The sequence below is a fragment of the Streptomyces sp. NPDC002958 genome (genome assembly GCF_055563255.1).
Genome location: NZ_JBVHDS010000003.1, coordinates 324218 through 439560 on the forward strand (window position 1 = coordinate 324218; position 115343 = coordinate 439560).

Genomic DNA, 115343 nt, shown 5'->3' on the forward strand with positions numbered 1-115343 from the left:
GGTCATCTGCAGACCGAGCCCCCAGTGCAGCACGGACATCAGGGCGGCCACCTGCAGCAGCCCGATCGCGGCCACCGGCAGCCAGCCCGCGAACGCGATCCGCCAGGCGGAGGCCCCGGCGGCGAGTGCGCGCCGGTTGAGCGGCTGGATCAGCATGTAGGCCACCATCGCACCCACCCAGAGGGAGAGCGGGATGAAGTAAGGGGCGAAGCCGGTGCCGTAGTTGGGGGCCGCGTGCAGCGACTCGGAGGCCAGCTGCACCGGGTCGGCCATGACTTCCGTACGCGCGTCGCGGTCCTTCTCGTCGTAGTCGGGGATCTCGCCGACGCCTTCGTTGAGTCCCTCGGCGAGGGTGGCCGAACCGTCGCTGAGCCGGATCAGCCCGCCGTCCAGATCGGTCGCGCCCTTCTCGAGATCGCTCACTCCGGTGTCCAGGTCGGTGGAGCCGGTCTTGGCCGTGGCCAGGCCGGTGTGCAGTTCGTCCGCTCCCTCGGCGACCTTGTGGGCTCCGGTGTTGAGCGCGTTGACCTCCTTCGCCGCGGACTTCAGGTCCTCGTCCAGGTGCGGCGCGCTCTTGGCCAGGTCATTGGCCTGCTGCTGCAGCGTGGTCAGCTGGGCTCGCAGCTTCTTCAGATCGCCGGTCTGGTTCGTGACCAGCACATTCACATCGTCGGCGACCTTCGCGACATCGGCCGCCGATGTCTTCGCGCGCTCCAGCGGCGGGCAGACGGTGGGGTCGGCGGGCGGCTGCTCCGAGCAACTGGTGCGGTAGACCTCGGCCAGGTCGTCGGAGGCCGTGTGGGCGGCGGTGGCCGCGGTGGGTGCCGACTTCACCAGCAGGTCGAGGTTGTCCCGTACGGTCTGCGAAGAATCGGCGACCAGCCGGGCGGTGTCGCCGATCGACTTGCCGTTGTCCTGCAAGAACGGGCGGACGTCGGCCGCCACTCCGTTGACCTTGTCGGCGAGCAGCTGGGTGCCGTCGGCGACCTGCCGGGAGCCGGTCTCGAGGTCGCCCGCGCCCTCGTTCAGCTTGAGGAGCCCACCGGCCAGACTGCTGCTGCCGGCTTTGGCGTCCTTGAGCCCGTCCGCCAGATCCTGCGATCCCTTCGTCGCCTGGTCGATGCCGCCCTTGAGGTCGTCGGCACCCTTGGCGGCCTCCGCCGTCGCGTCGTGGATGTCGGAGAAGCCGATGTAGATCTGGTCGAGGTAGCCGCGCGAGGTGCTGGTCGACGCGGCGGTGCGCACCTCGGAAAACACCGTCCGGGAAATCTGCCCGACGATGTAGTTGTTGGCGTCGTTGGTCTGCACCTGGAGCGCGCCGGTCTCGGGGGAGTCACCCGAACTGGAGGCGATCTGCTTGCTGAAGTCCGACGGCATGGTGAGCGAGAGGTAGTACGTACCGTCCTCGACGCCCTGCTGGGCCTCGGCGGAACTTACCTCGTGCCACTCGAAGGTCTTGGAGTCGAGAAGCTCGCCGGTGATCTCGTCGCCGACCGCGATGTGCTTTCCGGCGACGGTGGCGCCCTTGTCGTCGTTGACCAGCGCGACCGGGATCTGGTCGAGGCGGCCGTACGGGTCCCAGAAGGACCACAGGTACAGGGCGCCGTAGAGCAGCGGCAGCAGCAGGAGCGCGATGAGTGCGGCGATCGGCAGCTTTCCCCTGCCGAAACGCTTCAGCTCAAGCGCGGCCAGTTTCGGCGAACGCATCGGCCGGTCCTTCCTCGGTCGTGATGTCGTCGGCTGTGGCGTCCGGCGCGTTCGCCGGTGCGGCCGTGGTGCCGGTACGCACGGTGATGGTGTTCTCGGGTGCCTGGCTGCACACGGCGAGCACGGTCGTGCCGCTGTCGGCGATGGACCGCAGCAGCCCCCAGGCCTCGGCCCGTTCGGCGTCGGAGAGCTTGAGATCGGTGTCGTCCACCGCGAGCAGCCGGGGTCGGCCGATCAGCGCGAGGGCGACGGACAGCCGCAGCGCCTCCAGCCGTTCCAGATCCCTCACCGAGGTCCGCTCGGCCTTGGGCAGCGCGGCGGGGTCGAGTCCGGCGGCCTCCAGCGCCGCGTCGATCCGTCCCTGCGCGGCGGCGGCGCGCTTGGCGCGCGGACGCACCAGCGCGCGCAGTGAACTGTCGAATCGGCGCTGCAGCAGGGCCCGTTCGCGCAGGTGCTCGGTGACGGTGAAGGCCGGGTCCAGCTCGCTGACCCCGGGCACCGGCCCCAGTGCGGCGATGCGGCGTACGGCGGCCATCTTGCGCGGCAGACGCAGCCCGCCGATCTCCGCGTGGCCCTCGGAGGGGCGCATACGGCCGGTGAGAGCGAGCAGCAGGCAGGTGCGGCCGGAGCCGGACGGGCCCTCGATCGCCACCAGTGAGCCGGGCCCGGCCTTGATGCCCACGCCCCGGAAGGCCCAGCCGCGCGGTCCCTTGAGCCCGAAATCCTCGGTGGTGACGGCTGCCCCGTGCGGGCTGTCCACAGGCTCTCCCTCTTTTGAACTGACTGGTCAGTCCAAAAAAGTAGCCCGAACTCGCGATCGAAGCAAAAGGGCAGGTCAGGGGGTGGGTGAGGCCGATTGTCAGTGCTGCCCCTCACGATGGATACATACGGCCACGGAGCCGTTACACGAGACAGGAGGTTTCGTCATGGCCTACTCGTCCGCAGCAGCCGCACCCCGGCGCCGCGCAGATGGCCCTGCCCCCTCACTGACCGGTCCGGCAAACGACGTCCACCCCGTTCTGCGCCGCACCACGGCGTCGCCCGCCGCCCTCGACCTGCTCGCCCAGGCCCGCACCGGCCTCGACGAGGCCGCCGTTCTCGATGTGCCGAACGAGCGGTATGCCACGGCACACCTCGCCGCGCTGCGCACCGCCGCCGCCGTGCTCGCTGTGCGGGGCCGCCCCGAGACCTCCAGGCGGCGCCGGGAGCGGATCCGCAGCGCCTGGGAGGTCCTCCCGGAAATAGCACCCGAGCTGACCGAATGGAGCGCGCTGTTCGCTTCCGGCGCCCGTCGCAGGGCTCGTGCGGAAGCCGGTATACCGGGCGCGGCCAGTCGGCGGGAGGCCGACGACCTGTTGCGTGACGCGGCGATGTTCCTGCGCCTGGTCGAGCGACTGCTCGTGCTTCAGCCGGCGCTCCCGCAGGCCCGGAGGGAGCGGCCCGACGCGGGATGACGGCGACGGCGGCGCGAGGCAATAGGGTGGACAGCACCTGTACCACCTGCACTGTTCACGCTCCGCCGTCAGTGGCGGCACCGTGCCGAGGAGTCATCTGCCGTGTCGGACCAGCTGCGCCCACGAGCCTCCCTCCGTACCGCCGTGGTCTGGGAGGTCCTGAAGGACGCCCTCGACCGCCAGGTCAAGGCGACCGGCAGGGACGCCCTGGACATCCTGGACACCGGCGGCGGCACCGGCAATTTCGCGGTGCCGGTCGCCCGTCTCGGCCACCGGGTCACCGTCGTCGACCCCAGCCCCAACGCGCTCTTCGCCCTGGAGCGCCGTGCCGCCGAGGCCGGGGTCGCCGACCGGGTCCGTGGGGTCCAGGGCGATATCCACGGCCTGTTCGAGGTGGTCGAGCGCGGTGGTTACGACGCGGTGCTGTGCCACGGAGTCCTGGAGTACGTGGACGACCCCGCCGAGGGCGTACGCAACGCTGTCGAGGCGCTCCGCCCGTCCGGTGCGCTCAGCCTGCTCGCCGCCGGGCTCGGCGGCGCGGTCCTGGCCCGGGCACTCGCCGGTCACTTCACCGAGGCCAGGCAGGCGCTCAGCGATCCGGCGGGCCGCTGGGGCGCCGGAGACCCGGTACCCAGGCGTTACACCGCGGACCAGCTCACCGAACTGGTCTCCGCGGCGGATGTCGAGGTCGGCGCGGTCCACGGCGTACGGGTCTTCGCCGACCTCGTGCCGGGCGTCCTGGTGGACACCGAGCCCGGTGCCACGGAGGCCCTGCTCAAGCTGGAGGCGGCCGCCGCCGAACTGCCCGCTTTCCACTCGGTCGCGACGCAGCTGCACGTACTCGGCACGAAGCGCGCCTGAGCGCGGCCCGTGGACCGGTGGTAGCTGGGCTGTAGCGCGGCTGATCAGGGACGCAGTCGCAGATGGAGTACGCCCCGGGACCCCCGATCGGGGGCTCCGCCCCGTATGATCGGGGGACACCATCCGGCATGACGGATCGGAGGTTGGGGAATCAACGCCTCAGCAGCTGAGCCGTCGTGGCGGCCCGGACTGGCTGATTGGCAAAGAGGGCGGGTTTCACGGGGGCGATTCCCTGCCTATCCTGGAAGGGCCGCATACCGGCCGCCCCCCGCGGCCGACGACGAGGAGGACTCCGTGCCGCTCTCGGAGCACGAGCAGCGAATGCTCGAGCAAATGGAGCGAGCGCTGTACGCCGAAGATCCCAAGTTCGCGACAGCGCTCGAGGGAAGCGGGCTGCGTACGTACACCCGGCGACGGGTTTACCAGGCGGTCGCAGGCTTCCTGGTGGGTATCGCGCTCCTCATGGCCGGAATGGTCGCCCAGCAGATCTGGATCAGCGTGGTGGGGTTCCTCGTCATGCTCGGCTGTGCGGTCCTTGCGGTCACTGGTTGGCGCAGAGCGCCCAAGCCGGGCGAGCGACAGGCAGCCGGAGGCGAGCGCCATCAGCCCAAGCAACGCCGGACCGTGATGAATCGGATCGAGCAGCGGTGGCAGCGTCGCCGCGACGAGCAGGGCCAATAGGGCCTCGAACATTCTTGAGTGAGGGGCGGCCGCCTTTCTGCGGCCGCCCCTCACGTGCGTCCGGGGCAGGCTACGGGGGTCTGTTGTCGGTTTGATGTCGCCCTCAAACGCCGGACGGGTTGAAGAGCGCTGCCAAAATCGCCGGACGGACGTTGAATGCCCTCAACCGCCGGGCAGGCTTGCCTTCAAGCCTGCCCGGCGATTGTGGGCGGAGCTTCGACCGGACAGGCCCGAGGGAGCGTCGAGCCCGGCTGGCCACTGCAGGGCAAGGGCTGCCGGACTCAGGCACCAGCGAAGGTCGAGCCCGTCCGGCGATTGAGGACGAGGCGGGCCGCAGGCCACGCCCCCGTCACCCCTGTTGGCGGGACGGACGCCGCAGCCAACCCGTCCACCGGACCCGGTGCCGTCCCCACCGCGCCGCCCACCTGCCGGTGAACGCCGCCCAGCGATCCGAGGCCGCCCAGATCACCCGAATGGCCGAGCGCGGCGCAGCGACTGCCCGGATCCGGGCGAACCGCCCGGCCGACGTCCGCAGTCCGGCCCGCACCGTCTCCACGTCCTCGGCGAGCCCGGTACCCGCCCGGGGCTCCGGAGCGTAGAGCACCCGTTCCACCGCCCCCGCCACCCGGTGCAGCGCGGCGGCCTCGTCGGGGCCGAGCTGCCCCAGCCGCACCACCCGGGCCGCCGTCTTGCGCGGGGTCCGGGAGTCATCCGGCTCGATGCCGTGGTCCCACGCCGTATCGATGATCTCCCGCCAGGCCGCCAGCGTTCTGGCCGTCGCATCGACCGGCGTACGCCCGGTGGAGAAACTCAGCCGGCGTCTGCGCGCCCGAACCCGCCACAGCATGGGCAGCAACGGCAGCGCGAGGATCACCAGGGCGACCAGGACCAGACCGAGAACGGTGCCTGTCGGCGTCCCGGAATCCGTCGGGGCCACCACACCCGGCACCGCCGAACTGCCGCACTCGCCCTGCTTGCGCATCTGGGCAGGGCAGCTGTCCGAGACGGACGGCGCGACCGTCGGAGCGGCCGAGGCGTCCTTCTCCGGCTGGGCCGGGTCGGTCGTGCCGCCGACGGGGGCGTCCGACTGGGTGTAGGACGGGGCGGTGCCCCGCGTCGGGGTCGGTTCGAAGCGGGTCCACCCGACGCCCTCGAAATACAGCTCGGGCCAGGCATGCGCATCCCGCAGCCCCACCGACACGGCACCGTCCGGCCGCTCGGTGCCGGGAGTGAAGCCCACCGCGACCCGGGTCGGAATGCCCAGCGTCCGCGCCATCGCGGCCATCGTGAACGAGAAATGGACGCAGAAGCCCCGTTTGTCTTTCAGGAACCGGCCGATCGCCGCGCTCCCGGTGCCCGATTTCACCGAGGTGTCGTAGCTGAAGCCGCCCTCCGAGGCGAAGAAGTTCTGCAGCTCCACCGCCCGCTCGTAATCGTTGGCGGCGCCCTTCGTCACCCGTTCCGCGGTCTGATTGACCACCTTCGGCAGGGAGTCGGGAACACGGGTGTACTCGCGCTGCAGTGCGGCCGGTGGGGCGCCCGCCGCGGCGAGCTGATCGGCGGTCGGCTGGACCAGCAGACTGGAAGCCTGGTACTGCGCACCGCCGGTCGTCTCCCCGCCGTCACCGACGAGGGTCCGTCCCGTCGGCTCGTACCGCCAGCGTCCGCCGATCCTGACCTCGGTCGCGGGGTAGGGGAGCGGCAGATACGTCTGCTGGTAGGAGCGGGACGCGGAGATGTTCGAGCTGATCTCCGTGACCATGACGTCCGGGCCGAGACCATCCGGGGTCGGGAGTCGCTTCGGCACGTCCTTCAGACGGCGTGTGGAGGGCCGCCACTCGTTCCCGTCGAACTGGTCCAGGGCCAGAATCCGCAGATAGAAGCCTTCCGGGTCATCGGAATTGGTGCGGTAGGACATCACCTCCCGGTTCTCCGGCTGGTTCAGATTGTTCTGCAGCGAGACCAGGGGGTTCACTGCGGAGATGGTGCCGCCGCCACGCCCCTTGCCGTTCCCGCCCCCCGTACCGGTCAGCAGACCGCTGTCGAGCGCGGGCAGCGCCGCCGGTACGACCAGCGAGATCCCCAGCGCCAGCGCACCGATGCGCCGTCCGGTGCGGACCGGGGCCGTCGGGCGGCCGTCAAAGATCGCCGCTCCGACCGCCGGACCGCCCTGGGATCTGGTCGCGCCGCTGAAGACACGCCCCCACTGGGAGAGCCGGTCCCGGCCCTCGGCCAGCAGAAGCAGTAGATAACCACCGGCCGCGAGCAGGAACCAGAGCCAGTCCGCGCCGCCCTCGGACAGTCCCGCGGCGACCGAGTACAGCGCGAGGAGCGGCAGACCGGCCGGGGCCGCGCTGCGAAACGTCACAGCGAGGGCGTCCACGATCAGGCCGACCAGCAGCACACCGCCGATCAGCATCAGCCGGATGCCGTCCGTCACGGGCGCCGGAGCGGCGTACCTTCCGACATCCTCGGCGCCCGACGTCAGCAGATCCGCCAGCCGCTGGACGGCCTCCGGACCCGGCAGGACACCGGCCGGCGCCTGCCCCCTGGCGAACACCACCGTCAGCAGCACCAGCGTGACCAGCGTCTGCGCCGCGACGATCAGCATCCGGGGCATCGGCACCCGGCGGGCGAGCGCGCCCATTCCGCTCTGGACCGCCAGCAGAAACGCGGCCTGCAGGATCCACCCGGCCGGCTCGACCAGCGGCAGCATCGACCCCGCCGCCATCAGCGTCGCCGCGAAAGCGCACAGCGTCAGCCGACCACGAGCGCTCATGACCATCCCCCGGAGAAGCCTGTCGTCCCACCTGTGGCGCCGCCGACGGCGGACTGTGCCGACACGCCCTGGTGCCCCGCCGCCTGCTGCCAATGCCGGGCGAGTCCGGTGCCGGGCGTGACCGCCACCGCTGTCCAGCCGGATTCGCGCAGCAGCCGCAGCCGCCGTTCGAACGCCGTGTCCGCCCCGGCGGGCGGGACGTCGCCCTGTACCCAGGCCGTGCTGTCCAGTACGAACGCGACGGCGCCGCCACTGCGCTGCCGCATCCGCGCCGCCACCGCCGCCTGTTCCTCGTCCAGATCACCGAAGAACGCGATCAGCAGCCCTTCGTTGCCACCGCGCAGCACGTCGTACGCGCGCGACAGACCGCCCCCGTCGGAGTGGTCGACCACAGCCAGGGTGTCCATCATCAGCCCCGCGGAGTCGGCGGACTCCTGCGTCGACCCGGCGAAGCCTCCCTCGCCCTCGCCCGGGACCGCGTTCCCGTCGTCGGTCAGCAGCCGGACCGCGAAGCCGCGCTCCAGCATGTGCACCAGCGTGGACGCCGCCCCGGACACCGCCCACTCGAAGGCGGAGTCGGGCCCCGTCCCCTGATAGGCGATCCGCCGGGTGTCCAGCAGCACCGTGCACCTGGCCCGCTGCGGCTGTTCCTCGCGGCGCACCATCAGCTCGCCGTAGCGCGCGGTGGAGCGCCAGTGGACCCGGCGCAGATCGTCGCCGTGCCGGTAGCCGCGCGGAATCACGTCGTCGTCACCGGCCAGCGCGAGCGAACGCTGTCGTCCCTCGCCGTACCCCGAGGTCTCGCCCGCCAGCCGTACCGGCGGCAGCGGCTCGGTCCGCGGAATGACGACCAAGGTGTCGTACGCGCTGAACGAACGGGTCAGCTCGCACATCCCGAACGGATCGCTCAGCCGCAGCTGCAGCGGCCCCAGCGGATAGCGCCCGCGCAGATCCGACCGCACCCGGTAGGAGACCTCACGCCGGCCGCCCGCCTCCACCCGGTCCAGCACGAACCGGGGCCGCGGCCCGAGCACATAGGGCACCCGGTCCTGCAGCAACAGCAGCCCGGTCGGCAGCCGCGACACGTTCTCCATCCGCAGATGGACCCGCGCCTCCGTGCCCGCGGGCACCCGGGACGGTGAGAGCCGACGGGCGCCCGCGACGCGGTAACGGGTGCGGACGAGCACCACCACACAGAGCAGCGGCAGCGCGGCGAGCAACAGCCCGACCCGCAGCAGATCCGCCTGCCCCAGCACATACGCGCAGATCGCTGCGGCAACACCGGCTGCGAGGAAGGACCGCCCACGCGTGGTCAGCCCGCTCAGCGCGGCCCGCAGGCTGCCCTTGTCATCGCCGTCGTCCATTGCGGCCGGCCCCCCGGCGGCCATCACGCCCGCCGTACGCCGGGCTGCTGCCGGCCGTACACCGGGCGGCCCGGCTGGTGCTGGGGCTGCATCTGGACGGCGCCACCGCCGGCGATCGGCACCGGTGTCTGCTGCAGGATCTCCAGCACGACCTGCTCGGCGGTCCGACGGTTCAGCTGGGCCTGCGCCGTCGGCAGCAGCCGGTGCGCGAGCACCGCGACCGCCAGCGCCTGCACATCGTCCGGCAGGCAGTAGTCCCGGCCGCTCAGTGCCGCGGAGGCCTTCGCCGCGCGCAGCAGATGCAGGGTGGCCCGGGGCGAGGCGCCGAGCCGGAGATCGGGATGGCTGCGGGTGGCCCCGACGAGTTCCACCGCGTACCGCCGCACGGCGTCGGCCACATGGACCGTCCGTACCGCGTCGATCAGCTTCACGATGTCGTGGGCGTGCGCTACCGGCTGCAGATCGTCGAGCGGCGAGATCCCGCCGTGCACATCGAGCATCTGCAACTCGGCCTCCGCACTCGGATAGCCGATCGACACCCGCGCCATGAACCGGTCGCGCTGCGCTTCGGGCAGCGGATAGGTGCCCTCCATCTCCACCGGGTTCTGGGTGGCCACCACCATGAACGGGTCGGGCAGCTCGTAGGTGTGCCCGTCGATGGTGACCTGGCGCTCCTCCATCGACTCCAGCAGCGCCGACTGGGTCTTCGGCGAGGCCCGGTTGATCTCGTCGCCGATCACGATCTGGGCGAAGATCGCGCCCGGTTTGAATTCGAAGTCGCGCCGCTGCTGGTCGAAGATGGACACACCGGTGATGTCCGAAGGCAGCAGATCCGGTGTGAACTGAATGCGCCGCACCGAGCAGTCGATGGACCGCGCCAGCGCCTTGGCCAGCATTGTCTTGCCGACCCCGGGAACATCCTCGATGAGGAGATGCCCCTCCGCCAGCAGCACGGTCAGTGAAAGCCGTACGACCTCGGGCTTGCCCTCGATCACACCCTCCACCGACCTGCGCACCCGCTCCGCGGTCGTGGTCAGATCTGTGAGGCTCGCTCGATCGTCATAGGTCGTCACCCGGCCCTCCTCGGCCCCGCCCCACGCTCACCAGGAGCAGGGGATACCTCATTCACGGACCGACGCGTATGTAGCGGCCCGGCCCACCCCGAAACACGGACGCCTCCCCGGAAACATCCGGTGAGATGTCACATGCGCATTCTTGTTGCCGTCACCGCTTCGTGTCACTCGCCTGTGGATAAGTGGGGGCGATATGTCGGGGTCGGTGGAGATATCGACTCCGAAGGGCGCCGTCCGGGCGATCAGGACACGGGAGGGATCTCGCGCAGCAAGCCGCTGGTCACATCGAAGACGAAGCCGCGGACGTCGTCGGTGTGCAGCAGGAACGGCGAGGTGCGCACGCGCTGCATCGACTGCCGTACGTCCTGGTCGGCGTCCTTGTACGCCTCGACCGCCCAGACCGGACGCTGACCGACCTCCACCTCCAGCTCCTGGCGGAATTCCTCGGTGATCGATTCCAGGCCGCAATTCGTGTGATGAATGAGTATGACGCTGCGGGTGCCGAGAGCCCGCTGACTGATGGTCAGCGAACGGATCACGTCATCGGTGACGACGCCGCCCGCGTTACGGATGGTGTGGCAGTCGCCGAGCGACAGACCGAGTGCGTCGTGCAGGTCGAGCCGGGCGTCCATGCAGGCGACCACGGCGACGCGCAGCACCGGCTTGGCATCCATGCCCGGATCGTTGAATTCGGCGGCGTACCGGATGTTCGCCTCGACGAGGCGGTCGGTGACCGTGCCCCCCGTGCAGGCCTGGTCGGCAGCGGGCGCGGAAGGCGTGAGGGGGGTGTGCGCGGAAGTCGACATGGATATGACGTTAGCTCTCACCAGTGGTCCCGTCGTGTTGTGAGATGGGACAAAGAACGCCAACGAGTCTTGTTGTGAGGTAGCCCACAAGTCTCACAGCTGTTCATTCGACCGGGTGATCAGCGGGCGGGGCGACGCGCTGCCTGGTTGATTGATCGGGAATCGATCGAATGGCAGGGTGGACTAAAGTGACGGGAAGCTACCGACACCCTGCACATTCCGTAGATTTCCCCCGTGTGCGGCGTACGTACGGTCCGGCCCTCTCCCGCTCGCCGGTCGGCCGACGCCCCTTCCCCGGCGTCGGTCGACCTCCCCTTCTGAGCGGGCGGGGACCAGGCCGTACGTGCAGCCACACGGGACCTGAGCCTGAGAGGGCACATGAGTCAGCGACACGTCCCGGTGATGCTCCAGCGGTGCCTGGACCTGTTGGCCCCGGCTCTGGAGGCGCCCGGCCCGCAGCAGCCCGTGGTCGTCGACTGCACGCTCGGCCTCGGTGGACACAGTGAGGCGCTGCTCTCCGCCTTCCCTTCCGCGCGGCTGATCGCGCTCGACCGGGACAAGGAGGCGCTGCGGCTCTCCGGCGAGCGGCTCGCCCCGTACGGCGACCGGGCGACCCTGGTACACGCCGTCTACGACGAACTGCCCGAGGTGCTCGCCAGGCTCGGCATCCCGAAGGTCCAGGGCGTTCTGTTCGATCTCGGCGTCTCCTCCATGCAACTGGACGAGGCCGACCGCGGATTCGCGTACGCCCAGGACGCCCCGCTCGACATGCGCATGGACCAGACGACCGGCATCGGTGCCGCCGAGGTTCTCAACACCTATCCGCCAGGCGAACTGGTACGGATCCTGCGGGCGTACGGCGAGGAGAAGCAGGCCAAGCGGATCGTCTCCGCGATCGTGCGCGAGCGTGAGAAGGAGCCGTTCAGCAACAGCGCCCGGCTCGTCGAGTTGATCCGTGACTCGCTGCCGCAGGCCACCAAGCGCACCGGCGGCAACCCTGCCAAGCGCACCTTCCAGGCGTTGCGCATCGAGGTCAACGGCGAGCTCGCCGTCCTTGAGCGGGCCATTCCGGCCGCCGTGCAGAGCCTCGCGGTCGGCGGCCGCATCGCCGTCCTCTCGTACCACTCGCTGGAGGACCGGCTGGTCAAGCAGGTCTTCGCGGCGGGCGCCGCCACCACGGCGCCGCCCGGACTGCCGATCGTGCCCGAGCGCTATCAGCCCCGGCTGAAGCTGCTGACCCGCGGCGCGGAGCTGCCCACGGAGGAGGAGGTCGCCGAGAACAGGCGCGCCGCCCCCGCCCGGCTGCGCGGCGCCCAGCGGATCCGCGAGGAGGAACGATGAGCCTCCGGCGCCCGGGAACCGGGACACCGGCGGCGCCCGGGGCGGCGCGGTGAGCAAACCGGCCGGACAGTTGAAAGGGCGGGCGGCGCGGCTCGCCCGGCTGATGCCGTCCGGGCCCAGCAATGCGGCCCGTACACCCTTCGTCCTGCTGGTCGTGCTGCTCCTCGGCGGCGGCCTCATCACGCTCCTGGTACTCAACTCGGCCCTCAACGAAGGATCGTTCAGGCTGAGCGAACTGAAGAAACGGACCACGGAGCTCACCGACGAGCAGCAGGCCCTCCAGAACGATGTCGACAATTACTCCAAGCCGGACGCTCTGGAGCGGCGCGCCCGCGAACTGGGCATGGTGCCCGGCGGCAGCCCCGCCTTCCTCGACCCGGACGGTACGGTCCGCGGCGTACCCGCAGAGGCCAGCGCCGAGCCGACCCCCGCAGCTCCGCGGCAGAGGCCCAGTACGCCCGAGACGTCCCCAGCACCGCCCGCCGCCGGCCCGGCCTCTCCCTCGGCCACCCCTTCGGGCGCCGCCGTGAAGCCCAGCACCTCCGCGGCCCTGCCCTCCTCCGCGGCCCTGCCCTCCGGGTCGCTTACCCCGGCAAGCCAGCCCTCGACGAGCCCCGGCAGGTGACGTAGTGCCTTTCAAGGAACCACCGCGACGCCGGGTCCCCGGCCCCGCGCGCCCCCGAAGCGCCGCAGGCGGCCAGGGACGCCCCAGGCCCGCCGCCCGCCGCCCGCCGTCCCCGGCGCCACGCGCCAGGACGCCCCGCAACCAACCGGCCCGCCCCCTCCGCCTCGGTAGCCCGCGCCCCCGGCTCCGCCTGGTCAGCTTCGCCCTGACGCTCGTCATGCTGGTGTTCGTCGTCCGGCTCCTCCAGGTGCAGGCCGTCGATGCCAACGCGTACGCGGCCAAGGCCGAGGAGAACCGCTACCTCAGTCACACGATCTCCGCCGAGCGCGGCGAGATCACCGACCGCAGCGGTATCGCGCTGGCCACCAGCGTCGACGCGTACGACATCACCGCCGACCCGTCGATGTTCACGCCCGAATTCAGCAAGGCTCCCGACGCACCCCAGCAGGCGGCGGCGCTCCTCGCCCCGATCCTCGGCGTCGACGCCGCCGAGCTGACCGGGAAGCTGTCCAAGAAGGGCCGCTACACCGTCCTGGCCCGCCGCCAGACCCCGCAGGTCTGGAATCAGATCAAGGACCTCAAGTCCGTCTTCGCCGAGAAGGCCGCGAAGGACAAGGCGGCCGGCGGCGCAGGAGCCAATGTGCTGGCCGGGGTCTTCCAGGAGGCGACGACCAAGAGGGTCTACCCCAACGGCGAGCTCGCCGCCGGGATACTCGGTTACGTCAACGCCGACGGCAAGGGCGCGGGCGGCCTCGAATCTCAGCTGGACGAGGAGCTCGCGGGCGAGGACGGCAAGATCGAGTACGCCCAGTCCGGCGGCCGGCGGGTGCCCACCGCGGGCACCAAGGAGGTCCCGGCCGTCGCCGGGTCCGACATCGAGCTGACCATCGACCGCGACATCCAGTGGGCCGCCCAGCAGGCCATCACCGACCAGGTGAAGAAGTCCAAGGCGGACCGCGGCTATGTGATCGTGCAGAACACCAGGACCGGCGAGGTCCTCGCCATGGCCAACGCGCCCGGCTTCGACCCCAACGACCTCTCGCAGGCCGACGCGGCGTCACTGGGCAACGCGGCGCTCCAGGACGTGTACGAGCCCGGCTCCACCAGCAAGGTCATGTCCATGGCAGCCGTATTGGAGGAGGGGGTCGTCACCCCCGGCACCCACGTCACGGTCCCCAACCGGCTGCACCGCGGCGACCGGCTCTTCAAGGACGACATCGACCACCCCACCTGGTACCTGACGCTCAACGGCGTACTCGCCAAGTCGAGCAACATCGGCACCATCCTGGCCACCGGAGAGCTCGGCAAAACCCAGGCCGAGGCCAACAAGGTCCTCTACTCCTACCTGCGCAAATTCGGGATCGGCTCGCCGACCGGTCTCGACTACCCGGGCGAGACCCCCGGCATCCTCGCCAAGCCCGAGGACTGGTCGACCTCGCAGCAGTACACGATCCCGTTCGGCCAGGGCCTCTCGCTCAACGCCATGCAGGCCACCTCCATCTACTCGACGATCGCCAACGGCGGGGTCCGCGTCGCGCCCACGCTGGTACGCGGCGCCAAGGGCCCCGACGGCCACTTCGAGGCCGCCGCCGCTCCCGAACGGACCCGAGTGGTCAGCGAGAAGACAGCCAAGTCGCTCACCACCATGCTGGAGTCGGTGGTCGGTGACGAGGAGGGCACCGGAACGAAGGCCAGGATCCCCGGCTACCGGGTGGCGGGCAAGACCGGCACGGCCAACCGGGTCGATCCGGTACGCGGCGGCTATCACGGCTACACCGCGTCCTTCGCGGGCTTCGCACCCGCCGACAACCCGCAGATCACCGTCTACTGCGCGATTCAGAACCCGACCAAGGGCAGCTACTTCGGCGGCCAGATCTGCGGACCGATCTACAAACAGGTCATGGAGTTCGCACTGAAGACCCTCCAGACCCCACCGTCCGGCAGCGAGCCAGCCCGGCTGCCGGTGTCCTTCAATCCCGGCGAGTGAACACGGGGAAACCAGTCAGTGACAACCATCACCCCCGATCCAGGGAACCGGAACGGGAACCACCGGAGCCCCGCCCCCTCACTTCGCGAGAGGCCGGGTGCGCCCGGTACGCTCACCGCCGTGCCCCACGCTGATCAGTTCCAAACCACCAAGAAGGACGCCCCTGTGAACTACCCGGGAGCGCCCCGCCCGGATCGGCTCCGGCCGACGCCCCTCGGTGAGCTGGCAGCCCGGCTGGGAGTCGAACCGCCGGGAACCGGCGAGGTCACCGGCATCACCCACGACTCGCGGGCGGTGCGCCCCGGTGATGTGTACGCGGCCCTGCCGGGCGCCCGCTTCCACGGCGCCGACTTCGCCGCCCAGGCGGCCGGCCTCGGCGCGGCGGCGGTCCTCACCGACCCGGCCGGCTCCGAGCGAGCCGCCGCCACCGGACTGCCGGTGCTGGTCACCGAGAACCCGCGTGACCGGATGGGCGAAATGGCCGCCGAGATCTACGGACGGCCCGGCGCCGACCTCGTCCAGATCGGCATCACCGGAACCTCCGGCAAGACCACCACCGCGTACCTCATCGAGGGCGGCTTCCGCGGCGCCGGGCGCCGAACCGGACTGATCGGCACCGTGGAGACGCGGATCGGCGACGAGCGCATCAAGTCCGAGCGCACCACCCCCGAAGCCACCGATCTGCAGGCCCTTTTCGCCGTCATGCGCGAACGCGGCGTCGACGCGGTGACCATGGAGGTATCCAGCCACGCCCTGGTGCTCGGCCGGGTCGACGGCTGCGTCTTCGACGTCGCGGTCTTCAACAACCTCAGCCCGGAGCACATGGAGTTCCACTCCGGGATGGAGGACTACTTCCAGGCCAAGGCGCAGCTCTTCACCCCGCGGCGCAGCCGGCTGGGCGTCGTCAACTTCGATGACGAGTACGGCCGCAGGCTGATCGCCGAGGCGTCCGTCCCGGTCGTCTCCTTCTCCGCCGAGGGCCACCCGGACGCCGACTGGCGCGCCGAGGACGTCGAAGTCGGACCGCAGGGTTCCACCTTCACCGTCGTCGGCCCCAAGGACGAGCGGATCGCCGCCAGGGCCCCGCTGCCCGGCCCGTTCAACGTCGCCAACACTCTCGCCGCGATCGTCGCGCTCGCCGTCGCGGGCCTCGACCCGCAGACCGCGGCCGACGGTGTCGCCGCCGTTCCGGGCGTCCCCGGCAGGCTGGAACGCGTCGACGCCGGACAGCCGTACCTCGCGGTCGTCGACTACGCGCACAAGACCGACGCCGTCGAATCCGTGCTGCGCTCCCTGCGGAAGGTCACCGAGGGCAGGCTGCACATCGTCCTCGGCTGTGGCGGCGACCGCGACACGACCAAACGCGGCCCGATGGGCGCCGCTGCGGCCCGCCTCGCCGACACCGCCGTACTGACCTCCGACAACCCCCGTTCCGAGGACCCCCTCGGAATCCTCGCCGCAATGCTCGCGGGCGCCGCCGAGGTGCCCGTCCACGAGCGGGGCGACGTCCTGGTCGACGCCGACCGGGCCGCCGCCATCGCCGCAGCGGTGGCCCGCGCCGAGCCCGGTGACACGGTGCTGATCGCCGGCAAGGGCCACGAGCAGGGCCAGGACATCCATGGCGTGGTACGCCCCTTCGACGACCGCGTGGTCCTGCGTGCGGCCATCGAGCGGTCCCTGGGGTACAGCGGCACCGAGAGCGCCGCCCACCGCGCCCACACCCACGAGAACAACAGTCAGGGATGACCAAGTGATCGCCCTTTCCCTCGCCGAGATCGCCGAAATCGTCGGCGGGCAGTCGTACGACATACCCGATCCGGCAGCAACCGTCAGCGGGCCCGTCGTCATCGACTCCCGAGAGGTGAAGCAAGGCAGCCTGTTCGTCGCCTTCACCGGCGAGCGGGTCGACGGCCACGACTATGCGCAGCGCGCCGTCGAGGCGGGCGCGGCAGCAGTGCTGGCCGCCCGCCCCGTCGGTGTTCCGGCGATCGTCGTCGACGACGTCGTGGCCGCACTCGGCGCGCTCGCCCGCGCCGTCGTCGGCCGCCTCGGCACCACCGTCGTCGCCCTCACCGGCTCCGCGGGCAAGACCTCCACCAAGGACCTCATCGCCCAGCTCCTCGAACGCAAGGGACCCACCGTCTACCCGGCGGGCAACCTCAACAACGAGATCGGCCTGCCGCTCACCGCGCTGCGCGCCACCGAGGACACCCGGCACCTGGTCCTCGAAATGGGTGCCCGCTACGTCGGCGACATCTGTTACCTCACCGGCCTCGTCCCGCCCCGGATCGGCCTCGTCCTCAACGTCGGCACGGCTCACATCGGCGAGTTCGGCGGCCGTGAGCAGATCGCCAGGGCCAAGGGCGAGATGGTCGAGGCCCTGCCCGAGGACGGTCTTGCCGTACTCAACGCCGACGACCCGCTCGTGCGCGCCATGACCTCCCGTACGAAAGCGCGGGTGCTGCTCTTCGGTGAAGCCGCGGATGCGGACGTACGGGGAGAGAATGTCCGTCTCACCGCCGACGGGCGCCCTACTTTCAAGCTCCACACACCCACCGGGTGCAGCGACGTGACCATGCGCCTGTACGGTGAGCACCACGTGTCGAACGCGCTCGCCGCGGCCGCCGTCGCCCATGAGTTGGGCCTGTCCGCAGACGAGATCGCCGAAGGGCTCTCCGAGGCGGGCACCCTCTCCCGCTGGCGCATGGAGGTCACCGAGCGTCCGGACGGCGTGACGTTCGTCAATGACGCCTACAACGCGAACCCCGAATCCATGAGAGCAGCGCTGCGCGCGCTGGCCGCCATGGGGAAGGGCCGGCGTACGTGGGCGGTGCTCGGCCCCATGGCCGAGCTGGGCGACGCCTCGCTCGCCGAGCACGACGCGGTCGGGCGGCTCGCCGTCCGGCTCAACGTCAGCAAGCTCGTCGCAGTCGGGGGCAGAGAAGCCTCCTGGCTGCGACTGGGCGCATACAACGAGGGTTCGTGGGGTGAGGAGTCGGTGCACGTGTCCGACGCACAGGCTGCCGTCGACCTGTTGCGCAGTGAACTGCGCCCGGGAGACGTCGTGCTGGTGAAGGCGTCCCGGTCGGTCGGCCTGGAGCAGGTCGCCATGGCACTGCTGGAGAACGCGTCCGAGGGCGAGGTCGCCGGACGATGAGGCAGATCCTCTTCGCGGGGGCCATCGGGCTCTTCCTGACCCTGGTCGGAACTCCGCTGCTGATCAAGCTGTTGGCCCGAAAGGGATACGGGCAGTTCATCCGGGACGACGGCCCGCGCACCCACGGCTCCAAGAAGGGCACGCCCACCATGGGCGGTATTGCCTTCATCCTGGCGACGATCATCGCGTACGTCCTGGCAAAGGTGATCACCGGCGAGCCGATGAGCTACTCCGGTGTGCTGGTGCTCTTCCTGATGACCGGCATGGGTCTCGTCGGCTTCCTCGACGACTACATCAAGATCGTCAAGCAGCGTTCGCTCGGTCTGCGGGCCAAGGCGAAGATGGCCGGCCAGCTGATCGTCGGGATCGCCTTCGCGGTGCTCTCGCTCCAGTTCGCCGACTCCAGCGGCAACACCCCGGCCTCCACCAAGCTGTCGTTCGTCACGGACTTCGGCTGGGCGATCGGCCCGGTGCTGTTCGTCGTCTGGGCCCTGTTCATGATCCTCGCCATGTCCAACGGCGTGAACCTGACGGACGGCCTGGACGGCCTGGCCACCGGTGCGTCGGTGATGGTCTTCGGCGCGTACACCTTCATCGGGCTGTGGCAGTTCCAGGAGTCCTGCGCCAACGCGATGACCCTGACCAACCCCAATGCCTGTTTCGAGGTACGCGACCCACTCGACCTCGCGGTCGTCGCCTCAGCCCTGATGGGTTCCTGCTTCGGCTTCCTGTGGTGGAACACCTCGCCCGCCAAGATCTTCATGGGTGACACCGGCTCGCTCGCCCTCGGCGGCGCCCTCGCCGGCCTGGCGATCTGCTCCCGTACGGAGCTTCTGCTGGCCGTCCTCGGCGGCCTCTTCGTGATGATCACCATGTCCGTGGTCATCCAGGTGGGATCCTTCAAGATGACCGGTAAGCGGGTCTTCCGGATGGCGCCGCTCCAGCACCACTTCGAACTCAAGGGGTGGTCCGAAGTCCTTGTCGTGGTCCGCTTCTGGATCATCCAGGGCATGTGCGTGATCGTCGGACTCGGTCTCTTCTACGCAGGATGGGCAGCCGAGAAGTGAGCAACCAGGACTGGCAGGGCAAGCGCGTCACCGTCGCGGGACTCGGGGTCTCCGGAATCCCTGCGGCCAAGGTGCTGCACGGCCTCGGGGCCGTCGTCACGGTGGTCAACGACGGCGACGACGAGCGTTCCCGTACGCAGGCCGCGGAGCTGGAGGCGCAGGGCATCGCCGTGCGCCTCGGCGACGGGGCTACCCTGCCCGAGTCCACCGAGCTCATCGTCACCACCCCGGGCTGGAAGCCCGACAAGCCGCTCTTCATCGCAGCCGCCGAGGCGGGCGTCCCGGTCTGGGGCGACGTCGAACTCGCCTGGCGGCTGCGCGGTCGAGACGGCAGAGAACCAGCACCCTGGCTCGCGGTCACCGGCACCAACGGCAAGACCACGACCGTACGGATGCTCGCCTCGATCCTGGAGGCGGCCGGGCTGCGCACCGCCGCCGTCGGCAACATCGGCGTCTCCCTCCTCGACGCCGTCCTCGGCGACGAGAAGTACGACGTACTCGCCGTCGAGCTGTCCAGCTACCAGCTGCACTGGGCGCCCTCGCTGCGCGCCCAGTCCGCGGCCGTCCTCAACCTGGCGCCGGACCATCTCGACTGGCACGGCTCCATGGAGGCGTACGTGGCGGACAAGGGCCGGATCTACGAGGGCAACCGCGTCGCCTGCGTCTACAACGCGGCCGAGAAGGCGACCGAGGACCTGGTCCGCGAGGCCGACGTCGAGGAGGGCTGCCGCGCCATCGGCTTCACCCTGGCCACACCGGGCCCGTCCCAACTGGGCGTCGTCGACGGCATCCTCGTCGACCGCGCCTTCGTGGCGAACCGGCAGAAGCAGGCCCAGGAGCTCGCCGAGGTCAGCGACGTCAACCCGCCGGCCCCGCACAACATCGCCAATGCCCTCGCGGCCGCGGCCCTGGCCCGTGCCTTCGGTGTCGAGCCCGCGGCCGTACGGGACGGGCTGCGGGCCTTCCGCCCCGACCCGCACCGCATCGAGCACATCGAAGACGTCGCCGAAGTCGCCTACGTCGACGACTCCAAGGCCACCAACACCCATGCCGCCGAGGCCTCCCTCGCGGCCTACGATCCGATCGTCTGGATCGCCGGCGGCCTTGCCAAGGGCGCCACCTTCGACGAGCTGGTGACCGGGGCCGCCGGGCGTCTTCGGGGCGTCGTACTGATCGGCCGCGACCGGGCGCTGATCCGCGAAGCCCTCGCGCGACACGCCCCCGAGGTCCCGGTGGTCGACCTCGACCGGACCGACACTGGGGCGATGTCCGAGGCGGTTCGCGAGGCGGCACGGCTCGCCCGGCCGGGAGACACCGTACTGATGGCTCCGGCCTGCGCCTCGATGGACATGTTCGTCAATTACAACAAGCGGGGCGAGGCGTTCGCGGACGCGGTCCGCGCTCTCGCCGCCGAGAGCGCCTGACGGGCCCGGCCCCCGCGCCGTACTGTCCCGGACGACCGGGTACGGGCGGCTGCTGCCAAGGGCCCCGGCCCTCGGCAGCAGCCCCGGGCACGAGCAGTGGAGGGGACAGCGACAATGCCGGCCGAAGAGAGCTCCGCCGCGCCCCCAGGGGACCGCTCACGGGCCGCCGTGGCGATCAGCCGGGCGCTCACCCCGCCCTTCCTCGCGGGTGCGGGCGCCTCGGCGCTCCTCGGCCCGGCGCTCCCCGGCCCGACGCTCCTCGGCCCGGCCCTGCGGGTCCGGTCGGCCAGCGGTTCCCGGCGCCCCTCGGCACCACGCTCCAAGGGGCGCTCCACCGGCGGCTCCCGTTCCCCCCGCGGCGGTGGAGCGCGGAGGATGTACGAGCAGGCACGCCGGGCCTGGGACCGCCCTCTGACCGCTTACTACCTGATCCTGGGCGCCGGCCTGCTGATCACCGTGCTCGGCCTGGTGATGGTCTACTCCGCCTCGATGATCAAGGCCCTGGAGCTGGACAAACCCAGCACCTACTTCTTCCGTAAACAATTCCTCGCCGCCGTCATCGGCGCCGGACTGATGGCGCTCGCTGCCCGGATGCCCACCAAACTGCACCGGGCGTTCGCCTACCCGCTGCTCATGGGAACGGTCTTCCTGATGGTGCTGGTCCAGGTGCCGGGGATAGGGATGTCGGTCAACGGCAACCAGAACTGGATCTATCTGGGCGGCCCCTTCCAGCTCCAGCCCAGCGAGTTCGGGAAGCTCGCCCTGGTCCTGTGGGGCGCGGACCTGCTCGCTCGTAAACAGGACAAACGGCTGCTGACGCAGTGGAAACACATGCTCGTCCCGCTCGTCCCGGTCGCCTTCCTGCTCCTCGGGCTGATCATGCTCGGCGGCGACATGGGCACTGCGATCATTCTCACGGCGATCCTGTTCGGACTGCTCTGGCTGGCAGGGGCGCCCACCCGGCTCTTCGCGGGGGTGCTCGCCTTCGCCGGAGCGATTGCCTTCGTGCTGATCAAGACCAGCCCGAACCGGATGTCCAGGCTCGCCTGCATCGGCGCCAGCGAACCCGGGCCGGGGGACTCCTGCTGGCAGGCCGTACACGGCATCTATGCTCTGGCGTCCGGCGGATGGTTCGGTTCCGGGCTCGGCGCGAGTGTGGAAAAATGGGGTCAACTACCTGAACCGCACACCGACTTCATCTTCGCCATCACCGGGGAGGAACTGGGGTTGGCGGGGACACTGTCGGTGCTCGCCCTCTTCGCGGCTCTAGGCTATGCGGGTATCCGCGTGGCCGGACGCACGGAGGACCCCTTCGTGAGGTACGCCGCGGGAGGTGTGACCACCTGGATCATGGTGCAGGCCATGATCAACATTGGTGCGGTGCTCGGTCTGCTGCCGATCGCCGGTGTCCCGCTCCCGCTGTTCTCCTACGGAGGATCGGCCCTGCTGCCGACCATGTTCGCTGTCGGGCTGCTGATCGCGTTCGCGCGAGAGGATCCCGCCGCGAAGGCGGCCCTGGCCATGCGGAGGCCCGGGGTGAGATGGAAGACGATGAGACGGCGCGTCAAGAAGCGTCCGTCCGGAGAGCGGTGAATTTCGGTGCATGTCGTACTCGCCGGCGGGGGGACCGCCGGCCACATCGAGCCCGCGCTTGCCCTCGCGGACGCCCTGCGCAGGCAGGACCCGACCGTGGGAATCACTGCCCTCGGCACGGAGCGCGGACTGGAGACCAGGCTCGTACCGGAGCGGGGGTACGAGCTCGCCCTGATCCCGGCCGTGCCGCTGCCGCGCAAGCCCACCCCGGAACTGATCACCGTCCCGGGACGGCTGCGCGGCACCATCAAGGCCGCCGAGCAGGTCCTGGAACGTACCAAGGCCGACTGCGTGGTCGGCTTCGGCGGCTATGTCGCCCTGCCCGGCTATCTCGCCGCCAAGCGGGCCGGCGTGCCGATCGTCGTCCATGAGGCCAACGCCCGGCCGGGCCTGGCCAACAAGATCGGCTCGCGGTACGCCCACGGGGTCGCCGTCTCCACCCCCGACAGCAAGCTGCGTGGTGCCCGCTACATCGGCATCCCGCTGCGCCGCACCATCGCCACCCTGGACCGGGCCCGGGTCCGCCCCGAGGCGCGTGCGGCCTTCGGGCTCGACCCCAACCTGCCGACGCTGCTGGTCTCCGGCGGCTCGCAGGGTGCACGCCACCTCAACGAGGTGGTCCAGCGGGTCGCCCCGCTGCTGCAGCGCTCCGGGATCCAGATCCTGCACGTGGTCGGCCCGAAGAACGAATTGCCGCTCGTCGACAACATGCCCGGAATGCCGCCCTACATCCCGGTACCGTACGTGGACCGGATGGACCTCGCGTACGCGGCGGCCGACATGATGCTCTGCCGCGCGGGCGCGATGACCGTCGCCGAACTCTCCGCCGTCGGGCTCCCCGCCGCCTACGTACCGCTGCCCATCGGCAACGGCGAACAGCGGCTCAACGCCCAGCCGGTGGTCAACGCCGGCGGCGGTCTGCTGGTGGACGACGCGGCGCTCACTCCCGAGTGGGTGCAGGGCAACGTCCTTCCGGTGCTTGCGGATCCGCACCGGCTGTACGAGATGTCCCGCGCCGCCGCCGAGTTCGGCCGCCGGGACGCCGACGACCTGCTCGTCGGCATGGTGTACGAGGCGATTGCCGCACGTCGCAACGCGTGAGGCGGACGGGTCCGGGGGCACGTGCCCCCGGACCCGGCATAAGGAGCGAGCGTGGCCGGACCGACGACCGCCCAGCGCGGTGCAGCACAGCAGGAGGACTCCCCGGCCCGCCCGCCGCGTCCGCGCCGTGAAGGGCGCAGGAGGCCCACCCGCAGGCAGTTGATCGTGATCGGCGCACTCGTGCTGCTGCTCGGCTCCGGCGCCGTCTGGGCGCTCTACGGCTCCTCCTGGCTCCGGGCCGAACAGGTCCAGGTCACCGGTGTCGACGTACTGACACCGGCCGAGGTGGAGGCCGCCGCAGCGGTACCGATCGGGGCTCCGCTGATCTCCGTGGACACCGCTGAGATCGCCGACCGGTTGCGCCAGAAGCTGCCTCGTATCGACTCGGTGGATGTCGTACGGTCATGGCCGCACGGAATCAGACTTAAGGTGATCGAACGACAGCCGGTCCTGTTGGTGGAAAAGGGCGCAAAGTTCATTGAAGTGGACGCGAAGGGTGTGCACTTCGCAACGGTGGACAAATCGCCTGGCGTACCTCTGCTGGAATTGGCCCTTGATCAGTCCGCGAGTCTGCGCCGCTTCGGCAGTGCCCGGCTGGTGCAGGAGGCGGTTCGGGTGGCGGGCGACCTTCCGGACGGCGTCGCCAAGGAAACCAAGGTCGTGCGGGTCACCTCGTACGACTCGATCACCCTGGAACTCACCCGGGGCCGCACGGTGATCTGGGGCAGTAGTGAAGAAGGTCCGGTGAAGGCCGGAGTCCTCACCGCTCTCATGAAATCTGCTCCCAAAGCGGGACACTTCGACGTGAGTGCACCCACCGCCCCTGCCGTATCGGGCAGTTGACGCACATTTGGCCTGGCCAGCACCCTGGTTGGTCATCGCTACGGGTGATCACATAGGGTGAAAAGAAAAACGGGAGGTTCGGCGTGTTCGTTGAACGTGCGCCACTTGTCGACTTAGTGTCCTGTTCGGAAGAGTCCATGAAGCAGACACACTGGTAACCCTAAACTTTAACGTTAGGGTTTGGGTCGGCGTTTCGGACCGCCCCAATCGGCATCCGTCGTCGCGGCGGGACTACCGCGAAGCGACGACACGTAACTCGAGGCGAGAGGCCTTCGACGTGGCAGCACCGCAGAACTACCTCGCAGTCATCAAGGTCATCGGTGTCGGCGGCGGTGGTGTCAATGCCATCAACCGAATGATCGAGGTCGGTCTCAAGGGCGTCGAGTTCATCGCGATCAACACTGATGCGCAAGCCCTGTTGATGAGCGACGCCGACGTCAAGCTCGACGTCGGCCGAGAACTCACCCGCGGCCTCGGCGCCGGGGCCAACCCGGCCGTCGGTCGCAAGGCGGCAGAGGACCACCGTGAGGAGATCGAGGAGGTCCTCAAGGGGGCCGACATGGTCTTCGTCACCGCCGGAGAGGGCGGCGGCACCGGCACCGGCGGCGCACCTGTCGTCGCCAACATCGCGCGCTCGCTCGGCGCCCTGACGATCGGCGTGGTCACCCGCCCGTTCACCTTCGAGGGCCGGCGACGCGCGAACCAGGCGGAGGACGGCATCGCCGAGCTCCGCGAAGAGGTCGACACCCTCATTGTCATTCCCAACGACCGACTGCTGTCCATCTCGGACCGCCAGGTCAGCGTGCTCGACGCGTTCAAGTCGGCCGACCAGGTACTGCTCTCGGGTGTCCAGGGCATCACCGACCTCATCACGACCCCGGGGCTGATCAACCTCGACTTCGCCGACGTCAAGTCGGTCATGTCCGAGGCCGGATCGGCACTCATGGGCATCGGCTCGGCCCGCGGCGACGACCGCGCGGTGGCCGCAGCGGAGATGGCGATCTCCTCGCCGCTCCTGGAGGCGTCCATCGACGGCGCCCGCGGTGTTCTGCTCTCCATCTCCGGCGGCAGCGACCTCGGTCTCTTCGAGATCAACGAGGCCGCCCAGCTGGTGAGCGAGGCGGCGCACCCCGAGGCGAACATCATCTTCGGTGCGGTCATCGACGACGCACTGGGCGACGAGGTACGCGTCACCGTGATCGCAGCGGGTTTCGACGGCGGACAGCCGCCGGCCCGTCGCGAGAACGTCCTGGGTGCGAACTCCACCAAGCGTGAAGAGCCGGCTCCGCCGGTCCGGACCGCCGAGCCCGTGCGCCAGACCGGCGGACTGGGTTCCGTAACCCCGCGCGAGGAGCCCCCGGTCCAGGCCGAGCCCGTACCGACGGTCAACGAGAGCCACCTCCCGCCGGTCGCTCCGCCGCACATCCCGCCGGCCCGTCCCTACCAGGACTCCCAGGTCGAAGAGCTGGATGTTCCGGACTTCTTGAAGTGATAGGTCAGCACCACACAGTTCCCGCAGTGTCTTCAGTACCCTCGGGGGGTCGCGCGCACTTCGCCTTCACCGACAGGTGGGGCGGGGTGAGCGCCGCTCCGTACGAGGAGCTCAACCTCGGCGGCGCGGTCGGAGACGACCCCGCCGCCGTTGTGGCGAATCGCGAGCGCGCCGCCCGGGCCCTCGGCCTGGACCCGGCGCAGGTCGTCTGGATGAACCAGGTGCACGGGCGGGACGTCGCGGTCGTCGACGGCCCGTGGGGAGACGTCTCGGAGATCCCCGCGGTGGACGCGGTGGTGACCGCACGGCGCGGACTTCCGCTCGCCGTACTCACCGCCGACTGCACCCCCGTACTGCTCGCCGACCCGGTCGCCGGGATCGTGGCGGCAGCGCACGCGGGCCGTCCCGGTCTGGTCGCCGGAGTCGTCCCCGCCGTGGTCGAGGCCATGCGCGGGCTCGGCGCCGAGCCCTCCCGGATCGTCGCCCACACCGGACCGGCGGTCTGCGGACGGTGTTACGAAGTCCCGTCCCGGATGCGCGCCGAGGTGGCCGAGCGCGTCCCGGCCTCCTGGTCCGAGACCAGCTGGGGCACCCCGGCCGTGGATGTCACCGCCGGGGTCCACGCCCAGCTCGAAGCCCTCGGGGTCGAGGACCGGCACGCATCGCCGGTCTGCACCCTGGAATCGGGTGACCACTTCTCGTACCGCCGCGACCGCACCACCGGGCGGCTCGCCGGCTATGTCTGGTTGGACTGATAGGGCATGACGGACCGTAAGACTCAACTCGCCGAGAATCTGGCACGGGTGGAGGAACGCATTGCTTCCGCCTGTATCGCCGCCGGTCGCAAGCGGGAAGAAGTGACCCTCATCGTGGTCACCAAGACCTACCCCGCGAGCGATGTGCGGATTCTGCATGAACTCGGTGTGCGTCATGTCGCAGAGAATCGTGACCAGGACGCGGCGCCCAAGGCGGCCGAATGTGCGGATCTGTCTCTCACATGGCACTTTGTCGGTCAATTGCAGACGAATAAGGTTCGTTCTGTGGCGAGTTATGCCGGTGTCGTGCAGTCGGTGGACCGGGCCAAATTGGTCACGGCTCTCTCGGCGGCGGCCGTGCGCGAGGGGCGTGAACTCGCTTGCCTCATCCAGGTGGCACTCGACGCGGAGAGCGGTGAGCGGGGTGACCGGGGTGGCGTCGCGCCGGACGGGATCGAGGAGTTGGCCGCCGCGGTCGAATCCGCGCCCGGACTGCGGCTCGGCGGTCTGATGACCGTCGCGCCGCTCGCCGGACCGTACGCGGGACGGCAACGCGCCGCCTTCGACCGGCTGATGGAATTCTCATCCCGCCTGCGCGGGAACCATCCGGCTGCGAACATGGTCTCTGCAGGGATGAGCGCGGACCTCGAGGAAGCGGTTGCGGCCGGAGCGACACATGTGCGCGTCGGTACGGCGGTACTCGGAGTCCGACCGAGGCTCGGGTAACGTCGCCAAGCAAGTCGGACCACAGCAGAAAATATGGTCATTCCCGCCTATGGCGGGCAGGCCTCAGTGGATCGCGGGGCACTTGGTGACAGATGCCGATCCACCACAGAGCGGAGGACTCAGAGCATGGCCGGCGCGATGCGCAAGATGGCGGTCTACCTCGGCCTCGTGGAGGACGATGGGTACGACGGTCCGGGGTTCGACCCCGACGACGAATTCGAACCCGAGCCGGAGCCCGAGCGCGACCGGCGGCGGCACCAGCCCGCGCATCAGGTGGAGCGGGACCGGGACCGGGACGAACCGGTACGAGTGGTGCAGCCTCCCGCGCAGCGGGAGCCGGTTCAGATTCCGGCGGAAAGGGAACGACCCGCCCGAATCGCACCCGTGGCATCCATCACACCTGAACGCCCGAACATGGAGAAGAACGCACCGGTGATCATGCCCAAGGTTGTGTCCGAGCGGGAGCCCTACCGCATCACCACGCTGCACCCCAGGACCTACAACGAGGCCCGTACCATCGGGGAACACTTCCGCGAGGGCACTCCGGTGATCATGAATCTCACGGAGATGGACGATACGGACGCGAAGCGACTTGTCGACTTTGCCGCAGGACTCGTCTTCGGTCTCCATGGCAGCATTGAGCGCGTGACGCAGAAGGTGTTCCTGTTGTCGCCTGCTAACGTCGATGTCACGGCGGAGGACAAGGCCCGCATTGCTGAGGGCGGATTCTTCAACCAGAGCTGAGAACACGACACCGGGAACAACCCGGCCGTAAGGTCGGAGCTTCGAGAGCCAGGGGAGAGGGAAGCGCGAAGATGGGCGTCGCACTGCAGGTTGTCTATATCGCGTTGATGTGTTTCCTCATCGTGCTGATCTTCCGGCTGGTCATGGACTACGTCTTCCAGTTCGCACGTTCATGGCAGCCCGGCAAGCCGATGGTGGTCATACTTGAGGCCACCTACACTGTCACGGATCCACCGCTCAAGCTTCTGCGGCGGTTCATCCCGCCGCTGCGTCTCGGGGGCGTGGCACTCGACCTGTCCTTCTTCGTTCTGATGATCATCGTCTACATCCTGATCGGCATCGTGATCAGGCTGTGAGCGATACGGTCTTGCCGACTGCCGACGACTACGTAGAGGTGAAGAAGAGATGCCGCTGACCCCCGAGGACGTGCGGAACAAGCAGTTCACGACCGTCCGCCTCCGAGAAGGCTATGACGAGGACGAGGTCGATGCCTTCCTCGACGAGGTCGAGTCCGAGCTGACCCGCCTGCTCCGTGAGAACGAGGACCTGCGCGCCAAGCTGGCCGCCGCCACGCGTGCCGCCGCGCAGAACCAGCAGCAGGGTATGCGCAAGCCGGAGCCGCAGGACAGGCCCGGAGCACCGGTGCCCGCTGCCATATCGGGTCCGCCGGTCCAGCAGCAGCCCCCGCAGATGGGTCCTCCCCAGCTGCCCGGTGGTGCTCCGCAGCTGCCCGCCGGTCCCAGCGGTCACGGTCCTGGTCCCCAGGGCCAGCACGGCCCCGGTCCGCAGGGCCCGCACGGCCCCGGTCCGATGCAGGGCGGTCCCATGGGTGGTCCGATGGGTGGCCCCATGGGCGGTCACGCCCCGCAGCAGCAGATGCAGCAGATGCAGCAGCCGCCGCAGATGCAGCAGCCCGGTCAGGGCCCCGGTGGCGACAGCGCCGCCCGTGTCCTCTCGCTCGCGCAGCAGACCGCCGACCAGGCGATCGCGGAGGCCCGTTCCGAGGCCAACAAGATCGTCGGCGAGGCGCGCAGCCGTGCCGAGGGCCTGGAGCGGGACGCGCGTGCCAAGGCGGACGCGCTGGAGCGGGACGCGCAGGAGAAGCACCGCGTGGCGATGGGCTCGCTGGAGTCGGCCCGCGCGACGCTGGAGCGCAAGGTCGAGGACCTGCGTGGCTTCGAGCGCGAGTACCGGACCCGGCTGAAGTCCTACCTGGAGAGCCAGCTGCGTCAGCTGGAGACCCAGGCCGACGACTCGCTGGCCCCGCCGCGGACTCCGGCGACCGCTTCGCTGCCGCCGGCGCCCTCGCCCTCGCTGGCTCCGGCCGGTGCCGGCGCCATGGGCCACGCCATGGGCGGCAACCATGGTGGTCACGGCAACCAGCAGATGGGGGGCAACCCGTCCATGAGCGGTGGGCCCTCGTACGGTGGTCAGCAGCAGATGTCGCCGGCGATGACCCAGCCGATGGCGCCGGTGCGGCCGCAGGCGCCGCAGCCGATGCAGCAGGCCCCTTCGCCGATGCGTGGGTTCCTGATCGACGAGGACGACAACTGAGCCGGGTGCGCGCGATGAGCGCGTAGCCGTCGGCAGGCTGAGGGCCGGGCCCCGGGGATTCCCCGGGGCCCGGCCCTTTTGCCGTGGGCGGTGGGGGGTGGGGTGCGCCTGCGGCGGGTTTGCTCCCCTGTTCCTTTTCGTATCCGGGGGCTCCGCCCCCGACCCCAGCTCCCAACTCCTCAATCGCCGGAGGGGCCTGGTTGTGCCCGAGGGGTTTGGGTGTGCCGGAGGCCCGCGCGGAACGTTTGTTCCGGCGGGCCTCCGAGGGGGTGAGGGTTACTGCTCCGTCTTGCGGAGGCGGAACGTCAGGGCCAAGCCCTCGTCCTCGAACGGGGCGCCGTACGCCTGGTCCGCCTCGCCCTGCGCGTAGTCCAGCGCCAGGACCTCGTCCGCGATCAAAGCCGCGTGCTCGGTCAGGGCCTCCACCGTGGCGGGGGAGGGCGACGTCCAGCGGACGGCGATGCGGTCCGCGACGTCCAGGCCGCTGTTCTTGCGGGCCTCCTGGATGAGGCGGATCGCGTCACGGGCGAGGCCCGCGCGCCGCAGTTCCGGGGTGATCTCCAGGTCCAGGGCGACCGTCGCGCCCGAGTCGGACGCCACCGACCAGCCCTCGCGCGGAGTCTCGGTGATGATCACCTCGTCGGGAGAGAGGGTGACCGTCTCGCCGTCCACCTCGACCGAGGCCGTGCCCTCGCGCAGGGCCAGCGAGAGGGCCGCCGCGTCGGCGTTCGCGACCGCCTTGGCCACCGCCTGGACACCCTTGCCGAACCGCTTGCCGAGCGCTCGGAAGTTCGCCTTCGCGGTCGTGTCGACCAGCGAGCCGCCGCCTGCCGGACCAGCGGAGGGATCAGTGAGCGAGGCCAGCGAGGAGACGTTCAGCTCCTCCGTGATCTGGGCGTGCAGCTCGGGGGAGAGGGACTCGAAGCCCGCCGCCGCGACCAGGGCCCGGGACAGCGGCTGACGGGTCTTCACGCCCGATTCGGCGCGGGTGGCCCGGCCCAGCTCGACCAGGCGGCGCACCAGCGCCATCTGGGTGGAGAGCGCCGGGTCGATGGCCGCGAGGTCCGCCTTCGGCCAGACGGAGAGGTGGACCGACTCCGGGGCATCCGGGGTGACCGGTGCCACCAGGTCCTGCCAGACCCGCTCGGTGATGAACGGGGTGAGGGGGGCCATCAGCCGGGTCACCGTCTCGATGACCTCGTGCAGGGTGCGCAGCGCCGCCTTGTCGCCCTGCCAGAAGCGGCGGCGCGAGCGGCGTACGTACCAGTTGGACAGATCGTCGACGAACGCCGACAGGAGCTTGCCGGCGCGCTGGGTGTCGTAACCCTCCAGAGCCTGCGTGACCTGATCCACCAGCGCGTTCAGCTCGCTCAGCAGCCAGCGGTCCAGGACCGTGCGGTCCGCCGGGGCCGGGTCCGCCGAGGAGGGCGCCCAGTTGGAGGTGCGGGCGTACAGGGCTTGGAAGGCGACCGTGTTCCAGTAGGTCAGCAGGGTCTTGCGGACGACCTCCTGGATCGTGCCGTGGCCCACGCGGCGCGCTGCCCACGGGGAGCCGCCCGCCGCCATGAACCAGCGCACCGCGTCCGCGCCGTGCTGGTCCATGAGCGGGATCGGCTGAAGGATGTTCCCGAGATGCTTGGACATCTTGCGGCCGTCCTCGGCGAGGATGTGGCCCAGGCAGACCACGTTCTCGTAGGAGGACTTGTCGAAGACCAGCGTGCCGACCGCCATCAGCGTGTAGAACCAGCCGCGGGTCTGGTCGATGGCCTCCGAGATGAACTGCGCCGGGTAGCGGCTCTCGAAGATCTCCTTGTTCTTGTACGGGTAGCCCCACTGCGCGAACGGCATCGAACCCGAGTCGTACCAGGCGTCGATGACCTCCGGGACGCGGTACGCCTCCAGCTGGCAGTTCTCGTGCGAGCAGGTGAACGTGATCTCGTCGATGAACGGGCGGTGCGGGTCGAGCCCGGAGAGGTCGGTGCCGGAGAGCTCGCTGAGCTCGGCGCGCGAGCCGACGCAGGTGAGGTGGCTGTCCTCGCAGCGCCAGATCGGCAGTGGGGTGCCCCAGTAGCGGTTGCGGGACAGCGCCCAGTCGACGTTGTTGTTCAGCCAGTCGCCGAAGCGGCCGTTCTTGACCGAGTCCGGGAACCAGTTGGTCTTCTCGTTCTCTTCGAGCAGCCGGTCCTTGATGGCGGTCGTACGGATGTACCAGGACGGCTGCGCGTAGTAGAGCAGCGCGGTGTGGCAGCGCCAGCAGTGCGGATAGCTGTGCTCGTACGGGACGTGCCGGAAGAGCTTGCCGCGGGCGGCCAGGTCCTCGGTGAGCGCCTCGTCGGCTTTCTTGAAGAAGACGCCGCCGACCAGCGGCAGGTCCTCCTCGAAGGTGCCGTCGGGGCGGACCGGATTCACGACCGGGAGGCCGTAGGCGCGGCAGACGACGAGGTCGTCGGCGCCGAAGGCGGGGGACTGGTGGACCAGACCCGTACCGTCCTCGGTCGTCACGTACTCGGCGTTGACGACGTAGTGCGCCGGGGCGGGGAAGTCGACGAGCTCGAACGGGCGCTCGTACGTCCAGCGCTCCATCTCGCGGCCGGTGAAGGTCCGGCCGGTGGTCTCCCAGCCCTCGCCCAGCGCCTTCTCGACGAGCGGCTGCGCGACGACGAGCTTCTCCTCGCCGTTCGTCGCGACGACATAGGTGACGTCGGGGTGTGCGGCGACGGCGGTGTTGGAGACCAGGGTCCAGGGGGTGGTCGTCCAGACGAGGAGAGACGCCTGGTCGGCCAGCGGGCCGGAGGTGAGGGGGAAGCGCACGAAGACCGACGGGTCGACGACCGTCTCGTAACCCTGCGCCAGCTCGTGGTCGGAGAGACCGGTGCCACAGCGGGGGCACCAGGGGGCGACGCGGTGATCCTGGACCAGCAGGCCCTTGTTGAAGATCTCCTTCAGCGACCACCACACCGACTCGACGTACTCGGGGTCCATCGTGCGGTACGCGTCGTCGAGGTCGACCCAGTAGCCCATCCGGGTCGTGAGCTCGGTGAACGCGTCGGTGTGACGGGTCACGGACTCGCGGCATTTGGCGTTGAACTCGGCGATGCCGAACGCCTCGATGTCCTTCTTGCCGTTGAAGCCCAGCTCCTTCTCGACCGCGAGCTCGACCGGCAGTCCGTGGCAGTCCCAGCCGGCCTTGCGGCCGACGTGGTAGCCCTGCATGGTGCGGAAGCGGGGGAAGACGTCCTTGAAGACGCGGGCCTCGATGTGGTGGGCGCCGGGCATGCCGTTGGCGGTGGGCGGGCCCTCGTAGAAGACCCACTCGGGGCGTCCCTCGGACTGTTCGAGGCTCTTGGCGAAGACCTTGCTGTCGCGCCAGAAATCGAGCACGGCGTGCTCCAGCGCGGGCAGGTCGACCTGGGCGGGTACCTGGTGGTACTGCGGCGATGTCATGGGCGGACTTCCTCCGGCGGACGTTTTCCACTTCCGTCGGAGGGACGAGGGCCTCATCGGCTCCCGCGGTACCACCCTCCTTGGCCCCGGGCGTGCGCCCGTGGCCCCCTCATTGGGGTCGCGATGCCGGTTCTACTTGCCTTGCGGCGTTCTTCCGGCGGCTCCGGGTGATCTTCACGACGTGCTCGCCCCCGGGCTTCCACCGTCCCCGGGTCGCTCCTGGCTGCCTACGACGCTACTCGTCCCATCCACGCCTCTCGCTCAGGCCAGTGTACGGGCCCGTACGGGCGACGGCCGACCGGTTTAACCCGTGGGGCGGGGCGTGACCCGAACAGGCAGACGTGGACGTACCGAGTCCCGGCGGGAGACCCGGAGGCGGATTACCCGGCGGGGAGCTGGGCACAAGGGATTCAGGCGCGCCGGTATCCGGACACGGGGAGGGGCGATTCGGCGGCGTGCCCGGTTGCCGCGGGGCTGGGGTCGATTTATCGTCCCAGCACGATTCGCGTGCAAGATCACAATATGTGAAGGGGCCGCGGCCATGGTGGCGAAGAAGACCGCCGCAAAGAAGACGGCGTCAGCGAGATCCACGGGTGCCGCGGCCAGGAGGACGAGCGGAGAGGCGGGTACGGAGTACGCTTCGCAGGCGGGTGCCGAGAGCGTCCCCGAGGACGGCCCGGCGACAGCCGTGAAGAAGTCCGCTGCGAAGAAGACCGCGGCCGGGAAAGCCGCGGCGAAGAAGACCGCAGCCCGGAAGAGGGCGGCGCACGCCGGGCACGTGGATGCCGAGCACGCGCCGCCGGCCAAGAAGGCACCTGCGAAGAAGAGCGTGGCGAAGAGCGCGGTCAAAAAGGCTTCGAAGAAGGCCGCCGCGGCGGCCACGGTGGCGGCCGAGGCCGCCGAGCAGACGGGAGCCCACACGGTGGTAGCCAAGAAGAGCACGGCCCGGACCCGCACGGCCGGCAAGGGCGCTGCGCCCGTGCCTCCGGCGCGTGGAGTCGCCACGACAGCCCCCGGCGAGCTGGCGGTCCGGCCGGGCGAGGACCCCTGGACGCCGGAGGAGGTCGAAGAGGCGCGGGCCGTGCTCAGCAGCGAGATCATGCGGCTGCGCAGTGAGCTGGAGGCCGCGAGTGCCGCACTTGCCGGGCTGATGCGCGAATCCGGAGACGGGGCGGGTGACGACGAGGCGGACACCGGTACCAAGAACATCACGCGCGAGCACGAGATGTCGCTCGCCGCCAACGCCCAGGAGATGCTGGACCAGACCGAGCGGGCCCTGGCCCGGCTCGACGCCGGGACGTACGGACTGTGCGAGGTCTGCGGCAATCCGATCGGCAAGGCGCGGATGCAGGCGTTCCCCCGCGCCACGCTCTGCGTCGAGGACAAACAGAAGCAGGAGCGACGCGGCTGATCCGCGATGGTGTGACGTACCCTCGTCCTCAGTCGGAAACCTAGGTTGAGGGACTCACGTGGCAGAGGCGGAGCGCATCATCGGTACGCCGGACATCCCCGACGCTGAGGGGACTGAAGGGGACGAGACCGAGAGCAGGGCCGAGGAGACGGCCCCGAGCACGGGCAAGCGGAAGATCACGGTGCTCTTCGCGGCGGCCGTCATCGCCTATCTGCTCGACCTGATCAGCAAGACGATCGTGGTGGAGAAGCTGGAGCACCACCCGCCGATCGAGATCTTCGGCGACTGGCTGAAGTTCGACGTGATCCGTAACCCGGGTGCCGCGTTCGGTATCGGCGAGGCATTCACGATCATCTTCACCTTCATCGCGGCGACCGTCATCGTCGTGATCGCCCGGCTTGCCCGCAAGCTCTACAGCCTGCCGTGGGCCATCGCGCTCGGTCTGCTGCTCGGCGGAGCGCTCGGCAATCTCACGGACCGCATCTTCCGTGCTCCCGGCGCCTTCCAGGGCGCGGTGGTGGACTTCATCGCGCCCGCGCACTTCGCCGTCTTCAACCTCGCCGACTCCGCGATCGTCTGCGGAAGCGTCCTGATCGTGATCCTTTCCTTCAAGGGCCTGGACCCCGACGGCACCGTGCACAAGGACTAGCGGGCGCAAGGCATACTCGACAGGTGAGTACGTATCCCGAGGTCCGCACCCTGCCCGTACCCGACGGCCTGGAGGGCGAGCGTGTCGACGCCGCCATTTCCCGGATGTTCGGTTTCTCCCGCACCAAGGCCGCTGACCTGGCCGCTGCCGGGAAGGTGCAGGTGGACGGCTCGGTGGTCGGGAAGTCCGAGCGGGTGCGGGGCGGTGCCTGGCTGGAAGTGGAGATGCCGCAGGCACCCGCTCCGGTGCAGATCGTCGCCGAGCCCGTCGAGGGCATGGAGATCGTGCACGACGACGACGACATCGTCGTGATCGTGAAGCCCGTCGGGGTGGCCGCCCACCCGAGCCCCGGCTGGACCGGCACGACCGTCATCGGCGGTCTCGCCGCGGCCGGGTACCGGATCTCGACGTCCGGTGCCGCCGAGCGGCAGGGCATCGTCCACCGCCTCGACGTCGGCACCTCCGGCCTGATGGTCGTCGCCAAGTCCGAGCGGGCCTACACCCTGCTGAAGGCCCAGTTCCGCGACCGGGTCGTCGAGAAGAAGTACCACGCGCTGGTGCAGGGCCACCCGGACCCGATGAGCGGCACGATCGACGCCCCCATCGGGCGCCACCCCACCCATGACTACAAGTGGGCCGTCACGGCCGAGGGCAAGCCCTCCGTGACGCACTACGACCTCATCGAGGCCTACCGCGCCGCCAGCCTCCTGGACATCAAGCTGGAGACGGGCCGCACGCACCAGATCCGGGTGCACATGTCCGCCCACCGCCACCCCTGTGTCGGTGACATCACCTACGGCGCCGACCCGACGATGGCCAAGCGCCTCGGCCTGACGAGGCAGTGGCTGCATGCCGTCCGGCTCGGCTTCGAGCACCCGTCCGACGGCGGCTGGGTGGAGTTCTCCAGCAATTACCCGGACGACCTCCAGCAGGCCCTGGACAAGATCGCGGCGGAGAGCGAATGACCGGTACGCCCGCCCCGTACACCACCCGTACCGTCGTCGACGAGCAGGACCGCGCCGCCTGTTTCCAGGTCCGCAAGGACGTCTTCGTCGGCGAGCAGAACGTGCCCGAGGAGATCGAGTACGACGCCTACGACGCGGTCGCGGTGCATGTGATCGCCGTCGCGGCGGACGGTTCGGCGCTCGGCACCGGACGGCTGCTGCACGGCCCGGCCGCCGTCGCCAGGACCGGCGGCGACCTCGCCGTCGGCTCGCTCGGCCGGCTGGCGGTGACCAAGGAGGCGCGCGGTCTCGGCGTCGGCGTGGCGCTGGTCCGGGCCATCGAGGACGCGGCCCGCGAGCGCGGTCTCGCCGCCGTCGATCTGCACGCCCAGACCCATGCGCTCGGCTTCTACGAGCGGCTCGGCTATGTGGCCTACGGCCCCGAATTCCCCGACGCGGGGATCGCCCACCGGGCTATGCGCCGCGCCCTGCAGTAGGCGAACGAGCGCCGGGTGCCGCCCAGGTCGTACGGAGCGAGCGGCACCCCGCATACGTCCGGGTCAGCCCGTACGCGAGGCGCGCCGAATGCTTCAAGGCGATCAGCCGGGTCCAGCGCGAAATGATGTCGGCCGCCCGCCACTCGGCACTCTCGGCCCGCAACGAGGCGGGTACGCACCCGGAGGTCGTCGACCGGGTGCTGCGACAGCTGGACGTACGCAGCCTGTGATGAGCCGGCCCCGCGCCGCCTGGCGCGGGGCCGGCTCAGCGGCAGGCCGGGCGAATGGCGCGTCGGCTGGGCCGTCGAGGGTCCCTGCGATCACGGATGTCCGCGGCGTACCGGGCGTGCCGGTCCCCGACCGGTTCGAGCCGACGACCTCAACTGGCACCATGGGCTTCATGGACATCATGCTTTTCCACTCGACGTACGGTCTGCGCCCCGCGGTGCACGCGGCCGCGTACCGGCTGCGCGCCGCCGGGCACGAGGTGCAGGTGCCCGACCTCTTCGAGGGGCACACCTTCGAGTCCGTGGAGGAAGGCCTGGCCTTCAAGGAAGAGGTGGGCAAGGACGAATTGCTCAGGCGGGCCGTGCTGGCTGCCGCGCCCTACTCCGACCGGGGCCTGGTGTACGCCGGATTCTCCTTCGGTGCGTCCACCGCGCAGACCCTGGCGCTCGGCGACGAGAAGGCGCGCGGTCTGCTGCTTTTCCACGGCACCTCGGACATCGCCGAGAACGCCTCGGTGGACGAGCTGCCCGTACAACTGCATGTCGCGGACCCGGACCCGTTCGAGACGCACGACTGGCTGAACTCCTGGTATCTGCAGATGCAGCGGACCGGCGCCGATGTCGAGGTCTACCGCTATCCGGGCGCGGGCCATCTCTTCACGGACCCCGAACTGCCGGACCACGACGCGGCATCGGCCGAGCTGGCCTGGAAGGTCGCGCTCGGCTTCCTCGCCACGCTGTGAGCGCGCAAGGGCCCCGCACCGGTGCGGGGCCCTTGCGCGTGGACGGGGGTAAATATCAGCCCCGGTAGGCGATCCAGCTGTCGCTCATCCGCTGCACCTGGCCAGGGGTGAACTGGTACATGCAGGAGTCGTACGTGTAGTCCATGAAGTTGTGGATCGGGTCGACCCCCGTCTTGGTGGTGCAGGTGTCGCGCCCGGTCGGGCACTCGAACGCGGCGCTCTTCTCGGCGGGCGTGTCCAAGACGTAGTCGCCTTTGCCGTTACAGCCGCCCTGGAAGGTGTGGTACAGCCCCATCCAGTGGCCGACCTCGTGGGTGGCGGTGTCGCCCTCGTCGTAATGGGTGGCGGAGCCGCCCGGCAGTGAGGCGTCGAGGACGACCACGCCGTCCATGCTCGGGCTGGAGGCGTACGAGCTGGGGAAGGTCGCCCAGCCGAGCAGGCCGCCGCCCAGGTTGGCGGTGTAGATGTTGAGCGCGTTCTTGCCGCCCTTGCGCAGCGTCGACTTCATCGATCTCTCGGCGGTGGAGCCCGACGAGAGGTTGTACCAGGAGGCGTTGTCCGTGTAGTCGGTGCCGGCCAGCGAGAACTGGAAGCCGGAGTCGGTGTTGCCGGTGCCCTGGCCGCTGAAGGCCGCGTTCAGCACGTTCATCTGGCTGCTGATGTCGCCCGCGGTGAGCTTGCCGGTGGTGCCGGAGTGGATGACATGGAAGTAGACCGGGATGGTCGCTCCGGCAGCGAGCGCGGAGCCGTTGACCCGGCGGTCCGCGAGTCTCTCCTTGAGCTGCGTGTCCATGGCCTTGGCCTGGGACGCGGTGAGTTCATTGGGGTCCGCGGCGTGCTTGGCGCCCGAGGGACGGGCCTCGCGCGCGGTGGCATTGGTGCTCGCCTCGCTCGCGCACTTCTCGGCGGACGTTGCGGATGCGGCGGACGCGGAGGAGACGGACGCCTGGGCGGCGGCGGAGCCGGAGGAAGCGGAGAGCGGTGTCAGGGCCAGCGTTCCGGCCAGGACGGCGGTGCCGATCGCACGGTTACGCATACGCGGCGAAATACGGGCAAGAGTGCGCACAGGGACTCCTCGCGGATGTGTGGGGGAGGGATTTCCTCACCTGCCGCCGGGAGGTTACGTGCGCATGTCAGATCTTGAGGAGAATCGATCAAGCCCAATCGATCGTGGGGCGAACCGGGTGAACGGGAAGAAATAATTCTGCGTGCTCCGGAGTTTGCGACGCGGACGTAACGTCCAGCGTTACCCCGGCGGGTGGTGTGTCCCCATTGGAGCCGGGAGAGACACCACCCGCCGTAGCGATGTAATGCGCCGTCAACATGGACCAGATTGGCTGAAAAGTAGACCCTCAGTGCACCGGGCGGTCCGCCCGCTCGACCTTCTGCGTCCCGCTGAGCGTCCGGTACGAACGCGTCCAGGCGGAGGTCGCGTCCCGCTTCGTCTTGTCGGAGACCACGTAGTAGTCCATCTGCGAGCGCTCGGCGGTCACATCGAGGACGCCGTAGCCGTGCGAGTCCATGTCCACCCACTTCACATGGCGGTTGGCGGTCTTGACCGCCGCGCTCGCGACCGCCGAGACGGTCTGCGGTGCGACATGCAGGATGTCGTCGAGATTGTCCGAGGTCACCGAGGTCACCACGAACTCGGTGGCGGCCGACGCCGAGAGCGGATACGTCGCCGCCTTCACCGGTACGTCATTGGCCCAGGCCATGTGGATGTCGCCGGTCAGGAACACCGTGTTGGTGATCGACCGGTCCCGCAGATGCGTGATCAGCTCCTTGCGGTCGTCCGTGTAGCCGTCCCACTGGTCGACATTGACGGCGAGACCCTCCGTGGGCAGCCCCAGCAACCCGGCCAGCGGCTCCAGCAGATGCGCGGGTACGGAACCGAACGCGACCGGCGAGACCATCACCGACGTGCCGACCAGCTTCCAGGTGGCGTCCGAGCCGGCCAGACCCGACTTCAGCCAGTCCAGTTGCGCCCGGCCGGTGATCGTGCGATCCGGGTCGTCGACCGAGCCGTTGCCGATCGTCGACTGCTGGGAGCGGAAGGTGCGCAGATCGAGGAGGTGGAGATCGGCCAGGTCGCCGAAGCGCAGCCGTCGGTAGACGGTGCCCTCGGTGGAGGTACGGACCGGCATCCACTCGAAGTACGCCTGCTTGGCGCCCGCGGCCCGGTCGGCCCAGGAGCCCTCCGTGCCCGGCGCGTGGTTCTCGGCCCCGCCCGACCAGGCGTCGTTGGCGAACTCGTGGTCGTCCCATATCGCGATCACCGGGTGGGTGGCGTGCAGGGTCTGGAGGTCGGTGTCGGTCTTGTAGTTGCCGTGCCGGGTACGGTAGTCGGCGAGGGTGAGGATCTCGTGCCTCGGCTCGTGCGGGCGTACGACGTACTTCGCGTCCGGGTAACTGCCCGACGCGTACTCGTAGATGTAGTCGCCGAGATGCAGCACCGCGTCGAGGTCGGCGCGGGCGGCGAGGTGCCGGTACGGGGAGAAGAACCCGGACTCCCAGTTGGCGCACGACACCACCCCGAAGCGCACCCCGGGCGTGGCAGCCCCGGCCGCGGGTGCGGTACGGGTGCGGCCCGTCGGCGAGAAGGTCCTCGCACCGTCGCCCGCCGAGAAGCGGAACCAGTACGCGGTGGCCGGGCTCAGCCCCCGCACATCGGCCTTGACGGTGTGATCGGAGGCGGCCTTCGCGACCGTGGAGCCCTGTGCGACGACCCGGGTGAACTCCTTGTCCTCGGCGACCTCCCAGCGCACCGCCGTATCGGCGCCCCGGCCGGAACCGGGCACGGCGTCGGGGGACGGGGTGACGCGGGTCCATAAAAGTATGCCGTCGGGGAGGGGGTCGCCGGAGGCAACTCCGTGCAGGAAGGCGGGCCCGTCCGCGGCGCGCGCGGTGGTGGCGGAGCCCAGTACGGGTGCCGCGACGGCGGTGGCGGCAGCGGCCTTGACGACCGTGCGGCGGCTGGGGGCGGATAACGGCGAAGGAACGCGTCGACTGGTCACGGAGGAGAACCCTACTGACCGGTAAGGCGAACGGGCAGGCGAACGAAGGAAGTTCGCCTGCCCGTCCGAGAGTCGATGCCGGGAGTTTGCTGCTAGCCCTTCAGCGCGGCGTCGACCGCGGTGTTGAACTCGTCCACCGTCATCGGCGCGTTCTTGCCGTCCGATCCGGTAAGCGGCTTGCCGTCCATCTTCAGCGTCGGAGTGCCCTGCACGCCGCTCTTGTCGAACGCCTCGGACATCTTCATCGCCCAGCTGTCGAACGTACCGTCCTCGACATCCTTCTGGAACTCCTTGTTGCCCTTCAGAGCATCGACGGAGTCGGCGATCTCGATCAGGTACGCGTCGTCCTTGAACTTGTCGTCGGTCTCCTCCGGGTGGTACTTGGCGGAGTAGATCGCGGACTTGTAGTCCAGGAAGGCCTGCGGGCTGACATCGAGCGCGGCACCCAGCGCGCTCAGCGCGTTCTTGGAGCCTTCGCCGGCGGTCATGTCGTCGAGGAACGTGGCGCCGATGTACTTGATCTTGTACTTTCCGGCGTCGATGTCCTTTTGCACCGTCTCGCCGATGGCCTGCTCAAACGTTCCGCAGATCGGGCAGCGCGGGTCCTCGTAGATCTCCAGGGTCTTCTTGGCGGTCGGCTTGCCGATGACGACGGTCGTGCCGTCCTTGCCCGAGGTGTTCTTGGGTGCCGTGACGTTCTTCGCGTCCTTGGCCGCCTCCCAGTGGGACGGCTTGTTCAGCTGCATGACACCCCAGCCGACGGCGCCCGCGATCGCCAGCACGCCGACGATCGAGCCGCCGACGACGACCTGCCTGCGGGTCTTGTCCCTCTTGGCCTGGCGTTCGCGCTCGGCGCGCAGACGCTCGCGGGCTGCCGCCTTGTTGGCCTGGCTGTTGCGGTTGCTCATGTTCGTTTCTCCATGGTGTGGGTGGTACGTCGTCAGGGATGTGCGTGCTCAGGCGATGGCGCGGGCCGAGCGCGGCGGACCCCTCCGTCCCACGGAGTGCACGAGCAGACGGGCGTGTACGAGCAGGTGCGGGCCGTGCCCGGCGGGGCGCAGCCTGCGGTGTACGGAGCGGCCGGCCGTGCCCACCACGGCGACCGCGATCAGCAGCGGCCGGAACGCCAGGACGGCGACCGCGCCCAGCAGGCCGGCGAGCGCGGACTCGCCGCGCCGCAGCCAGGCCGCGGCGAGCAGGCCGACCGTCACATGGGCGGCGAGCAGCAGCCACGGCACCGCAGGACCGGGGGAGGCCAGCAGTGCGACCGCGGTGTGTCCGCCGTCCGCCACCGAGGCGAGCGGGGTGCCGACGTCGTCGACCGGGTTCGCACCGGCGCCGATGTCACCGCCGCCGCACAGCACATCGACGCCGACCGAGCGCAACGGCCCCGCGATCGGGCCGCCCGCCGCGCCGTAACAGAGGTGCTGGCCGGTGGTGAATACGGTGTCGGCGGCCAGCTCCAGCGGGACCAGCAGTCCGGCGATCGCCCCGAAGCCGCGCTCCCGGCCGGCCAGCGCGTACGCCACGGCGAAGACGACGCCGGCCAACAGGGCCACGACGTTCAGCGGCAGCGGGACCTGGGAGAGCAGTACATGGGACGCAGTGGAGAGCGTCACGACGAGCGCTGTGAAAAGCGCCGCGCGAACGACTCTGAGCTGTGTCCCGGATATGTCCATCGTCGAGGAGTGTCGCATGCGAACCTGTAGGCGATCCCTGAAGGGGCACACATGGCCTGCGGGGACCTACAACCCCGGAATGCGGCCGTTGCGGAAGAGATCCACGAAGATCCGGTGGTCGGCGCGGGCCCGGGCGCCGTAGCTGTGGGCGAAATCCACCAGCAGGTCGGCGAAGCCCTCCTCGTCCGCCGCGATCGCCGCGTCGATCGCGCGCTCGGTGGAGAACGGCACCAGGGAGTGACCGCTCTCGTCGTCCGCCGCGGAGTGCATCGTCGCCGTCGCCCGGCCGAGGTCGGCGACGACCGCGGCGATCTCCTCCGGCTCGTCGATGTCGGACCAGTCCAGATCGACCGCGTACGGAGACACCTCGGCGACCAGCTGCCCGGCCCCGTCCAGTTCGGTCCAGCCGAGCCACGGGTCGGAGTGCGCCTGCAGGGCGCGCTGCGAGATCACCGTGCGGTGGCCCTCGTGCTGGAAGTAGTCGCGCACGGCGGCGTCGGTGATGTGCCGGGAGACCGCGGGGGTCTGCGCCTGCTTGAGATAGATCACCACATCGTTCTCCAGGGCGTCGCTGTTGCCCTCCAGAAGGATGTTGTACGAGGGCAGCCCGGCCGAACCGATGCCGATGCCGCGACGGCCGACGACATCCTTCACCCGATAGGAGTCGGGGCGGGTCAGGCTCGACTCCGGCAGCGTCTCCAGATAGCCGTCGAAGGCGGCCAGCACCTTGTAGCGGGTCGCCGCGTCCAGATCGATCGAGCCGCCGCCCGCCGCGAACCGGCGCTCGAAGTCCCGGATCTCCGTCATCGAATCCAGCAGCGAGAACCGGGTCAGCGACCGGGCGTCGCGCAACGCGTCCAGCAGCGGGCCCTCGGCCGTGTCCAGGGTGAAGGGCGGTACCTCGTCGTTCTTCGCGCCCGTCGCCAGCGCGCGGATCCGCTCGCGGTAGGCCACGGCGTAGATCCGGACCAGCTCGGTGATCTGGTCGTCGCCCAGTGCCTTCGCGTACCCGATCAGCGCGACGGAGGCGGCGAACCGCTTGAGGTCCCAGGTGAAGGGGGCTACGAAGGCTTCATCGAAGTCGTTCACATTAAAGACAAGGCGGCCATTGGAATCCATGTACGTGCCGAAGTTCTCGGCGTGCAGATCGCCGTGCACCCACACCCTGCTGGTTCTGTCGTCCAGATAGGGGTCCGCGTTCCTCGTCGAGCTGAGATCGGCGTAATACAGGCAGGCCGTGCCCCTGTAGAACGCGAACGGTGATGCGGCCATCTTGCGGAACTTGACCCGGAAGGCTGTCGGGTCCGCGGCCAGGAGCTCTCCGAAGGCAGCCTCGAAGACCGCAAGGATCTGCTCCTCGCGCTCAGTGTCCGAGACTTCGAAAGTGCTGCGCATTGCCGGCCTGCTTCCTTCGTTGATGACAGGGCCCTTCCTGTCTGCCCTCCTGCTGAGAACGCCGGAGGCGCCGCATCAGTGCCCGGACCCGGAAAGTACGGCCACAGTCACTGATTCGGGTGACGCGTGGGTGATTCCACCTCGGATGGCCGCCACGCCCACGTGCGAGGGTGGAGGCAGCTGACCGCTGCTTCTGTGATCTCGGCGCCCGCATTGTTTTCGACGGTGCGCGGTCGGAGTCACAGGCCGCGGAGTATCGGTGTCGCGACGTAGACTTCCACGCTGTCCCCCTCACCCGCCCTGCTCGCCCGGAGGCCACAAACCGTGTCGTCGAAGCCGCCCTTTACGCACCTTCACGTCCACACCCAGTACTCGCTGCTGGACGGTGCCGCGCGGCTCAAGGACATGTTCGCTGCCTGCAATGAAATGGGCATGTCGCACATCGCGATGACGGATCACGGCAACCTGCACGGGGCGTACGACTTCTTCCACTCGGCGAAGAAGGCGGGCGTGACGCCGATCATCGGCATCGAGGCGTATGTCGCGCCGGAGTCGCGCAAGCACAAGCGGAAGATCCAGTGGGGCCAGCCGCACCAGAAGCGCGACGATGTCTCGGGTTCGGGTGGTTACACCCACAAGACGATCTGGGCGTCGAACGCGAAGGGGCTGCACAACCTCTTCCGGCTCTCCTCGGACGCGTACGCCGAGGGCTGGCTGCAGAAGTGGCCGCGCATGGACAAGGAGACCATCGCCCAGTGGTCCGAGGGCCTGATCGCGTCCACCGGCTGCCCCTCGGGCGAGGTGCAGACCAGGCTGCGGCTCGGCCAGTTCGACGAGGCGGTCCAGGCGGCCTCCGACTACAAGGACATCTTCGGCGAGGACAAGTACTTCCTGGAGCTGATGGACCACGGCATCGAGATCGAGCGCCGGGTCCGCGACGGGCTCCTCGAAATCGGCAGGAAGCTGAACATCCCGCCGCTGGTGACCAACGACTCGCACTACACCTACGCCCACGAGGCCACTGCGCACGACGCGCTGCTGTGCATCCAGACCGGCAAGAACCTCTCCGACCCGGACCGCTTCCGCTTCGACGGCACGGGCTACTACCTCAAGACGGCGGACGAGATGTACGCCGTCGACTCCTCCGACGCCTGGCAGCAGGGGTGCGCGAACACCCTGCTGGTCGCCGAGCAGATCGACACCACCGGGATGTTCGAGAAGCGCGACCTGATGCCGAAGTTCGACATCCCGGAGGAGGGCTACACCAACGTCACCTGGTTCAAGGAGGAAGTGCGGCGCGGCATGAACCGCCGCTACCCGGGCGGCGTCCCCGAGGACCGCCAGAAGCAGGCCGAGTACGAGATGGACGTCATCATCCAGATGGGGTTCCCGGGCTACTTCCTCGTCGTCGCCGACTTCATCATGTGGGCGAAGAACAACGGCATCGCGGTCGGCCCCGGCCGGGGTTCCGCGGCCGGTTCGATCGTGGCGTACGCGATGGGCATCACCGACCTTGACCCGATCGAGCACGGGCTGATCTTCGAGCGGTTCCTCAACCCCGAGCGCGTCTCCATGCCCGATGTCGACATCGACTTCGACGAGCGCAGGCGCGTCGAAGTGATCAGGTATGTGACCGAGAAGTACGGCGAGGACAAGGTCGCCATGATCGGCACGTACGGCAAGATCAAGGCGAAGAACGCCATCAAGGACTCGGCCCGTGTCCTCGGCTACCCGTACGCCATGGGCGACCGGCTCACCAAGGCCATGCCCGCCGACGTCCTCGGCAAGGGCATCGACCTCAACGGCATCACCGACCCCTCGCACCCGCGTTACAGCGAGGCGGGCGAGATCCGCGGGATGTACGAGAACGAGCCGGACGTGAAGAAGGTCATCGACACCGCCAAGGGCGTCGAGGGCCTGGTCCGGCAGATGGGCGTGCACGCCGCCGGTGTCATCATGTCCAGCGAGCCCATCGTCGACCACGCCCCGATCTGGGTGCGGCACACGGACGGTGTGACCATCACGCAGTGGGACTACCCGCAGTGCGAGTCGCTCGGCCTGATCAAGATGGACTTCCTGGGTCTGCGGAACCTGACCATCATGGACGACGCCGTCAAGATGGTGGAGAGCAACAAGGGCGTCAAGCTGGACCTCCTCGGTCTCCCGCTGGACGACCCGAAGACGTACGAGATGCTCTGCCGCGGTGACACGCTCGGCGTGTTCCAGTTCGACGGCGGCCCGATGCGCTCCCTGCTGCGCCAGATGCAGCCCGACAACTTCGAGGACATTTCCGCCGTCTCGGCCCTGTACCGGCCGGGCCCGATGGGCATGAACTCGCACACGAACTACGCCGAGCGCAAGAACGGCCGCCAGGAGATCACCCCGATCCACCCGGAGCTGGAGGAGCCGCTCAAGGAGACGCTCGGCCTGACGTACGGCCTGATCGTCTACCAGGAGCAGGTGCAGAAGGCCGCCCAGATCGTCGCCGGATACTCGCTCGGCGAGGCCGACATCCTGCGCCGCGTGATGGGCAAGAAGAAGCCCGAGGAGCTGGAGAAGAATTTCGTCCTCTTCCAGGCGGGCGCCAAGAAGAAGGGCTTCTCCGACGCGGCGATCCAGGCCCTGTGGGATGTACTGGTCCCGTTCGCCGGATACGCGTTCAACAAGGCGCACTCCTCCGCGTACGGACTGGTCACCTACTGGACGGCCTACCTCAAGGCGAACTACCCCGCCGAGTACATGGCGGCGCTGCTGACCTCGGTCAAGGACGACAAGGACAAGTCGGCGGTCTATCTCAACGAGTGCCGTCGTATGGGCATCAAGGTGCTGCCGCCCAATGTGAACGAGTCCCTGTCGAACTTCGCGGCGCAGGGCGACGACGTGATCCTCTTCGGCCTGACGGCCGTCCGCAACGTGGGTCAGAACGTCGTCGACTCGATCATCCGGTGCCGCAAGGCGAAGGGGAAGTACAGCACCTTCCCCGACTTCCTGGACAAGGTCGAGGCGGTCGTCTGCAACAAGCGCACCGTCGAGTCGCTGATCAAGGCCGGCGCGTTCGACGAGATGGGCCATACCCGCAAGGGCCTGGTCGCCCACCACGAGCCGATGATCGACAACGTGGTGCAGGTCAAGCGCAAGGAGGCAGAAGGGCAGTTCGACCTCTTCGGCGGCATGGGCGAGGAGGAGAGCGACGAGCCGGGCTTCGGGCTCGACGTGGAGTTCTCCGACATTGAGTGGGAGAAGTCCTACCTGCTGGCCCAGGAGCGCGAGATGCTCGGTCTGTACGTCTCCGACCACCCGCTCTTCGGTCTGGAACACGTGCTGTCCGACAAGGCCGACTCCTCGATCTCCCAGCTGACCGGCGGGGAGCACGCCGACGGTGCCATTGTCACTGTCGGCGGCATCATCTCCGGCCTCCAGCGCAAGATGACCAAGCAGGGCAACGCCTGGGCGATCGCCACCGTCGAGGATCTGGCCGGTTCCATCGAGTGCATGTTCTTCCCGGCCACCTACCAACTGGTCTCCACCCAGCTCGTCGAGGACACCGTCGTCTTCGTCAAGGGACGCCTCGACAAGCGGGAGGACGTGCCCCGGCTCGTCGCCATGGAGATGCAGGTCCCCGACATCTCGTCGGCCGGCACCAACGCCCCCGTGGTCCTGACCATCCCCACGGTCAAGATCACCCCGCCGATGGTCAGCCGCCTCGGCGAGGTCCTCAGCAACCACCGGGGCGACACCGAGGTGCGGATCAAGCTCCAGGGCCCCCGCAAGACCACGGTGCTCCGGCTCGACCGGCACCGGGTGAAGCCCGACCCGGCACTCTTCGGTGACCTGAAGGTGCTGCTCGGGCCGTCCTGCCTGGCCGGCTGACACACGGGAGCCGACGCTCACGCACAAGAGGGGCGCCCCGCGAAAGCGGCGCGCCCCTCTCGGCCACCCGGCCTGTGGCCGGACCGGAGATCCGCCCGGTCAGTTGTGGCCGAAGCGCCGCTGGTGCTTACGGGCAACATCAGCGGGGCTGCCCTGGGCCGGCGATTGAGGCTGTATCTGCGACTCGTACCCGGTCGACTTGGTCTCTTCCGCTCCGCGCTCCGGACGGGACGCGCGGTTTTGCTGGCTGCTCTGCTTGCGGTTCTTGTTCTTGGCCATGGTGTTCCTCCTGTGGGGACTTTCGGGGCCAGGACCGCGTTCAGATTCACATAACGGGATAAAGGGTGCATGTTGGATCATTACCGTGCGTAGTGAAGGGGGTATCATGCGCCGTTTTCCGGATCCGCCACGCCGATGATCGAGTTCCGGCCGTCAACCCCTGCGCGGTCGGGCAGACTCGAAGAAAACCCTTGGGCAAAGACCACACCCGAACTTCTGGAAGAGGGTGGAACGCGTGGACCGTTGCGTCGTCCTGGTGGACGCCGGCTACCTGCTGGGAGCAGCCGCGAGTCTGCTGGCCGGAGAGCCCGCCCGTTCCCGCATCACCGTCGACCACGCGGCCCTCATCCGGGGACTGCGAGATCTGGCAGAGGCCGATACGCAACAGCCGCTGCTGCGGATCTACTGGTTCGACGGTGCCCCCGACCGCGTACCGCAGCCCGAGCACCGCAGGCTGCGTGTGATGCCCCGGGTGACCGTGCGGCTCGGTGCTCTCACCCGCAGTGACGGGCGCTGGGCGCAGAAGGGCGTCGACGCCGCGATGCACGCCGAGCTCACCGAACTGGCCAGGAACCGGGCCTGCTCCGACGTGGTGCTGGTGACCGGTGACGGCGATCTGCTGCCCGGCCTGATGTCCGCCAAGGAACACGGCGTCGCCGTCCATCTCTGGGCCGTTCAGGCAGCCGACGGCGACTACAACCAGTCGGAGGACCTGGTCGCCGAGGCCGATGAACGGAGGGTGCTCGACCGGGCCTGGATCACCCAGGCCGTACGGGCCAAGGAGACCGGCGGCGTCTGCGCCCCGCCGCCCGCGCCGCGCCCCGAGATCGCCGCGATCCTCTCCGCGCCGCTGCCCGAGGCAGCCCTCGCCGCCTCCGCCGAGCGGGCATCGGAGGCCCAGGCGGCGGCCGCCGCCGACGGCACTGCGACACCGCCCGAGGAGAGCCCCACCGCCGACCGGTCCGGCCACGGCGGTAAGGGCGTCCCCACCCCCAAGGACCTGGCAGGCAGCCTGCGCGGCCCCGGCATCCAGCCCCCCGCCCAGCCCTCGCCCGCCAATGCGACCCTGCGCTGGTCCTCCGACAAGGGCTGGATGGAGCGGGGCGGACCGCTGGGCGAGCCCGCAGAAACGGCGTCCCTCCCGACGCTGGCCCAGCTCACCAGCGCCGAGCAGCGTTGGGCGGACCGCGAGGAGGACATCACCACCGTCGGCGGCGACCCCTTCGAGGTGGGCCAGGTCTTCGCCCGCCGCTGGATGGAACGCCTGCCGGAGACCGCCCATCTGCAGAAGCTGTCGACCATGTATCCGCGCATCCCGCACCGCATCGACGGCGAACTGCTGCGGTACGCGGCACGGTTCGGTCTGCTCGCCCACAAGGACGACCAGATCGATGAGCACGACCGCTATGCGATCCGCGCGGGATTCTGGCGGGAGATCGATGTACGGGCCGCGGCGGAACACGCTCCGGCGGTGGAGCGTACGAGCCCGTCCGGCGACTGACGGTGCATCGGGCGGGAGGGGGGCGCCCCGGTCGGCGAGTGCTGCGTCGACGCCCGACCGACAAAGCCCCGGGCGCAATACGGGGCATCCGACCCCGTACTCTCGTACCTCGTGAGTACGGGCACAGCACAGGCGCAGACGGCGACCGGGACCGTGTGCGCGGTGCGTGATCTGGTCAAGACCTATCCCGCCGCCCGCGGCCGCCGCGGTGCACCCGCCACGCCCGAGGTGCGCGCCACTGACGGGATCAGCCTGGATGTGCGGCGCGGCGAGATCTTCGGACTTCTCGGCCCCAACGGCGCCGGAAAGTCCACCCTGGTACGGCAGCTGACCGGGCTGATGCGGCCCGACTCCGGCAGCGTCACCGTGCTGGGCCACGACCTCGTACGCCATCCCGAGAGGGCCTCCCGGCTGATCGGGTACCTCGGGCAGGAGTCCACCGCCCTCGACGAGCTGACCGTGTCGCTCGCCGCCGAGACCACCGGACGGCTGCGCGGCCTCGCGGTACGGGACGCCCGCGCCGAGCGCGACGCCGTACTCGACGAACTGGGCCTCGTCGAGATCGCGGGGCGCCCCCTGAAGAAGCTCTCCGGCGGACAGCGGCGGCTCGCCTGCTTCGCGGCCGCGCTGGTCGGCGAACGGCCGGTGCTGGTGCTGGACGAACCGACGACCGGGATGGACCCCGTCGCGCGGCGCGCCGTTTGGGCCGCCGTGGACCGGCGCCGGGCCGAACGCGGCGCGACGGTGCTGCTTGTCACCCACAACGTCATCGAGGCCGAGACGGTCCTCGACCGGGTAGCCGTGATCGAACGCGGCAAGGTCATCGCCTGCGACACGCCGACCGGACTCAAGGAACGCGTCGCGGGCGAGGTCCGGGTCGAGCTGGTGTGGCGCGAACGGGCGCCCCTGGACGTGCCGGAAGTGGCCGCACTGCGTGGCTCGGCCCAGGAGTCCGGGCGGCGCTGGGTGCTGCGGCTCGGTCCCGACGAGGCGCGGACGGCGGTCGCCGCGGTGACCGGCGGCGCGGCCTTTGCCGCACTCGACGACTTCACGCTGGCGACGCCCAGCCTGGAGGACGTCTATCTCGCGCTCGGCGGGGATGCGACCAAGGGGCTGGTGAAGTCATGACCGGGGCGAGCGGGGCGACCGGGTGCGCAGGCGTGGCCGGGCAGCGAGCGAACAGGAGTAGCGCCAGGTGACGAGCACCGTTCCCGCACAGGCGGTGACCGGACCCGTCCGGACCGCCGAGAGCGACCGTGCCGACGGCGACCGTTACGGCTACGACGGGCCGGCCCCCGCGCCGCTCGCGCCGCAGGCCCGGCTGTTCCCCTCGCTCGCGGCCGTCTACCGCGCCCAGCTGTCCAGGGCCAGGGTCGCCCGTATCCCGCTGCTCTTCGTCGCGACCTTCCAGTCCATCGGAATCATGGTGCTGATGCGCGGGGTCGTCGACGGCGGCTCCGAGGCGCGGGCCGTCGTCGCCGGATCGAGTGTCCTCGTGGTGGCCTTCGTCGCGCTCAACCTGCTCGCCCAGTACTTCGGACAGCTACGGGCCGGCGGCGGGCTCGACCACTACGCCACCCTGCCGGTGCCGCCCGCCGCAGTGGTGCTCGGTACGGCAGGGGCGTACGCCTCCTTCACCGTGCCCGGCACGATCGTCACGGCCGTGGCGGGGAGCGTGCTGTTCGGGCTGCCGCTGACGCATCTGTGGGTGCTCGTCGCCGTCATCCCGCTCTCCGGGGCCGCGCTCTCCGGGCTCGGTGCAGCGATGGGGCTGCTCGCGCCCCGGCAGGAGCTGGCCACGCTGCTCGGGCAGCTGGGCATGTCGGCGGCGCTGCTCCTCGGAGTCCTGCCGGCCGACCGGCTGCCCGTGCCGATCGGCTGGGCCCGCGATCTGCTGCCCTCGACGTACGGTGTCGAGGCGCTCTCCCGGTCCTTCGACGCCCATCCCGACTGGGCGGTCGTCGCACTGGATCTCGCGGTCTGCGCCGTCGTCGGCGTCCTCTCGCTGGCCGCGGCCACCTGGGCGTACCGCAGGGCAGCGGTCCGGTGAGGCGTGGCACAGGTACGCCTGGCACGATGGCAGGGTGACCGCACCACTGACGCCGCCTCACCAGCCCTCGTCCGACGGCCCCCGGCAGACCCCGCCGAAGTGGGGCGGGGCCGGTGATCCCGGCGGCCCCCACCCCGGCATCGTGCTGGAGCCGGAGGAGGAGAGGAATCTCCGGTCGGGTCTGCGGCGGGCCGCTGTCGTCACGGCTCTCGTGACGGTCGCGGGTATCGGGCTCGGATTCCTCTGGCTGTGGCTGGCGCCGCGGGTTCCGCTGATCTCCGACGGCACGGCCGTCTTCCTCAGCGACAGCGAAGGTGAGGAGGCGATCGGCGCCGACGGTACGTTCGTGCTGCTGGCACTGGCATTCGGTGCGGTCTCTGCGGCGCTGGTCTTCTGGTTCCACCGGCGTGGCGGTATCGCCGTGGTGGTGGGGCTCGCGCTGGGCGGGCTGCTCGGTTCGCTGCTGGCCTGGCGGCTGGGGGTGTGGCTCGGGCCGGATCAGGACGTGGTCGCGCACGCGCGAGCGGTCGGCAAGGGCGTGATCTTCGATGCACCGCTTCAGCTGCGGGCGAAGGGGGCGCTGCTGGCGTGGCCGCTGGCGGCGATGGCCGTCCATCTCGGATTGACGGGGTTGTTCGGGCCGCGGGATCCGGAGCCGGAGTGGGGCGTATTTCCGGGGCGGGCCGCGGGTGGGCCCGTGCCGGGGGCGGGTGCTTCTTCGGGTGGGGGTGTGCCGCCGGTGCCGCCGACGGAGTCGTAGGGGCAGGTGCGGGTGGGCCGCTGCGCGGTGCCTGCCCTCCGCCCGCCCCTTCCCGAACCGGGACTCCGCCCCGGACCCCGGTCCTCGAACGCCGGACGGGCCGAAGTGTCCCGGGCGCCTACCGTCCCTGGGCAGTGAGCAGGAGTGAGTTCTGTCTCACCGGCACGCCCCGAACGGTGTTGGGCGCACTGGTCCTCCGCTTTCACGTCCTGGTCGGCGACGCGTATCACGTATGCGGTCCGTCCCAGGTGCGCGGAATCCCTACGACTTGGCCATGTGGGTGTGGCCAAAGGCGACGGGTAGGCCCCGATCCATCACTCCGGTGATACGGGGGCCCCGACTGCTGACACCACACCCGGCGTCCCAGATCGCGATGCACACGTTACGCATACCCAGTCAGGCACACCCACAGACCGGAACACCGTTCAGTCAACCGTGCCCATGTTCGCCAAAACAAGGTACTGGACCAGCAGTTGTGAACCCCCGGCCGATCTCCGCGAACACCGCCCCCGTCAGCGACGCCAGATCCGTGGGGGACAGTTCGACCTCCATGCCGCGGCGGCCCGCCGAGACACAGATCGTTTCATGGGACCGCGCCGACGCGTCCAGCACCGTACGCAGCTGCTTGCGCTGGCCCAGGGGGGAGATGCCGCCCCGTACATAGCCGGTGGTGCGTTCCGCCGCGGACGGGTCGGCCATCGCGGCTCGTTTGCCGCCCACCGCGCAGGCCAGGGCCTTGAGGTCCAGGGAGCCGGCCACCGGGACGACCGCCACGGTGAGGGCGCCGTCGACATCCGCGACCAGGGTCTTGAAGACTCGGTCGGGGGAGACGCCCAGTGCCTCGGCCGCCTCCTCGCCGTAGGAGGCCGACGCCGGGTCGTGGTCGTAGGAGTGGACGGTGAACGCCGTGCCGGCCGCGGTCAGCGCGACCGTTGCCGGGGTACCGCCGGACTGTTGCTGCTTCTTCGGCTTCTTCGCCACGGGGAAGGGTCCTCGGGTCGGTCGGTTGTCAGTCGGTCGGTCAGTTGGGGTGGGTCGGGGCGCGCGTCAGGTCCACCGCGGGCAGGGACGGCAGATGGCGGATGACGGCGGTCTCGGAGCGCAGCAGCGTCAGTTCCTCGCGCAGCCGGGTCGCGGTGTCGGGAGCCTGGAGGAGCCGCTGCCTCGACGAGATGTCGAGTACGGCCGCCGCCGCGACCAGGTAGGAGACGACGGAGGGGTCGTCGGGCAGGTCCGCGCCCGTTGTCAGGGACCGTTCGCTCGCCCCGGCCAGCCGCTTCTGGTAGCTGCGGAAGGCCCGCAGTACGCCCTTGGCGAGAGCGCCCGCCTCTTCACCGGGTTCCTCGCCCAGCTCTTCGAGCTCGGCCGTCAGATAGGGGCCGCTCGCGTCGACGGAGAGCAGCTTGACCCGGGTGGTGCCGGTCGCGAGGACCTCGAAGCTGCCGTCCGGCCGTTCCCTGATCTTCGCCGCGTCGGCGATGCAGCCGACCCGGTGGAAGGTCTGGATCGGGTCGGGGCCGAAACCGTCCGCGGGGCTGCGTTCGGCGGGGGTGTTCACCGCGTCCGGCATTCCGGCGGCCGTCGGGGCGATCTCGCGGCCGTCGCGGATCGCGACGACGGCGAAGCGGCGGGGTTCGTCGGCGTCGGTCTTCAGCAGCTCGCGCATCATGGCGCGATAACGCTCTTCGAAGACGTTCAGCGGCAGCACGAGGCCGGGGAACAGCACCGCGTTCAGCGGGAACAGAGGCAGGCGAGCGGTGGTCACAACGGTCAAGCGTAATGGCCGCGGGGCCGGCCCCGACCGGCCCGGCCCGGCAAGGACGTCTCACAGCCCACCCGGAGTCGCGCCTCGTTCCTCGCGTCGAGGAACCGGCCGAGCGGATCGTCGGAGACCGACGACCACGGGAACGACGTCGCATGGGGTCCGATCTGCCGGAACTGTTCCAGCGCCTCGTCCCAGCGGCCCCGGGCGACCAGCACGAACGCCAGCAGATTGCGGACCTCGGCGGGCCAGGGATCGCCGGGTGCGAACGAGGCGGACAGCGTGATCGCCAGATCCGCCGCCGCGTCGATCCGTTCCTCCTGCACCGAGGTGGTCCGTACGTCCGGTCCCTCGATCAGCAGGGCGAAGGCGGCCCGCAACGGCAGCGCCTGCACCAGCGAGCTGGTCAGTGAGTCCTCGGCGGCCCGCTCGGCGAAGTCGAAGCACTCGCGGTGCGAGCCGTACCAGGCGGCGGAGAGATACCGCAGCGCCGCGACATGGCAGCCGTAGTGGTGGGAGGAGCGCTGGATCGCCTGTTCCCACAGCGCCTCGAACGTGGTGTGCGTGGCGTGGGTGCCGCGCGCGTGGTCGAGCGCGAGCCGCCACGGCACCGGGTCGCGCGGATCGCACTCGGCCGCCGCAGTGATCAGCGGTCCCACCTCGCGCAGCCGCTCGGCCCGGACGGGCGACTCCCAGGCCCGGCGGACGGCCAGCTCGGCCTTGACGAGCAGCGCGTCCGGGTCGTGCGGGGCGGCGGCGAGCCAGTCGGTCAGCCAGCCGTCGCGGTTGCGGGCGAAGGTTACGAGCCTGCTGAGGTAGCGGTCCCGGTTCTCCCACTCGGCGCCGTCCCGGGTGGTGGCGAGGAGTTTCGCGGCTGGGTCGTACTCGCCGAGGGCGGCGGCGACGAGTGCCGGGGAGAGCCGCTCGTCGGGGGCGTCGAGCAGCACCGCGTCGTCCGCGGGCAGTCCGGCGGACCCCCGGGGGGAGTGCCGGATCAGGCGCGCGGTACAGAGCAGAGCGCGAAGGAATGACATGGTGCAGACCATTGAAAAGCGCTGGTCGGGACGGCGCCAGGGGGGCGCTGTGAAGCTTTGGTGCCGAGTGAATGGGTTGTCCTGAAGTTGGCCAAAAAAGAGTAAAGGAAAGCGCCAAATCTGACTTGTTCCTGATGCTCCGGCCCTCGGTGTCCGGTACTTCGGCCGTGGCTCGGCCGGTCGTTCGACATGGCCTCCGGTCCCGTGACGGCCGGTCCGCAGAAGGGCTCCGGCCGGTCGGACGGGCGGTTGTCCGGCCGGCCGGAGCCGGAATTGCGGTCAGCTCCGGCGCAGCAGCCGTGAGGCACCCGCCGCGACCGTTGTGGCCAGTATCCAACCCAGCAGGACGAGCACGGCCGCCGTCCACTGCCAGCCGCCCTCCATCCGCCAGTAACCGTCCTGGCCGAGATTGATGACCGGCACCAGCAGATCGAGCGCGTACAGCGCCGGGTTCCACCGCGGATGCTCATCCGGTTTGATCGCCGCCGGGACGTGCTGGGCGAAGGCCAGGGCACCCGCCGCCCACAGCACCGCCATCCACACCGCGGCCCGCCCCGGCCGGTAGCCGTACGCCACCGCCCAGTCCTGGAGGAAGCCCCAGAGCTTCGCCGCGGGCGGCAGCGTCTCGCGACGCCGCCGCTGTTTGGCCAGCAGCACCTCGCGGGCGTCCGCGTCCTCCCCGCAGTTGCGCAGCACCGTCGCGAGACGCTCGTACGGCTCCGGTACGTACTCCGGGGTCGCCGCCGCCACCCACTCCAGGCGCCGGGAGAGCGGGAAGTGTCCGTACGGGACGAGGTTCTCGTACACGAAACCGCCCATCGCCAGACCGCCGGGCCCCGGCCAGCTGGTCGACACATCGATCAGTGTGACCACCTTCGCGCCGTTCAGCACGACCCGGCCCTCCTCCGGCCGCTCCGCGTTGAACCGCAGCTCCGGGGTGACGATCCGGCGCAGCGACAGCTCCTCGTGCCGGGCCAGCACGAACCGGGCCTTGTGCAGATCGACCGCGTCGCCGAACCGCCCGTCGTCCAGACGCACCCCGCCGCGGCACTCGAAGATCTGCGAACGCGTACCGCGCGCCGGGGTCGGGGCCATGACGATGCCGTACGGGGGAGTGGTGCCCTGGTTCCCGGTGTCGATGCTCACCCACGCCTCGCTCATGTACAGCGTCCGCTCCACCGTCAGCTGCGGGGCGTTCAGCGCGCGCCGCCCCTCCCTGCCCCGCAGCCGGCTGCCGCGCAGACTCAGCGAACCGCCGACCTTCGCCCCGCGCAGACTCAGTTCGCCGCGCGCCTCGACCATCTCCGCCTGGAGGTCCTGGCCGACCGTCAGCCCGTCACCGGCCAGGGCGCGCCCGTTGCGGTCGGGACCGATCTCGATCTGGTTGATCAGCAGATCGGTGCCGATCTGTGAGTCGGTGAGCCGGATACCGCGCGCGATGCGGCAGCGCGGAAGATGCAGATCGCCCTCGGTGCGCAACCGGGCCGCCTCCAGCCGAGGCATCGCGCAGCCGACCATCCGCAACGTCGTGAAGTGGCACTCGGGCAGTACCACTTCGCTCTCGAAGCGGCAGCCGGTCAGCTCGACGTACGGGGCGACGCGCCCGCCCGCGAGATCCAGTGTCCCGGTGATCCGTACGCCCCGGAGCTTCAGCGCCGCGACCCGTCCGGGCCGCGGTGGTGGCCCGGACAACAGCAACCGGGCGACGACACGCCCGTCCACACTGCGTTCGGGTCCCCAGATGCGCGGTGCGAACGGATCGTCCCGCGCCGGGTCGCGGGCGCGCAGATCGTAGGTGCTGCCGTTCCGGAAGGCCTGCCACATGCCCAGCTCGGCTGCGCTGAGACCGTCCGGAAAATCGCCGTCATGCGGTTCGGTCACGTGTGCCCCTTCCGCTCGGATCTGTTCTTCCCCCCTGAGTGACGACGTGAACGCAATTGGTCAGCAGTGACGGGCGGGACTTGTATCAGTCAGTGATACGGGCGATCGGACGCCTTGGGCGGTCTGCGAGAATTGCGGTGTGATCTCTCGAATCGATCTGCGCGGCAACGCTCTCCCCGAGGGTGGAGCCCTGCGCGACCTGCTGCCCCGTGCCGAGTTCGACGTGGAAGCCGCCCTGGAGACGGTGCGGCCCATCTGCGAGGACGTACGCCATCGTGGCTCCGCGGCAGTGATCGAGTGGGGGGAGAAATTCGACGGCGTACGGGTCGACTCGATCCGTGTTCCGGCCGCGGCGATCGCCGCGGCGCTGGAGCAGCTCGACCCCGCCGTGCGGGCCGCCCTCGAGGAGTCGATCCGCCGCGCCCGCCTCGTCCACCGCGAGCAGCGCCGCACCACGCACACCACCCAGGTCGTCCCCGGCGGCACGGTCACCGAGAAGTGGGTACCGGTCGAGCGCGTCGGGCTGTACGTACCGGGCGGGCGCTCCGTCTACCCGTCGTCCGTCGTCATGAACGTCGTACCGGCCCAGGAGGCGGGCGTCGAGGGCATCGCCGTCGCGTCCCCGCCGCAGAAGAACTTCGGCGGTCTGCCGCACCCCACCATCCTCGCCGCCTGCGCCCTGCTCGGCGTCGACGAGGTGTACGCGGCCGGCGGCGCCCAGGCCATCGCGATGTTCGCGTACGGAACGGCCGAATGCCTTCCGGTGAACCTCGTCACCGGCCCCGGCAACATCTACGTCGCCGCGGCCAAGCGCCTCCTCAAGGGCCGGATCGGCATCGACGCCGAGGCGGGCCCCACCGAGATCGCGATCCTCGCCGACTCCACCGCCGACCCGGTGCACGTCGCCGCCGACCTGATCAGCCAGGCCGAGCACGACCCGATGGCCGCCGCCGTTCTCGTCACCGACTCCGAGGAACTGGCCGCAGCCACCGAGGCCGAGCTGAAGCCGCAGGTCGCCGCGACGAAGCACGTCACCGACCGGATCGAGCCCGCACTGGCCGGCCGCCAGTCCGCGATCGTCCTGGTCAACGACCTGGAGGACGGCCTCGAGGTCGTCGACGCGTACGCCGCCGAGCACCTGGAGATCCAGACCGCCGACGCCGCCGCGCTCGCCGACCGGGTCCGCAACGCCGGGGCGGTCTTCGTCGGCCCGTGGTCCCCCGTCTCGCTCGGTGACTACTGCGCTGGCTCCAACCACGTCCTGCCCACCGGCGGCTGCGCCTGCCACTCCTCGGGCCTTTCGGTGCAGTCCTTCCTGCGCGGCATCCACATCGTCGACTACACGCGCGACGCGCTCGCCGAGGTCACCCACCATGTCGTGACCCTCGCCGAGGCGGAGGACCTCCCGGCCCACGGCGCCGCGCTCAAGGCCAGGTTCGGCGGAGAGGTTCCGCAGCAGTGACGAACAGCAACACCACGCCGACGACGCGCATCGACGATCTCCCGATCCGCGACGAGCTGCGCGGCAAGAACCCGTACGGGGCGCCCCAGCTCGATGTACCCGTGCGGCTGAACACCAACGAGAACCCGTACCCGCTGCCCGAGGCGCTCGTCGACCGGATCGCCGAGCGCGTCCGCGAGGCCGCCCGCGACCTCAACCGCTACCCCGACCGGGACGCCGTCGAACTCCGTACGGAGCTGGCCCGCTACCTCAGCCGTACCGCCGGGCACGAGGTCGCCCTCGCCAACGTCTGGGCGGCCAACGGCTCCAACGAGGTGCTCCAGCAACTGCTGCAGACCTTCGGCGGCCCGGGGCGTACCGCGATCGGCTTCGAGCCCTCGTACTCCATGCACGCCCTCATCGCCCGAGGCACCGGCACCGGCTGGATCTCCGGACCGCGCAACGAGGACTTCACCATCGACGTCGAGGCCGCCCGGAAGGCCATCGCCGAGCACCGGCCCGACGTCGTCTTCATCACCTCGCCCAACAACCCCACCGGCACCGCTGTCGACGCCGAGACCGTTCTCGCGCTGTACGAGGCGGCCCAGGCGGCCAGGCCGTCGATGGTCGTCGTCGACGAGGCGTACGGCGAGTTCAGCCACCACGCCTCACTGCTCCCGCTGATCGAGGGCCGGCCGAACATGGTGCTCTCGCGCACCATGTCGAAGGCGTTCGGCGCCGCCGGGCTGCGCCTGGGCTACCTCGCCGCCGACCCGGCCGTCGTCGACGCGGTCCAGCTGGTGCGGCTGCCGTACCACCTGTCCTCCGTCACCCAGGCCACCGCGCTCGCCGCCCTGGAGCACACCGATACGCTGCTCGGATACGTCGCACAGCTCAAGAGCGAGCGCGACCGGATCGTCACGGAGCTGCGTACCCTCGGCTACGACGTCACCGACTCGGACGCCAACTTCGTCCAGTTCGGCCGCTTCGCCGACAGCCACACCGCCTGGCAGCAGATCCTCGACCGGGGGGTCCTGGTCCGGGACAACGGCGTACCGGGATGGCTGCGGGTCTCCGCGGGCACCCCGGCAGAGAACGACGCGTTCCTCGATGCGGTACGCGAACTGAAGAAGGAGCACGACGCATGACTCGCGCGGCCCGCGTAGGAAGAGTCGAACGCACCACCAAGGAAACCTCGGTGCTCGTCGAGATGAACCTCGACGGCACCGGCAAGGTCGATGTGTCGACCGGGGTCGGCTTCTACGACCACATGCTCGACCAGCTCGGCCGGCACGGACTGTTCGACCTCACGGTCAAGACCGACGGCGACCTGCACATCGACTCGCACCACACCATCGAGGACACCGCCCTCGCCCTGGGCGCCGCGTTCAAGCAGGCCCTCGGCGACAAGGTCGGCATCTACCGCTTCGGCAACTGCACCGTCCCGCTGGACGAGTCGCTCGCCCAGGTCACCGTCGATCTGTCCGGCCGCCCGTACCTTGTGCACACCGAGCCCGAGAACATGGCGCCGATGATCGGCGAGTACGACACGACGATGACCCGGCACATCCTGGAGTCCTTCGTCGCCCAGGCGCAGATCGCCCTCCACGTCCACGTGCCGTACGGGCGCAATGCCCACCACATCGTGGAATGCCAGTTCAAGGCGCTCGCCCGCGCCCTGCGTTATGCCAGCGAGCACGACCCGCGCGCCGCCGGAATTCTTCCCTCGACGAAGGGCGCGCTGTGACCGGCCTCAACACCATACTGATCGTCGTCGGCCTGTTCCTGGCCGGCGGCGTCTACTCCTTCTCGAAGCAGCGGATGCCCAAGGGCGTCATCGTGCTGCTCGGGATCTCCTCCGTGATGTGTCTGGTCGCAGGCGTGCTGCGGATTCAGGGACTCTGGGACTGAGGGAGCGACCCGTGAGCGACAAGAAGAAGGTCGTCGTCTTCGACTACGGCTTCGGCAATGTCCGGTCCGCCGAGCGGGCCCTCGCCCACGTCGGTGCGGATGTCGAGATCACCCGCGACTACGAGAAGGCGATGAACGCCGACGGGCTGCTGGTGCCCGGCGTCGGCGCGTTCTCCGCCTGCATGGAGGGGCTGAAGAAGGCCCGCGGTGAATGGATCATCGGCCGCAGGCTCTCCGGCGGCCGCCCCGTCATGGGCATCTGCGTCGGTATGCAGATCCTCTTCGAGCGCGGCATCGAGCACGGTGTGGAGACGGAGGGGCTGGACGAGTGGCCCGGCACCGTCGCCCCGCTGAAGGCTCCGATCGTCCCGCACATGGGTTGGAACACCGTGCGGTCCCCCGAGGACTCCCAGCTCTTCGCAGGTCTCGACCCCGAGGCCCGGTTCTACTTCGTGCACTCCTACGCCGTGCATGACTGGAGCCTGGAGGTCACCAACGCCAAGATCCGCGCGCCCCGGGTCACCTGGGCCACGCACGGCGAGCCGTTCGTCGCGGCCGTGGAGAACGGCGCCCTGTGGGCCACCCAGTTCCACCCCGAGAAGTCCGGCGATGCCGGCGCCCAGCTGCTGACCAACTGGATTGAGACGCTGTAATGCCGAAGCTTGAACTCCTCCCCGCCGTCGACGTCCGCGACGGCCAGGCCGTCCGCCTCGTCCACGGCGAGTCCGGCTCCGAGACCTCCTACGGTGACCCCTTGCAGGCCGCCCTCGCCTGGCAGCGGGCGGGCGCCGAGTGGCTGCATCTCGTCGACCTGGACGCCGCGTTCGGTACCGGCGACAACCGGGAGCGGATCGCCGAGGTCGCCCGCTCCATGGATATCAAGGTCGAGCTCTCCGGCGGCATCCGCGACGACGCCTCGCTCGCAGCCGCCCTCGCCACCGGCTGCACCCGGGTCAACCTCGGCACTGCCGCCCTGGAGACCCCGGAGTGGGTCGCCAAGGTCATCGCCGAGCACGGCGACAAGATCGCCGTCGGTCTGGACGTCCGCGGCACGACCCTGCGCGGCCGCGGCTGGACCCGTGACGGCGGCGACCTCTACGAGACGCTCGCCCGCCTCGACTCCGAGGGCTGCGCCCGCTACGTCGTCACCGACATCGCCAAGGACGGCACGCTCCAGGGCCCCAACCTGGAGCTCCTGAAGAACGTCTGCGCCGCCACCGACAAGCCCGTCGTCGCCTCCGGCGGGGTCTCCTCGCTGGACGATCTGCGGGCCATCGCCTCTCTCGTCCCCGACGGCGTCGAGGGCGCGATCGTCGGCAAGGCGCTGTACGCGAAGGCGTTCACCCTCGAAGAAGCGCTGCAGGTGGTCTCCGGATGACCGACTCCGTCAACCGCATCTCCTCCGGCGCCCCCTGGGAGGACAAGTTCGGATACTCCCGCGCGGTCGAGCTGTCCAACGGACTTGTCCTGGTTGCCGGTTGCACGTCGGTGGTCAACGGGCAGATCTCCGCGGGCGGCCCGTACGAGCAGGCCGTCACCTCCTTCAAGGTCGCCTTCGACGCGCTGAAGCAGCTCGGTCTGGGCCGCGAGGACGTCGTCCGTACCCGGATGTACATCACGCACGCACGGGACGTGGACGAGGTCGGCCGGGCCCACAAGGAGCTCTTCGACGACGTCCGCCCCGCCGCTTCGATGATCATCGTGTCCGGTTTCGTGGACCCGAGCCTGGTCGTCGAGGTCGAGGTCGAGGCCTATCGGGCAGGTGCGCGGTGACTCTCGCGGTACGCGTCATTCCGTGCCTGGACGTCGACAACGGCCGGGTCGTCAAGGGTGTCAACTTCCAGAACCTGCGCGACGCGGGCGACCCCGTCGAGATGGCGAAGCTGTACGACGCCGAGGGCGCCGACGAGCTGACCTTCCTGGACATCACCGCGTCCAGCGGCGACCGGGAGACCACTTACGACGTGGTGCGCCGCACCGCCGAGCAGGTTTTCATCCCGCTCACGGTCGGCGGTGGCGTCCGTACCGCCGACGATGTCGACAAGCTGCTGCGGGCCGGGGCGGACAAGGTCGGCGTCAACACCGCGGCCATCGCCCGCCCCGACCTCATCCGGGAGATCGCCGAGCGCTTCGGCCGCCAGGTCCTGGTGTTGTCCGTGGACGCCCGGCGCACGCCCGCAGGCACCTTCGAGGTCACCACGCACGGCGGCCGCAAGGGCACCGGCATCGACGCTGTCGAATGGGCGCACCGGGCCGCCGAGCTGGGTGCGGGCGAAATCCTGCTCAACTCGATGGACGCCGACGGCACCAAGGACGGCTACGACACCGAGATGATCGCAGCGGTACGGAAGCATGTGACGGTCCCCGTCATCGCCTCCGGCGGCGCGGGCCGGCTCGCACACTTCGCGCCGGCCATCGCGGCGGGCGCCGACGCCGTGCTCGCCGCGTCCGTCTTCCACTTCGGCGATCTGCGGATCTCCGAGGTCAAGGGCGCTCTCAGGGAGGCCGGACACCCGGTCCGCTGACCGCACCCCACTCATCGATCGCCGGACGAGCCGTTGTGGCCCGTCCGGCGATCGGCGTCTTGTGCGCTGTCCCCTCACCGGTCCCGGCGGCAGAGCAGCATCAGAGATTCCACAAGTTTTATTGCGCAATAAAGATTGCGCAAGTTTCCTTTCCTATCTACGGTGAGGGCATGGCAAGCAATGAATCGCGCCGGATCTCGGATCTGGAGACCCTGAAGGCGTTCGGGCACCCCCTGCGGATGAAGCTCTACCGGGCGCTCTACATCTCCCGTAAGGCCACCGCCTCCCAGCTCGCCGAGCAGGTCGACGAGGCGGTCTCGCTGGTCAGCTACCACCTGCGCAAGCTCGCCGACCACGGCCTGATCGAGGAGGCCGAGCAGCAGGGCAAGGACGGCCGCGAGCGCTGGTGGCAGCCCGCCTCGAAGGGGCTGAACGTCCACGACGAAGACTTCAGCGACGCTCCCGAGAAGGTGGCCACGCACGTCGCTGTCGGCCGGCTCTCCTTCGACCAGCACATCGAGCTGTACCGCCGCTACCTCGACTCGCGCCAGAGCTGGTCGCAGGAGTGGCGCAGCGCCGCCACCGGCTCCGAGTACCTGGCCCGGCTCACCGCCGACGAACTTGCCGCGCTCAGCCGTGAGGTGCACGAGGTGATCGACCGGTACGAGGAGGCCGGCCGTGCCCGCGACGAGGCGGGCGACACGGAAGGGCGCGAGAACGTCGCCCTGCACCTGTACGCATTCCCGTTCCACACCTGAACCGCCACCTCGGGGGGACCACCGCATGACCGCCATCGTCACGGCCACAGCTCCCGAACGCCCCGCCCATCGCGACGGCAACGTCCTGCGCTGGCTCGGCGCCTACACCTCTTCGATGATCGGTGACAGCGTCTACTACATGGCCCTCGCCTGGGCCGCCGCCCGGGCCGGCAGCGCCCCCCAGACCGGACTCGTCCTCGCCGTCGGGTCCGTACCCAGGGCCCTGCTGATGCTCGGCGGGGGAGTCCTCGCAGACAGGGCCGGACCGCGCCGCGTCGTCATCGGCAGCGACACCGCCCGCTGCCTGGTCGTCCTGGGCCTGGCGGGCGCGCTGCTGTTCACCTCGCCCGCCGTGTGGATGCTGATCGTCGTCGCGCTGGTCTTCGGCGTGGTCGACGCCCTCTTCCTGCCCGCCGTCGGTGCCCTGCCGCCCCGGATCACCGCCGCAGGACAGCTGGCCCGCGTCCAGGGGCTGCGCGGCCTCGCCTCGCGTGCCGCCAATGTCGTCGGAGCCCCGCTCGGTGGCGTTGCCGTGGCTGTCGGCGGCCCGAGGCTCGCGTTCGCCGCGGCCGGGGTGCTCTTCGCCGTATCGCTGCCGCTGCTCCTGTCCCTGCGGATAAGTCCGTCAACCGCCCAGGAGGCTGCCGAGCCCTCCGGCACCGCCTGGCACGATCTGATCGACGGGCTGCGTCACATCCGCCGTCACCCGGTGCTCGGACCGCTGATGCTCGTCGTCGCCCTCAGCGAACTGGGCTTCGCGGGGCCGCTCAACCTCGGACTGATCCTGCTCGTCCGTGAGCGCGGCTGGGGGGCGTCCGGCATGGGCTGGATCGTCGCCGCGTTCGGCATCGGCGCAGCCGCGTCGGCACTGCTGCTCGCTGTGCGCGGCCGGGTGCCACGGGCCGGGCTCGTGATGTGCCTGACGGTTCTGATCGGCGCGGTCGCCATAGCGGCCCTGGCCCACGTCCCCTCGCTGGGCCTCGTCATAGCCGTCGCCGTCTGCATCGGACTCTTCGCCGGCCTCGGCGGCTCCCTGTGCGGCGCCCTGACCCAGACCGTCACCGACCCCGCCTACCTGGGCCGGGTCACCTCGGTCTCGACGCTCTTCACCCACGCGATCGCGCCGCTCGGCTACCCGGTCACGGGAGCCGCCGTTGCCGTATGGGGGACAGGGCCGGTCTTTGTCACCAGTGCTGCGGTGTGCGCGGCCGGAGCGACGGCCGGTCTGGCCTTCACCCGGCTGCGCCGCGCGGAACTCCCGGACTGACGCCCGCCCCCCCATCCACCGGTCGGCCCTACACCCCCAACTCCGCCGTGTGCAGCCGGGCCACCGCCTCCTTGTCGCCCTCCAGCCCCACCGTCGCCGCGTCCTGCCGGCCGAACGCGAAGAGCAGCAGCTCGCCCGGCTCGCCGGTGACCGTCACCACCGGGGTGCCCTTGTGCGCCACCGCCGTCTGGCCGTCCGGGCGACGCAGCACCAGCCCCACCGGGGATCTGCGGCCCAGCAACCGGGCCGTCTTCTCGGCGCGCGACCACAGCACATCGGCGAAGACCGGGTCCAGCTCCCGCCGTGACCAGTCCGGCTGGGCCCGACGCACATCCTCCGCGTGGATGTAGAACTCGACGGTGTTGGCGGCCTCGTCGATCGGCTTCAGACCGAACGGGGACATCCGCGGCGGTCCCGTACGGATCAGCTGGATGAGTTCCTCGTACGGCTTCGCCGCGTACTCCGCCTGCACCCGTTCGAGGCGCTTCTTCAGCACACCCAGCACCACCCCTCCCGCCGCGTCGGGCCGACGCTCGCGGACCACCACATGGGCGGCCAGGTCCCGGGTCGTCCAGCCGTGGCACAGGGTCGGGGCTTCCGGTCCCGCCGCCTCCAACAGGTCGGCGAGCAGAAGTCGTTCACGCTTCGCATGGGTCGACATGCTTGCCAGCGTACGACCGCCGTACGCGGTCCGCCCAGTGGACGCCGCACGGAACCGCTTCCGCGGCCACGGCACAATGGGCGCATGACCAGCGCGCCCACGCCCAGTACCCCGCCGCCGTCCGGCAATCTCGACCCGGCCATCGCCGCCCGTCTCAAGCGCGGCGCCGACGGTCTCGTCCCGGCCATCGCCCAGCAGTACGACACCGGCGAGGTGCTGATGCTCGGCTGGATGGACGACGAGGCCCTGCACCGCACCCTCACCACCGGCCGCTGCACCTACTGGTCCCGCAGCCGTCAGGAGTACTGGGTCAAGGGCGACACCTCGGGCCACATCCAGCAGGTCAAGTCCGTCGCCCTCGACTGCGACGCCGACACCGTCCTCGTCAAGGTCGACCAAACGGGTGCCGCCTGCCACACCGGCGACCGCACCTGCTTCGACGCCGACATCCTCCCGCTCGCGCAGTAGGGTCAGCCGCCATGGATCGCGATACCTTCCGCAAGCTGGCCGTCGACCGGCGCGTCATCCCCGTCAGCCGTCGGCTCCTCGCGGACGGCGACACCCCAGTCGGTCTCTACCGCAAACTCGCGGGCGAGCGCATCGGCACCTTCCTCCTGGAATCCGCGGAGAACGGCCGCACCTGGTCGCGCTACTCCTTCATCGGGGTACGCAGCGCCGCCACCCTCACCGCACGCGACGGCCAGGCCCACTGGCTGGGCACCCCGCCCGTCGGCGTCCCCGTCGACGGTGACCCGCTGCAGGCCCTGCGTGCCACCATCGAGACCCTGCACACCCCCCACGACCTGGTCGTCGACGACGGACTGCCCCCGTTCACCGGCGGCATGGTCGGCTATCTGGGTTATGACATCGTGCGCCGCCTGGAGAAGATCGGTGACAGCGTCGAGGATGATCTCCGGGTCCCCGAGCTGATGATGCTGCTCACCTCGGACCTGGCCGTGCTCGACCACTGGGACGGCAGCGTCCTGCTGATCGCCAACGCGATCAACCACAACGACCTCGCGACCGGGGTCGACGAGGCGTACGCGGACGCCGTCGCCCGTCTCGACGCCATGGAGCAGGACCTCTCGCGCCCCGTCGAGAACGCCCCCGCCACCCTCCTGCCGTCCGAGCTCCCCCCGTACACCGCGCTGTGGGGCGGCAAGGCGTACCAGGACGCGGTCGAGGACGTGAAGGACCGCATCAGGGCCGGTGAGGCCTTCCAGGTCGTTCCCTCCCAGCGCTTCGAAACCCCGTGCACGGCAAGCGCGTTGGACGTCTACCGGGTGCTGCGCGCGACCAATCCGTCGCCGTACATGTACCTCTTCCGCTTCGACGGCTTCGACGTCGCGGGCTCCAGCCCGGAAGCCCTCGTCAAGGTCGAGGACGGACGCGCCATGGTCCACCCGATCGCCGGGACCAGGCACCGCGGTGTCACCCCGCAGGAGGACCAGGCGCTCGCCGACGAACTCCTCGCCGACCCGAAGGAACGCGCCGAGCACCTGATGCTCGTCGACCTCGGCCGCAACGACCTGGGGCGCGTCTGCGAACCCGGCACCGTCGAGGTCGTCGACTTCATGTCGATCGAGCGGTACTCGCATGTGATGCACATCGTCTCCACCGTCACCGGCCGCGTCGCCGAGGGCCGCACCGCCTTCGACGTCCTCACCGCGTGCTTCCCCGCGGGCACCCTCTCCGGAGCACCCAAGCCCCGTGCGATGCAGATCATCGAGGAGCTCGAACCGACCCGCCGCGGACTGTACGGAGGCTGCGTCGGCTACCTCGACTTCGCCGGGGACTCCGACACCGCCATCGCGATCCGGACCGCCCTGCTCCGCGACGGCACGGCATATGTCCAGGCCGGGGCGGGTGTCGTCGCCGATTCCGACCCGGTCGCCGAGGACACCGAGTGCCGCAACAAGGCCGCCGCGGTGCTCCGCGCGGTGCATACGGCCAACCGGCTCCACGACGCATGAGGTGGTAAGGGATAGTGGAGTACGTGAGCGCTGTCCCCGTACCCCAGCCCCGTGCCCGAGCCGTCACCGCGCCCGACGCCAAGGGAAGCCGCCGAAGCCTGGCCGCCGGTCTGTTCCTCGGGGCGTCCGGCGCCACCGTCGTCCTGCTCGCCTCCGGCCGGACCTGGGCCGAGGGCCGGGCGGTCGTCGCCGGCGGTACCCTGCCGCTGACCGCCGACGGCCGGGACGTCACCGGCCTCCCGGCGGCCCTGGCCATAGTCGGCCTGGCCGCCCTCGTCGCCGTCTTCGCCGTCCGCAGCGGCGGTCGGCTGATCGTTGCCGGGCTCCTCGCCCTCAGCGGCCTCGGAGCCGGACTGAGCGCCTACCTCGGTGCCTCCGACAGTTCGGCGCTCGACGAGAAGGCCGCGCAAACCACCGGCGACGCCTCGGCGACCATCGACGCCCTCAGCCACACCGCGTGGCCCTACGTCACCGCCGCCGGCGGCCTGCTGATCCTCCTTGCCGGGCTGCTCGCCCTGCGGTACGGGAAGCGCTGGCCCACCATGTCAGGACGGTACGAACGGGACGGCACCCCCCGCCCCCGCAAAGCCGCCCGCACCGCCCCGGACCCGGACCGGCCCGAGGACCTGTGGAAGGCCCTGGACCGTGGCGAGGACCTGACGCGCGAGGGATGACCCCCAGCTCACGTCCTACCCGTACGTACGGGACAATGAAGCCGAGCTTTCAGCACAGCGGCACCAACAGCGGCACCAGCTTTGCGTACAGCGATACCAACAGCGCATCACCAACAAGGAGCAACTCATGGCGGGCAGCAGCCACGGACACACCCCGGCCGCCTGGACCGGTGTCATCATCTCCTTCTTCGGCTTCTGCGCCGGAGGCGTCTTCATGGTCGCGGCCAACCCGATCGGCTTCTGGGCCAGTATCGCCGTCGTCTTCCTCGGCGGGGTCGTCGGCCTCGCGATGAAGGCCGCGGGCCTCGGCATGCCGAAGGAGTCGGAGGAGATGGCCCAGGCCAGGGCTCGCGCCGCGCAGGCCCAGGTCTCCTGACGCACGCACCACCCGCACGAATGCGAGGCGCAGCCCGGCCCGGGCTGCGCCTTTCCGTATCAGCGGGGACAATCACCGGGTGGACGCATCGCCTACTTCAGCCGCCGCACCGTCGGCGCCGGGCTCCCGGCCCGCCCCCGGCCACCTGCCGACGCCCGGTAACCCACCAGTGTCCGGCCATCCGTCCCCGCCGGCCTTTCCCCCGGCCCCCGTCCCTGCCTCGCGCATCCGGCGGCTCGCCACCCCGGTGGGTGTCATGGCCGCCGTCATCGGGGCCTTCGGCTACGTCGGTACCGTCGACCCCAATCAGCCGGGCCACTACCCCGTCTGCCCACTGCTCCGGTTCACCGGCCTGTACTGCCCTGGCTGCGGCGGGCTGCGCAGCGCCCATGCCGTCGCGCACGGTGACATCGCCGTCGCCCTCGGCTCCAATGCGCTCGCCGTCATCGGCTACGGGATCTTTGCCGTTCTCTGGGTGCTCTGGATGGCCCGTGCCGCCCGGGGAAAGTCCATGAACATCGCCGCGAAGCCTGTCGTCTGGTGGGGGATCGGGGCTGTGCTGCTGATCTTCTCGGTCGTCCGGAATCTGTCGTTCGGATCGGCGCTGGCGCCTTGAATGCCCAGGCAATGGGACATTCGTCGACCGGATTCGAGCCCTTCGCCCTCCTGCGGATAGCATTGACATGGCTGATCCTGTTCCCTCATCACCGTCCTGGAAGGGGGCCTCTCGCGTGAGTGTGCTCGACGAGATCATCGACGGCGTACGCGCCGACCTCGCAGAGCGGCAGGCGCGCGTCAGCCTCGACGAGCTGAAGGAACGCGCCGCGCGCGCTCCCGTGGCCAAGGACGGAATCGCCGCCCTGCGCGGCGAGGGCGTGACCGTCATCTGCGAGGTCAAGCGCTCAAGTCCCTCCAAGGGGGCCCTTGCCGCGATCGCCGACCCGGCCGCGCTCGCCGCGGACTACGAGGCGGGAGGCGCGTCCGTCATCTCCGTTCTCACGGAGGAGCGCCGCTTCGGCGGTTCGCTCGCCGACCTGGAGGCCGTCCGCGCCAAGGTCGACATCCCGGTCCTGCGCAAGGACTTCATCGTCACCTCGTACCAGCTCTGGGAGGCCCGTGCCTACGGCGCCGACCTCGCCCTGCTGATCGTCGCCGCCCTCGACCAGGAGGCCCTGGTCTCCCTGATCGAGCGCGCCGAGTCCATCGGCCTGACGCCGCTGGTCGAGGCGCACGACGAGGAGGAGGCGGAGCGCGCCGTGGACGCCGGAGCGAAGGTCATCGGTGTCAACGCGCGCAACCTGAAGGACCTCAAGGTCGACCGCTCCACCTTCGAGCGCGTCGCCCCCGAGATCCCGAACCACATCGTCAAGGTCGCCGAGTCCGGCGTCCGCGGCCCGCACGACCTGATCGCGTACGCCAACGCGGGCGCCGACGCGGTGCTCGTGGGCGAATCCCTGGTCACCGGCCGCGACCCGCGGGCCGCCGTCGCCGACCTGGTCGCCGCCGGCGCCCACCCGGCGCTCCGGCACGGACGGAGCTGACCGCAACCGTGTCCGCCCACCGTCCCGCGTCCCGTATCCGGCCCGGCCTGCGCTTCGCCGGAATGACGACCCGGGTCCCGCACGCGCCGCTGGCGCGCGGCTGCCGCCCGCGCGGCTGCCGCGCCCCGGCCCGGCGCGTGCACGGTCGGCGCGTGCGGTACGTGATCGGCGACGAGCCGGGCCAGGTCAACGGCATGCGATGGCGCACGGGGTCCGCGCTGTAGCGAGCCCCGGCCGACGTACCCGCACCACTTCTGCCGTACGTACGACCGCACCGTCCGACCGCCCCTCGGTCGCGGCGGTGTTCCGCTCACGGCGCATACGGTGAATCCACCCATTGCAATGTCGAGGAGCACGTCGGATGTCATCTGACTTCTTCATCCCGGACCCGGAGGGTCTGATCCCCAGCGCCGAGGGGTACTTCGGCGCGTTCGGTGGCAAGTTCATCCCGGAGGCGCTCGTCGCCGCCGTGGACGAGGTCGCCGTCGAGTACGACAAGGCCAAGGCCGACCCCGCCTTCGCCGCCGAGCTCAACGAGCTCATGGTCAACTACACCGGTCGGCCCAGCGCGCTGACCGAAGTCCCGCGCTTCGCCGAGCATGCGGGCGGCGCCCGGATCTTCCTCAAGCGCGAGGACCTGAACCACACCGGCTCGCACAAGATCAACAACGTGCTGGGTCAGGCGCTTCTCACCAGGCGCATGGGCAAGACCCGGGTCATCGCCGAGACCGGCGCGGGTCAGCACGGTGTCGCCACCGCGACCGCCTGCGCGCTCTTCGGCCTCGAATGCACCATCTACATGGGTGAGATCGACACCGAGCGTCAGGCTCTGAACGTGGCGCGGATGCGGATGCTCGGCGCCGAGGTCATCGCCGTGAGGTCCGGATCCAGGACCCTGAAGGACGCCATCAACGAGGCGTTCCGCGACTGGGTCGCCAATGTGGACCACACGCACTACCTCTTCGGCACCGTCGCGGGACCGCACCCCTTCCCGGCCATGGTCCGCGACTTCCACCGCGTCATCGGTGTCGAGGCCCGCCGCCAGATCCTGGAGCGGACCGGCCGGTTGCCGGACGCCGCCATCGCCTGTGTCGGCGGCGGCTCCAACGCGATCGGGCTCTTCCACGCCTTCATCCCGGACGCGCGCGTCCGGCTGATCGGCTGCGAGCCCGCCGGGCACGGTGTGGAGACCGGAGAGCACGCGGCGACCCTGACCGCGGGCGAGCCCGGCATCCTGCACGGCTCGCGCAGCTACGTCCTCCAGGACGACGAGGGCCAGATCACCGAGCCGTACTCCATCTCGGCCGGTCTCGACTACCCGGGCATCGGCCCGGAGCACGCGTACCTCAAGGACATCGGTCGCGGCGAGTACCGCGCGGTCACCGACGAGGCCGCCATGCAGTCGCTGCGACTCCTCTCCCGCACCGAAGGGATCATCCCGGCCATCGAGAGCGCCCACGCGCTGGCCGGAGCCCTGGAGGTCGGGAAGGAGCTCGGCAAGGACGGCCTGCTCGTGGTCAATCTGTCCGGCCGCGGCGACAAGGACATGGACACGGCAGCCCGTTACTTCGGGTTGTACGGCAAGACCGACGGGGTCGTCGAGGCCGATGTGGCCGACGGGGAAGAGGAGGTCACCAAGTGAGCGGCAATGTGGAGTTGTTGAGCTCTTCCCTCGCACAGGCGAAGGCGGAGGACAGGGCCGCGCTCATCGCGTACCTCCCGGCGGGCTTCCCGACCGTCGACGGCGCGATCGCCGCCGTGAAGGCGGTCGTGGCGGGCGGTGCGGACATTGTCGAGGTGGGGCTGCCGCACAGCGACCCGGTGCTCGACGGCCCGGTCATCCAGACCGCCGACGACATCGCCCTGCGCGGCGGTGTGAAGATCGCCGACGTGATGCGTACGGTCCGCGAGGCGTACGAGGCGACCGGTGTCCCGATCCTCGTCATGACGTACTGGAACCCGATCGACCGGTACGGCGTCGAGCGCTTCACGGCCGAGCTCGCCGAGGCGGGCGGCGCCGGATGCATCCTGCCCGACCTGCCGGTCCAGGAGTCCGAGCTGTGGCGCGAGCACGCCGACAAGCACGGTCTCGCGACCGTCTTCGTCGTCGCGCCGAGCAGCAAGGACGAGCGCCTCACCACCATCACCGCGGCCGGCTCCGGCTTCGTCTACGCGGCCTCGCTGATGGGCGTCACCGGCACCCGCGAATCGGTCGGCGAGCAGGCCCAGGACCTGGTCCGGCGCACCCGCGCCACCACGTCCCTCCCGGTCTGTGTCGGCCTCGGCGTCTCCAACGCCCGACAGGCCGCCGAGGTCGCGGGATTCGCCGACGGGGTGATCGTCGGCTCCGCCTTCGTCAAGGGCATGCTCGACGCCCCCGACGAGGCGGCCGGCCTGGCCGCAGTCCGCTCTCTGGCGGGCGAGCTCGCCGTAGGCGTTCGAAAGCGCTGAATCGGGTGTAACTCAAACGGGTGGACCTGGACCCGGGGAGGCACGCACGTGCCTCCCCGGGTCGTTGCTGCGGGTGTGAGCGAGAAGAACGAACAGGGAAAAAGGGCCGCGCGAGACCGGCTCGTCCAGCAGCGCGAGCGCCAGAAGGCGCACGAGCGCCGCAGGCGCGCGCTGATCGTCGGCGGTGGCCTGGTGGGTGTGCTGGCGCTGGCCGCCGTCGCCGGCGTGATCGCCGCGAACACGGGTGACAACGGCGACAAGAGCAAAACGGCGGGCCCCGTTGCCGCGCCGTCCGGTGCGACCGGCAAGGACAGCCTGGTCATCCAGGCCGGCGCGGACAACGCCCCGTCCACGCTCACGATCTGGGAGGACTTCCGCTGCCCGGTCTGCGCCCAGTTCGAGAACGCGTTCCGGGACACCATCCACCAGCTGGAGAGCACCGGACAGATCAAGGTCGAGTACCGCCTCGCCACGATCATCGACGGCAATCTCGGCGGCAGCGGCTCGCTGCGGGCGGCCAACGCGGCGGCCTGCGCACAGGACGTCGGCAAGTTTCCCGCGTACCACGACATCCTCTACCGCAACCAGCCGCCGGAGTCCGACGACGCCTTCGGCGACAACGCCAGGCTGATCGAGCTCTCCGGGAAGGTCCCTGGACTCGACACCTCTGCCTTCCGCGGCTGCGTGGAGGACGGCAAGCACGACAGCTGGGTCCAGAAGTCCAACACGGCGTTCCAGAACGGCGGCTTCCAGGGCACGCCGACCGCGCTGCTCAACGGAGAGCCGATCTTCCCGAAGAAAGGGAACGAACCGATCACCGCGGCGAACCTGAAGAAGTGGGTCGCCGAGGCCAACAAGGGCAAGAAGCCGGGCACGGTCACACCGGCGCCGTCGGGTTCCTGACCGGTGTGCGGCAGGGGAATTGATGACCAGCCCGTTACCCAGACGTTGCCGGGTGGGTTGCCGTACGCCCCACCCGGCAGGGTAGCGTCGACCCTGCCATGAATCTTGCCTATATTCCCAGCCCGTCGACCGGCGTGATCTATCTCGGCCCGATCCCGCTCCGCGCCTACGCGCTCTGCATCATCATCGGTGTCTTCCTCGCCGTCTGGCTCGGCAATAAACGCTGGGTCGCCCGGGGCGGCAGAGCAGGCACCGTCGCCGACATCGCCGTCTGGGCCGTGCCCTTCGGCCTTGTCGGCGGCCGCCTCTACCACGTCATCACCGACTACCAGCTGTACTTCGGCGAGGGCCAGAACTGGGTCGACGCCTTCAAGATCTGGGAGGGCGGCCTCGGCATCTGGGGCGCGATCGCGCTCGGCGCCGTCGGCGCCTGGATCGGCTGTCGTCGCCGCGGGATCCCGCTGCCGGCTTTGGCCGACACGCTCGCTCCCGGGATCGCCCTGGCCCAGGCCTGCGGCCGCTGGGGCAACTGGTTCAACCAGGAGCTGTACGGCAAGCCGACCGATCTGCCGTGGGCGCTGGAGATCAGCGAGGGCCCCAACCGGGTCGCCGGTACGTACCACCCGACGTTCCTGTACGAATCGCTGTGGTGCATCGGCGTCGCCGTACTGGTGATCTGGGCGGAGCGCCGCTTCAGGCTCGGACATGGCCGGGCGTTCGCGCTGTACGTCGCCGCGTACTGCGCCGGGCGGGCGTGGATCGAGTACCTGCGGGTCGACGAGGCCCACCACATCCTGGGCCTGCGCCTGAACGTGTGGACCGCGCTGATCGTGTTCGTGCTGGCGGTGACGTACATGGTGATCTCGGCGAAGGTACGGCCGGGGCGCGAGGAGGTCGTGGAACCCAACGCGGTGGACGCGGAAGGCGTCGAGGACGCGAAGGACGGCGACGCCGTGGATGACGCGGACGGTGCCGTCGCGTCCGACGCGGACGAGAGTGCCGGCAAGGCCGATGACAGTGCCGCGGAGGTGCCGGAGACGAAGGGCACCGCAACCGCGGAGGCGGCGAAGAACGGCTGAGCCGTGTGCGTTTGTGCGTGGGGGCCCCGAACCGACGGTTCGGGGCCCCCAGCTGTATGCCCTGACCTGCGGCCGGGTGTGTCCTCGATCGCCGGACGGGTTTGTTTTTGGTCTGGTGCCGTCGGTCAGGTGACGACGCGACGCTTGTGGCAGTGGCTGCCGGTCGGATGAATCAAGTGCGCCCCTGGCATCACCGGACGGGTGAATCAAGTGCGCCGTTCACCACCGGACGGATGAATCAAGCCCGCGCGTCGCCTCGAACGCCGGGCGGCAATATCAAGCCCGTCCGGCGATCGAGGACGAAACGGTCAGGTGGGCGGGCCCGGCACCCGGCACGCGGCCCCTGCCCCTCATCCCGCCCTCTGTGCCAGCGCCAGCGTGCGGCGGGCCGAGGCCACCACTGCCGCGTCGACGAATCGGCCGTCCGGGAGGGCCAGCGCGCCCTCGTCCGCCACGGCAGCCGCCACGATCTGTTCCGCCGCCTCGATCTCCTGTGCCGTCGGGCGGAACGTCCGCTCGATGACCGGGAGCTGGCGCGGGTGGATCGCCGCCCGGCCCAGGAAACCCAGCACCCGGCCATGGGCACAGGACGCCGACAGACCGTCCAGGTCCCGTACGTCCGGGAACACCGACTGGGTGGGTGGCGCGAGCCCGGCGGCGCGGGCGGCAACCACGACCCGGCTGCGCGACCAGTCGAGCCCGGCGTCGTCCCGTACCCCCAGATCGGCCCGGAGGTTCGCCTCGCCCAGGGCGATGGAGCGCACCTGGGGGTGCGAGGTGGCGATCGTGTACGCGTGCTCGATGCCGAGCGCCGATTCCAGCAGCGGACAGAGCGCGACCCCCGGCGCCACAGCCGCGATGTGATGGACGGTCGCCGCATGCGTGATCTTGGGCAGCCGGATTTCGGCGAGAGCCGGCAGCCCGGCCAGGGCGAGGACGTCCGCCTCGGTGTGGACCCGGACATGGACGGGCGCGGCCGTGTCCTCGGCCGCTTCGGACAGGAGCTCGATGGTGGCCGACCGTGCGTACTCCTTGCGGTCGGGTGCGACCGCGTCCTCCAGATCGACGATCACCACGTCCGCGCCCGCATCGCGCGCCTTGCGCACCAACTCCGGCCGGTCCCCGGGGACGTACAGCCAGGTGAGGGGGACCGTCGCCGTCACAGCACGCTCTCCGCCCGCAGCGCTGCGATCTCCGGGCCCGAAAGACCCAGACCGGTGAGGATCTCGTCGGTGTCCGCACCGTGCGGCCGGCCCGCCCAGCGGATCGCGCCCGGTGTCCCCGAGAGACGGAACAGGACGTTCTGCATCCGCAGCGGTCCCAGCTCCGGGTCGTCGACCTCGGTGATGGAGTCCAGGGCCCGGTACTGCGGGTCCTCCATCACGTCCCGGATGTCGTGGATGGGCGCGATCGCCGCCTCCGCCTTCTCGAACGCGGAGACCGCCGCCTCGCGGGTGTGCCGGGCGATCCAGTGGCCGACCGCCTCGTCGAGCTCGTCGGAGTGCTCGGCGCGCGTGGTGCCGGAGGCGAACCAGGGTTCGTCGATCAGCTCGGCCCGGCCGACCAGACGCATGACCCGCTCGGCGATCGACTGCGCGGAGGTGGAGACGGCGACCCAGTGCCCGTCCGACGTGCGGTACGTGTTGCGCGGGGCGTTGTTCCGGGAGCGGTTGCCGGTGCGCGGCTGTACGTAGCCGACCTGGTCGTACCAGACCGGCTGCGGGCCGAGCACGGTCAGGATCGGCTCGATGATCGCCATGTCGACGATCTGCCCCTCCCCGGTCCTGTCGCGTCCGGCGAGTGCGGCCATCACGGCGTACGCGGTGGCCAGCGCCGCGATCGAGTCGGCGAGCCCGAACGGCGGGAGCGTGGGCGGTCCGTCCGGCTCCCCGGTGATCGCGGCGAAGCCGCTCATCGCCTCGGCCAGGGTGCCGAAGCCGGGGCGGCGCGCGTACGGGCCGAACTGGCCGAAGCCGGTGACCCTGGCCAGCACCAGTCGCGGGTTGACGGCGTGCAGTTCCGCCCAGCCGAGACCCCAGCGCTCCAGCGTTCCCGGCCGGAAGTTCTCGATGATCACATCGGTCGTGGCGGCCAGCCGGAGCAGAACGTCGCGCCCGCCCGGTCTGGACAGATCGAGGGTCAGATTGCGCTTGTTGCGGCCGAGCAGCTTCCACCACAGGCCGACGCCGTCCTTCGTGGGGCCGTGCCCGCGCGACGGATCGGGTCTGCGCGGATGCTCGACCTTGATCACCTCGGCGCCGAAGTCGCCGAGCATGGTGGCGGAGAGGGGCCCCGCGAAGAGCGTGGCGAGGTCGATGACCCGCAGCCCGGTCAGGGGTGCCTGTGCGGGCGCGTTCATGCGGCGTCGATCTCGCTGCGGTACGGCATGGAGGTCGAGGCACCCGGCCGCTGTACGCAGAGTGCGGCGGCGGACGACGCCCAGGCCAGTGACTCCGGTACGGGCCGTCGCTCGCCGAGAGCCACGGCGAGCGTGCCGACGAAGGTGTCCCCGGCCCCGGTGGTGTCGACGGCGGTGACCTCGGGGGCGGGGAAGAGGATGGGTTCGCCGCCCCGGGCCGCGTACAGGCAGCCCTTCGAACCGAGCGTGATGACGACCGCGGGGACCTGGCCGAGCAGGATCTGCGCCGCCGCATGGGGGTCCTCGTACCCGGTGAGCGCGGCCGCCTCGTGCTCGTTGGGGATCAGCAGATCGACACAGTCGAGGAGTTCGGAAGGCAGGGGCTGTACCGGGGACGGGGTGAGAACGGTCCGTACACCCTGGGCGTGGGCCACCCGCGCACCCTCCGTCACGGCGGACAGCGGCAGCTCCAGCTGGAGGAGCAGCAGATCGGCGCCGGCGATGGCGGCCATCTCGCCGGGGCCGAGAGCGGTGATCGTGCCGTTGGCGCCGGGGACCACCACGATGGAGTTGGAGCCCGTGTCGTCGACGACGATGTGCGCGGTGCCGCTGGGGCCTTCGGCGGTGTGCAGCAGTTCGGTGTCGATGCCCGCGTGCTCCAGGTTGGACCGCAGCAGGGTGCCGTACTCGTCGTCGCCCACCGCGCCGATCATCGTCACCGCGCCGCCCGCACGGGCGGCGGCGACGGCCTGGTTGGCGCCCTTGCCGCCGGGAACGGTGCGGAACTCCCGTCCGGTGACGGTCTCCCCGCGCCCCGGAGCCCGTGCGACGTATGCGACAAGATCCATATTGGTGCTGCCGAGCACCGCGATGCCGGTCATGGGCGGAGCGCCTCCTTGTGGATGAGCCGGTGGGTCTGTTCGGCGAGTGCGTCGAAGCCGATGGAGTCGAAACCGGGGACGGACGTGGCCAGACGGTTCTTCAGCGGGGCGGTCCAGCGGTCGGGCAACCCGTCGGGGCTCCCGGCCAGCAGACCGGCGAGCGAACCGGCACTCGCACCGTTGGAGTCCGTATCCCAGCCGCCGGACACCGCACGGCAGATGGAGTCGGAGAAGTCGCCGTCGGCGTGGGTGAGGGCGGCGGCGAGCAGTGCGGCGTTGGGCAGCACATGGACCCAGTGATAGCCGCCGTACTCGGCGTGCAGCCGGTCGGCCACCGTGTCGAAGCCGCCCTTGCCGCGGGCTGCCCCGACACCGAAACGCACCGCGTGCGCGAACCGTGAACGCGGCGGCACGACACGCAGTCCGGCTGCCAGGCACCCGTGCGCATCGGTCTCGCCCCCGGCCGCCTCGGCGAGCGCCGCCGCGGTGAACATCGCTCCGTACACCCCGTTGGCGGTATGGGTGAGGACCGCGTCCCGATGCGCCTGCTCCGCAGCGGCCGACGGGTCGCCCGGATGCGTCCAGCCATGTACATCGGCCCGGATCTGCGCACCGATCCACTCCCGGAACGGGTTGCGGTACCTGGCCGTGTGCGGGGGCTCGATCCCGTCGAGCAGATTGCGGTACGCGACCCGCTCGGCGGTGAACGTCCGGCCGGCCGGGAGCTCGTCGAGCCAGAGCCGGGCGAGATCGCAGGTGGTGAAGGAGGGGCCGTACCGCTGGAGCAACAGCACAGTGAGCAGCGGGTAGTTGAGGTCGTCGTCCTCCGGCATGCCGTCGATGTTCTCGGCCAGGGAGGTGGGCGCGGAGCGACGGTTCCAGGGATAGGTGGCGGCCAGCTCGGCAGGCAGCCCATTGGCGGTGAACCAGGAGGAAAGCGGCCAGTTGCCGGTGGCGCGGGCCAGTGCGCGGATACCGGCGAGCGGCAGCTTCTCGACGGGTTTGCCCAGCAGACAGCCGGCGGCCCGGCCCAGCCAGGCGGCGTGCAACCGTTCCCGGCTCACCGGCGGCGGGTCCGTGCGGGGGGCCGGCCAGTCCGGGCAGGCGGCCCGGATCGAGGTCAGGTCCGTGGGCTCGTCCTTTTCCAACGGCGATTCCAGCAGGGCGAGTTCGTCCAGCAGTCGCTCGGCCAGCGCGCGCAGCTCGGGTGCCGCAGGGGTCGACGCACCCGCGCGCTCCGGGGCGGGGGCGCCACCTGCCTCGTACCACCGGCGTGCGATGGCCCGCGCGTCCCGCCCGTCCTCGGTTGCCTGACGCAGCTCGTGCCCGACCAGGTCCTCGGGCTGCACCCACGTCACGCGCACCTTCATGGCGTCCCCGCCAGCGCGGCGAACGCCGACTCGTGGGCGCGGCGCCGGGCCGTGTCCCGTACGAACACCTCGCGGGCGACGTCCGCCAGGGTCTGCGCGGGGGCGTGCAGATCGAGCCGGCTGGCCTCGGCGACCGTTTTCACCCAGGTGGCGGGGATCGCCTGTGCACCGTTGAGCGCGCCCGCGATGGCGCCGCTCATCGTGGCGATCGAGTCGCAGTCCCGGCCGTAGTTGACCGAGCCGAGGACCGCGTGACGGTAGTCGCCGTCCGCGACGAGCAGCATGCCGAGCGCGATCGGGAGTTCCTCGACGGCGTGCAGCCGGGACGGCCGGCGGGCGCCGAGAGAGGGGGTGCGGTAGTCGGGGCCGACGGTGTCGAAGGGGGCGACGGCGGCACGCATCGGGGCCAGTGCCGACTCGAAGTCGCGGTAGCCGCCGGCCACTTCGCACACCGCCTCGATGGCGGCACGCGTCCCGTCCTTGGCGAGCGACAGACAGGTGTCGACGACGGTGGTGGGCGTCGCGTCCGGGGCGCAGGCGGCGGCGACGGCCGCCGCGAGGACTCCGGCCGCCTCCCTGCCGTACGAGGACTGATGGGCGCCGGCGACATCCAGTGCCTCGGCGTACGCGGCCTGCGGGTGGGCGGCGTTGACCAGGCCGACCGGTGCCATGTACATCGCCGCACCGCAGTTGACGATGTTTCCGGAGCCCGCCTCGCGCGGATCGACATGGCCGTAGTGCAGCCGCGCGACGATCCACTTCTCGGCGAGGAAGATCCGCTGGAGCGGCAGCGCGTCGGCTTCCAGCTCCGGGATCCAGCGGGGGGTGGAGATCAGCTCCGGTACGAGATGGCCGGCGACCGCGTACGCGTCGAGATGGTCGCGCACGGTGCCGTACACCCGTACCAGCGCATGGGTCATCAAGGTGTCGTCGGTGACGTGTCCGTCGCCCTTGTGGTACGGGGCGATGGGGCGGGCGGTGCGCCAGTCGTCACCGTCCCACGGGCCGACGATGCCGCTGATCCGCCCGCCGTGGCGTGCCACGATCTGCTCGGGGGACCGGCCCTCGACCGGCCCGCCGAGCGCGTCGCCGACCGCGGCGCCGACGAGTGCTCCCGTGATCCGTTCATCGAGTGTGAGTGCCGTGGTTTTCGCCTCGGACCGCATGGGCTTCATGGATGTCATGTCCGAATTGTCCACCCGCGGGCTTCGGTTCCGTGTCTGCCAGCAGCCCGGCGAGTTCGATGAGATCGGTCCCCGCGAGACGGGGCAGCGCACACCCCGCCAGGGTGCGGCAGGTCTCGCGCCAGCCGTCCGGGACGGCGCCGATGCCGCCGAGCGCACCGGTCAGCGCACCGGCCAGGGCGGGCGCCGAGTCGGCCACCCGTGACAGACACGCCGCCGCGGGAATGGTCTGGGCGATCTGGCCGCGGGCCGCGGTGGCCAGGGCGAGGGCGACCGGGACGGTCTCGGCGGCGGCGATCCCGTAGCTGTAGACATGGTCGACGATCTGATGTTCCAGCACCGGCACGAGGGCGAACGCGCCCGCCGCCTCGCCGACGAAGTCGCGGGCGATCCGGACGGCGTGGGCGGCGTTGCGGGCGATCTCCGTGCCGTCGGGGAGCTGCGCGAGCGCGGCGTTCACCGCGGTGTCCACGTCCGCGCCACCCAGCGCCTCGGCGATCGCGGCCGCCATGGCACGGGCACCGTGCACACCGTCGCCGTCCTGGGTGTAGCGGGCGTCGAACTCGGCGAGGTCGGCGGCGGCGGTGGGGTCGGCGGGGTGGACGACGGCGAGCACGGCGGCCCGTACGCAGGCTGCGTCGTCGAAGTAGTGCGGGTTGTCGTGGCCGGTCGCGGGCGGGCGCAGGCCGGCGGCGAGATTGCCGAGCCCGGCCCGCACCGAGATCCGGGCGCGCAGGGGAAGCACCGCGGACTCGACCTCGGGAGCACGGGCGGCAGCCGCGGCGACCTCGGCGGCCAGTGCGTTCCAGGCGATATCGATGGCGGCCCGCATCCGCTGCTCGGGGGACAGCCCGTGCAGCGGACCGGCCGCCGAGGTGAGCACGGTCCCGGCGGCGAACGCCGCCCATTCGGCGTCGTCGGAGGGCCCGAGCCGCAGGGGTTCGGGCGGCTGGTTGAGCGCGATGGGGACGGGCAGCGTGGTCGTGGCGTTCTGCTCGGCGAAGGTGTCGAGCTCCCGGGTGAGGCGCCGGGTCCACTCGGGCATCCGGGTGGCCCGGTGCCGCGCGGCGGGCCACCCGGCGGCATCCCCGGAGGCCAGCCCGAGCAACAGCCCCTCGATCCGGGCCCGATGCCCTGGTGCGGGACGGGTGCGGAGGCGGGCGGCCGGGGAGGCGGGGGTGCGGGGAGTGGCGTGCGGGGCGTCCGGGTGGGGGTCGTGCTGGGTGTCGCGCGTGGTGGTCATCGCTCCACCACCGTTCCGCCTGCGGCGGGGGAGGCAGCGAGCGCGACGGGCGCGGTGCCGGTACCCCGTGCCCGCGCACCCTCCGGCGTACGAGCCTCGCCCGGGGCGCCCACGCACACCTCGTCCGGGTCGTCCGGGGTGAGCAACTCCGCGATGTCCAGGACGTGATAACCCCGCATCGACGGCAGACAGCTGCCCCGGACCGGGCTGATCGCCTCCCCCCAGTGGAGCGGAATCGCGGACGCCCCGTGCAGGGCGCCGGCCAGGGCCCCCGCCACCGCGGCCGTCGTGTCCGCGTCGCGGCCCATGTTGACCGCGGTCAGCACAGCCGTACGGAAGTCGCCGCGTGCCGCCGCGAACGCGCCGAAGGCCAGGCCGACCGCCTCGGGCGCCAGGTCCGTCCACGGGTATCCGCCGACGACCACCGCGGAGCGCACCGCGCGTTCCCTGGTGAGCCGGTCGGGGTACGTGCGCTGCGCGGCCGCCACCGCGCGCCGCAGCGAGCGCGCCGTCCAGGAGTCCATCGGAACGACGGACAGCGCGGCGGCGATCACCGACGCGACCCCGGCACCCGCCATCGCGGCGGCCACCCCGGCCGCCACCGCCTGGCCACCGTAGATGCCCTCCCCGTCATGGCTGACCCGCCCGTCCACCGCGACCAGGCGCGCCGCCTCGTCCGGCCGGCCCGCTGCGAAGACGCCGAACGGCGCCGCACGCATCGCCAGCCCGTCGCTCCAGGCGTGCCGGTGCTGGGCGGAGATCGGGGCGGCGAGGCCCCGGCGCAGATTCTCCAGCGTGCCCCGCTCGCTGAACCCGGCGCCGCGGAACGGCCCCTCGTCCAGGTCGGCGATCCACAGATGCCAGGCCCGCTCCACATGGGTGACGGTCAGCGCCGAACCGTGCCGGGCGAGCAGCAGCCCGGAGAAGATCGCGTACTCCGTGTCGTCCGTGCCCGCGGGGTCGTCGCTCACGAAGCCCTCGATCCGGCCCCAGCGACGACGGATCTCGGACGGCCGCAGATTCTCCGCAGGTGCGCCCAGTGCGTCACCGACCGCGAGACCGAGCAGGGAGCCCCGGGCCCGGTCACCCAGGTCCCGCCGCGACACGTCACCCCGGTCTGCACCGTTCCGGTCCACACCGTCCTGGTCCGCACCGTCCTGGTCCGCACCGTCCCGTACCGCCGCCTCCGTACCGCCCGTCCAGGGCTCTGCCGGACTTCCTGCAATCAACTCCATCGCGTCGACCCTTCGCTCGCACCGAGCCAGTTCTCGTACCCTGCTCGATCTGTGCCACGCGGAGCCCTGACAGAGGCCGATAATCGCAACAAAAGGGCCAGTCGGATGACGGCTCGGAGGCAGCAAGGCAGGCCGTACTCACCTGGTCACGGGGGCAGGTAAGTACGGCCTGCCTTGCTGGCGGGGGGCCTTTTTCGTGCGTACTTTCGATGGTGTTGATCGGGGGCGGAGCGCGTGGAACCCGCTGCCGGAGAAGGGGAGAGCTGTGGCCATCATCGAGACCGACGCCGCACTGCACGAGGCACACCGAGACAACCACACCCACCGTGATGTGAACGGCGGCTGGCTGCGCCCGGCGGTGTTCGGTGCGATGGACGGGCTGGTCTCCAACCTCGCGCTGATGACCGGCGTCGCGGGCGGTTCCGTCTCCCAGCAGACGATTGTGATCACCGGTCTGGCGGGCCTGGCCGCCGGTGCGTTCTCCATGGCGGCCGGTGAATACACCTCCGTCGCCTCGCAGCGCGAGCTCGTCCAGGCGGAACTCGACGTGGAGCGGTGCGAGTTGCGCAAGCACCCCAAGGACGAGGAGCGGGAGCTGGCCGCGCTCTACGAGTCCCGCGGCGTCGAGCCCCAACTCGCCCGTGAAGTCGCACGGCAGCTGTCGCGCGACCCGGAACAGGCTCTGGAGATCCATGCCCGCGAGGAGCTCGGCATCGACCCGGGCGATCTGCCCTCGCCGCTCGTCGCCGCCGTGTCGTCGTTCGGCGCGTTCGCGCTGGGGGCCCTGCTGCCCGTACTGCCGTATCTGCTCGGTGCGAGTGCGCTGTGGCCGGCCGTGCTGCTCGCGCTGGTCGGGCTGTTCGTCTGCGGTGCGGTGGTGGCCAGGGTGACGGCGCGCAGTTGGCTGTACAGCGGGCTGCGTCAGCTGGTGTTGGGCGGTGCCGCCGCGGCGATCACCTACGGCCTGGGCGCGCTGTTCGGTGTGGCCGTCGGAAGCTAGGGCGTTTTTCGAAAGTCCCGCCGGCCCCTCGGCGGGGGCATGACATCGAGCCCGTCCGGCTGAAGGCTTTGTCCTCGAGCACCGGGCGGGCTCTGATTCCGCAATCTGTCCGCCATCCGTGTGATGTACGTCCTGGCGTCCGCCTCTGGGGGAACGGCTCCGCCCCACGTAAAATGAGTCTCTATGCGGAGCTCCACATAAGTAGCCGCTACCCAGCGGTTTCATTTCCTTTGCCGCAGGGCATGAGCCGTAGACACCGCAGGCAACGACGCCTGCTCTCTGCGGTCCCCCTCCCCCCGGGCGCCGATCCTCCGACTGCGACTCACTCCGCCGACTCACGCGGTGTCCGTATGTTGGAACGAACTATCCGCTTCTTGAGAAGCGCCCCATCATGTAACCTGCACCAAATTTCGCAGAGGGCCAACGTCGTCCCTCGGCACTGGATATGCCACGACGACGACGGGAGAGCCGATGCGTACCGACGCCTGGTCGCCCATGGACGGTCGCCCCGCCCAGCAGGGGATGTACGACCCCCGTAACGAGCACGACGCCTGCGGTGTCGGGTTCGTGGCCACTCTGACCGGTGTGGCCGACCATGAGCTGGTCGAGCAGGCGCTGTCCGTACTGCGCAACCTCGAACACCGCGGTGCCACCGGATCCGAGCCCGACTCCGGCGACGGCGCCGGAATCCTCCTCCAGGTGCCGGACGCCTTCCTCCGCGACGAGGTCGCCTTCGACCTTCCCGAGGCCGGTGCCTACGCCGTCGGAATCGCCTTCCTGCCCGCGGACGACTCCACCGAGGCCGTCCGGAAGCTGGAGAAGATCTCCGCCGAGGAGGGCCTCAAGGTCCTCGGCTGGCGCGAGGTCCCGGTCACTCCGGACATCCTCGGCAACGGCGCCCGCGCCACCATGCCCGAGTTCCGCCAGCTCTTCGTCGCGGACGGCGAGCGCTCCGGCATCGCACTCGACCGCAAGGCCTTCGTGCTGCGCAAGCGCGCCGAGCGGGAGGCCGGGGTGTACTTCCCCTCGCTCTCCGCCCGCACGATCGTCTACAAGGGCATGCTCACCACAGGGCAGCTGGAGCCGTTCTTCCCGGACCTCTCCGACCGCCGCTTCGCCACCGCCGTCGCACTGGTCCACTCGCGCTTCTCCACGAACACCTTCCCGAGCTGGCCGCTCGCCCACCCGTACCGCTTCGTCGCGCACAACGGTGAGATCAACACGGTCAAGGGCAACCGCAACTGGATGAAGGCCCGCGAGTCCCAGCTCGCCTCCAGCCTCTTCGGAGCTGCGCAACTGGACCGGATCTTCCCCGTCTGCACCCCGGACGCCTCCGACTCCGCCTCGTTCGACGAGGTGCTGGAGCTGCTCCACCTCGGCGGCCGTTCACTGCCCCACTCGGTGCTGATGATGGTCCCCGAGGCGTGGGAGAGCCCCGAATCGATGAACGCCATGGACTCGGCCCGCCGCGCCTTCTACCAGTACCACTCCACGATGATGGAGCCCTGGGACGGCCCGGCCTGCGTCACCTTCACCGACGGCACCCAGGTCGGCGCCGTCCTGGACCGCAACGGTCTGCGCCCCGGACGCTACTGGGTCACCGACGACGGCCTCGTCGTGCTCTCCTCCGAGGTCGGTGTCCTGGACATCGACCCCGCGAAGGTGGTCCGCAAGGGCCGCCTCCAGCCCGGCAAGATGTTCCTGGTCGACACGGCCGAGGGCCGCATCATCGAGGACGACGAGATCAAGGCCGGCCTCGCCGCCGAGCAGCCGTACCAGGATTGGCTGGAGACCGGCGAGATCGAGCTGGAGGACCTCCCCGAGCGGGAGCACATCGTGCACACGCACGCCTCCGTCACCCGCCGCCAGCAGACCTTCGGCTACACCGAGGAAGAGCTTCGCGTCATCCTCGCGCCGATGGCCCGCACCGCCGGCGAGCCGCTCGGCTCCATGGGTACGGACTCGCCGATCGCCGCCCTGTCCGAGCGCCCCCGGCTGCTCTTCGACTACTTCACCCAACTGTTCGCGCAGGTCACCAACCCGCCGCTGGACGCCATCCGCGAGGAGCTCGTCACCTCGCTGCGCTCCACGCTCGGCCCGCAGGGCAACCTGCTGGAGCCGGTCGCCGCGTCGTGCCGCAGCGTCACACTGCCGTTCCCGGTGATCGACAACGACGAGCTGGCCAAGCTGATACACATCAATGCCGACGGCGACATGCCGGGTATGAAGGCCGCCACGCTCTCCGGTCTCTACCGGGTCGGCGGCGGCGGCGACGCCCTCGCGGCGCGTATCGAGCAGATCTGTACCGAGGTCGACGCCGCCATAGAGGACGGCGCCCGTCTGGTCGTCCTGTCCGACCGGCACTCCGACGCCGAGCACGCACCGATCCCGTCGCTGCTGCTCACCTCGGCCGTCCACCACCACCTCATCCGCACCAAGCAGCGCACCCAGGTGGGTCTGCTGGTCGAGGCCGGAGACGTCCGCGAGGTCCACCACGTCGCGCTGCTGATCGGCTACGGCGCCGCCGCGGTCAACCCGTACCTGGCGATGGAGTCCGTCGAGGACCTGGTCCGCGCCGGTACGTTCATCGAGGACATCGAGCCCGCGAAGGCGATCCGGAACCTGATCTACGCGCTCGGCAAGGGCGTCCTGAAAGTCATGTCCAAGATGGGCATCTCGACGGTCGCCTCCTACCGCGGCGCCCAGGTCTTCGAGGCCGTCGGCCTGAACGAGGACTTCGTCTCGAAGTACTTCAACGGCACCGCCACCAAGATCGGCGGCGCGGGCCTCGACGTCGTCGCCCAGGAAGTCGCCGCCCGCCACGCCAAGGCGTACCCCGCCTCCGGCATCTCCGCCTCGCACCGCGCGCTGGAGATCGGCGGCGAGTACCAGTGGCGCCGCGAGGGCGAGCCGCACCTGTTCGACCCGGAGACCGTCTTCCGTCTCCAGCACGCCACGCGCAACAAGCGGTACGACATCTTCAAGAAGTACACGGACCGGGTGAACGAGCAGTCCGAGCGCCTGATGACGCTCCGTGGTCTGTTCGGCTTCAAGCCGGACCGCGAGCCGATCTCGATCGAAGAGGTCGAGTCCGTCTCCGACATCGTCAAGCGCTTCTCCACCGGCGCCATGTCGTACGGCTCGATCTCCCGCGAGGCGCACGAGACCCTCGCCATCGCCATGAACCAGTTGGGCGGCAAGTCCAACACCGGCGAGGGCGGCGAGGACGCCGACCGTCTCTACGACCCGGAACGCCGCTCGTCCATCAAGCAGGTCGCCTCCGGCCGCTTCGGTGTGACCAGCGAGTACCTGGTCAACGCGGACGACATTCAGATCAAGATGGCGCAGGGCGCCAAGCCCGGCGAGGGCGGCCAGCTGCCCGGCCACAAGGTCTACCCGTGGGTCGCCAAGACCCGGCACTCCACCCCGGGCGTCGGCCTGATCTCGCCGCCGCCGCACCACGACATCTACTCCATCGAGGACCTGGCTCAGCTGATCCACGACCTCAAGAACGCCAACCCGGCGGCCCGCATCCACGTGAAGCTGGTCTCCGAGGTCGGCGTCGGCACGGTCGCCGCAGGTGTCTCCAAAGCCCACGCGGACGTCGTCCTGATCTCCGGCCACGACGGCGGCACCGGTGCTTCTCCTCTGACGAGCCTGAAGCACGCGGGCGGCCCCTGGGAGCTCGGCCTCGCCGAGACCCAGCAGACCTTGCTGCTCAACGGCCTGCGCGACCGCATCGTCGTGCAGACCGACGGCCAGCTGAAGACCGGCCGCGACGTCGTCATCGCCGCGCTGCTGGGCGCCGAGGAGTTCGGTTTCGCGACCGCGCCGCTCGTCGTCTCCGGCTGCGTCATGATGCGCGTCTGCCACCTGGACACCTGCCCGGTCGGCATCGCCACCCAGAACCCGGTCCTGCGGAGTCGGTTCTCCGGCAAGGCCGAGTACGTCGTCAACTTCTTCGAGTTCATCGCCCAGGAAGTCCGCGAGCTCCTCGCCGAGCTCGGCTTCCGTACGATCGATGAGGCCGTCGGCCATGCCGAGCTGCTCGACACCGACCGTGCGATCACCCACTGGAAGGCGCAGGGCCTCGACCTGGAGCCGCTGTTCTACGTTCCCGAGCTGCCCGACGGCGCCGTCCGCCACCAGATCGTCGAGCAGGACCACGGTCTCGCGAAGGCCCTCGACAACGAGCTGATCAGGCTTGCCGCCGACGCCCTGAACGCGGAGAGCGCCGAGGCAGCCCAGCCGGTCCGGGCCCAGATCGCGATCCGGAACATCAACCGGACCGTCGGTACGATGCTCGGCCACGAGGTGACGAAGAAGTTCGGCGGCGCCGGTCTGCCGCAGGACACCATCGACATCACGTTCACCGGCTCCGCCGGCCAGTCCTTCGGCGCGTTCGTGCCGAGCGGTGTGACGCTGCGCCTGGAGGGCGACGCCAACGACTACGTCGGCAAGGGCCTCTCCGGCGGCCGCGTCATCGTCCGCCCGGACCGCGGTGCCGACCACCTCGCCGAGTACTCCACCATCGCGGGCAACACCATCGCCTACGGTGCCACCGGCGGCGAGCTGTTCCTGCGCGGCCGCACCGGTGAGCGGTTCTGCGTCCGCAACTCCGGCGCGACGGTCGTCTCGGAAGGCGTGGGCGACCACGGCTGCGAGTACATGACCGGCGGTCACGCAGTCGTCCTCGGCGAGACCGGACGCAACTTCGCCGCGGGCATGTCGGGCGGTGTCGCCTACGTCATCGACCTGAACCGCGACAACGTCAACGTCGGCAACCTCGGCGCGATCGAGGCCCTTTCCGACACCGACGAGCAGTGGCTGCACGATGTGGTGCGCCGCCACCAGGAGGAGACCGGATCCACGGTCGCCGAGAAGCTGCTTGCCGAGTGGGACACCGCCGTGGCCCGCTTCAGCAAGATCATCCCGTCCACCTACAAGGCAGTGCTCGCCGCCAAGGAAGCCGCTGAGCTCGCCGGTCTCTCCGAACAGGAGACCACCGAGAAGATGATGGAGGCGGCGACCAATGGCTGACCCCAAGGGCTTTTTGACCACCGGGCGCGAGGTCGCCGAGACCCGCCCCGTCGGCGAGCGCGTCAAGGACTGGAACGAGGTCTACGTTCCGGGCTCGCTGCTCCCGATCATCAGCAAGCAGGCCGGCCGCTGCATGGACTGCGGCATCCCGTTCTGCCACAACGGCTGCCCGCTCGGAAACCTCGTCCCCGAGTGGAACGACTACGCCTACCGCGAGGACTGGACAGCGGCGTCCGAGCGCCTGCACGCCACGAACAACTTCCCGGAGTTCACCGGGCGGCTCTGCCCGGCCCCGTGCGAGTCGGCGTGTGTGCTCGGCATCAACCAGCCGGCCGTCACCATCAAGAACGTCGAGGTCTCCATCATCGACAAGGCGTGGGGCAACGGCGACGTCACCCCGCAGCCGCCCGAGCGGCTCTCCGGCAAGACCGTCGCCGTGATCGGCTCGGGCCCGGCCGGTCTCGCCGCCGCCCAGCAGCTGACCCGGGCCGGCCACACCGTCGCCGTCTACGAGCGCGCGGACCGCATCGGAGGCCTTCTCCGGTACGGCATCCCCGAGTTCAAGATGGAGAAGTCACACATCAACCGCCGCATCGAGCAGATGCGCGCGGAAGGCACCAAGTTCCGTACGGAGGTGGAGATCGGCAAGGACATCGACGCCGCCAAGCTCCGCCGCCGCTACGACGCGGTCGTCATCGCCGCCGGTGCCACCGTCTCCCGCGACCTGCCCGTCCCGGGCCGCGAGCTGAACGGCGTGCACTTCGCCATGGAGTACCTGCCGCTCGCCAACAAGGTGCAGGAGGGTGACCTGACGGTCTCCCCGATCACCGCCGAGGGCAAGCACGTCGTGGTCATCGGCGGCGGCGACACCGGCGCCGACTGCGTCGGTACCGCTCACCGCCAGGGCGCGCTCTCCGTCACCCAGCTGGAGATCATGCCGCGGCCGGGCGAGGACCGTGACGCCAACCAGCCCTGGCCGACGTTCCCGATGCTCTACAAGGTCACCTCCGCACACGAGGAGATGGCGGTGCTGGCTCAGCAGAACGCGGGCGGCAATCCCGGTGAGGGACTTTCCTCGCCGAAGGCGGGCGAGGAGGGACGGGTCTACTCAGTCTCCACCACCCACTTCGAGGGCGACGAGGACGGCAACGTCCAGGCCCTGCACCTGGTCGAGGTGGAGTTCAAGGACGGCAGGCTTGAGCAGAAGCCCGGCACCGAGCGGAAGATCCCCGCGCAACTGGTCACCCTGGCCATGGGCTTCACCGGCACCGACCAGTCCAACGGCCTGGTCCAGCAGTTCGGCCTGGAGCTCGACGAGCGCGGCAATGTCGCGCGCGACGCGGACTACACCACCAACGTCGACGGTGTCTTCGCCGCCGGTGACGCAGGCCGCGGCCAGTCCCTCATCGTGTGGGCCATCGCCGAGGGCCGCTCCGCGGCACGCGGTGTGGACCGCTTCCTGACCGGAGCCAGCGCCCTGCCGGCCCCGATCCGCCCGACGGACCGTGCCCTGACGGTCTGATTCACGGCACACAAGACGTCCCGTACAACGGCGTACGGAACTGAGCACGGCGCCTGCCCGTCCCCGACCGGACGATCTCGGCAGGCGCCGTGGCGCGTTCCGGTGCCGGTCGCAGGCGGTGGAAAGCTCACCCTGTCAGCGCGGACGTCTTGAGCACCACCAGCAGCACCAGTACGGCGAGCAGCGCCACACCAGCGGCGGCCTGAATCGTCGTACGCCGCTGCGCCGGGGCGTACGCGTACGCGAACGTGACGATGCCGCCCGTCAGGAGCCCGCCCAAGTGGCCCTGCCACGAGGTGAATCCTGCCGAGATCAGCATCCAGATCAGGAACCAGGCCAAGAACCGGTTCACCGCCCGCATATCGCGGCCGAGGCGGCGGTTGATGACGTAGAACGCCGCACCGAGACCGAAGACCGCCCCCGAGGCGCCCACCGCGTTGTCGAACGGCGCGATCAGATACACCAGGACCGAACCGCCCAGCGCGGACAGCAGATACAGCGCGAGGTAACGGGCCCGGCCCAGCTGTTCCTCGACGACCCGGCCCAGATTCCACAACGCGTACATGTTGAAGAGGATGTGCAGCACCCCGAACGGCAGCGAGCCGAAGGACGATTCGCCCGGCGGGAGATGCAGGAAGGCCCCCGTCAGCAGTCGGTACCACTCGCCGTCCACCACACCGATCACATCGAAGCCGGGGACTTCACCGGCCTCGTAGACGTACTGGCCACCGTCCGGGCCCGTCAGCCGCGCACCGAGCATCGCGAACCGGTCGACGATTCCCGGGCGCACCAACTCACCCAGATACGCAAGGATGTTCAGGCCCATCAGTACATAGGTGACGAGCGGCACCGCGGTCTGCGACACCGCACCGCCGAACACCGTGCGCGCCTGCCGGACCGAGCGCTGCCCCTCCTTCACACACGCCACGCAGTGGTGACCGACAGCGGCCTCACGCATGCAGTCGGGGCAGATGAAGCGTTCGCAGCGGGTACAGCTCACATACGTCTCGTACGACGGATGGCGATAGCAGGTGGTGACCGCGGCCTCCACGGCAGGCTCCTTCACGGATGGGCGGGCACGAGCGGCCGGTGGGGGCGGCGGCGATCAAGATAGCGAACACCGCCGCCCGGGGCACATCCGGGTGCTTTACGCTCAAGGTTCTGATACATCGAGGATCGGAGAATCCGCATGGCCGGCTCGTCCGCCCCCACAGGTCCGGCCATCAGCCTCCGCAAGATCGAGGAGACCGCACCCGCGCTGGTCAGCCTCTACAAGAGCGCCTCGGTGTCGCTGACGAAGCACGGCATGGGCGGAGTGCGAGCGGCGGTCTATCTGGTGCTCGACTACTCCGGCTCCATGAGGGAGTACTACAAGGACGGCAGCGTCCAGGCCCTGGCGGACCGGGTGCTGGGTCTTTCGGCACATCTGGACGACGACGGCCGCGTACCCGTCGTCTTCTTCTCCACGGACATCGACGCCGTCACCGACATGGCCCTGGACAACCACCGCGGCCGGGTCGACGCGATCGTGGCGGGCCTGGGACACATGGGGAAGACCAGCTACCACCTGGCCATGGATGCCGTCATCGACCACTACATCGACAGCGGCTCGACCGCACCCGCACTCGTCGTCTTCCAGACGGACGGCGGCCCGATCAGCAAGCACGCGGCGGAACGCTATCTCTGCAAGGCGGCGAAACTGCCGCTGTTCTGGCAGTTCATCGGCTTCGGCAACAAACGCAGCACACAGTTCGACTTCCTGCGCAAGCTCGACGAACTGGCCGTACCCGCCAAGCGCGCCGTCGACAACGCCGGCTTCTTCCACGCCGGACCCGACCCGCGTGAGGTCCCGGACGCCGAGCTGTACGACCGGCTCGTCGCCGAATTCCCGCAGTGGCTGGCCGCGGCCAGAGCCCAGGGGATCGTCAAGTGACGGCCCGGGTGATGCGGGCGGCCGACCGTGCGGCCACGCCCTGGAAGAACGGCGGGGGAGTCACCCGGGAGATCGCGGCGTCCCCCGAGGGCGCGCCGCTGGACGCCTTCGACTGGCGGGTCAGCCTCGCCGAGGTGACCGAGGACGGGCCGTTCTCCATGTTCCCCGGCGTCGACCGCACCCTGACCGTGGTCGAGGGCGCCGGCATGGACCTCGTGGTGGGCGGTGAGCACCACATCGTCGACGAGCCGTACTGGCCGCACGACTTCCCCGGTGACCTGGCGACCGACGGCACACTGCTCGGCGGCCCGGTCGTCAACCTCAATGTGATGTGCCGCAGGGGGCGGACGAGCGCGGCGGTCGCGGTGGTGCGCGGCACCGTCCGGCTGTCGGCGCCCCCGGGCGGGGCGGTGCTCGCCATCGCGCTGGAGGACGGTGCGGTGCTCGACGGCTCGGAGCTCGAACTCGACCGCTACGACGCGCTGTTGACGCGGGACGAATCGGCGGGGGTGCTGCGGACCCACGGGTGGGCGCTGCTGGTCACCCTGTCGGAAGGATGAGACGGGCAGTACGGATGGGCCGAAGGGTGGACCGATCGGCGCGGGCCGGGAAATCAGGACAGAAGATGTCGGGTTTCCAGGGTTCCATGAACGCATGACAACGAGTTCCTGGGAAGAATTCCGCTCGGCGGAGCCGGCCTTCGCCGACACCGTCCAGGCCCGCTTCCAGCTGTACAAGCACCATGTCCTGGCGACGCTGCGCAAGGACGGATCGCCGCGCGTGACCGGGCTGGAGGTGGACTTTCGCTTCGGTGAAGTGTGGCTCGGCATGATGCCGAACTCGCGCAAGGCGCTGGACCTGCTGCGCGATCCACGTTTCGCGGTGCACGCCAACCCCGGCCCGGACGCCGAGATGGCCGACGGTGACGTCCGGATCTCCGGCCGCGCGGTGGAGGTGACCGACCCCGCCGTGCTGGCCCGCTTCATCGAGGAGGCGAAGCCGCCGGAGCCCTTCCACCTCTTCCGCGTGGAACCGACCGAGGTGGTGCACATCGGGCTCGAAAGCGGCGACACCGTGATCATCCGAACATGGCGCCCCGGTCACCCCCTGCGCACCTTCCGGAGGGGCAACGACGACCGCTCACTGAGCGAAACCACCTGACCCGGGGCGCCGGGCGGCGGGTGCGGCCGGCCCGTCGGCCAGCACCCGCGCCCGGCACGCACCCGGCGTCCCCCACGCGTCCCGCAGCGGCCGTGACTTCCGCAGCCACAGCGCCAGATCCAGCTCCTGCGTGTACCCCACCGCACCGTGCAACTGCAGCGCCGCCCCGGCCGCCGCGTATCCCGCCTCGCCCGCCGTGACCTTGGCCGCCGCCACCTGCGCACCGGCGTCCGGCGCGTCCCCGGCGAGCGCGAGCGCCGCCCCGTACAGCAGCGGGCGGGCGAACTCCAGCCCGATCAGGGTGTCCGCCAGCCGGTGCTTCACCGCCTGGAAGGAGCCGATAGCCGTACCGAACTGGGTGCGCTGCTTCACGTATTCGACCGTGGTCCGCAGCAGCGCCTCGCCCGTACCGAGCGCCTGCGCGGCCGTCGTGAATGCCGCCCACCGGGAGGCCCGCTCCGCGGCCTCCACCACCCGGGGACCGGACGCGAGCAGCTCCCCGCCCGGCTCGGGGCGCCACAGCCGCCGGGCCGGGTCCAACGACACACTGGGCGTGCCGGGCCCGGGCGCGAGCCGCAGTTCGTCGCCGGTCACCGTGAACACCGCGTCCACGGCGTCCGCGTCCAGCGCATACGGCCCGTGCCCGTCCATCCGGAGCGTCGCCGACGCCGCACCCGACGCCAGCCGGGGCAGCCACTCCTTGGCCGCCGGTCCGCCCACCTTCGCCAGCAGCACCGCGGCCGCCACCGTCTCCACCACCGGCCCCGGCACCGCGTGCCGCCCCAACTCGGTGAAGGCGACAGCGAGTTCGACCGGCAGTGGGCCGACACCCTCGTACGCCTCCGGTATCGCCAGGGCGAACACCCCCGCCTCTGCCAGCCGCGCCCACAGGGCCCGGCCCGGTCCGTGGTTCCCGGCGGCCCAGGCGCGTACCGCCGCAGGGGTGTCCGCGGCGGTCAGCATCGCGTCCAGCGAGCGGGCGAACTCCCGTTGCTCGTCGTCGAGGAGGAAACGCATCAACGCCGTCCCTTCGGCAGGCCGAGCAGCCGCTCGGCGATGATGTCGCGCTGGATCTCGTTCGTACCGGCGTAGATGGGGCCCGCGAGGGAGAAGACGTACCCCTCGGCCCACTCGGACTCCGCCGGCTCCGCGTCCGGGCCCAGCAGATCGAGCGCCGTCTCGTGCAGCGCGATGTCGTACTCGGACCAGTACACCTTGTTCAGGCTGGACTCCGCGCCGATGACCGCCCCGGCGGCGAAGCGTGACGCATTGGCGCAGGTGAAGAGCTGATACGCGCGCGCCCCGATCACCGCGTCCGCCACCCGGTCCCGCAGCGCCGTGTCCGACGGGTCCGCGTGGGCACGCCACAGCGCGGCCAGCCGGTCCGCGGCGGCCAAAAAGCGGCCGGGCGAGCGGAGCGTCAGGCCGCGCTCATTGCCCGTTGTCGACATGGCGATGCGCCAGCCCTGTCCGGGCTCTCCGATGATGTCCTCGTCCGGTACGAACACCTCGTCCAGGAACAGTTCGGCGAAGGCGGGCTTGCCGTCGAGCCGCCCGATCGGCCGGACCGACACCCCCGGCGCCGACAGGTCGAACATCAGATACGTCAGCCCGTGGTGCGGCTTCGCGGCCTCGGGATCCGTACGGAAGATGCCGAACGCCCGGTCCGCGAACGCGGCCCGCGAGGACCAGGTCTTCTGCCCCGAGAGCAGCCACCCGCCGTCCGTGCGCACCGCCCGTGAGCGCAGCGACGCCAGGTCCGAGCCCGACTCCGGCTCGGACCAGGCCTGCGCCCAGATCACCTCGCCGCTCGCCATCGGCGGCAGGACCCGGGCCCGCTGCTCGTCCGTGGCGTGGTCGAAGAGCGTCGGGGCGAGGAGGTTGATGCCGTTCTGCGAGACCCGGCCGGGGCCGCCCGCGGCGTAGTACTCCTCCTCGAAGATCAGCCATCGGAAGATGTCGGCGTCCCGGCCGCCGTACGCGGACGGCCAGGAGACGACCGACCAGCGGTCCGCGTGCAGCCGCGCCTCCCACTCCCGGTGCGCGGCGAAGCCCTCGGCAGTCTCCAGGGACGGCAGCGGACCGGTGGGTACGTTGGCCCGCAGCCACTGACGCGCGTCGGTCCGGAACGAATCCTCCTCGGCCGTGTACGACAGGTCCATCACGCACCCGCCTGCTTCATCGAGGCGATGTCCATGCCGCCGAGCGGGTCCGCCGCCGTCTCCGCGTTGTGCGCATGGGCGAGGTGGTGCAGCCCGAAGGCGGAGTCCATGCCGGTGTGCAGCCCCTGAAGGTCCTCGGCCTGGTTGACCGCGCGCTTGGTGAGGGCCAGCCCCAGACGCGGCATCCCGGCGATCCGCAGCGCCAATTCATGGGTACGTACGGCGAGTTCGTTGCGCTCCACCACTTTGTTCACCATGCCGACCTCGTACGCCCGACGGGCGCTCATCCGGTCGCCGGTGAACAGGAACTCCTTCGCGATCCGGGGCGGCATCACCCAGGGGTGTGCGAAGTACTCGACACCGGGAATGCCCATCCTCACCACCGGATCGGCGAAGAAGGCGTCCTCGCTCGCCACGATCAGGTCGCAGATCCAGGCGAGCATCAGTCCGCCGGCCACACACGCCCCCTGGACGGAGGCGACGACCGGCTTCGGCAGCTCGCGCCAGCGCCTGCACATGCCGAGATAGACCTCCGACTCGCGGGCGAAGCGGCTCTCCGCACCGGTCTTGTCGGAGTGGTCCCACCACAGACCGGCCCTGCGCTCGAAGGGCAGATGGGCGTCGCGCCCGGGTGTGCCGATGTCGTGGCCCGCCGAGAAGTGTTCCCCGGCGCCCGCCAGCACGACCACCTTGACCTCGCAGTCCTCGGCGGCCCGGTAGAACGCGGTGTCCAGGGCATAGGTCATCGCCGAGTTCTGGGCGTTGCGGTAGCGCGGGCGGTTCAGCGTGATGTGGGCGACCGGGCCCCGGCGCTCGTACAGCACGGGACCGGCCTCGGGATCAACAGCGGATGGGGTGTGGGCGGCGGGCATCGGCTCATCCTTCCCTAACAAGTGTTTGGTAGATTAACGTACGGGCATGAGCACCGTCGAGGATCCGCGGGCCGCGACCGAGGAGGCACAGGCGTGAGCGCACCGCAGTACGTACCCGGGCACGGACTGCTGGCCGGCCGCAGTGCCGTCATCACCGCAGCCGCGGGCGCCGGAATCGGCGGCGCCACCGCCCGCAAATTCCTCGAGGAGGGCGCCCGCATCGTCATCGGCGACGCGCACGCGCGCCGACTGAAGGAGACCGAGCAGGCGTTCGCCGAGGAATTCGGCGCCGACCATGTCACCGCACTGCCCTGCGACGTCACCGACGAGGCCCAGGTCCAGGCGCTCTTCGCACGCGCCGAGCAGACCCACGGTGGCCTCGACATCGTCGTCAACAACGCCGGTCTCGGCGGCACCGCCGAACTCACCGAGATGACCGACGCCCAGTGGACCAAAGTCCTCGACGTCACCCTGAACGGCTCCTTCCGCTGCACCCGGGCAGCCCTGCGATCCCTCAAGGCCGCGGGCCGCGGCGGCATCGTCGTCAACAACGCCTCCGTCGTCGGCTGGCGCGCCCAGAGCGGCCAGGCCCACTACGCCGCGGCCAAGGCGGGCGTCATGGCGCTCACCCGGTGCGCCGCGATCGAGGCCGCCGAGTACGGCGTACGCGTCAACGCCGTCGCCCCCAGCCTCGCCATGCACCCGCATCTGGCGAAGGTCACCTCCGCCGAACTCCTCGACGAACTGACCGCGAAGGAGGCATTCGGCCGCTACGCCGAGCCGTGGGAGATCGCCAACGTCATCGTCTTCCTCGCCAGCGGCTACTCCTCGTACATGACGGGCGAGGTCGTCTCCGTCAGCAACCGGCATGCCTGACCGTGCGGCTGCCGGGGCGTCCTCGGCGTCGTCCGGCGGGCGGAGAATGGGCGGGTGCCTACCAAGAAGAAGCCCCAGGTGACCCCCTCGCCCGAGCGGCGCCGCCAGCTGCTCGCCACCGCCGCCGAGGTCTTCGCCGCCCAGGGATACAACGCCACCACCGTCCGCAAGATCGCGGACGCGGCCGGGATGCTCGCGGGCAGCCTCTACTACCACTTCGATTCCAAGGAATCGATGATCGACGAGATCCTCTCGACCTTCCTCACCGAACTCTGGGAGGGGTACGACGCGGTACTCGGCGCCGGACTGGGGCCCCGGGAGACCATCGAGGCGCTCGTCACCGAGTCCTTCCGGGAGATCGACCGGCACCGCGCCGCCGTCGCCATCTACCAGAAGGAGTCCAAGCACCTGGCCACCCAGCCGCGCTTCCGCTACCTCGTCGACTCCCAGCAGAAGTTCGAGAAGGCCTGGCTCGGCACGCTGGAACGCGGCGTCGCCGACAAGGTCTTCCGCGCCGATCTCGACATCCGCCTCACCTACCGCTTCGTCCGCGACACCGTCTGGGTCGCGGCGTCCTGGTACCGGCCCGGCGGACAGCACAGCCCCGAGGAGATCGCCCGCCAGTACCTCTCGATGGTCCTGGACGGCATCGCCCTCGACATCTGACCTACCCTTACGGACCTTCACGCCTTACGAGGACGAGGAGCAGCAGTCATGGCCGAGGCATACATAGTCGAAGCGGTACGCACTCCGGTCGGCCGGCGCAAGGGAGGACTCGGCTCGGTCCACCCCGCCGACCTCGGCGCCCATGTCATCAAGGCCCTCGTCCAGCGGACCGGAATCGACCCGGCGGCCGTCGAGGACGTGGTCTTCGGCTGCCTCGACACCGTCGGACCGCAGGCCGGTGACATCGCCCGCACCTGCTGGCTGGCGGCCGGACTGCCCGAGGAGGTCCCCGGCGTCACCGTCGACCGCCAGTGCGGCTCCTCCCAGCAGGCCGTGCACTTCGCCGCCCAGGGCATCCTCTCGGGCACCCAGGACCTCGTCGTCGCGGGCGGCACCCAGAGCATGACGCAGATCCCGATCGCCTTCGCCTCCCGTCAGGCCGCCGAACCCCTCGGCCTGACGGAGGGCCCGTACGCGGGCAGCGAGGGCTGGCGTGCCCGGTACGGCGACGCGCCGGTCAACCAGTTCCACGGTGCCCAGCTGATCGCCGAGAAGTGGGGCATCAGCCGCCAGGACATGGAGGAGTTCGCACTCCGCTCCCACCAACGTGCGATCCGCGCCATCGACGAGGGCCGCTTCGCGCGCGAAACCATCGCCTACGGTGACGTCACCACCGACGAGGGGCCGCGCCGCGACACCACCCTGGAGAAGATGGCGGGCCTCAAGCCGGTCGTGGACGGCGGCACGATCACCGCCGCCTGCTCCTCGCAGGTCTCCGACGGGGCCGCGGCCATGCTCATCGCCTCGGAGCGTGCCGTGGCCGAGCACGGCCTCACCCCACGCGCACGCATCCACCACCTCTCGGTGCGCGGCGAGGACCCGATCCGCATGCTGTCGGCGCCGATCCCGGCCACCGTGTACGCGCTCAAGAAGGCCGGAATGACCATCGACGACATCGACCTGGTCGAGATCAACGAAGCATTCGCCCCGGTCGTCCTGGCCTGGCTGAAAGAAACCGGAGCCGACCCGGACAAGGTCAACGTCAACGGCGGCGCGATCGCCCTGGGTCACCCGCTCGGCGCAACCGGTACAAAATTGATGACGACGCTGCTGCACGAGCTGGAGCGCACCGGCGGCCGCTACGGGCTGCAGACCATGTGTGAGGGCGGCGGTCAGGCGAACGTGACGATCATTGAACGGCTCTGACCCCCGACCCGGCCCCTGACCAGGTCACCGGACCGCTCGGACAGGCTCCGGGAACGGTTTCGGCAGCCTGTCCGAGCTCGCTCCGAGCCGGTTGCCCCCAGGGATGCGGATAAAAATCTGCCGGCCGGCGGCGCGGCGTGTTCCACCGCAGGCCGACAGAACGTGCTAAGGTTGCCGAGTTGCAGTTTTGGTACCCATGAACATTATGTGCGCCTGACGGGAATGCTTCCTCAGGCGCATTATTGTTTTCCGGCTTTCTCCGGATGGGGCTCAATGCGGCGACTTGGAATTCGTAAAGTGCGGATTTCCGGCACTGCACCTCTTTTAGGAGAATGACATGGCTACTGGAACCGTGAAGTGGTTCAACTCGGAAAAGGGCTTCGGCTTCATCGAGCAGGACGGCGGCGGCGCCGACGTCTTCGCCCACTACTCCAACATCGCCACCTCGGGCTTCCGTGAGCTCCAGGAGGGTCAGAAGGTCTCCTTCGACGTCACGCAGGGCCAGAAGGGCCCGCAGGCGGAGAACATCGTCCCGGCCTAATTGTCGGACGCGTACCTCGCAGCCGGGGCCCGCACCGTGAAGGTGCGGGTCCCGGCTTGTGCTGTCCCCGGGACATGGTGAAAGAAGTGTGCCGTCCCGCAGTGCTCCCCAGCAGTCCCAGCAGTCCCACGCAGTCCCACGCAGTTCCCAGGAATCCCTAGGAATCCCCCAGGAGGGCAATTCCGTATGACCCGCTCCGAACGCCAGGACCGACCCGCCCGCAACCGCCCGTCGAGGGGGCGCGGCACGGCCCCGGCAATGGCAACCGCCAAGGGTTCCGGCAAGGGATCCGGCAAGGCGTCGCCCCGCCGCAGGGCCACGCCGCCGCAGGGCGAATTCGCCCTGCCCGAAACCATGACCCCCGCACTGCCCGCCGTCGAGGCGTTCGCCGAGCTGGACATGCCCGCAGCCCTGCTGAAAACGCTTGCCGCGCAGGGCGTCACCGACCCGTTCCCGATCCAGGGCGCCACCCTGCCGAACTCGCTCGCCGGCCGGGACATCCTCGGCCGCGGCCGTACGGGCTCCGGCAAGACCCTCGCCTTCGGCCTTGCGCTGCTGGCCCGCACTGCCGGACGGCGCGCCGAGCCGCGCGCCCCGCTCGCGCTCGTTCTCGTCCCGACCCGCGAGCTCGCCCAGCAGGTCACCGATGCGCTGACGCCGTACGCGACATCCGTGAACCTGCGCCTGGCCACTGTCGTCGGCGGCATGTCGATCAGCAAGCAGTCCGGCACGCTGCGCCGTGGCGCCGAGGTGCTCGTCGCCACGCCCGGACGGCTGAAGGACCTCATCGAGCGCGGCGACTGCCGCCTCGACCAGGTCGCCATCACCGTCCTCGACGAGGCCGACCAGATGGCCGACATGGGCTTCATGCCACAGGTCGTCGCCCTGCTCAAGCAGGTCGAGCCGGACGGTCAGCGGATGCTCTTCTCCGCGACGCTCGACAAGAACATCGACCGGCTGGTCAAGATGTTCCTGACCGACCCCGTCGTGCACTCGGTCGACCCGTCCGCGGGCGCGGTCACCACCATGGAGCACCATGTGCTGCACGTGGCCGACGAGACCGACAAGAAGGCCGTCGCCACCAGGATCGCCGCCCGCGACGGCCGGGTGATCATGTTCGTGGACACCAAGCGTGCCGCCGACCGTTTCGCCAAGCGGCTGCTGGCCAGTGGTGTACGGGCTGCCGCCCTGCACGGCGGGCGCTCGCAGCCGCAGCGCAACCGGACGCTGGACCAGTTCAAGAACGGCCAGGTCACCGCGCTCGTCGCGACGAATGTGGCGGCGCGCGGCATCCACGTCGACGACCTGGACCTGGTCGTGAACGTGGACCCGCCGACCGACCACAAGGACTACCTCCACCGCGGCGGACGCACGGCGCGTGCCGGGGAGTCCGGCAGTGTCGTCACCCTGGTGCTGCCCGAGGAGAAGCGGGAGATGACCCGGCTGATGGCCGATGCGGGTATCGCTCCGCGGACCACTCGGATCAAGTCCGGTGACGAGGAGCTCACCCGGATCACCGGGGCCCGTGAGCCGTCCGGTGTCGCGATCGTCATCGAGGTCCCGCAGCCGACCCCGCCGAAGCCGCGCACGCGGTCGGGCGGGGCCGCGGCGAGTGGCTCCGGCTTCCGCTCGGGCAGCCGCGGCCGGGGCCGGCGCGGTGGTGCCGGGCAGGGCGGCGCCGGTGAAGGCCGCGGTACGGGGGGTTCCTCCGCCCGTGGCGGTGGTACGGGTGGCTCGGCTCGTGGTGCTGCCGGTGCCGGTGGTGGCCGTGGCGAGGCACGCGGTGCCGGGGCCGGGCGATCGTCCGGTGCCGGACGCGGCGGTGCCGCGGCGGGGCGTGGCCGCAGGGCCGCGTAGCGGTACGGATGACATGCGGTGACCGGATTCGTCCGGTCACCGTTCCGTCCTCGATCGTCGGCATGTCAAGCCCGTCGAGGCACTCCTCCCATGTCCTTCAGGCTATGGGGGAGATTGACGACAGGACGGCAACCGGACGGACCCGGGCTTGAATTGCGCCGCACCCTGCTCCTCAATCGCCGGACGGGCTCATGGCGCCCGACACCGCGCCCAGCGCCGCGTACGCCTCCGCCATCACCCGTTCCACCAGCTCCGCGCAGCTGGGCAGGTCCTCGATCAGGCCCGCCACCTGGCCCGATGCCATCACGCCCAGATCCGTGCGGCCGTCGACCATGGACGCCTTGAGGAGCATGGGGGTGTTGGCGGCCAGCAGGACCTGGCTCCAGGACAGGTCGTTGCCGTGCTTCATCGCAAGACCGTCGCGCACCATCCGGGACCAGCCGATCCCGGAGATCCGCCTGAAACCGGCCGCCCGGCGCACCGCCTGGGCCAACGCCCGGGCCCGGCCCGCGTTCTCCAGCGCCGCGACCATCTCCGTGCGCAGCATCCGGTGCGGGAGCCCGTCCACCGCCGTCGTGACCGTGACGTCCTTGACGCCCGCCGCCAGATAGCGGGCCTTCACCGCGTCCGGCACGGTCGAGTCCGACGTCAGCAGGAACCGCGTACCCATCGCGATGCCTGCCGCCCCGTACGCCAGCGCCGCGACCAGCCCCCGGCCGTCGTGGAAGCCGCCCGCCGCGATCACCGGGATGTCCACCGCGTCGACGACCTGGGGCAGCAGCACGGTGGTTGCCACCTCACCCGTGTGCCCGCCACCCTCGCCGCCCTGCACGATCACCGCGTCCGCGCCCCACGCCGCGACCTTCTCGGCATGGCGCCGGGCACCGACCGACGGGATCACGACCACGCCGGCGTCCTTCAGCTCGGCGACGAGCTCCTTCGAGGGGGCCAGCGCGAAGGACGCCACCTTCACGCCCTCGTCGATGACGATCCGTACCCGCTCGCGCGCATCACCGGCGTCGGCGCGCAGATTGACGCCGAACGGCTCGTCCGTACGGGACTTGACCTCCCGCACCGCTGCCCGCAGCTGCTCCACGGTCATCGTCGCGGAGGCCAGGATGCCGAGCGCGCCCGCCCGGGCCGTGGCGGAGACCAGACGGGGGCCCGCGACCCAGCCCATGCCGGTCTGGACGATGGGGTGGCGGACGCCGACGAGGTCCGTGAGCGCCGTCCGCATCAGACCCCGACCTCGCGGTTCCGGGTGCCCTTCGGGTCGATGACCTCGCGGATCAGGCGCAGTTCCTCGGGGGTCGGCTCCCGGGTGTACGGGACGTCGTCCGCGATCGTGAGCGCGAAGCCGGTGGCCACGCGGACCTCGTCGACGGTGACGCCGGGGTGCAGCGAGGCGAGGCGCATCGAGCGGTCCGGGGTCGCGAAGTCGAGGACGCCGAGATCGGTGACGACGCGCGGGATGCGGTGGTAGCGGGTCGCCGATGGGCCGGCCGCAGCGGCACTGTCGTAGCCGACTCCGCAGATCATGTCGACGCGCTCGACGAAGACCCGGGTGGAGTGCTTGGGCACCCAGTAACTGACCGGGTTGTTCAGGGTGTTGACCGGGGCACCGCGTACGCCGAGGAGCTGGCGGGCGGGCTGTTCCCAGTCGCCGATGCAGGAGATGTTCTGGTTGCCGAACCGGTCGATCTGGCTCGCCCCCATCATCACGTGACGCCTGCCGCTCGTGACCATGGTGAGGTGTTGGCGGTACGGCAGCCAGCCCTCCGTCGTGCCGTCCGGGTCGACGATCAGCGCCTCGCCGTCGGTGAGCAGCAGATCGGGCGAGAAGGTGTGCCTGGCGAGCCGGGCGCCTACGGACGGGACGAGTCCCATGGGGCTGGCGAGCACCTCCCCGTTGTCGCGCCAGGCGTCGGCGCAGGCGATCACGCAGTACTCGGCCCGGGTCACGCTCCGGTTGCTCACTTCTGCTCCTCGTGCCAGGTCTGGACGGCTGACTGATAGCTCTTCTCGTCGCCCTGTGCGGGCAGGAAGCGGTCACTGAAGGCCGCCCAGGCGTCAGGGTCGGCGGCCGCGGTCGCGTACGCCTTCTGGAACGCCTCGTCGCGCGGGTGGTCGGGGACGCAGGAGGTGAAGTGCGCGCCGTTCGGGGTCTCGACGACGCCGGTGACGGAGTGCCGTTTGACGAGGAGGGTCTGCGGGGCGGCATTCTCCGTCAACTCGGCGGTTTCCACGAGGCGTTCGCAAGAGACGTACGCGGTGTCCGCGGCCTCGCAGAACAGGTCGTCGAAGTATGGGTCGGGGCCGAGGTACTGGCCGTTGCCGAACCGGTCGGCCCGGTTCATGTGGACCAGCGCCGCGTCCATCCGCAGGGCGGGCATCGCGACGAACTCCTCGCCGCCCGCGTAGGGTGAAGTGACCGTGCGCAGGTGCGGGTTGACCCGCATCACGTCCGAGCCGATGCCGGCGCGGACGGGGAGGAACGGCAGCCGGTTCGCGGCGGCGTGCAGCCCCCACATGAACATGGCCTCGTCGACCTCCACGAGTTCGAACGCGCCGCGCTGGCGAGCCGCCCTGAAGTGGGGTTCGAGCGGGATCGAGTCGAGTGTGGCGAAGGCCGCGACCAGCTTGCGGATCTTGCCGACGGCGGCGAGCAGGCCGACATCGGGGCCGCCGTACGAGACCACGGTGAGATCGGTGATTCCGGAGCGGAGCAGCGCCCGGACCAGCGCCATCGGCTTGCGGCGCGAGCCCCAGCCGCCGATGCCGATCGTCATTCCGCTGCTGAGCCGGGAGACGACGTCCTGTGTGGTCATCGTCTTGTCGGACCTCGTGTCGGTACGGATTCCGGTCACGGTCATGCCTCCTTGCCGAAGGTGTCGCGGACGCGGTCGGCGACACCGCTGAGATTGGCCTCGAAGGTGAAGCCCTGTTCGAAGCGGTAGCTGCGGCGTACGTCCACCGGGTCGATGCCGTTGATGGCGGCTTTGGCCAGCCTGATCAGATACCCGTCCTTACGAGCGATCTCGCCCGCCAACTCCAGTGCGGAGTCCAGGAGTTCCTCGCGCGGTACGACTTTCCAGACCGAGCCGTGGGCGTGCAGTTCGGCGGCGGTGGCGGTGCGCGAGGTGTAGTACAGCGCGCGCATCAGGTGCTGCGGCACGAGCCGGGCGAGATGGGTCGCGGCGCCGAGTGCGCCCCGGTCCAGTTCGGGCAGGCCGAACGTCGCGTCGTCGCTCGCCACGATCGCGTCCGCGTTGCCGACGAGGCCGATACCGCCACCGAGGCAGAAGCCGTTCACCGCGGCGACGACCGGGACCTCGCACTCGTACACGGCCGAAAACGCCTCGTAGCAGCCGCGGTTGGCGCCGATCAGGGCGTCGTGCCCGGTGTCGCGCTGCATCTCCTTGATGTCGACGCCCGCGTTGAAGCCGCGCCCGGCGGCGGCCAGCACGACACAGCGGACCCCGGGGGCGCGGCCCGCGGTGCGGAGGGCGTCGGCGAGGTCGTACCAGCCCTGTACGGGGAGCGCGTTGACGGGCGGGTAGTCGACCGTGACGAGGGAGATGCCCTTGCCGGGACTTGCGGTGGAGACACCCATGGGCGAATCAGCTACCTTTCCACCAAACATTTGTTAGGTGTGGAAGGTAGCAGCCTGCCCCCGCATCGCCAACAAGGAGATGTGTGATGACCGCAAGCAGCGACGGACGGGACAGGGGAAGCGAAGGGGGAGACATCGGGGGAATCGACGGAGGAGGCGTCGGTGGGCTGTGCGACGGGCGCGTCGTGATCGTGACCGGTGCCGGGCGTGGGCTCGGCCGGGCCCACGCGCTCGCGTTCGCCGCCGAGGGGGCGAAGGTCGTGGTCAACGACCTCGGTGTAGGCCCCGACGGCGACGGAGGCTCGGCCGGTCCGGCCCGGCAGGTGGTCGACGAGATCGTGGCGGCGGGCGGTGAAGCGGTCGCTCACGGCGGCGACATCGCCACGGCGGAGGGAGCCGCGTCGCTGGTCTCTGCCGCGCTGGAGACCTTCGGGCGGCTGGACACACTGGTCAACAACGCCGGATTCCTGCGTGACCGGATGCTGGTGAATCTGGACGAGGACGACTGGGACGCGGTGATGCGGGTCCATCTGAAGGGCCACTTCCTGCCGCTGAAGCACGCGGCCACGCACTGGCGGGCCGAGTCGAAGGCAGGACGCGCGCCGGTCGCACGCGTGATCAACACCAGCTCCGGCGCGGGGCTGCTCGGGAGCGTCGGACAGGGCAACTACTCCGCCGCGAAGGCGGGGATCGTGGGGCTGACGCTCGTCGCCGCCGCGGAGTTGGGGCGGTACGGGGTCCAGGTCAACGCCATCGCCCCGGCGGCCCGGACCCGGATGACCGAACGGACGTTCGCGGAGGCGATGGCGGCACCAGGGGAGGGGGAGTTCGACGCGATGGCTCCCGAGAACGTGTCCCCGCTGGTGGTGTGGCTCGGCTCGGCCGTGAGCGACGGGGTGACCGGGCGGGTCTTCGAGGCGGAGGCCGGCCGGATCACGGTCATGGAGGGCTGGCGGCCCGGCCCCACCGCGGACCGGGGTGCGCGGTGGGCGCCGGTGGAGGCGGGGGAGACGGCACGCGGGCTGCTCGCGGAGGCGGAGGCGGCGCGGCCGGTGTACGGGGCGGAATCCAGCCCCTCCGGCGATTGAGGAGCGGGGGTTCGGGGACGGAGCCCCCGGTGCCGAACCCCGTTACGGCGGCACGGTTCAGGTGTTGCAGTCCAGGACCGTCCGGCACAACCCGCACCGGGCCCGCACCCGGCCGCGCACCGGAACGCGGATGCGCTGGTGGCAGGTGGGGCAGGCGAAGGAGACCCGGAGTCCTTGCGGGCCGCTCTCGAAGGCGTACGGGGCGTCGGGGCCCGGGGGCGCACCCGCACCCGGATGGTCCTGGGCGTACCGCCGGTCCTTGACGTACCGGCGGCGGCCCGCCCAGCCGGCGGCCGCGAGGGGCGGCTTCCGGGTGTCGTGCAGGGCCTGCGCACGTCCTTTCGTGTAGGCCGTGTACGCCTGCGGACTCGTGAACCACGGGGAGGGGTCCTCGTCGAAGGCGAACGCCCGCTTGGCGAGGACGTATCCGAACTCCTCCGGGGTGAGATAGCCGAGTTTCTGGCTGGAGACGGCATCCTCACGGAAGGCGTCCAGCAGCAGCCAGCCCGCGCCCAGGTACGTCGTCGCGGTGTCGGTGAGGATCTCGTTGTCGCGCGTACCGGGGAACTCCAGGCCGAGGCGGTGCAGCAGCACATGCATGATCTCGTGCGAGAGCGCGGCGCCGATGTCCCTGCGGTGGGTGCGGAAGCGGTCGTTGAGTTCGATGAAGTACTCGGGACCCGCGGCGAGTTCGACACCGGCGGCGTGTTCCATTGCCCGGAAGCCGACGATCATCCGGGCGTCCGGCAGATGCAGATGCTGGACCATGGCCCGCGCCACCCGCTGGGTACCGAGGTACAGATCGTCCTGGTCGGAGAAGGCGGCGTCGGCGGGGGAGAGGCTCGTGGTGTAGCCGCGGACACCGTCGTACGACAGCCTCCGGTACAGCGCCGTGATCGCGGACCGGACGGTGTCGAGATGAGGGAAGCCGTGGGCCACCGGGCTTCCGCCGCCCCGGCCGTGGTCCTGGCTGTCGTCCCGGCTGTCCGCCACGTGCCCACCCCCCGTCCGCGACGTCCGACCGGCCTTCACTGTAGCCGCAACGACGTAGGTGATCTTGGCCGAAAAGTGAAGCTTATGGAGGTCTGTGCCGGGCTGATCGACACGGGCGGCGTGGACACCTGCCAGGGCGACTCCGGCGGACCCATGTTCCGTAAGGACGACGCCGGAGCCTGGATCCAGGTGGGCATCGTCAGCAGGGGCCAGGGCTGCGCCCAGCCCGGCTACCCGGGTGTGTACAGCGAGGTCTCGACGTTCGCCGCCGCGGCAGCCACGCTCCGACTCCGGCCCCGACCCCGGTGCCTGCCGCGGCGGGGTCCGACTCACATCCGAACATCCCCGGGGGTGCCCGTCCGGATGGGCACCCCCGGGCCCAGCTCCGCGTACGGTGCGCCCGCACCTTCCAGTTCCAGCACCCACACCTCGTTGGCGCCCTCCCGCAGCACCGGCCCCGGTACGTACAGCGTCCGCTGCGGACCCGCCGACCAGTACCGCCCCAGGCAGAAGCCGTTCACCCACACGAACCCGCGTGTCCAGCCCGGCAGTTCGAGCCCCGCATGCCCGGTTCCGTCCACCCCCGCGACGTCGAACGTCCCCCGGAACAGTCCGGTGCGCCCGGCTCCCTCGACGCTCCCGAAGGCCACCCCCGCCACCGCCTCCGGCTCCTCGAACGCTTCCAGCCGCAGTGCCCGTGCCCGCACACCGTGCAGGAACTGCCGCTCGTGCAGCACCCCGCCGGTGATCCCCTTGGGCTCACCGAGCCGTGGCCCGTAGTTGACGCGGCCCAGCGACTCCACCCATAGCTCGACCTCCGCAGGCCCGGCCACCGGCTCGTCCAGGGAGCCGTTCTCCTCGCTCAGCACGCCTTCCGGGACACCGTTCACGTACACCACGGCCCGGTCCCGGAGACCCGCCACACCCAGGGCGTACGGGCGACGCGGCCCCGGAACCCCGACCTGATAGCGGACCAGGCCCCGGTCGACCCCCAGCTCCTCGAAGGTCGGCCAAGCGCCTGAGGGTGCCGATTCCTCGTCACCCAGTGCCTCCAGCACGGCGGTCAGCGGAGCCCACTCCGTCAGCTCAACCCGTACCGGCGCGCCAAGCCCGGCAGGCTCGGGCGGAAGCTCCGGAAGCGGCCCGTCCGCGTAGGCGGCGAGCACCTCGCGGAACAGCCAGAACTTCTCCGTGGGGCGGCCGTACTCGTCGATCGGCGCGTCGTAGTCGTACGACGTCACCGTCGGCAAAAAATCCTGGTCCTGCAATGGACCGGACCGGTTGGCGCCCGCCCACCCGGCGAAGTTCGTCCCCCCGTGCGCCATATAGATGTTCACCGAGGCTCCGCACTCCAGGATCTCCCTCAGCGCGTCGGCGGCCTGCGCCGGATCCCGTACGACCGGCTCGGCACCCCAGTGCTCGAACCACCCGCACCAGAACTCCATGCACATCAGCGGTCCCTTCGGCTGATGGCGGCGCAGCACCTCGAACGCCTCCCGAGCACCCGATCCGAAGTTCACCGTGGTGAGCAGTCCCGGCACGGAGCCGCCGGTGAGCATGTGGTCCTCCGGCCCGTCGGAGGTGAACAGCGGCACCGTCACCCCGCGCTCCCGCAGCATCCCGGCCACCCGCTGCAGATAGACCCGATCGGTGCCGTAACTCCCGTACTCGTTCTCCGCCTGGACCATGATCACCGGGCCGCCGCGTCCGATCTGCCGCTGCACCACGTGCGGCAGCAGTGCCGTGAACCACCGCTCCACGGCACCCAGGTACTCCTCGTCACGGGTCCGCACCCGTCGCCCGAACCGCCCCGTCACCCAGGCCGGCAGACCACCGTTCTCCCACTCGGCACAGATGTACGGTCCCGGGCGGACGATCGCCCACAGCCCGGCCCGCTGCGCCGCGTCCAGGAACCGGCCCAGCGCCGCCACGTCCCGGAAGCGGCCGGGCCGCGGCTCATGGAGATTCCACGGCACATACGTCTCGACACAGTTGAGACCCATGGCGCGCAGCATGGACAGCCGGTGGTCCCACTGCGCCTCGTGGACCCGGAAATAGTGCAGCGCCCCCGACAGCAGCCGTACGGGCTTCCCGTCGAGCCGGAAGTGGTCGTCCCCCACGGTGAAGTCAGCCATCGTGCTCGTACTCTCCTGTGCATGCGGTCTCCCGGGGCCGCGCCGCCCAGGGATCGCACGACGGCACGCACCACGGAGCGGGCGAACCCGAGAGGAATGGTGCAACCAACCGTCGCCCCCTGGTGTGCGGCCGGTCCATGGACAAAGATCACTGCTGTTTGGACACAATTGTTCGGACACGAAATGTTCCGGCCAACGCAGAGAAAAAAGGGAGAGGAAGGAAAGCCGATGTACCACACCTGGATGCGCTTCTTCACTCCCAGCCCGCTCCACCACCGGCTGGGCCTCGTCTGCCTGGGCGTGGGGCTGCAGCACGGCGCACTGCCGACGGTCGGCCCGCGCACCCTGGACCACCATGTGGCCGTCGTCATCAACTCCGGCAGCGGCTGGTTCACGGGCTCCGAAGGCCGCCGGGTGCCCGTCATCGCGCCCAGCCTGATCTGGCTGACCCCCGGCACCCCGCACCACTACGGCGCCGATCCGGGCACCGGCTGGGACGAGAGCTTCGTCGACTTCACCGGCCCCGCCACCGCCACGTACACCGAGCTCGGTTACATCGAACCCGACCGCCCGCTCGTCCCGCTCGCCGACACGGCGGGCCCCCGCGCAGCAGTGGGGCGGATGGTACGCGCGGCGCGGCGCGGCAACCCGCTGCTGGAGGTCGAGACCGGCGCCGCCGTGCACGAACTCCTCGTCGCCCTGCGCCGGGCCCGCGCCGATGTCAGCCCCGACGGCGACCCGGTCCTGCAGGCCCTGGCCCGCGACGCCTTCCAGCCGCTCTCCATCGCCGAGCACGCGGCCCGGCACAGAATGACACCCGCCGAACTGCGCACGGCGGTACGGCGAGGCGCGGGCTGCAGCCCGAAGGACTACCTCCTCGGCATCCGACTCGGCCGTGCCAAGGAGCTCCTCGCCGCCACCGACCTGCCGGTCGCCGCGATCGCCCGACGTGTGGGCTACGACGACCCGGCGTACTTCTCGCGCCTCTTCGCCCGCCGGGTCGGCACCGCCCCGGTCCGGTTCCGCGATCAGCAGGGCCGCAGCGTCCCGGGCGGCTGGAGCGACCAGGTCCCGGACCCGGAACACCCACCGACGATCACCCCCCTGGGCCCGGCCGTCTGAGACCGACCGGCAATGGGAGGCGGCGTCGCGGTGCTGGGCACGCGCATCTGCGGCGTTGTCGTCGTCAACAACTCCCCATAGCCTTAAAGGCATGGGGGGACCCCCTTCGCGTTGCCTCCCTCCTCCGCCTTGCAGCTGCACGCACCCAGCACCACTCCTACTCCCACCCCCCATGTGCCGGTCGGTCTAAGCTCACTGACCATGACCACGAGGGACATCGACGAGTCCGTGAGCGCGGAACTGAACCGGCTGCGGCAGAGCATCGACAACATTGACGCCGCTGTTGTCCATATGCTCGCCGAGCGCTTCAAGTGCACTCAGCAGGTCGGCCACCTCAAGGCCGCCCACCAGCTCCCCCCTGCCGACCCGGCCCGCGAGAGCCGACAGATCGCCCGGCTGAGACAGCTGGCGGAGAGCGCGCATCTGGATCCGGCCTTCGCGGAGAAGCTGCTGAACTTCATCGTGGCGGAGGTGATCCGCCACCATGAACGGATCGCGGAGGAGTCAGCGACGAACGGGGACACCGGCGCCGGGCCGTGAACGGGGCCGAGGGCTATGGCGCGACCCCTACGACCCGCCGCCCCGCACCACGCGAGCGACCGACGCACGGTTCGGCAACCCCGTTCATCGCTTCGAACTACACGTCCTCCGCCGCCGCCGGCTCAAAGGCCCCACCGGGTCTGCCCACAGGTCCGCCCACACATCTGCCCACCGGGTCTGCCCACAGGTCCGCCCACACATCTGCCCACCAGGCCGACCCACCGCGCTTCCGCCGGGCTCCACACCGAGCCCCCGGCCCCGGCCCCGTAAGAACCCCGTAAGAGTCCGGCCGGGTTCGATCAGCCCTGGGAGAACCCGCCTGCGCCCCGCCCACGTCGTACGGCAGCATGGGCGCATGTCCGTACTGACGCGCGACGAAGCGCAGACCCGAGCCCAGTTCCTCGACGTACACCGGTACACGATCGACCTCGATCTGACCGGAGGGGAGGAGACCTTCGACTCCCGCACCGTCATCCAGTTCACCGCAGCCGCGGCCGGAGACACGTTCGTCGAGCTCAAGCCCGCCACCCTGCGCTCGATCAGCCTCGACGGACAGCCCCTCGACCCCGCCGACCTCGTCGAGAACCGCTTCCCGCTCACCGCCCTCACCGCCGGCACACACGAACTGCGCGTCGACGCCGCCATGCGCTACTCCCGCACCGGCGAAGGCATGCACCGCTTCACCGACCCGACCGACGGCGAAACGTACGTCTACACCCAGCTGTTCATGGAGGACGTCCAGCGCGTCTTCGCCGCGTTCGACCAGCCCGACCTCAAATCCGTCTTCGAGCTCACCGTCACCGCCCCCGAAGGCTGGACCGTCCTCGGCAACGGCATCGCCCAGCACCGGGAAGACGGCCGCTGGACCCTGGCCGCCACCCCGCTGATCTCCACCTACCTCGTCGCCGTCGCCGCGGGACCCTGGCACTCCGTGACCACCGAGCACGCCGGACTGCCCTTCGGCATCCACTGCCGCCGCTCCCTGGCCCCGTACCTCGACGCGGACGCCGACGAGATCCTCGACATCACCCGCGCCTGCTTCGACCGCTTCCACGAGAAGTTCGACGAGCCCTACCCCTTCGACTCCTACGACCAGGCCTTCGTCCCCGAGTTCAACGCGGGCGCCATGGAGAACCCCGGACTCGTCACCTTCCGCGACGAGTTCGTCTACCGCTCCGCCGTCACCGACACCGAGCGCCAGACCCGCGGCATGGTCATCGCCCACGAAATGGCCCACATGTGGTTCGGCGACCTCGTCACCCTCGCCTGGTGGGACGACATCTGGCTCAACGAGTCCTTCGCCGAATACATGGGCTACCAGACCCTCGCCGAGGCCACCCGCTTCACCGACACCTGGGTCGACTTCGGCGTCGCCCGCAAGGGCTGGGGCTACGACGCCGACCAGCGCCCCTCCACCCACCCCGTCGCCCCCGATCCCGCCGCCGTCCCCGACACCGCGTCCGCGATGCTCAACTTCGACGGCATCTCCTACGCCAAGGGCGCGTCCGCCCTGCGCCAACTCGTCGCCTGGCTCGGCGAGAAGGACTTCCTGGCCGGCATCAACACGCACTTCGCCCGCCACAAGTTCGCCAACGCCACCCTCGCCGACTTCATCGACAACCTCGCCTCGGCCACCGACCGCGACGTCCACGCCTGGGCCGACGCCTGGCTGCGCACCACCGGAGTCGACACCCTCACCTCCCGGGTCGAGGAGTCCGACGGCATGTGGTCCCTCACCGTCGACCGCGACGGCACCCGCCCCCACCGCATCGCCGTCGGCGCGTACGACCACGCCCCGGACGCCCACGTCGGCCCCGACCGCCTCGTGCTGCGCAACCGGTTCGAGATCGACGTCCCCCGGACCGGCACCGCCAAGGCGCTGTCCGGCCCACGCCCCGCCCTCGTCGTCCTCAACGACAGCGACCTCAGCTACGCCAAGGTCCGCCTCGACGCCAACTCCTGGGACACCGTCGTACGCTACCTGTCCGGCATCCCCGACGCGCTGACCCGCGCCGTCGTCTGGAACACCGCCCGCGACATGGTCCGCGACGGCGAACTCGCCCCCACCACCTACCTCGAAGCGGCCCGCGCACACCTCCCGCACGAGACCGACCTCGCCCTCGCCCAGGGCGTCCTCGCCTTCGCCGACACCCACATCGCCGACCGCTACCTCGCCCCCGAGAACCGCCCCGCAGCCCTCGCCACCCTCACCGCCCTGTGCCGCGACCTCATCCGCCGCACCGAGGACGGCCACAACCCCGGCCTGCGCCTCATCGCCGTACGCCACCTCATCGACGCCGCCACCCAGCCCGACACCATCCAGGACTGGCTCACCAACGGCACCGTCCCCGGCGGACCCGAACTCGACCCCGAACTGCGCTGGCGCATCCTCACCCGCCTCGCCGTCCTCGGCGCCACCGACGAGACCGCCATCGCCGCCGAACTCGAACAGGACCCCAGCGCCACCGGACAGGAAGGCGCCGCCCGCTGCCGGGCCGCCCTCCCCACCCCCGAGGCCAAGGCCGCCGCCTGGCGCGCCCTGTTCAACGACGACAGCCTCTCCAACTACCTCTTCACCGCCACCGCCCAGGGCTTCTGGCAGCCCGAACAGGCCGACCTCGTACGGGACTACGTGCCCCGCTACTACCCCGAGGCGACCCGGCTCGCCGCCCGCCGCGGCCCCGCCATCGCCGAAGCCGCCGGCCGCCACGCCTTCCCCGCGTACGCCGTCGACGCCGACAGCCTCCACCTCGGCGAACGGGCCCTGAACGACAAGGCCCTCACCCCGGCCCTGCGCCGCAAGCTCATCGACCAGACCGACGACCTGCGCCGCGCCCTCGCCGCACGCGACGCCCACTGACCCACGCCACCCCCAACCCCAGAACCACCCCCAACCCCAGAACCACCCACAACCCCAGAACCACCCACAACCCCAGAACCACCCACAACCACACACCGCACCACCCGTGCCCGGCGCTACCCCACCACACAGGGAGGCGCCGGGCACACCCATATCCGGCGCCACACCCATACCACCAGAACCCCCGACAACGAAAACCCGCGCTTTCCCACATCCCCCTTTCGAGTTCAGATCACCGAGCTCTGCGGCCGCACCCCCGAAAACCCGGACAAGCTGGCATGCCCACCCATGCCCACCCATCCGCACCCGAAGGACCCCCCCACCATGCCCACCCCGCCCCTCGCCGGATCCACCACCGGCCCCGCCGCCCTGCGCCCCCTCATCGACACCGTCCTCACCGCACTCCACGACGGCGCCCACCGACGCGACGGCCCCCTCCCCGCCGGCGGACCCGACGCCGTCACCCCCCGCATGCGCACCGCCACCCACCCCGTCATCCCCGACCACGGCACCGGCCCCCACGACGCCCTGCGCACCCTCGTCGGCGCCCTCGCCGAAGGCGCCGCAGACCCCGCACACCCACTCTGCGCAGCCCACCTCCACACCCCACCCCTCGCCCTCGCCACCGCCGCGGACCTCGCAGCCTCCGCCCTCAACCCCTCCATGGACTCCTGGGACCAGGCCCCCGCAGCCTCCGCCCTCGAAGCCGACATCACCGCCGCACTCGCCTCCGAGATCTACCCCCACCAGCCCTCACCCGACGCACTCGTCACCACCGGCGGCACCGAAGCCAACCAACTCGCCCTACTGCTCGCCCGCGAACGCAACGGCCCCGTACAGACCATCTGCGCCGCCAACGCCCACCACAGCATCACCCGCGCCGCCTGGCTCCTCGGACTCCCCGCACCCGTCGTCATCCCCGCCCCCTCAGGCGTCATGGACCTCGCCGCACTCGACGAAGCCCTCACCGAACTCCACCGTCCCCTGCTCGTCACCGCCACCGCGGGCACCACCGACACCGGCCAGATCGACCCACTCGCCGACATCGCCGACCTCTGCACCACCCGCGGCGCCGAACTCCACATCGACGCCGCCTACGGCGGACCCCTCCTCTTCAGCCCCACCCACCGAGGCAAGGTCCACGGCCTCGACCGCGCCCACAGCGTCACCCTCGACCTGCACAAACTCGGCTGGCAACCCGCATCCGCGAGCATCCTCGCCGTCCCCGACCGCAGCCACCTCGACGCACTCCACCACCGCGCCTCCTACCTCAACGCCGACGACGACACCGAAGCCGGCCTCCCCGACCTCCTCGGCCGCTCCCTGCGCACCACCCGCCGCCCCGACGCCCTGAAGATCGCCGTCACCCTCCAGGCCCTCGGCCGCACCGGACTCGCCGACCTCATCGACCGCACCGTCGCCGCCGCCCACCACCTCGCCGACCTCATCGCCAAAACCCCCACCCTCGACCTCTACGACCGCCCCACCATCAGCACCGTCCTCTTCCGCCCCACCGGCGCCGACGACCGCACCGTCGCCACCATCCGCCGCACCCTCCTCACCCGCGGCCACGCCGTACTCGGCCGCGCCCACACAGACGACCGCCTCTGGCTCAAAGCCACCCTCCTCAACCCCCACACCACCCCCGACGACCTCCGCACACTCCTCGACCTCGTCAACCACCTCTCCAACGACCTCGCGGAAGGCAGCACCCCCCGATGACCGACCGGCCCACCCCCGAGACCGACCAGCCACACGACCTCGTCGGCATCGGCATCGGCCCCTTCAACCTCTCCCTCGCCGCCCTCGCCCACGGCATCCCGGACAACCCCCGTCCCCTCGCCGCCGCCTTCTACGAACAGCGCCCCGCCTTCCACTGGCACCCCGGCCTCCTCATCGACGGGGCCAGCCTCCAAGTCCCTTTCCTCGCCGACCTCGTCACCCTCGCCGACCCCGCAAGCCCCTGGACCTTCCTCAACTACCTACGCAGCCGCGACCGGCTCTTCCCCTTCTACTTCGCCGAGCGCTTCCACATCCAGCGCGCCGAATA

At 70.3% G+C, this 115343-nt stretch carries 102 protein-coding genes and 1 pseudogene (2 of these 103 running past the window's edge); 68 read left to right on the forward strand and 35 right to left on the reverse strand.

Annotation, left to right across the window (positions count from 1 at the left end; translation table 11 throughout):
- A protein-coding gene (locus ACZ3IC_RS07835; protein WP_467413655.1) for a YhgE/Pip family protein crosses the window boundary here: on the reverse strand, window positions 1-1707 show its 5' portion. Its footprint begins 381 nt before the window's first position; only the first 1707 of its 2088 coding nucleotides appear in the window; it begins with the start codon at window positions 1705-1707; its stop codon lies beyond the left edge, outside the window.
- A complete protein-coding gene (locus ACZ3IC_RS07840) occupies window positions 1679-2467 on the reverse strand; it encodes an ATP-binding cassette domain-containing protein (protein ID WP_467413656.1) in 789 nt (262 codons plus the stop codon). Before ACZ3IC_RS07840 ends, ACZ3IC_RS07835 begins: the two co-directional genes overlap by 29 nt.
- A gap of 166 nt (window positions 2468-2633) precedes the next feature.
- On the opposite strand from ACZ3IC_RS07840, the gene ACZ3IC_RS07845 reads away from it, so the two are divergent.
- From ACZ3IC_RS07845 to ACZ3IC_RS07855, 3 genes are all read left to right on the forward strand, one after another.
- Window positions 2634-3161: an SAV_6107 family HEPN domain-containing protein gene (locus ACZ3IC_RS07845; RefSeq protein ID WP_467413657.1), complete on the forward strand. Its 528-nt coding sequence runs from the start codon at window positions 2634-2636 to the stop codon at window positions 3159-3161.
- Between the two features lie 102 nt (window positions 3162-3263).
- A complete protein-coding gene (locus ACZ3IC_RS07850; RefSeq protein ID WP_467413658.1) occupies window positions 3264-4022 on the forward strand; it encodes a class I SAM-dependent methyltransferase in 759 nt (252 codons plus the stop codon).
- A gap of 294 nt (window positions 4023-4316) precedes the next feature.
- Window positions 4317-4703, forward strand: a complete 387-nt coding sequence (locus ACZ3IC_RS07855) for a DUF3040 domain-containing protein (protein ID WP_467413660.1) — start codon at window positions 4317-4319, stop codon at window positions 4701-4703.
- Between the two features lie 349 nt (window positions 4704-5052).
- Here the strand turns inward: ACZ3IC_RS07855 and ACZ3IC_RS07860 are convergent, their stop codons facing one another.
- From ACZ3IC_RS07860 to ACZ3IC_RS07875, 4 genes are all read right to left on the reverse strand, one after another.
- On the reverse strand, window positions 5053-7482 hold the full coding sequence (locus tag ACZ3IC_RS07860) for a transglutaminase TgpA family protein (RefSeq protein ID WP_467413662.1): 2430 nt from the start codon (window positions 7480-7482) through the stop codon (window positions 5053-5055).
- Window positions 7479-8870 (reverse strand): DUF58 domain-containing protein, encoded by a 1392-nt coding sequence (locus ACZ3IC_RS07865; RefSeq protein ID WP_467413663.1) that lies wholly within the window; start codon window positions 8868-8870, stop codon window positions 7479-7481. Before ACZ3IC_RS07865 ends, ACZ3IC_RS07860 begins: the two co-directional genes overlap by 4 nt.
- A complete protein-coding gene (locus tag ACZ3IC_RS07870; RefSeq protein WP_467413666.1) occupies window positions 8870-9919 on the reverse strand; it encodes an AAA family ATPase in 1050 nt (349 codons plus the stop codon). The genes ACZ3IC_RS07865 and ACZ3IC_RS07870 overlap by 1 nt, the downstream gene beginning before the upstream one ends.
- A 242-nt stretch (window positions 9920-10161) precedes the next feature.
- A complete protein-coding gene (locus ACZ3IC_RS07875; RefSeq protein WP_467413667.1) occupies window positions 10162-10725 on the reverse strand; it encodes a beta-class carbonic anhydrase in 564 nt (187 codons plus the stop codon).
- 378 nt (window positions 10726-11103) lie between these two features.
- Here ACZ3IC_RS07875 and rsmH point away from each other — a divergent pair, with 378 nt between their 5' ends.
- The 16 genes from rsmH to ACZ3IC_RS07955 all read left to right on the forward strand — a co-directional run bounded on the left by rsmH (window position 11104) and on the right by ACZ3IC_RS07955 (window position 29134).
- The gene (gene rsmH, locus ACZ3IC_RS07880) at window positions 11104-12066 is read left to right on the forward strand and encodes a 16S rRNA (cytosine(1402)-N(4))-methyltransferase RsmH (protein ID WP_467413669.1); all 963 of its coding nucleotides are present in this window, start codon (window positions 11104-11106) and stop codon (window positions 12064-12066) included.
- A gap of 49 nt (window positions 12067-12115) precedes the next feature.
- Complete coding sequence (ftsL, locus tag ACZ3IC_RS07885) at window positions 12116-12691, forward strand: cell division protein FtsL (protein WP_467413670.1); 576 nt, start codon at window positions 12116-12118, stop codon at window positions 12689-12691.
- A 4-nt stretch (window positions 12692-12695) separates the two neighbouring features.
- Window positions 12696-14678: a peptidoglycan D,D-transpeptidase FtsI family protein gene (locus ACZ3IC_RS07890; RefSeq protein ID WP_467413673.1), complete on the forward strand. Its 1983-nt coding sequence runs from the start codon at window positions 12696-12698 to the stop codon at window positions 14676-14678.
- Window positions 14679-14696: 18 nt separating this feature from the next.
- Window positions 14697-16424, forward strand: coding sequence for a UDP-N-acetylmuramoyl-L-alanyl-D-glutamate--2,6-diaminopimelate ligase (locus ACZ3IC_RS07895; RefSeq protein ID WP_467413675.1), 1728 nt, complete (start codon window positions 14697-14699; stop codon window positions 16422-16424).
- Between the two features lie 4 nt (window positions 16425-16428).
- Window positions 16429-17835, forward strand: coding sequence for a UDP-N-acetylmuramoyl-tripeptide--D-alanyl-D-alanine ligase (locus ACZ3IC_RS07900; protein WP_467413677.1), 1407 nt, complete (start codon window positions 16429-16431; stop codon window positions 17833-17835).
- Complete coding sequence (gene mraY, locus ACZ3IC_RS07905; RefSeq protein WP_467413679.1) at window positions 17832-18902, forward strand: phospho-N-acetylmuramoyl-pentapeptide-transferase; 1071 nt, start codon at window positions 17832-17834, stop codon at window positions 18900-18902. The genes ACZ3IC_RS07900 and mraY overlap by 4 nt, the downstream gene beginning before the upstream one ends.
- Complete coding sequence (murD, locus tag ACZ3IC_RS07910; RefSeq protein WP_467414038.1) at window positions 18899-20326, forward strand: UDP-N-acetylmuramoyl-L-alanine--D-glutamate ligase; 1428 nt, start codon at window positions 18899-18901, stop codon at window positions 20324-20326. Before mraY ends, murD begins: the two co-directional genes overlap by 4 nt.
- A 114-nt stretch (window positions 20327-20440) precedes the next feature.
- Window positions 20441-21919, forward strand: coding sequence for a putative lipid II flippase FtsW (gene ftsW, locus ACZ3IC_RS07915; RefSeq protein ID WP_467413681.1), 1479 nt, complete (start codon window positions 20441-20443; stop codon window positions 21917-21919).
- 6 nt (window positions 21920-21925) lie between these two features.
- On the forward strand, window positions 21926-23020 hold the full coding sequence (murG, locus tag ACZ3IC_RS07920; protein ID WP_467413682.1) for an undecaprenyldiphospho-muramoylpentapeptide beta-N-acetylglucosaminyltransferase: 1095 nt from the start codon (window positions 21926-21928) through the stop codon (window positions 23018-23020).
- Between the two features lie 51 nt (window positions 23021-23071).
- Window positions 23072-23863: a cell division protein FtsQ/DivIB gene (locus ACZ3IC_RS07925; protein WP_467413685.1), complete on the forward strand. Its 792-nt coding sequence runs from the start codon at window positions 23072-23074 to the stop codon at window positions 23861-23863.
- Between the two features lie 277 nt (window positions 23864-24140).
- Entirely contained in the window at window positions 24141-25355 is a 1215-nt protein-coding gene (gene ftsZ, locus ACZ3IC_RS07930) for a cell division protein FtsZ (RefSeq protein ID WP_467413686.1), read from the forward strand.
- Complete coding sequence (gene pgeF / locus ACZ3IC_RS07935) at window positions 25352-26110, forward strand: peptidoglycan editing factor PgeF (RefSeq protein WP_467413687.1); 759 nt, start codon at window positions 25352-25354, stop codon at window positions 26108-26110. The genes ftsZ and pgeF overlap by 4 nt, the downstream gene beginning before the upstream one ends.
- 6 nt (window positions 26111-26116) lie before the next feature.
- On the forward strand, window positions 26117-26836 hold the full coding sequence (locus ACZ3IC_RS07940; RefSeq protein WP_467413689.1) for a YggS family pyridoxal phosphate-dependent enzyme: 720 nt from the start codon (window positions 26117-26119) through the stop codon (window positions 26834-26836).
- Between the two features lie 126 nt (window positions 26837-26962).
- Window positions 26963-27580, forward strand: a complete 618-nt coding sequence (locus ACZ3IC_RS07945) for a cell division protein SepF (protein ID WP_467414039.1) — start codon at window positions 26963-26965, stop codon at window positions 27578-27580.
- Window positions 27581-27651: 71 nt separating this feature from the next.
- Window positions 27652-27936: a YggT family protein gene (locus ACZ3IC_RS07950; RefSeq protein ID WP_114244063.1), complete on the forward strand. Its 285-nt coding sequence runs from the start codon at window positions 27652-27654 to the stop codon at window positions 27934-27936.
- 49 nt (window positions 27937-27985) lie between these two features.
- Window positions 27986-29134: a DivIVA domain-containing protein gene (locus ACZ3IC_RS07955; RefSeq protein WP_467413691.1), complete on the forward strand. Its 1149-nt coding sequence runs from the start codon at window positions 27986-27988 to the stop codon at window positions 29132-29134.
- A gap of 276 nt (window positions 29135-29410) precedes the next feature.
- Here the strand turns inward: ACZ3IC_RS07955 and ileS are convergent, their stop codons facing one another.
- Complete coding sequence (gene ileS, locus ACZ3IC_RS07960) at window positions 29411-32578, reverse strand: isoleucine--tRNA ligase (protein ID WP_467413693.1); 3168 nt, start codon at window positions 32576-32578, stop codon at window positions 29411-29413.
- Window positions 32579-33119: 541 nt separating this feature from the next.
- Here ileS and ACZ3IC_RS07965 point away from each other — a divergent pair.
- From ACZ3IC_RS07965 to ACZ3IC_RS07985, 5 genes are all read left to right on the forward strand, one after another.
- Entirely contained in the window at window positions 33120-33989 is an 870-nt protein-coding gene (locus tag ACZ3IC_RS07965) for a TraR/DksA family transcriptional regulator (RefSeq protein WP_467413695.1), read from the forward strand.
- Between the two features lie 58 nt (window positions 33990-34047).
- Window positions 34048-34638, forward strand: coding sequence for a signal peptidase II (gene lspA / locus ACZ3IC_RS07970; RefSeq protein WP_467413698.1), 591 nt, complete (start codon window positions 34048-34050; stop codon window positions 34636-34638).
- A 23-nt stretch (window positions 34639-34661) separates the two neighbouring features.
- The gene (locus tag ACZ3IC_RS07975; protein ID WP_467413699.1) at window positions 34662-35603 is read left to right on the forward strand and encodes an RluA family pseudouridine synthase; all 942 of its coding nucleotides are present in this window, start codon (window positions 34662-34664) and stop codon (window positions 35601-35603) included.
- Window positions 35600-36079, forward strand: a complete 480-nt coding sequence (locus tag ACZ3IC_RS07980; protein ID WP_467413701.1) for a GNAT family N-acetyltransferase — start codon at window positions 35600-35602, stop codon at window positions 36077-36079. Before ACZ3IC_RS07975 ends, ACZ3IC_RS07980 begins: the two co-directional genes overlap by 4 nt.
- Before the next feature lie 391 nt (window positions 36080-36470).
- Window positions 36471-37049, forward strand: a complete 579-nt coding sequence (locus tag ACZ3IC_RS07985) for a dienelactone hydrolase family protein (RefSeq protein WP_467413703.1) — start codon at window positions 36471-36473, stop codon at window positions 37047-37049.
- A 55-nt stretch (window positions 37050-37104) separates the two neighbouring features.
- On the opposite strand, the gene ACZ3IC_RS07990 is transcribed toward ACZ3IC_RS07985, so the two are convergent.
- From ACZ3IC_RS07990 to ACZ3IC_RS08010, 5 genes are all read right to left on the reverse strand, one after another.
- A complete protein-coding gene (locus tag ACZ3IC_RS07990; protein ID WP_467413705.1) occupies window positions 37105-38085 on the reverse strand; it encodes a zinc metalloprotease in 981 nt (326 codons plus the stop codon).
- A gap of 316 nt (window positions 38086-38401) precedes the next feature.
- The gene (locus ACZ3IC_RS07995) at window positions 38402-40063 is read right to left on the reverse strand and encodes an alkaline phosphatase D family protein (protein ID WP_467413707.1); all 1662 of its coding nucleotides are present in this window, start codon (window positions 40061-40063) and stop codon (window positions 38402-38404) included.
- A 92-nt stretch (window positions 40064-40155) separates the two neighbouring features.
- The gene (locus ACZ3IC_RS08000; protein ID WP_467413709.1) at window positions 40156-40971 is read right to left on the reverse strand and encodes a DsbA family protein; all 816 of its coding nucleotides are present in this window, start codon (window positions 40969-40971) and stop codon (window positions 40156-40158) included.
- A 48-nt stretch (window positions 40972-41019) separates the two neighbouring features.
- On the reverse strand, window positions 41020-41742 hold the full coding sequence (locus ACZ3IC_RS08005) for a hypothetical protein (RefSeq protein ID WP_467413710.1): 723 nt from the start codon (window positions 41740-41742) through the stop codon (window positions 41020-41022).
- A gap of 66 nt (window positions 41743-41808) precedes the next feature.
- Entirely contained in the window at window positions 41809-43137 is a 1329-nt protein-coding gene (locus tag ACZ3IC_RS08010; protein WP_467413713.1) for a DUF2252 domain-containing protein, read from the reverse strand.
- Window positions 43138-43461: 324 nt separating this feature from the next.
- Here ACZ3IC_RS08010 and dnaE point away from each other — a divergent pair, with 324 nt between their 5' ends.
- A complete protein-coding gene (gene dnaE, locus ACZ3IC_RS08015) occupies window positions 43462-47007 on the forward strand; it encodes a DNA polymerase III subunit alpha (protein WP_467413715.1) in 3546 nt (1181 codons plus the stop codon).
- 99 nt (window positions 47008-47106) lie between these two features.
- On the opposite strand, the gene ACZ3IC_RS08020 is transcribed toward dnaE, so the two are convergent.
- The gene (locus ACZ3IC_RS08020; protein WP_467413716.1) at window positions 47107-47286 is read right to left on the reverse strand and encodes a hypothetical protein; all 180 of its coding nucleotides are present in this window, start codon (window positions 47284-47286) and stop codon (window positions 47107-47109) included.
- Between the two features lie 226 nt (window positions 47287-47512).
- On the opposite strand from ACZ3IC_RS08020, the gene ACZ3IC_RS08025 reads away from it, so the two are divergent.
- The 4 genes from ACZ3IC_RS08025 to ACZ3IC_RS08040 all read left to right on the forward strand — a co-directional run bounded on the left by ACZ3IC_RS08025 (window position 47513) and on the right by ACZ3IC_RS08040 (window position 51597).
- The gene (locus ACZ3IC_RS08025; protein WP_467413718.1) at window positions 47513-48787 is read left to right on the forward strand and encodes an NYN domain-containing protein; all 1275 of its coding nucleotides are present in this window, start codon (window positions 47513-47515) and stop codon (window positions 48785-48787) included.
- Window positions 48788-48940: 153 nt separating this feature from the next.
- Complete coding sequence (locus tag ACZ3IC_RS08030) at window positions 48941-49915, forward strand: ABC transporter ATP-binding protein (RefSeq protein ID WP_467414041.1); 975 nt, start codon at window positions 48941-48943, stop codon at window positions 49913-49915.
- 67 nt (window positions 49916-49982) lie between these two features.
- Window positions 49983-50837, forward strand: coding sequence for an ABC transporter permease (locus tag ACZ3IC_RS08035; protein ID WP_467413719.1), 855 nt, complete (start codon window positions 49983-49985; stop codon window positions 50835-50837).
- A 34-nt stretch (window positions 50838-50871) separates the two neighbouring features.
- Entirely contained in the window at window positions 50872-51597 is a 726-nt protein-coding gene (locus ACZ3IC_RS08040) for an ABC transporter permease (protein WP_467413720.1), read from the forward strand.
- Window positions 51598-52026: 429 nt separating this feature from the next.
- On the opposite strand, the gene ybaK is transcribed toward ACZ3IC_RS08040, so the two are convergent.
- The 4 genes from ybaK to ACZ3IC_RS08060 form a co-directional block, all read right to left on the reverse strand.
- Window positions 52027-52578: a Cys-tRNA(Pro) deacylase gene (ybaK, locus tag ACZ3IC_RS08045; protein ID WP_467413723.1), complete on the reverse strand. Its 552-nt coding sequence runs from the start codon at window positions 52576-52578 to the stop codon at window positions 52027-52029.
- Between the two features lie 40 nt (window positions 52579-52618).
- Window positions 52619-53362 carry an LON peptidase substrate-binding domain-containing protein gene (locus ACZ3IC_RS08050; protein ID WP_467413724.1) on the reverse strand — a complete coding sequence of 248 codons (744 nt, stop codon included), beginning with the start codon at window positions 53360-53362 and terminating at the stop codon, window positions 52619-52621.
- A gap of 5 nt (window positions 53363-53367) precedes the next feature.
- On the reverse strand, window positions 53368-54405 hold the full coding sequence (locus tag ACZ3IC_RS08055) for a hypothetical protein (protein ID WP_467413726.1): 1038 nt from the start codon (window positions 54403-54405) through the stop codon (window positions 53368-53370).
- A gap of 267 nt (window positions 54406-54672) precedes the next feature.
- Window positions 54673-56274: an oxidoreductase gene (locus ACZ3IC_RS08060; protein ID WP_467413728.1), complete on the reverse strand. Its 1602-nt coding sequence runs from the start codon at window positions 56272-56274 to the stop codon at window positions 54673-54675.
- A gap of 139 nt (window positions 56275-56413) precedes the next feature.
- On the opposite strand from ACZ3IC_RS08060, the gene hisD reads away from it, so the two are divergent.
- The 10 genes from hisD to ACZ3IC_RS08110 all read left to right on the forward strand — a co-directional run bounded on the left by hisD (window position 56414) and on the right by ACZ3IC_RS08110 (window position 64176).
- Window positions 56414-57736 carry a histidinol dehydrogenase gene (gene hisD / locus ACZ3IC_RS08065; RefSeq protein ID WP_467413729.1) on the forward strand — a complete coding sequence of 441 codons (1323 nt, stop codon included), beginning with the start codon at window positions 56414-56416 and terminating at the stop codon, window positions 57734-57736.
- The gene (locus tag ACZ3IC_RS08070; protein WP_467413730.1) at window positions 57733-58863 is read left to right on the forward strand and encodes a histidinol-phosphate transaminase; all 1131 of its coding nucleotides are present in this window, start codon (window positions 57733-57735) and stop codon (window positions 58861-58863) included. Before hisD ends, ACZ3IC_RS08070 begins: the two co-directional genes overlap by 4 nt.
- Window positions 58860-59462 (forward strand): imidazoleglycerol-phosphate dehydratase HisB, encoded by a 603-nt coding sequence (gene hisB, locus ACZ3IC_RS08075; RefSeq protein ID WP_467413733.1) that lies wholly within the window; start codon window positions 58860-58862, stop codon window positions 59460-59462. Before ACZ3IC_RS08070 ends, hisB begins: the two co-directional genes overlap by 4 nt.
- Entirely contained in the window at window positions 59459-59626 is a 168-nt protein-coding gene (locus ACZ3IC_RS08080) for a hypothetical protein (protein ID WP_467413734.1), read from the forward strand. Before hisB ends, ACZ3IC_RS08080 begins: the two co-directional genes overlap by 4 nt.
- An 11-nt stretch (window positions 59627-59637) precedes the next feature.
- Window positions 59638-60279, forward strand: a complete 642-nt coding sequence (gene hisH / locus ACZ3IC_RS08085; RefSeq protein ID WP_467413736.1) for an imidazole glycerol phosphate synthase subunit HisH — start codon at window positions 59638-59640, stop codon at window positions 60277-60279.
- Window positions 60279-61004 carry a bifunctional 1-(5-phosphoribosyl)-5-((5-phosphoribosylamino)methylideneamino)imidazole-4-carboxamide isomerase/phosphoribosylanthranilate isomerase PriA gene (gene priA / locus ACZ3IC_RS08090; protein WP_467413738.1) on the forward strand — a complete coding sequence of 242 codons (726 nt, stop codon included), beginning with the start codon at window positions 60279-60281 and terminating at the stop codon, window positions 61002-61004. The genes hisH and priA overlap by 1 nt, the downstream gene beginning before the upstream one ends.
- Window positions 61001-61399 carry a RidA family protein gene (locus tag ACZ3IC_RS08095; RefSeq protein WP_467413739.1) on the forward strand — a complete coding sequence of 133 codons (399 nt, stop codon included), beginning with the start codon at window positions 61001-61003 and terminating at the stop codon, window positions 61397-61399. Before priA ends, ACZ3IC_RS08095 begins: the two co-directional genes overlap by 4 nt.
- Window positions 61396-62151: an imidazole glycerol phosphate synthase subunit HisF gene (gene hisF, locus ACZ3IC_RS08100; protein WP_467413740.1), complete on the forward strand. Its 756-nt coding sequence runs from the start codon at window positions 61396-61398 to the stop codon at window positions 62149-62151. The genes ACZ3IC_RS08095 and hisF overlap by 4 nt, the downstream gene beginning before the upstream one ends.
- 170 nt (window positions 62152-62321) lie before the next feature.
- Window positions 62322-62909 (forward strand): ArsR/SmtB family transcription factor, encoded by a 588-nt coding sequence (locus tag ACZ3IC_RS08105; protein WP_467413743.1) that lies wholly within the window; start codon window positions 62322-62324, stop codon window positions 62907-62909.
- Between the two features lie 25 nt (window positions 62910-62934).
- Window positions 62935-64176 carry an MFS transporter gene (locus ACZ3IC_RS08110; RefSeq protein WP_467413745.1) on the forward strand — a complete coding sequence of 414 codons (1242 nt, stop codon included), beginning with the start codon at window positions 62935-62937 and terminating at the stop codon, window positions 64174-64176.
- A 28-nt stretch (window positions 64177-64204) separates the two neighbouring features.
- Here ACZ3IC_RS08110 and ACZ3IC_RS08115 read toward each other — a convergent pair whose 3' ends face one another.
- On the reverse strand, window positions 64205-64837 hold the full coding sequence (locus ACZ3IC_RS08115; RefSeq protein ID WP_467413746.1) for a TIGR03085 family metal-binding protein: 633 nt from the start codon (window positions 64835-64837) through the stop codon (window positions 64205-64207).
- An 84-nt stretch (window positions 64838-64921) separates the two neighbouring features.
- Between ACZ3IC_RS08115 and hisI the strand changes: the two genes are divergently transcribed.
- The 11 genes from hisI to lgt all read left to right on the forward strand — a co-directional run bounded on the left by hisI (window position 64922) and on the right by lgt (window position 73834).
- On the forward strand, window positions 64922-65305 hold the full coding sequence (hisI, locus tag ACZ3IC_RS08120; RefSeq protein WP_467413747.1) for a phosphoribosyl-AMP cyclohydrolase: 384 nt from the start codon (window positions 64922-64924) through the stop codon (window positions 65303-65305).
- Window positions 65306-65316: 11 nt separating this feature from the next.
- Window positions 65317-66810, forward strand: a complete 1494-nt coding sequence (locus tag ACZ3IC_RS08125; protein ID WP_467413750.1) for an anthranilate synthase component I — start codon at window positions 65317-65319, stop codon at window positions 66808-66810.
- Window positions 66811-66824: 14 nt separating this feature from the next.
- Window positions 66825-67484 (forward strand): TIGR02234 family membrane protein, encoded by a 660-nt coding sequence (locus ACZ3IC_RS08130; RefSeq protein ID WP_467413752.1) that lies wholly within the window; start codon window positions 66825-66827, stop codon window positions 67482-67484.
- Between the two features lie 127 nt (window positions 67485-67611).
- Window positions 67612-67860 carry an HGxxPAAW family protein gene (locus tag ACZ3IC_RS08135; protein WP_467413753.1) on the forward strand — a complete coding sequence of 83 codons (249 nt, stop codon included), beginning with the start codon at window positions 67612-67614 and terminating at the stop codon, window positions 67858-67860.
- A gap of 145 nt (window positions 67861-68005) precedes the next feature.
- A complete protein-coding gene (locus tag ACZ3IC_RS08140) occupies window positions 68006-68476 on the forward strand; it encodes a DUF2752 domain-containing protein (RefSeq protein WP_467414042.1) in 471 nt (156 codons plus the stop codon).
- 115 nt (window positions 68477-68591) lie between these two features.
- Window positions 68592-69401 carry an indole-3-glycerol phosphate synthase TrpC gene (gene trpC / locus ACZ3IC_RS08145; RefSeq protein ID WP_467413755.1) on the forward strand — a complete coding sequence of 270 codons (810 nt, stop codon included), beginning with the start codon at window positions 68592-68594 and terminating at the stop codon, window positions 69399-69401.
- A 62-nt stretch (window positions 69402-69463) separates the two neighbouring features.
- The gene (gene trpM, locus ACZ3IC_RS08150; protein WP_467414045.1) at window positions 69464-69625 is read left to right on the forward strand and encodes a tryptophan biosynthesis modulator TrpM; all 162 of its coding nucleotides are present in this window, start codon (window positions 69464-69466) and stop codon (window positions 69623-69625) included.
- Between the two features lie 137 nt (window positions 69626-69762).
- Window positions 69763-71043, forward strand: coding sequence for a tryptophan synthase subunit beta (gene trpB, locus ACZ3IC_RS08155; RefSeq protein WP_467413757.1), 1281 nt, complete (start codon window positions 69763-69765; stop codon window positions 71041-71043).
- On the forward strand, window positions 71040-71852 hold the full coding sequence (trpA, locus tag ACZ3IC_RS08160) for a tryptophan synthase subunit alpha (RefSeq protein ID WP_467413759.1): 813 nt from the start codon (window positions 71040-71042) through the stop codon (window positions 71850-71852). The genes trpB and trpA overlap by 4 nt, the downstream gene beginning before the upstream one ends.
- 75 nt (window positions 71853-71927) lie before the next feature.
- On the forward strand, window positions 71928-72755 hold the full coding sequence (locus tag ACZ3IC_RS08165) for a DsbA family protein (protein ID WP_467413761.1): 828 nt from the start codon (window positions 71928-71930) through the stop codon (window positions 72753-72755).
- A 98-nt stretch (window positions 72756-72853) separates the two neighbouring features.
- A complete protein-coding gene (gene lgt, locus ACZ3IC_RS08170; RefSeq protein WP_467413763.1) occupies window positions 72854-73834 on the forward strand; it encodes a prolipoprotein diacylglyceryl transferase in 981 nt (326 codons plus the stop codon).
- Window positions 73835-74184: 350 nt separating this feature from the next.
- Here the strand turns inward: lgt and ACZ3IC_RS08175 are convergent, their stop codons facing one another.
- Genes ACZ3IC_RS08175 through ACZ3IC_RS08205 form a run of 7 tightly spaced genes read right to left on the reverse strand, consistent with a single transcriptional unit; the run spans window position 74185 to window position 82106 of the window.
- Window positions 74185-74997, reverse strand: coding sequence for an HpcH/HpaI aldolase/citrate lyase family protein (locus ACZ3IC_RS08175; protein WP_467413764.1), 813 nt, complete (start codon window positions 74995-74997; stop codon window positions 74185-74187).
- Window positions 74994-76193: a CaiB/BaiF CoA transferase family protein gene (locus ACZ3IC_RS08180; RefSeq protein WP_467413765.1), complete on the reverse strand. Its 1200-nt coding sequence runs from the start codon at window positions 76191-76193 to the stop codon at window positions 74994-74996. The genes ACZ3IC_RS08175 and ACZ3IC_RS08180 overlap by 4 nt, the downstream gene beginning before the upstream one ends.
- A complete protein-coding gene (gene rbsK, locus ACZ3IC_RS08185) occupies window positions 76190-77074 on the reverse strand; it encodes a ribokinase (protein ID WP_467413768.1) in 885 nt (294 codons plus the stop codon). Before rbsK ends, ACZ3IC_RS08180 begins: the two co-directional genes overlap by 4 nt.
- Window positions 77071-78444, reverse strand: a complete 1374-nt coding sequence (locus ACZ3IC_RS08190) for an ADP-ribosylglycohydrolase family protein (protein WP_467413769.1) — start codon at window positions 78442-78444, stop codon at window positions 77071-77073. Before ACZ3IC_RS08190 ends, rbsK begins: the two co-directional genes overlap by 4 nt.
- Entirely contained in the window at window positions 78441-79628 is a 1188-nt protein-coding gene (locus ACZ3IC_RS08195; RefSeq protein WP_467413771.1) for an ADP-ribosylglycohydrolase family protein, read from the reverse strand. Before ACZ3IC_RS08195 ends, ACZ3IC_RS08190 begins: the two co-directional genes overlap by 4 nt.
- A complete protein-coding gene (locus tag ACZ3IC_RS08200) occupies window positions 79570-80871 on the reverse strand; it encodes an ADP-ribosylglycohydrolase family protein (protein WP_467413773.1) in 1302 nt (433 codons plus the stop codon). The genes ACZ3IC_RS08195 and ACZ3IC_RS08200 overlap by 59 nt, the downstream gene beginning before the upstream one ends.
- Window positions 80868-82106: an ADP-ribosylglycohydrolase family protein gene (locus tag ACZ3IC_RS08205; RefSeq protein ID WP_467413775.1), complete on the reverse strand. Its 1239-nt coding sequence runs from the start codon at window positions 82104-82106 to the stop codon at window positions 80868-80870. The genes ACZ3IC_RS08200 and ACZ3IC_RS08205 overlap by 4 nt, the downstream gene beginning before the upstream one ends.
- Before the next feature lie 265 nt (window positions 82107-82371).
- On the opposite strand from ACZ3IC_RS08205, the gene ACZ3IC_RS08210 reads away from it, so the two are divergent.
- The 3 genes from ACZ3IC_RS08210 to ACZ3IC_RS08220 all read left to right on the forward strand — a co-directional run bounded on the left by ACZ3IC_RS08210 (window position 82372) and on the right by ACZ3IC_RS08220 (window position 89668).
- A complete protein-coding gene (locus tag ACZ3IC_RS08210) occupies window positions 82372-83106 on the forward strand; it encodes a VIT1/CCC1 transporter family protein (RefSeq protein WP_467413778.1) in 735 nt (244 codons plus the stop codon).
- A 471-nt stretch (window positions 83107-83577) separates the two neighbouring features.
- Complete coding sequence (gene gltB, locus ACZ3IC_RS08215; RefSeq protein WP_467413779.1) at window positions 83578-88146, forward strand: glutamate synthase large subunit; 4569 nt, start codon at window positions 83578-83580, stop codon at window positions 88144-88146.
- Window positions 88139-89668 carry a glutamate synthase subunit beta gene (locus tag ACZ3IC_RS08220; RefSeq protein WP_467413781.1) on the forward strand — a complete coding sequence of 510 codons (1530 nt, stop codon included), beginning with the start codon at window positions 88139-88141 and terminating at the stop codon, window positions 89666-89668. Before gltB ends, ACZ3IC_RS08220 begins: the two co-directional genes overlap by 8 nt.
- Window positions 89669-89795: 127 nt before the next feature.
- Here the strand turns inward: ACZ3IC_RS08220 and ACZ3IC_RS08225 are convergent, their stop codons facing one another.
- Window positions 89796-90719, reverse strand: coding sequence for a rhomboid family intramembrane serine protease (locus tag ACZ3IC_RS08225; protein WP_467413782.1), 924 nt, complete (start codon window positions 90717-90719; stop codon window positions 89796-89798).
- A 138-nt stretch (window positions 90720-90857) separates the two neighbouring features.
- On the opposite strand from ACZ3IC_RS08225, the gene ACZ3IC_RS08230 reads away from it, so the two are divergent.
- From ACZ3IC_RS08230 to ACZ3IC_RS08240, 3 genes are all read left to right on the forward strand, one after another.
- Entirely contained in the window at window positions 90858-91601 is a 744-nt protein-coding gene (locus ACZ3IC_RS08230; protein ID WP_467413783.1) for a vWA domain-containing protein, read from the forward strand.
- Complete coding sequence (locus ACZ3IC_RS08235) at window positions 91598-92161, forward strand: HutD/Ves family protein (RefSeq protein ID WP_467413786.1); 564 nt, start codon at window positions 91598-91600, stop codon at window positions 92159-92161. Before ACZ3IC_RS08230 ends, ACZ3IC_RS08235 begins: the two co-directional genes overlap by 4 nt.
- A gap of 94 nt (window positions 92162-92255) precedes the next feature.
- The gene (locus tag ACZ3IC_RS08240) at window positions 92256-92762 is read left to right on the forward strand and encodes a pyridoxamine 5'-phosphate oxidase family protein (RefSeq protein ID WP_405688673.1); all 507 of its coding nucleotides are present in this window, start codon (window positions 92256-92258) and stop codon (window positions 92760-92762) included.
- On the opposite strand, the gene ACZ3IC_RS08245 is transcribed toward ACZ3IC_RS08240, so the two are convergent.
- From ACZ3IC_RS08245 to ACZ3IC_RS08255, 3 genes are read right to left on the reverse strand one after another with little or no spacing between them, the layout of a single operon-like run.
- On the reverse strand, window positions 92742-93779 hold the full coding sequence (locus ACZ3IC_RS08245; protein WP_467413790.1) for an acyl-CoA dehydrogenase family protein: 1038 nt from the start codon (window positions 93777-93779) through the stop codon (window positions 92742-92744). The genes ACZ3IC_RS08240 and ACZ3IC_RS08245 overlap by 21 nt on opposite strands.
- Window positions 93779-94924: an acyl-CoA dehydrogenase family protein gene (locus ACZ3IC_RS08250; protein WP_467414046.1), complete on the reverse strand. Its 1146-nt coding sequence runs from the start codon at window positions 94922-94924 to the stop codon at window positions 93779-93781. The genes ACZ3IC_RS08245 and ACZ3IC_RS08250 overlap by 1 nt, the downstream gene beginning before the upstream one ends.
- Window positions 94924-95796 (reverse strand): enoyl-CoA hydratase, encoded by an 873-nt coding sequence (locus ACZ3IC_RS08255; RefSeq protein WP_467413791.1) that lies wholly within the window; start codon window positions 95794-95796, stop codon window positions 94924-94926. The genes ACZ3IC_RS08250 and ACZ3IC_RS08255 overlap by 1 nt, the downstream gene beginning before the upstream one ends.
- Before the next feature lie 93 nt (window positions 95797-95889).
- Here ACZ3IC_RS08255 and ACZ3IC_RS08260 point away from each other — a divergent pair, with 93 nt between their 5' ends.
- The 5 genes from ACZ3IC_RS08260 to ACZ3IC_RS08280 all read left to right on the forward strand — a co-directional run bounded on the left by ACZ3IC_RS08260 (window position 95890) and on the right by ACZ3IC_RS08280 (window position 100942).
- Window positions 95890-96672, forward strand: coding sequence for an SDR family oxidoreductase (locus ACZ3IC_RS08260; RefSeq protein WP_467413792.1), 783 nt, complete (start codon window positions 95890-95892; stop codon window positions 96670-96672).
- Window positions 96673-96726: 54 nt separating this feature from the next.
- Complete coding sequence (locus ACZ3IC_RS08265) at window positions 96727-97338, forward strand: TetR/AcrR family transcriptional regulator (protein WP_467413794.1); 612 nt, start codon at window positions 96727-96729, stop codon at window positions 97336-97338.
- 48 nt (window positions 97339-97386) lie between these two features.
- Window positions 97387-98544 (forward strand): acetyl-CoA C-acetyltransferase, encoded by a 1158-nt coding sequence (locus tag ACZ3IC_RS08270; protein WP_467413795.1) that lies wholly within the window; start codon window positions 97387-97389, stop codon window positions 98542-98544.
- 337 nt (window positions 98545-98881) lie between these two features.
- A complete protein-coding gene (locus ACZ3IC_RS08275) occupies window positions 98882-99085 on the forward strand; it encodes a cold-shock protein (RefSeq protein WP_003969786.1) in 204 nt (67 codons plus the stop codon).
- A 186-nt stretch (window positions 99086-99271) separates the two neighbouring features.
- Entirely contained in the window at window positions 99272-100942 is a 1671-nt protein-coding gene (locus tag ACZ3IC_RS08280; RefSeq protein WP_467413797.1) for a DEAD/DEAH box helicase, read from the forward strand.
- 172 nt (window positions 100943-101114) lie between these two features.
- On the opposite strand, the gene ACZ3IC_RS08285 is transcribed toward ACZ3IC_RS08280, so the two are convergent.
- From ACZ3IC_RS08285 to ACZ3IC_RS08300, 4 genes are read right to left on the reverse strand one after another with little or no spacing between them, the layout of a single operon-like run.
- Entirely contained in the window at window positions 101115-102179 is a 1065-nt protein-coding gene (locus tag ACZ3IC_RS08285) for an NAD(P)H-dependent flavin oxidoreductase (protein ID WP_467413799.1), read from the reverse strand.
- The gene (locus ACZ3IC_RS08290) at window positions 102179-102919 is read right to left on the reverse strand and encodes a CoA-transferase subunit beta (protein WP_467413800.1); all 741 of its coding nucleotides are present in this window, start codon (window positions 102917-102919) and stop codon (window positions 102179-102181) included. The genes ACZ3IC_RS08285 and ACZ3IC_RS08290 overlap by 1 nt, the downstream gene beginning before the upstream one ends.
- A complete protein-coding gene (locus tag ACZ3IC_RS08295; RefSeq protein ID WP_467413801.1) occupies window positions 102916-103815 on the reverse strand; it encodes a CoA transferase subunit A in 900 nt (299 codons plus the stop codon). Before ACZ3IC_RS08295 ends, ACZ3IC_RS08290 begins: the two co-directional genes overlap by 4 nt.
- Entirely contained in the window at window positions 103812-104555 is a 744-nt protein-coding gene (locus ACZ3IC_RS08300) for an enoyl-CoA hydratase family protein (RefSeq protein WP_467413803.1), read from the reverse strand. Before ACZ3IC_RS08300 ends, ACZ3IC_RS08295 begins: the two co-directional genes overlap by 4 nt.
- Window positions 104556-104641: 86 nt before the next feature.
- Here ACZ3IC_RS08300 and ACZ3IC_RS08305 point away from each other — a divergent pair, with 86 nt between their 5' ends.
- The gene (locus ACZ3IC_RS08305; protein WP_467413804.1) at window positions 104642-105643 is read left to right on the forward strand and encodes an SDR family oxidoreductase; all 1002 of its coding nucleotides are present in this window, start codon (window positions 104642-104644) and stop codon (window positions 105641-105643) included.
- A 57-nt stretch (window positions 105644-105700) separates the two neighbouring features.
- Here ACZ3IC_RS08305 and ACZ3IC_RS08310 read toward each other — a convergent pair whose 3' ends face one another.
- Complete coding sequence (locus ACZ3IC_RS08310; RefSeq protein ID WP_467413805.1) at window positions 105701-106636, reverse strand: hypothetical protein; 936 nt, start codon at window positions 106634-106636, stop codon at window positions 105701-105703.
- On the opposite strand from ACZ3IC_RS08310, the pseudogene ACZ3IC_RS08315 reads away from it, so the two are divergent.
- Window positions 106562-106918, forward strand: a pseudogene (locus ACZ3IC_RS08315) (trypsin-like serine protease); the annotation flags it as partial. The gene ACZ3IC_RS08310 and the pseudogene ACZ3IC_RS08315 overlap by 75 nt on opposite strands.
- Before the next feature lie 47 nt (window positions 106919-106965).
- Here ACZ3IC_RS08315 and ACZ3IC_RS08320 read toward each other — a convergent pair.
- Complete coding sequence (locus ACZ3IC_RS08320) at window positions 106966-108771, reverse strand: glycoside hydrolase family 35 protein (RefSeq protein ID WP_467413808.1); 1806 nt, start codon at window positions 108769-108771, stop codon at window positions 106966-106968.
- Between the two features lie 228 nt (window positions 108772-108999).
- Here ACZ3IC_RS08320 and ACZ3IC_RS08325 point away from each other — a divergent pair, with 228 nt between their 5' ends.
- The 5 genes from ACZ3IC_RS08325 to ACZ3IC_RS08345 all read left to right on the forward strand — a co-directional run.
- Window positions 109000-109893 carry a helix-turn-helix domain-containing protein gene (locus ACZ3IC_RS08325; protein WP_467413809.1) on the forward strand — a complete coding sequence of 298 codons (894 nt, stop codon included), beginning with the start codon at window positions 109000-109002 and terminating at the stop codon, window positions 109891-109893.
- 201 nt (window positions 109894-110094) lie between these two features.
- The gene (locus ACZ3IC_RS08330) at window positions 110095-110433 is read left to right on the forward strand and encodes a chorismate mutase (RefSeq protein WP_467413810.1); all 339 of its coding nucleotides are present in this window, start codon (window positions 110095-110097) and stop codon (window positions 110431-110433) included.
- A 355-nt stretch (window positions 110434-110788) separates the two neighbouring features.
- Window positions 110789-113293, forward strand: a complete 2505-nt coding sequence (pepN, locus tag ACZ3IC_RS08335; protein ID WP_467413812.1) for an aminopeptidase N — start codon at window positions 110789-110791, stop codon at window positions 113291-113293.
- A gap of 324 nt (window positions 113294-113617) precedes the next feature.
- Window positions 113618-115015 carry a pyridoxal phosphate-dependent decarboxylase family protein gene (locus tag ACZ3IC_RS08340; protein ID WP_467413813.1) on the forward strand — a complete coding sequence of 466 codons (1398 nt, stop codon included), beginning with the start codon at window positions 113618-113620 and terminating at the stop codon, window positions 115013-115015.
- A protein-coding gene (locus ACZ3IC_RS08345) for a lysine N(6)-hydroxylase/L-ornithine N(5)-oxygenase family protein (RefSeq protein ID WP_467413814.1) crosses the window boundary here: on the forward strand, window positions 115012-115343 show its beginning. The gene runs 1087 nt beyond the window's last position; only the first 332 of its 1419 coding nucleotides appear in the window; the start codon lies at window positions 115012-115014; its stop codon lies beyond the right edge, outside the window. The genes ACZ3IC_RS08340 and ACZ3IC_RS08345 overlap by 4 nt, the downstream gene beginning before the upstream one ends.

Coding starts and splice junctions, on each gene's coding strand:
- hisB (WP_467413733.1), top strand. CDS start 58,860: ATGACTCGCGCGGCCCGCGTAGGAAGAGTCGAACGCACCACCAAGGAA.
- ACZ3IC_RS08110 (WP_467413745.1), top strand. CDS start 62,935: ATGACCGCCATCGTCACGGCCACAGCTCCCGAACGCCCCGCCCATCGC.
- ACZ3IC_RS08190 (WP_467413769.1), bottom strand. CDS start 78,444: ATGAAGGTGCGCGTGACGTGGGTGCAGCCCGAGGACCTGGTCGGGCAC.
- ACZ3IC_RS08135 (WP_467413753.1), top strand. CDS start 67,612: ATGGCGGGCAGCAGCCACGGACACACCCCGGCCGCCTGGACCGGTGTC.
- ACZ3IC_RS08230 (WP_467413783.1), top strand. CDS start 90,858: ATGGCCGGCTCGTCCGCCCCCACAGGTCCGGCCATCAGCCTCCGCAAG.
- ACZ3IC_RS08095 (WP_467413739.1), top strand. CDS start 61,001: ATGACCGACTCCGTCAACCGCATCTCCTCCGGCGCCCCCTGGGAGGAC.
- ileS (WP_467413693.1), bottom strand. CDS start 32,578: ATGACATCGCCGCAGTACCACCAGGTACCCGCCCAGGTCGACCTGCCC.
- ACZ3IC_RS08330 (WP_467413810.1), top strand. CDS start 110,095: ATGACCACGAGGGACATCGACGAGTCCGTGAGCGCGGAACTGAACCGG.
- ACZ3IC_RS08245 (WP_467413790.1), bottom strand. CDS start 93,779: ATGCGTTTCCTCCTCGACGACGAGCAACGGGAGTTCGCCCGCTCGCTG.
- priA (WP_467413738.1), top strand. CDS start 60,279: ATGCCGAAGCTTGAACTCCTCCCCGCCGTCGACGTCCGCGACGGCCAG.
- ACZ3IC_RS08320 (WP_467413808.1), bottom strand. CDS start 108,771: ATGGCTGACTTCACCGTGGGGGACGACCACTTCCGGCTCGACGGGAAG.
- ACZ3IC_RS07990 (WP_467413705.1), bottom strand. CDS start 38,085: ATGCGTAACCGTGCGATCGGCACCGCCGTCCTGGCCGGAACGCTGGCC.
- ACZ3IC_RS07985 (WP_467413703.1), top strand. CDS start 36,471: ATGGGCTTCATGGACATCATGCTTTTCCACTCGACGTACGGTCTGCGC.
- gltB (WP_467413779.1), top strand. CDS start 83,578: ATGCGTACCGACGCCTGGTCGCCCATGGACGGTCGCCCCGCCCAGCAG.
- ACZ3IC_RS08205 (WP_467413775.1), bottom strand. CDS start 82,106: ATGGAGTTGATTGCAGGAAGTCCGGCAGAGCCCTGGACGGGCGGTACG.
- ACZ3IC_RS07865 (WP_467413663.1), bottom strand. CDS start 8,870: ATGGCCGCCGGGGGGCCGGCCGCAATGGACGACGGCGATGACAAGGGC.
- ACZ3IC_RS07950 (WP_114244063.1), top strand. CDS start 27,652: ATGGGCGTCGCACTGCAGGTTGTCTATATCGCGTTGATGTGTTTCCTC.
- ACZ3IC_RS08195 (WP_467413771.1), bottom strand. CDS start 79,628: ATGACATCCATGAAGCCCATGCGGTCCGAGGCGAAAACCACGGCACTC.
- rbsK (WP_467413768.1), bottom strand. CDS start 77,074: ATGACCGGCATCGCGGTGCTCGGCAGCACCAATATGGATCTTGTCGCA.
- ACZ3IC_RS08300 (WP_467413803.1), bottom strand. CDS start 104,555: ATGGGTGTCTCCACCGCAAGTCCCGGCAAGGGCATCTCCCTCGTCACG.
- ACZ3IC_RS08340 (WP_467413813.1), top strand. CDS start 113,618: ATGCCCACCCCGCCCCTCGCCGGATCCACCACCGGCCCCGCCGCCCTG.
- ACZ3IC_RS08255 (WP_467413791.1), bottom strand. CDS start 95,796: ATGCCCGCCGCCCACACCCCATCCGCTGTTGATCCCGAGGCCGGTCCC.
- ACZ3IC_RS08020 (WP_467413716.1), bottom strand. CDS start 47,286: ATGGCCAAGAACAAGAACCGCAAGCAGAGCAGCCAGCAAAACCGCGCG.
- ACZ3IC_RS08010 (WP_467413713.1), bottom strand. CDS start 43,137: ATGCGCAGCACTTTCGAAGTCTCGGACACTGAGCGCGAGGAGCAGATC.
- trpB (WP_467413757.1), top strand. CDS start 69,763: ATGTCATCTGACTTCTTCATCCCGGACCCGGAGGGTCTGATCCCCAGC.
- ACZ3IC_RS08180 (WP_467413765.1), bottom strand. CDS start 76,193: ATGAACGCGCCCGCACAGGCACCCCTGACCGGGCTGCGGGTCATCGAC.
- ACZ3IC_RS07965 (WP_467413695.1), top strand. CDS start 33,120: ATGGTGGCGAAGAAGACCGCCGCAAAGAAGACGGCGTCAGCGAGATCC.
- ACZ3IC_RS08125 (WP_467413750.1), top strand. CDS start 65,317: ATGGATCGCGATACCTTCCGCAAGCTGGCCGTCGACCGGCGCGTCATC.
- ACZ3IC_RS07860 (WP_467413662.1), bottom strand. CDS start 7,482: ATGAGCGCTCGTGGTCGGCTGACGCTGTGCGCTTTCGCGGCGACGCTG.
- ACZ3IC_RS08305 (WP_467413804.1), top strand. CDS start 104,642: ATGACCGCAAGCAGCGACGGACGGGACAGGGGAAGCGAAGGGGGAGAC.
- rsmH (WP_467413669.1), top strand. CDS start 11,104: ATGAGTCAGCGACACGTCCCGGTGATGCTCCAGCGGTGCCTGGACCTG.
- ACZ3IC_RS07980 (WP_467413701.1), top strand. CDS start 35,600: ATGACCGGTACGCCCGCCCCGTACACCACCCGTACCGTCGTCGACGAG.
- ACZ3IC_RS07845 (WP_467413657.1), top strand. CDS start 2,634: ATGGCCTACTCGTCCGCAGCAGCCGCACCCCGGCGCCGCGCAGATGGC.
- ACZ3IC_RS08200 (WP_467413773.1), bottom strand. CDS start 80,871: ATGACCACCACGCGCGACACCCAGCACGACCCCCACCCGGACGCCCCG.
- ACZ3IC_RS07940 (WP_467413689.1), top strand. CDS start 26,117: ATGACGGACCGTAAGACTCAACTCGCCGAGAATCTGGCACGGGTGGAG.
- ACZ3IC_RS08115 (WP_467413746.1), bottom strand. CDS start 64,837: ATGTCGACCCATGCGAAGCGTGAACGACTTCTGCTCGCCGACCTGTTG.
- ACZ3IC_RS08250 (WP_467414046.1), bottom strand. CDS start 94,924: ATGGACCTGTCGTACACGGCCGAGGAGGATTCGTTCCGGACCGACGCG.
- ACZ3IC_RS07945 (WP_467414039.1), top strand. CDS start 26,963: ATGGCCGGCGCGATGCGCAAGATGGCGGTCTACCTCGGCCTCGTGGAG.
- ACZ3IC_RS08275 (WP_003969786.1), top strand. CDS start 98,882: ATGGCTACTGGAACCGTGAAGTGGTTCAACTCGGAAAAGGGCTTCGGC.
- ACZ3IC_RS08325 (WP_467413809.1), top strand. CDS start 109,000: ATGTACCACACCTGGATGCGCTTCTTCACTCCCAGCCCGCTCCACCAC.
- ACZ3IC_RS08270 (WP_467413795.1), top strand. CDS start 97,387: ATGGCCGAGGCATACATAGTCGAAGCGGTACGCACTCCGGTCGGCCGG.
- ACZ3IC_RS08105 (WP_467413743.1), top strand. CDS start 62,322: ATGGCAAGCAATGAATCGCGCCGGATCTCGGATCTGGAGACCCTGAAG.
- ACZ3IC_RS07955 (WP_467413691.1), top strand. CDS start 27,986: ATGCCGCTGACCCCCGAGGACGTGCGGAACAAGCAGTTCACGACCGTC.
- mraY (WP_467413679.1), top strand. CDS start 17,832: ATGAGGCAGATCCTCTTCGCGGGGGCCATCGGGCTCTTCCTGACCCTG.
- ACZ3IC_RS08295 (WP_467413801.1), bottom strand. CDS start 103,815: ATGACCGTGACCGGAATCCGTACCGACACGAGGTCCGACAAGACGATG.
- hisI (WP_467413747.1), top strand. CDS start 64,922: ATGACCAGCGCGCCCACGCCCAGTACCCCGCCGCCGTCCGGCAATCTC.
- ACZ3IC_RS08005 (WP_467413710.1), bottom strand. CDS start 41,742: ATGGACATATCCGGGACACAGCTCAGAGTCGTTCGCGCGGCGCTTTTC.
- ACZ3IC_RS08000 (WP_467413709.1), bottom strand. CDS start 40,971: ATGAGCAACCGCAACAGCCAGGCCAACAAGGCGGCAGCCCGCGAGCGT.
- ACZ3IC_RS08285 (WP_467413799.1), bottom strand. CDS start 102,179: ATGCGGACGGCGCTCACGGACCTCGTCGGCGTCCGCCACCCCATCGTC.
- ACZ3IC_RS08240 (WP_405688673.1), top strand. CDS start 92,256: ATGACAACGAGTTCCTGGGAAGAATTCCGCTCGGCGGAGCCGGCCTTC.
- ACZ3IC_RS08280 (WP_467413797.1), top strand. CDS start 99,272: ATGACCCGCTCCGAACGCCAGGACCGACCCGCCCGCAACCGCCCGTCG.
- pepN (WP_467413812.1), top strand. CDS start 110,789: ATGTCCGTACTGACGCGCGACGAAGCGCAGACCCGAGCCCAGTTCCTC.
- ACZ3IC_RS07875 (WP_467413667.1), bottom strand. CDS start 10,725: ATGTCGACTTCCGCGCACACCCCCCTCACGCCTTCCGCGCCCGCTGCC.
- lgt (WP_467413763.1), top strand. CDS start 72,854: ATGAATCTTGCCTATATTCCCAGCCCGTCGACCGGCGTGATCTATCTC.
- ftsW (WP_467413681.1), top strand. CDS start 20,441: ATGCCGGCCGAAGAGAGCTCCGCCGCGCCCCCAGGGGACCGCTCACGG.
- trpM (WP_467414045.1), top strand. CDS start 69,464: ATGACGACCCGGGTCCCGCACGCGCCGCTGGCGCGCGGCTGCCGCCCG.
- ACZ3IC_RS08220 (WP_467413781.1), top strand. CDS start 88,139: ATGGCTGACCCCAAGGGCTTTTTGACCACCGGGCGCGAGGTCGCCGAG.
- ACZ3IC_RS08055 (WP_467413726.1), bottom strand. CDS start 54,405: ATGGTCTGCACCATGTCATTCCTTCGCGCTCTGCTCTGTACCGCGCGC.